The organism is Hyphomicrobium facile (genome assembly GCF_900116175.1).
Classification (GTDB): Bacteria; Pseudomonadota; Alphaproteobacteria; order Rhizobiales; family Hyphomicrobiaceae; genus Hyphomicrobium_B; species Hyphomicrobium_B facile.
This window is the reverse complement of record NZ_FPCH01000001.1, coordinates 59300-173768: the sequence shown is the minus strand read 5'-3', so window position 1 is coordinate 173768 and position 114469 is coordinate 59300. Positions and strand designations below refer to the sequence as shown.

The 114469-nt window shown below is 59.5% G+C and carries 110 protein-coding genes, 2 tRNA genes and 1 pseudogene (2 of these 113 cut by a window edge); 72 read left to right on the top strand and 41 right to left on the bottom strand.

Features of this window, described 5'->3' with window-relative positions; translation table 11 throughout:
- Nucleotides 1–621, top strand: the 3' portion of a protein-coding gene (locus BM399_RS00850) for a dimethylarginine dimethylaminohydrolase family protein (RefSeq protein WP_092862917.1). It extends 270 nt beyond the left edge of the window; only the last 621 of its 891 coding nucleotides appear in the window; its start codon lies beyond the left edge, outside the window; the stop codon is at nucleotides 619–621.
- A gap of 190 nt (nucleotides 622–811) precedes the next feature.
- Here the strand turns inward: BM399_RS00850 and BM399_RS00845 are convergent, their stop codons facing one another.
- Nucleotides 812–1561: an FkbM family methyltransferase gene (locus BM399_RS00845; protein ID WP_092862914.1), complete on the bottom strand. Its 750-nt coding sequence runs from the start codon at nucleotides 1559–1561 to the stop codon at nucleotides 812–814.
- Nucleotides 1562–1937: 376 nt separating this feature from the next.
- On the opposite strand from BM399_RS00845, the gene BM399_RS00840 reads away from it, so the two are divergent.
- The 4 genes from BM399_RS00840 to BM399_RS00825 all read left to right on the top strand — a co-directional run bounded on the left by BM399_RS00840 (nucleotide 1938) and on the right by BM399_RS00825 (nucleotide 7171).
- Complete coding sequence (locus BM399_RS00840; protein WP_143111296.1) at nucleotides 1938–2642, top strand: tetratricopeptide repeat protein; 705 nt, start codon at nucleotides 1938–1940, stop codon at nucleotides 2640–2642.
- Nucleotides 2643–3200: 558 nt separating this feature from the next.
- Entirely contained in the window at nucleotides 3201–3788 is a 588-nt protein-coding gene (locus tag BM399_RS00835; RefSeq protein ID WP_092862908.1) for a glutathione binding-like protein, read from the top strand.
- A gap of 233 nt (nucleotides 3789–4021) precedes the next feature.
- Nucleotides 4022–4972, top strand: a complete 951-nt coding sequence (locus tag BM399_RS00830; protein ID WP_092866044.1) for a sulfonate ABC transporter substrate-binding protein — start codon at nucleotides 4022–4024, stop codon at nucleotides 4970–4972.
- Nucleotides 4973–5794: 822 nt separating this feature from the next.
- Nucleotides 5795–7171 (top strand): porin, encoded by a 1377-nt coding sequence (locus tag BM399_RS00825; protein ID WP_092862905.1) that lies wholly within the window; start codon nucleotides 5795–5797, stop codon nucleotides 7169–7171.
- 114 nt (nucleotides 7172–7285) lie between these two features.
- Here BM399_RS00825 and BM399_RS00820 read toward each other — a convergent pair whose 3' ends face one another.
- The gene (locus tag BM399_RS00820; RefSeq protein WP_092862902.1) at nucleotides 7286–7576 is read right to left on the bottom strand and encodes a hypothetical protein; all 291 of its coding nucleotides are present in this window, start codon (nucleotides 7574–7576) and stop codon (nucleotides 7286–7288) included.
- A gap of 348 nt (nucleotides 7577–7924) precedes the next feature.
- Between BM399_RS00820 and BM399_RS00815 the strand changes: the two genes are divergently transcribed.
- From BM399_RS00815 to BM399_RS00805, 3 genes are all read left to right on the top strand, one after another.
- Nucleotides 7925–8920 (top strand): LysR substrate-binding domain-containing protein, encoded by a 996-nt coding sequence (locus tag BM399_RS00815; RefSeq protein ID WP_092862898.1) that lies wholly within the window; start codon nucleotides 7925–7927, stop codon nucleotides 8918–8920.
- A 334-nt stretch (nucleotides 8921–9254) separates the two neighbouring features.
- Nucleotides 9255–10079 carry a hypothetical protein gene (locus BM399_RS00810; RefSeq protein WP_177228006.1) on the top strand — a complete coding sequence of 275 codons (825 nt, stop codon included), beginning with the start codon at nucleotides 9255–9257 and terminating at the stop codon, nucleotides 10077–10079.
- A gap of 162 nt (nucleotides 10080–10241) precedes the next feature.
- A complete protein-coding gene (locus tag BM399_RS00805; protein ID WP_092862894.1) occupies nucleotides 10242–11264 on the top strand; it encodes an HAD family hydrolase in 1023 nt (340 codons plus the stop codon).
- 829 nt (nucleotides 11265–12093) lie between these two features.
- Here BM399_RS00805 and BM399_RS00790 read toward each other — a convergent pair.
- From BM399_RS00790 to BM399_RS00770, 5 genes and pseudogenes are all read right to left on the bottom strand, one after another.
- On the bottom strand, nucleotides 12094–12606 hold the full coding sequence (locus BM399_RS00790; protein ID WP_143111295.1) for a hypothetical protein: 513 nt from the start codon (nucleotides 12604–12606) through the stop codon (nucleotides 12094–12096).
- A 332-nt stretch (nucleotides 12607–12938) separates the two neighbouring features.
- Nucleotides 12939–13226, bottom strand: a pseudogene (locus tag BM399_RS00785) (HNH endonuclease); the annotation flags it as partial.
- Nucleotides 13227–13615: 389 nt separating this feature from the next.
- Entirely contained in the window at nucleotides 13616–15055 is a 1440-nt protein-coding gene (locus BM399_RS00780; protein WP_092866041.1) for an aldehyde dehydrogenase family protein, read from the bottom strand.
- Between the two features lie 53 nt (nucleotides 15056–15108).
- Nucleotides 15109–16302 (bottom strand): iron-containing alcohol dehydrogenase, encoded by a 1194-nt coding sequence (locus BM399_RS00775; protein WP_177228005.1) that lies wholly within the window; start codon nucleotides 16300–16302, stop codon nucleotides 15109–15111.
- Nucleotides 16299–17090, bottom strand: coding sequence for an alpha/beta hydrolase (locus BM399_RS00770; RefSeq protein ID WP_177228004.1), 792 nt, complete (start codon nucleotides 17088–17090; stop codon nucleotides 16299–16301). Before BM399_RS00770 ends, BM399_RS00775 begins: the two co-directional genes overlap by 4 nt.
- Nucleotides 17091–17201: 111 nt before the next feature.
- Between BM399_RS00770 and BM399_RS21025 the strand changes: the two genes are divergently transcribed.
- From BM399_RS21025 to BM399_RS21315, 9 genes are all read left to right on the top strand, one after another.
- A complete protein-coding gene (locus BM399_RS21025; RefSeq protein ID WP_177228003.1) occupies nucleotides 17202–17471 on the top strand; it encodes a hypothetical protein in 270 nt (89 codons plus the stop codon).
- 269 nt (nucleotides 17472–17740) lie between these two features.
- Entirely contained in the window at nucleotides 17741–18502 is a 762-nt protein-coding gene (locus tag BM399_RS00765; RefSeq protein ID WP_143111294.1) for a GntR family transcriptional regulator, read from the top strand.
- Entirely contained in the window at nucleotides 18483–19550 is a 1068-nt protein-coding gene (locus BM399_RS00760; protein WP_092862874.1) for an ABC transporter substrate-binding protein, read from the top strand. The genes BM399_RS00765 and BM399_RS00760 overlap by 20 nt, the downstream gene beginning before the upstream one ends.
- 164 nt (nucleotides 19551–19714) lie before the next feature.
- Nucleotides 19715–20719, top strand: coding sequence for an ABC transporter ATP-binding protein (locus BM399_RS00755; protein WP_210186945.1), 1005 nt, complete (start codon nucleotides 19715–19717; stop codon nucleotides 20717–20719).
- A 10-nt stretch (nucleotides 20720–20729) separates the two neighbouring features.
- A complete protein-coding gene (locus tag BM399_RS00750; protein WP_177228002.1) occupies nucleotides 20730–21641 on the top strand; it encodes an ABC transporter permease in 912 nt (303 codons plus the stop codon).
- An 8-nt stretch (nucleotides 21642–21649) separates the two neighbouring features.
- A complete protein-coding gene (locus BM399_RS00745; RefSeq protein ID WP_092862863.1) occupies nucleotides 21650–22444 on the top strand; it encodes an ABC transporter permease in 795 nt (264 codons plus the stop codon).
- A gap of 1 nt (nucleotide 22445) precedes the next feature.
- Nucleotides 22446–23777, top strand: a complete 1332-nt coding sequence (locus tag BM399_RS00740; protein WP_177228001.1) for a glutamine synthetase family protein — start codon at nucleotides 22446–22448, stop codon at nucleotides 23775–23777.
- A 29-nt stretch (nucleotides 23778–23806) separates the two neighbouring features.
- Nucleotides 23807–25309: a flavin-containing monooxygenase gene (locus tag BM399_RS00735; protein WP_092862857.1), complete on the top strand. Its 1503-nt coding sequence runs from the start codon at nucleotides 23807–23809 to the stop codon at nucleotides 25307–25309.
- A gap of 872 nt (nucleotides 25310–26181) precedes the next feature.
- Complete coding sequence (locus tag BM399_RS21315) at nucleotides 26182–26418, top strand: hypothetical protein (protein WP_244531011.1); 237 nt, start codon at nucleotides 26182–26184, stop codon at nucleotides 26416–26418.
- Between the two features lie 94 nt (nucleotides 26419–26512).
- On the opposite strand, the gene BM399_RS21310 is transcribed toward BM399_RS21315, so the two are convergent.
- Nucleotides 26513–26731: a hypothetical protein gene (locus tag BM399_RS21310; RefSeq protein ID WP_244531010.1), complete on the bottom strand. Its 219-nt coding sequence runs from the start codon at nucleotides 26729–26731 to the stop codon at nucleotides 26513–26515.
- A gap of 474 nt (nucleotides 26732–27205) precedes the next feature.
- On the opposite strand from BM399_RS21310, the gene BM399_RS00725 reads away from it, so the two are divergent.
- A complete protein-coding gene (locus BM399_RS00725) occupies nucleotides 27206–28414 on the top strand; it encodes a sensor histidine kinase (protein ID WP_092862854.1) in 1209 nt (402 codons plus the stop codon).
- Between the two features lie 28 nt (nucleotides 28415–28442).
- Here the strand turns inward: BM399_RS00725 and BM399_RS00720 are convergent, their stop codons facing one another.
- The gene (locus BM399_RS00720; RefSeq protein ID WP_092862850.1) at nucleotides 28443–28826 is read right to left on the bottom strand and encodes a response regulator; all 384 of its coding nucleotides are present in this window, start codon (nucleotides 28824–28826) and stop codon (nucleotides 28443–28445) included.
- Nucleotides 28827–30608: 1782 nt separating this feature from the next.
- On the opposite strand from BM399_RS00720, the gene BM399_RS21565 reads away from it, so the two are divergent.
- Nucleotides 30609–30944 carry an HGGxSTG domain-containing protein gene (locus tag BM399_RS21565; protein ID WP_143111293.1) on the top strand — a complete coding sequence of 112 codons (336 nt, stop codon included), beginning with the start codon at nucleotides 30609–30611 and terminating at the stop codon, nucleotides 30942–30944.
- On the opposite strand, the gene BM399_RS00700 is transcribed toward BM399_RS21565, so the two are convergent.
- The 5 genes from BM399_RS00700 to fdxA form a co-directional block, all read right to left on the bottom strand.
- The gene (locus BM399_RS00700; RefSeq protein ID WP_092862838.1) at nucleotides 30862–31398 is read right to left on the bottom strand and encodes a recombinase family protein; all 537 of its coding nucleotides are present in this window, start codon (nucleotides 31396–31398) and stop codon (nucleotides 30862–30864) included. The genes BM399_RS21565 and BM399_RS00700 overlap by 83 nt on opposite strands.
- Nucleotides 31399–31407: 9 nt before the next feature.
- The gene (locus BM399_RS21020) at nucleotides 31408–31569 is read right to left on the bottom strand and encodes a hypothetical protein (RefSeq protein WP_177228000.1); all 162 of its coding nucleotides are present in this window, start codon (nucleotides 31567–31569) and stop codon (nucleotides 31408–31410) included.
- Between the two features lie 95 nt (nucleotides 31570–31664).
- A complete protein-coding gene (locus tag BM399_RS00695) occupies nucleotides 31665–32063 on the bottom strand; it encodes an efflux RND transporter permease subunit (RefSeq protein ID WP_092862835.1) in 399 nt (132 codons plus the stop codon).
- Between the two features lie 239 nt (nucleotides 32064–32302).
- On the bottom strand, nucleotides 32303–32602 hold the full coding sequence (locus BM399_RS00690; RefSeq protein WP_210186944.1) for a TehB family protein: 300 nt from the start codon (nucleotides 32600–32602) through the stop codon (nucleotides 32303–32305).
- The gene (gene fdxA / locus BM399_RS00685; protein ID WP_092862832.1) at nucleotides 32599–32943 is read right to left on the bottom strand and encodes a ferredoxin FdxA; all 345 of its coding nucleotides are present in this window, start codon (nucleotides 32941–32943) and stop codon (nucleotides 32599–32601) included. Before fdxA ends, BM399_RS00690 begins: the two co-directional genes overlap by 4 nt.
- Nucleotides 32944–33321: 378 nt before the next feature.
- Between fdxA and BM399_RS00675 the strand changes: the two genes are divergently transcribed.
- The 3 genes from BM399_RS00675 (at nucleotide 33322) to BM399_RS20820 (ending at nucleotide 35181) form a co-directional block, all read left to right on the top strand.
- The gene (locus BM399_RS00675; protein ID WP_092862826.1) at nucleotides 33322–34104 is read left to right on the top strand and encodes a sensor histidine kinase; all 783 of its coding nucleotides are present in this window, start codon (nucleotides 33322–33324) and stop codon (nucleotides 34102–34104) included.
- Nucleotides 34079–34714 carry a response regulator gene (locus tag BM399_RS00670; RefSeq protein WP_092862823.1) on the top strand — a complete coding sequence of 212 codons (636 nt, stop codon included), beginning with the start codon at nucleotides 34079–34081 and terminating at the stop codon, nucleotides 34712–34714. Before BM399_RS00675 ends, BM399_RS00670 begins: the two co-directional genes overlap by 26 nt.
- Nucleotides 34715–34908: 194 nt before the next feature.
- A complete protein-coding gene (locus tag BM399_RS20820; protein ID WP_143111292.1) occupies nucleotides 34909–35181 on the top strand; it encodes a hypothetical protein in 273 nt (90 codons plus the stop codon).
- A 141-nt stretch (nucleotides 35182–35322) separates the two neighbouring features.
- On the opposite strand, the gene BM399_RS00665 is transcribed toward BM399_RS20820, so the two are convergent.
- From BM399_RS00665 to BM399_RS00650, 5 genes are all read right to left on the bottom strand, one after another.
- A complete protein-coding gene (locus tag BM399_RS00665) occupies nucleotides 35323–35670 on the bottom strand; it encodes a carboxymuconolactone decarboxylase family protein (protein WP_092862820.1) in 348 nt (115 codons plus the stop codon).
- A gap of 559 nt (nucleotides 35671–36229) precedes the next feature.
- On the bottom strand, nucleotides 36230–36691 hold the full coding sequence (locus BM399_RS00660; RefSeq protein WP_092862817.1) for a cytochrome C: 462 nt from the start codon (nucleotides 36689–36691) through the stop codon (nucleotides 36230–36232).
- A gap of 15 nt (nucleotides 36692–36706) precedes the next feature.
- Complete coding sequence (locus BM399_RS21015; protein ID WP_177227998.1) at nucleotides 36707–36871, bottom strand: hypothetical protein; 165 nt, start codon at nucleotides 36869–36871, stop codon at nucleotides 36707–36709.
- Between the two features lie 13 nt (nucleotides 36872–36884).
- Nucleotides 36885–37889: a cbb3-type cytochrome c oxidase subunit II gene (locus BM399_RS00655; RefSeq protein ID WP_092862814.1), complete on the bottom strand. Its 1005-nt coding sequence runs from the start codon at nucleotides 37887–37889 to the stop codon at nucleotides 36885–36887.
- Nucleotides 37886–39295, bottom strand: coding sequence for a cbb3-type cytochrome c oxidase subunit I (locus BM399_RS00650; protein ID WP_092862752.1), 1410 nt, complete (start codon nucleotides 39293–39295; stop codon nucleotides 37886–37888). Before BM399_RS00650 ends, BM399_RS00655 begins: the two co-directional genes overlap by 4 nt.
- Before the next feature lie 866 nt (nucleotides 39296–40161).
- On the opposite strand from BM399_RS00650, the gene BM399_RS00645 reads away from it, so the two are divergent.
- From BM399_RS00645 to BM399_RS00610, 7 genes are all read left to right on the top strand, one after another.
- The gene (locus BM399_RS00645) at nucleotides 40162–41988 is read left to right on the top strand and encodes a methanol/ethanol family PQQ-dependent dehydrogenase (protein ID WP_210186943.1); all 1827 of its coding nucleotides are present in this window, start codon (nucleotides 40162–40164) and stop codon (nucleotides 41986–41988) included.
- Between the two features lie 170 nt (nucleotides 41989–42158).
- Nucleotides 42159–42686, top strand: a complete 528-nt coding sequence (locus BM399_RS00640; RefSeq protein WP_092862750.1) for a DUF4142 domain-containing protein — start codon at nucleotides 42159–42161, stop codon at nucleotides 42684–42686.
- An 11-nt stretch (nucleotides 42687–42697) separates the two neighbouring features.
- Nucleotides 42698–43024 carry a cupredoxin domain-containing protein gene (locus BM399_RS00635; RefSeq protein WP_092862748.1) on the top strand — a complete coding sequence of 109 codons (327 nt, stop codon included), beginning with the start codon at nucleotides 42698–42700 and terminating at the stop codon, nucleotides 43022–43024.
- Nucleotides 43025–43156: 132 nt separating this feature from the next.
- Nucleotides 43157–43768 (top strand): GTP cyclohydrolase I FolE, encoded by a 612-nt coding sequence (gene folE, locus BM399_RS00630; RefSeq protein ID WP_092866029.1) that lies wholly within the window; start codon nucleotides 43157–43159, stop codon nucleotides 43766–43768.
- 517 nt (nucleotides 43769–44285) lie between these two features.
- Entirely contained in the window at nucleotides 44286–44636 is a 351-nt protein-coding gene (locus tag BM399_RS00620; protein WP_092862745.1) for a hypothetical protein, read from the top strand.
- Between the two features lie 223 nt (nucleotides 44637–44859).
- The gene (locus BM399_RS00615) at nucleotides 44860–45069 is read left to right on the top strand and encodes a hypervirulence associated TUDOR domain-containing protein (RefSeq protein ID WP_045836602.1); all 210 of its coding nucleotides are present in this window, start codon (nucleotides 44860–44862) and stop codon (nucleotides 45067–45069) included.
- Nucleotides 45069–45617 carry a DUF488 domain-containing protein gene (locus BM399_RS00610; protein WP_092862743.1) on the top strand — a complete coding sequence of 183 codons (549 nt, stop codon included), beginning with the start codon at nucleotides 45069–45071 and terminating at the stop codon, nucleotides 45615–45617. Before BM399_RS00615 ends, BM399_RS00610 begins: the two co-directional genes overlap by 1 nt.
- A 34-nt stretch (nucleotides 45618–45651) precedes the next feature.
- Here BM399_RS00610 and BM399_RS00605 read toward each other — a convergent pair whose 3' ends face one another.
- The 6 genes from BM399_RS00605 to BM399_RS00580 all read right to left on the bottom strand — a co-directional run bounded on the left by BM399_RS00605 (nucleotide 45652) and on the right by BM399_RS00580 (nucleotide 50641).
- Entirely contained in the window at nucleotides 45652–46131 is a 480-nt protein-coding gene (locus tag BM399_RS00605; protein WP_092862741.1) for a hypothetical protein, read from the bottom strand.
- 750 nt (nucleotides 46132–46881) lie between these two features.
- Nucleotides 46882–47106: a hypothetical protein gene (locus BM399_RS00600; RefSeq protein ID WP_092862738.1), complete on the bottom strand. Its 225-nt coding sequence runs from the start codon at nucleotides 47104–47106 to the stop codon at nucleotides 46882–46884.
- A 639-nt stretch (nucleotides 47107–47745) separates the two neighbouring features.
- The gene (locus tag BM399_RS00595; protein ID WP_092862736.1) at nucleotides 47746–48000 is read right to left on the bottom strand and encodes a hypothetical protein; all 255 of its coding nucleotides are present in this window, start codon (nucleotides 47998–48000) and stop codon (nucleotides 47746–47748) included.
- 153 nt (nucleotides 48001–48153) lie between these two features.
- Nucleotides 48154–48816 carry a DUF2726 domain-containing protein gene (locus BM399_RS00590; RefSeq protein ID WP_092862734.1) on the bottom strand — a complete coding sequence of 221 codons (663 nt, stop codon included), beginning with the start codon at nucleotides 48814–48816 and terminating at the stop codon, nucleotides 48154–48156.
- 633 nt (nucleotides 48817–49449) lie between these two features.
- Nucleotides 49450–49539: transfer RNA gene (locus tag BM399_RS00585), tRNA-Ser, on the bottom strand.
- 64 nt (nucleotides 49540–49603) lie between these two features.
- The gene (locus tag BM399_RS00580) at nucleotides 49604–50641 is read right to left on the bottom strand and encodes a C45 family peptidase (protein ID WP_092862732.1); all 1038 of its coding nucleotides are present in this window, start codon (nucleotides 50639–50641) and stop codon (nucleotides 49604–49606) included.
- 297 nt (nucleotides 50642–50938) lie between these two features.
- On the opposite strand from BM399_RS00580, the gene rplU reads away from it, so the two are divergent.
- From rplU to BM399_RS00525, 11 genes are all read left to right on the top strand, one after another.
- Complete coding sequence (gene rplU, locus BM399_RS00575; protein ID WP_092866026.1) at nucleotides 50939–51253, top strand: 50S ribosomal protein L21; 315 nt, start codon at nucleotides 50939–50941, stop codon at nucleotides 51251–51253.
- Between the two features lie 30 nt (nucleotides 51254–51283).
- Nucleotides 51284–51556, top strand: a complete 273-nt coding sequence (gene rpmA / locus BM399_RS00570) for a 50S ribosomal protein L27 (RefSeq protein WP_045837380.1) — start codon at nucleotides 51284–51286, stop codon at nucleotides 51554–51556.
- A gap of 162 nt (nucleotides 51557–51718) precedes the next feature.
- A complete protein-coding gene (locus tag BM399_RS00565) occupies nucleotides 51719–52240 on the top strand; it encodes a GNAT family N-acetyltransferase (protein ID WP_092862730.1) in 522 nt (173 codons plus the stop codon).
- On the top strand, nucleotides 52237–53277 hold the full coding sequence (gene obgE / locus BM399_RS00560) for a GTPase ObgE (protein WP_092862727.1): 1041 nt from the start codon (nucleotides 52237–52239) through the stop codon (nucleotides 53275–53277). Before BM399_RS00565 ends, obgE begins: the two co-directional genes overlap by 4 nt.
- 112 nt (nucleotides 53278–53389) lie before the next feature.
- The gene (locus tag BM399_RS00555) at nucleotides 53390–54493 is read left to right on the top strand and encodes a calcium:cation antiporter (RefSeq protein ID WP_092862724.1); all 1104 of its coding nucleotides are present in this window, start codon (nucleotides 53390–53392) and stop codon (nucleotides 54491–54493) included.
- 145 nt (nucleotides 54494–54638) lie between these two features.
- On the top strand, nucleotides 54639–55799 hold the full coding sequence (gene proB / locus BM399_RS00550) for a glutamate 5-kinase (protein ID WP_092862721.1): 1161 nt from the start codon (nucleotides 54639–54641) through the stop codon (nucleotides 55797–55799).
- 2 nt (nucleotides 55800–55801) lie between these two features.
- Nucleotides 55802–57088, top strand: coding sequence for a glutamate-5-semialdehyde dehydrogenase (locus BM399_RS00545; RefSeq protein WP_092862718.1), 1287 nt, complete (start codon nucleotides 55802–55804; stop codon nucleotides 57086–57088).
- 25 nt (nucleotides 57089–57113) lie between these two features.
- Nucleotides 57114–57764 carry a nicotinate-nucleotide adenylyltransferase gene (locus BM399_RS00540; RefSeq protein WP_092862715.1) on the top strand — a complete coding sequence of 217 codons (651 nt, stop codon included), beginning with the start codon at nucleotides 57114–57116 and terminating at the stop codon, nucleotides 57762–57764.
- A 109-nt stretch (nucleotides 57765–57873) separates the two neighbouring features.
- The gene (rsfS, locus tag BM399_RS00535) at nucleotides 57874–58335 is read left to right on the top strand and encodes a ribosome silencing factor (protein ID WP_092862712.1); all 462 of its coding nucleotides are present in this window, start codon (nucleotides 57874–57876) and stop codon (nucleotides 58333–58335) included.
- 66 nt (nucleotides 58336–58401) lie between these two features.
- Nucleotides 58402–58884, top strand: coding sequence for a 23S rRNA (pseudouridine(1915)-N(3))-methyltransferase RlmH (gene rlmH, locus BM399_RS00530; protein ID WP_092862709.1), 483 nt, complete (start codon nucleotides 58402–58404; stop codon nucleotides 58882–58884).
- A 6-nt stretch (nucleotides 58885–58890) separates the two neighbouring features.
- Complete coding sequence (locus tag BM399_RS00525; protein WP_092862706.1) at nucleotides 58891–59466, top strand: DNA-deoxyinosine glycosylase; 576 nt, start codon at nucleotides 58891–58893, stop codon at nucleotides 59464–59466.
- Here BM399_RS00525 and BM399_RS00520 read toward each other — a convergent pair.
- From BM399_RS00520 to BM399_RS00510, 3 genes are read right to left on the bottom strand one after another with little or no spacing between them, the layout of a single operon-like run.
- Nucleotides 59445–60269 carry an SDR family NAD(P)-dependent oxidoreductase gene (locus BM399_RS00520; protein WP_092862703.1) on the bottom strand — a complete coding sequence of 275 codons (825 nt, stop codon included), beginning with the start codon at nucleotides 60267–60269 and terminating at the stop codon, nucleotides 59445–59447. The two genes, BM399_RS00525 and BM399_RS00520, sit on opposite strands and share 22 nt — an antisense overlap.
- A 37-nt stretch (nucleotides 60270–60306) precedes the next feature.
- Nucleotides 60307–60699 (bottom strand): META domain-containing protein, encoded by a 393-nt coding sequence (locus BM399_RS00515; protein WP_092862699.1) that lies wholly within the window; start codon nucleotides 60697–60699, stop codon nucleotides 60307–60309.
- 21 nt (nucleotides 60700–60720) lie between these two features.
- The gene (locus BM399_RS00510) at nucleotides 60721–62400 is read right to left on the bottom strand and encodes an acyl-CoA dehydrogenase family protein (protein WP_092862696.1); all 1680 of its coding nucleotides are present in this window, start codon (nucleotides 62398–62400) and stop codon (nucleotides 60721–60723) included.
- 364 nt (nucleotides 62401–62764) lie between these two features.
- Here BM399_RS00510 and BM399_RS00505 point away from each other — a divergent pair, with 364 nt between their 5' ends.
- On the top strand, nucleotides 62765–63655 hold the full coding sequence (locus tag BM399_RS00505) for a YihY/virulence factor BrkB family protein (protein ID WP_092862693.1): 891 nt from the start codon (nucleotides 62765–62767) through the stop codon (nucleotides 63653–63655).
- An 88-nt stretch (nucleotides 63656–63743) separates the two neighbouring features.
- Here BM399_RS00505 and ccrA read toward each other — a convergent pair whose 3' ends face one another.
- Nucleotides 63744–65057 (bottom strand): crotonyl-CoA carboxylase/reductase, encoded by a 1314-nt coding sequence (ccrA, locus tag BM399_RS00500; protein WP_210186942.1) that lies wholly within the window; start codon nucleotides 65055–65057, stop codon nucleotides 63744–63746.
- Nucleotides 65058–65282: 225 nt separating this feature from the next.
- Between ccrA and BM399_RS00495 the strand changes: the two genes are divergently transcribed.
- The 6 genes from BM399_RS00495 to BM399_RS00470 all read left to right on the top strand — a co-directional run bounded on the left by BM399_RS00495 (nucleotide 65283) and on the right by BM399_RS00470 (nucleotide 69056).
- Nucleotides 65283–65645, top strand: a complete 363-nt coding sequence (locus BM399_RS00495) for a hypothetical protein (RefSeq protein ID WP_092862690.1) — start codon at nucleotides 65283–65285, stop codon at nucleotides 65643–65645.
- A 141-nt stretch (nucleotides 65646–65786) separates the two neighbouring features.
- On the top strand, nucleotides 65787–67796 hold the full coding sequence (locus BM399_RS00490) for a protein meaA (RefSeq protein WP_092862687.1): 2010 nt from the start codon (nucleotides 65787–65789) through the stop codon (nucleotides 67794–67796).
- 61 nt (nucleotides 67797–67857) lie between these two features.
- A complete protein-coding gene (locus BM399_RS00485; RefSeq protein WP_092862684.1) occupies nucleotides 67858–68160 on the top strand; it encodes a hypothetical protein in 303 nt (100 codons plus the stop codon).
- 13 nt (nucleotides 68161–68173) lie between these two features.
- The gene (locus BM399_RS00480) at nucleotides 68174–68518 is read left to right on the top strand and encodes a hypothetical protein (protein ID WP_092862681.1); all 345 of its coding nucleotides are present in this window, start codon (nucleotides 68174–68176) and stop codon (nucleotides 68516–68518) included.
- A gap of 70 nt (nucleotides 68519–68588) precedes the next feature.
- Nucleotides 68589–68674, top strand: a tRNA-Leu gene (locus BM399_RS00475).
- A gap of 64 nt (nucleotides 68675–68738) precedes the next feature.
- A complete protein-coding gene (locus tag BM399_RS00470) occupies nucleotides 68739–69056 on the top strand; it encodes a DMT family transporter (RefSeq protein ID WP_092862677.1) in 318 nt (105 codons plus the stop codon).
- A 103-nt stretch (nucleotides 69057–69159) separates the two neighbouring features.
- Here the strand turns inward: BM399_RS00470 and BM399_RS00465 are convergent, their stop codons facing one another.
- Nucleotides 69160–70632 carry an ammonium transporter gene (locus tag BM399_RS00465; RefSeq protein WP_092862673.1) on the bottom strand — a complete coding sequence of 491 codons (1473 nt, stop codon included), beginning with the start codon at nucleotides 70630–70632 and terminating at the stop codon, nucleotides 69160–69162.
- The gene (locus BM399_RS00460; RefSeq protein WP_092862670.1) at nucleotides 70571–70894 is read right to left on the bottom strand and encodes a hypothetical protein; all 324 of its coding nucleotides are present in this window, start codon (nucleotides 70892–70894) and stop codon (nucleotides 70571–70573) included. The genes BM399_RS00465 and BM399_RS00460 overlap by 62 nt, the downstream gene beginning before the upstream one ends.
- 530 nt (nucleotides 70895–71424) lie before the next feature.
- Here BM399_RS00460 and BM399_RS00455 point away from each other — a divergent pair.
- Both BM399_RS00455 and BM399_RS00450 read left to right on the top strand, forming a co-directional pair.
- Nucleotides 71425–71742: a hypothetical protein gene (locus BM399_RS00455; protein ID WP_092862667.1), complete on the top strand. Its 318-nt coding sequence runs from the start codon at nucleotides 71425–71427 to the stop codon at nucleotides 71740–71742.
- Nucleotides 71743–72103: 361 nt separating this feature from the next.
- Entirely contained in the window at nucleotides 72104–72718 is a 615-nt protein-coding gene (locus BM399_RS00450; RefSeq protein ID WP_092862664.1) for a LabA-like NYN domain-containing protein, read from the top strand.
- A gap of 26 nt (nucleotides 72719–72744) precedes the next feature.
- Here BM399_RS00450 and BM399_RS00445 read toward each other — a convergent pair whose 3' ends face one another.
- Both BM399_RS00445 and BM399_RS00440 read right to left on the bottom strand, forming a co-directional pair.
- Nucleotides 72745–73617 carry a SphA family protein gene (locus tag BM399_RS00445; RefSeq protein WP_092862661.1) on the bottom strand — a complete coding sequence of 291 codons (873 nt, stop codon included), beginning with the start codon at nucleotides 73615–73617 and terminating at the stop codon, nucleotides 72745–72747.
- A gap of 89 nt (nucleotides 73618–73706) precedes the next feature.
- The gene (locus BM399_RS00440) at nucleotides 73707–74480 is read right to left on the bottom strand and encodes a LuxR family transcriptional regulator (RefSeq protein WP_092862658.1); all 774 of its coding nucleotides are present in this window, start codon (nucleotides 74478–74480) and stop codon (nucleotides 73707–73709) included.
- 124 nt (nucleotides 74481–74604) lie between these two features.
- Between BM399_RS00440 and BM399_RS21300 the strand changes: the two genes are divergently transcribed.
- The 3 genes from BM399_RS21300 to BM399_RS00425 are packed head-to-tail and all read left to right on the top strand — an operon-like array spanning nucleotide 74605 to nucleotide 76759.
- On the top strand, nucleotides 74605–75357 hold the full coding sequence (locus BM399_RS21300; RefSeq protein ID WP_244531007.1) for an acyl-homoserine-lactone synthase: 753 nt from the start codon (nucleotides 74605–74607) through the stop codon (nucleotides 75355–75357).
- Nucleotides 75239–76543, top strand: a complete 1305-nt coding sequence (locus BM399_RS00430; RefSeq protein WP_425284063.1) for a cytochrome P450 — start codon at nucleotides 75239–75241, stop codon at nucleotides 76541–76543. Before BM399_RS21300 ends, BM399_RS00430 begins: the two co-directional genes overlap by 119 nt.
- A gap of 24 nt (nucleotides 76544–76567) precedes the next feature.
- Nucleotides 76568–76759 (top strand): hypothetical protein, encoded by a 192-nt coding sequence (locus BM399_RS00425; protein WP_092862648.1) that lies wholly within the window; start codon nucleotides 76568–76570, stop codon nucleotides 76757–76759.
- On the opposite strand, the gene BM399_RS20815 is transcribed toward BM399_RS00425, so the two are convergent.
- On the bottom strand, nucleotides 76756–77004 hold the full coding sequence (locus BM399_RS20815; protein ID WP_143111291.1) for a helix-turn-helix domain-containing protein: 249 nt from the start codon (nucleotides 77002–77004) through the stop codon (nucleotides 76756–76758). The genes BM399_RS00425 and BM399_RS20815 overlap by 4 nt on opposite strands.
- Nucleotides 77005–77365: 361 nt before the next feature.
- Here BM399_RS20815 and BM399_RS00420 point away from each other — a divergent pair, with 361 nt between their 5' ends.
- Entirely contained in the window at nucleotides 77366–77677 is a 312-nt protein-coding gene (locus BM399_RS00420) for a hypothetical protein (protein WP_092862645.1), read from the top strand.
- 86 nt (nucleotides 77678–77763) lie between these two features.
- Here the strand turns inward: BM399_RS00420 and BM399_RS00415 are convergent, their stop codons facing one another.
- Nucleotides 77764–78099 carry a hypothetical protein gene (locus BM399_RS00415; protein WP_092862641.1) on the bottom strand — a complete coding sequence of 112 codons (336 nt, stop codon included), beginning with the start codon at nucleotides 78097–78099 and terminating at the stop codon, nucleotides 77764–77766.
- Between the two features lie 248 nt (nucleotides 78100–78347).
- Between BM399_RS00415 and BM399_RS00410 the strand changes: the two genes are divergently transcribed.
- A complete protein-coding gene (locus BM399_RS00410; RefSeq protein ID WP_425284043.1) occupies nucleotides 78348–79193 on the top strand; it encodes a lytic murein transglycosylase in 846 nt (281 codons plus the stop codon).
- A 22-nt stretch (nucleotides 79194–79215) separates the two neighbouring features.
- On the opposite strand, the gene fabF is transcribed toward BM399_RS00410, so the two are convergent.
- Nucleotides 79216–80496, bottom strand: coding sequence for a beta-ketoacyl-ACP synthase II (fabF, locus tag BM399_RS00405; protein WP_092862638.1), 1281 nt, complete (start codon nucleotides 80494–80496; stop codon nucleotides 79216–79218).
- A 471-nt stretch (nucleotides 80497–80967) separates the two neighbouring features.
- On the opposite strand from fabF, the gene BM399_RS00400 reads away from it, so the two are divergent.
- The 4 genes from BM399_RS00400 to BM399_RS00385 all read left to right on the top strand — a co-directional run bounded on the left by BM399_RS00400 (nucleotide 80968) and on the right by BM399_RS00385 (nucleotide 83729).
- Nucleotides 80968–81951, top strand: coding sequence for a peptidoglycan-binding domain-containing protein (locus BM399_RS00400; protein WP_092862635.1), 984 nt, complete (start codon nucleotides 80968–80970; stop codon nucleotides 81949–81951).
- Between the two features lie 23 nt (nucleotides 81952–81974).
- Nucleotides 81975–82331: a lysozyme inhibitor LprI family protein gene (locus BM399_RS00395; RefSeq protein WP_244531006.1), complete on the top strand. Its 357-nt coding sequence runs from the start codon at nucleotides 81975–81977 to the stop codon at nucleotides 82329–82331.
- A gap of 133 nt (nucleotides 82332–82464) precedes the next feature.
- Nucleotides 82465–82773 (top strand): hypothetical protein, encoded by a 309-nt coding sequence (locus tag BM399_RS00390; protein WP_092862627.1) that lies wholly within the window; start codon nucleotides 82465–82467, stop codon nucleotides 82771–82773.
- An 83-nt stretch (nucleotides 82774–82856) separates the two neighbouring features.
- Complete coding sequence (locus BM399_RS00385) at nucleotides 82857–83729, top strand: aldo/keto reductase (RefSeq protein WP_092862624.1); 873 nt, start codon at nucleotides 82857–82859, stop codon at nucleotides 83727–83729.
- Here BM399_RS00385 and BM399_RS00380 read toward each other — a convergent pair.
- Entirely contained in the window at nucleotides 83704–85713 is a 2010-nt protein-coding gene (locus BM399_RS00380; RefSeq protein WP_244531005.1) for an MDR family MFS transporter, read from the bottom strand. The two genes, BM399_RS00385 and BM399_RS00380, sit on opposite strands and share 26 nt — an antisense overlap.
- Before the next feature lie 338 nt (nucleotides 85714–86051).
- Between BM399_RS00380 and BM399_RS00375 the strand changes: the two genes are divergently transcribed.
- Entirely contained in the window at nucleotides 86052–87149 is a 1098-nt protein-coding gene (locus BM399_RS00375; RefSeq protein ID WP_092866013.1) for a D-alanyl-D-alanine carboxypeptidase family protein, read from the top strand.
- Between the two features lie 22 nt (nucleotides 87150–87171).
- Here the strand turns inward: BM399_RS00375 and BM399_RS00370 are convergent, their stop codons facing one another.
- Nucleotides 87172–87510, bottom strand: coding sequence for a hypothetical protein (locus tag BM399_RS00370; RefSeq protein ID WP_092862621.1), 339 nt, complete (start codon nucleotides 87508–87510; stop codon nucleotides 87172–87174).
- 168 nt (nucleotides 87511–87678) lie between these two features.
- Here BM399_RS00370 and BM399_RS00365 point away from each other — a divergent pair, with 168 nt between their 5' ends.
- Together BM399_RS00365 and BM399_RS00360 are read left to right on the top strand one after the other, a co-directional pair.
- On the top strand, nucleotides 87679–87915 hold the full coding sequence (locus BM399_RS00365) for a hypothetical protein (RefSeq protein WP_092862618.1): 237 nt from the start codon (nucleotides 87679–87681) through the stop codon (nucleotides 87913–87915).
- 20 nt (nucleotides 87916–87935) lie between these two features.
- Nucleotides 87936–89390, top strand: a complete 1455-nt coding sequence (locus BM399_RS00360) for a flippase (RefSeq protein WP_244531004.1) — start codon at nucleotides 87936–87938, stop codon at nucleotides 89388–89390.
- A gap of 59 nt (nucleotides 89391–89449) precedes the next feature.
- Here the strand turns inward: BM399_RS00360 and BM399_RS00355 are convergent, their stop codons facing one another.
- Nucleotides 89450–90169 (bottom strand): CAP domain-containing protein, encoded by a 720-nt coding sequence (locus BM399_RS00355; RefSeq protein ID WP_244531003.1) that lies wholly within the window; start codon nucleotides 90167–90169, stop codon nucleotides 89450–89452.
- A gap of 461 nt (nucleotides 90170–90630) precedes the next feature.
- On the opposite strand from BM399_RS00355, the gene BM399_RS00350 reads away from it, so the two are divergent.
- Entirely contained in the window at nucleotides 90631–90870 is a 240-nt protein-coding gene (locus BM399_RS00350) for a helix-turn-helix domain-containing protein (RefSeq protein ID WP_092862612.1), read from the top strand.
- Nucleotides 90871–90884: 14 nt separating this feature from the next.
- On the opposite strand, the gene BM399_RS00345 is transcribed toward BM399_RS00350, so the two are convergent.
- Nucleotides 90885–91130: a hypothetical protein gene (locus tag BM399_RS00345; RefSeq protein ID WP_143111290.1), complete on the bottom strand. Its 246-nt coding sequence runs from the start codon at nucleotides 91128–91130 to the stop codon at nucleotides 90885–90887.
- Nucleotides 91131–91442: 312 nt separating this feature from the next.
- Here BM399_RS00345 and BM399_RS00340 point away from each other — a divergent pair, with 312 nt between their 5' ends.
- The 10 genes from BM399_RS00340 (at nucleotide 91443) to BM399_RS00295 (ending at nucleotide 113832) form a co-directional block, all read left to right on the top strand.
- The gene (locus tag BM399_RS00340; RefSeq protein WP_092862606.1) at nucleotides 91443–92615 is read left to right on the top strand and encodes a hypothetical protein; all 1173 of its coding nucleotides are present in this window, start codon (nucleotides 91443–91445) and stop codon (nucleotides 92613–92615) included.
- Nucleotides 92616–92632: 17 nt separating this feature from the next.
- Entirely contained in the window at nucleotides 92633–95998 is a 3366-nt protein-coding gene (locus tag BM399_RS00335) for a helicase HerA-like domain-containing protein (protein ID WP_092862603.1), read from the top strand.
- A gap of 723 nt (nucleotides 95999–96721) precedes the next feature.
- Nucleotides 96722–99244, top strand: coding sequence for a transglycosylase domain-containing protein (locus BM399_RS00330; RefSeq protein WP_092862600.1), 2523 nt, complete (start codon nucleotides 96722–96724; stop codon nucleotides 99242–99244).
- Nucleotides 99245–99330: 86 nt separating this feature from the next.
- Complete coding sequence (locus tag BM399_RS00325) at nucleotides 99331–101829, top strand: hypothetical protein (protein WP_244531002.1); 2499 nt, start codon at nucleotides 99331–99333, stop codon at nucleotides 101827–101829.
- Between the two features lie 160 nt (nucleotides 101830–101989).
- Entirely contained in the window at nucleotides 101990–102562 is a 573-nt protein-coding gene (locus tag BM399_RS00320) for a hypothetical protein (RefSeq protein ID WP_092862596.1), read from the top strand.
- A 383-nt stretch (nucleotides 102563–102945) separates the two neighbouring features.
- Nucleotides 102946–108309: an alpha-2-macroglobulin family protein gene (locus tag BM399_RS00315; protein WP_092862593.1), complete on the top strand. Its 5364-nt coding sequence runs from the start codon at nucleotides 102946–102948 to the stop codon at nucleotides 108307–108309.
- Nucleotides 108310–108600: 291 nt separating this feature from the next.
- Nucleotides 108601–110685 (top strand): penicillin-binding protein 1C, encoded by a 2085-nt coding sequence (pbpC, locus tag BM399_RS00310; protein ID WP_177227996.1) that lies wholly within the window; start codon nucleotides 108601–108603, stop codon nucleotides 110683–110685.
- Between the two features lie 104 nt (nucleotides 110686–110789).
- On the top strand, nucleotides 110790–111662 hold the full coding sequence (locus tag BM399_RS00305; RefSeq protein WP_092862590.1) for a protein-L-isoaspartate O-methyltransferase family protein: 873 nt from the start codon (nucleotides 110790–110792) through the stop codon (nucleotides 111660–111662).
- 43 nt (nucleotides 111663–111705) lie between these two features.
- A complete protein-coding gene (locus tag BM399_RS00300; RefSeq protein ID WP_244531001.1) occupies nucleotides 111706–112809 on the top strand; it encodes an extracellular catalytic domain type 2 short-chain-length polyhydroxyalkanoate depolymerase in 1104 nt (367 codons plus the stop codon).
- A gap of 66 nt (nucleotides 112810–112875) precedes the next feature.
- Nucleotides 112876–113832 carry a hypothetical protein gene (locus tag BM399_RS00295; RefSeq protein ID WP_092862588.1) on the top strand — a complete coding sequence of 319 codons (957 nt, stop codon included), beginning with the start codon at nucleotides 112876–112878 and terminating at the stop codon, nucleotides 113830–113832.
- Here the strand turns inward: BM399_RS00295 and gcvA are convergent.
- Nucleotides 113775–114469 carry the 3' portion of a transcriptional regulator GcvA gene (gene gcvA, locus BM399_RS00290; RefSeq protein ID WP_092862585.1) on the bottom strand. 259 nt of this gene lie beyond the right edge of the window, so 695 of the gene's 954 nt are visible here — the last part of the coding sequence; its start codon lies beyond the right edge, outside the window; the stop codon is at nucleotides 113775–113777. The genes BM399_RS00295 and gcvA overlap by 58 nt on opposite strands.

Below are 114469 nucleotides of genomic sequence, written 5' to 3'. Positions count from 1 at the left end.
GCTCGCGATTCTAGCGTGATGACACCTTTCGGCGCCGTCATCACCATGCCGCAGACGCGCTTCCGCCGCGGTGATTACGCTCTGACGTTCAAGTTCTACCAGGAAGCCGGAATTCCGATCTGGAACATGAGCACCGCCGGCCATTTCGAAGGCGGCGACTTCATGGTGGTCAGGCCTGGATTTGTCCTATGTGGCTACGGCGGCGAGCGCTCCGAAAAGGAAGGCGCCGAACAAATGTGCGAATGGTTCCGCGCAGAGGGATGGGAAGCCTATCCGGTTCCTTTTCCACCGCACTTCGTGCACCTCGACGTTTCGGTCGGCTTCATCAACGACAAGCTCGTGGCCGTCGCGCCCGACGCGCACCAGCCGTGGTTCCTGGATCTCCTCAAATCCAAGGGCTACGAAATCTTGCCCGTCTCGTATCACGACTCCACGCAGCTCGGCACGAACATCGTCGCCCTCGGAAACGACCGGGTGCTCTCGACAGCCACGAACAAAGACCTCAACGCCCGCATGCGCGCACTCGGGATCGAAGTCTACGATCCGGATCTCTCCATGTTCACGCTGGGCGGCGGCGGACCGCATTGCCTTTGCCAAGCCCTGAAGCGTGATCCGCTTTGACGAGCCCGGACAACCGAATAATCCTCGCCGCGCGACCCAATCGCCGCTGAAGCGCACACGATCCGCTTCGCTGCAATCAATCAACTGAGTGTGTGCGCCACCGATGCCGAGCTTGTCGGTGGCGCATCGCGTTGCGCTCGGGTGAGTGCTGTTTTGATCCGCCCCGCTTCAAGCCGATGATGAAGAGAATTCAAGCGGCCGCGCATTCCGCGCCGACCTCAATCGCTAGGGCATCCCTGATCGATCGCGCATCCTGATCGGGCTTCAGATCCAGAACGATGTCGTCGATGCAGGCATGGCGCAGCATGTTGTCGAGCACGAACGCGCGCACGTCGCGCTGCCATAGCCTTCCGTCTTCGTCGACAACGAAGACATCGAACAATCGCCAGATCATCTCGGCAAATGAGAGCGGGCTCCGCCTCGCCTCGAAGGCAATCGCGACGGAATTGAACTCCATGAAAATCACAGGCCGATCGCGAACGAGCGTCTCGGCGGCTCCCGCCAAAACTTGCGCTTCATTCCCCTCGACATTCAATCTTATGAAATCGATCGGTGCGGAGACCGTGGCGGACCAGCTATCGATCGTATCCATCGCCGCGCGGATTCCGCTCTCGGCGGCGGCCGCACACGCGACAACGGTCGCATTTGACAAGCCGTTGGCCGAGAGATTGCGGCGCAAGCGCACCGCCTTCCTCGGTGAAGCTTCAAAAGCATAAATCTGGGCCCTCGGACAGGCCAACGCTAAGCTCGCAGTCGTCAGCCCTATATTCGCGCCGACATCCAAGCATACGCTCGCACCATGCAGGTGCCGCGCTGCAAATCGCGACAGATGACGCTCTCCGCCACCTTGAGCCAAAGCGGCGATATTCTCGAAATAGATATCCCCCTCGTCGCCCTCGAATTCCAGATCTCGGCCCGCGAGCCAGACGCGCTGCTTCATAAACTTCCAACCAACTATATGAATGTAACGCCGCTTTTGTGCATATCGTGTTCGGATCGGCCCGATGCCCTCCCGGTTTAACCCAAGCCGCCGCTACGAAGCACCTGTCCGGATGCGCAGTAGGCGGACAGTGACGGAAAAAATCGCCGATCCGCGCCGCATCAAGAAAGCGCCAGTTGATGAGGGATTATTTCTCTTGGCGTCTCCGCTTTGGCCGCGCCGGCACTTAAGCCTGGGGAGATCTGATATTCGATATTGATCTGACTCGCATATTGCGTATCTTTTGATTCCGTTAGGCGCGATTTCGCCAAGACCATATTCGCATATTTTCGCCAAATACTATTCTTGCCTTTGCCTCGTTTTGAGGAAAAACAACATGCGCTATTTTGCGGCTTCATTGCTATTTTTAATTTTTTGCAGCCCGGCCTTTGCTGACGCAGCTTTTGATTGCGACAATGGGGCAACCCCAGATGCCCATATCGCGGGCTGCACGGTGATGATCGAGTCTCAATCGCCAAGCCCGCGCAATCTCGCAATATATTATGGCAACCGCGCATTGGGATACTTCGCCAAACGCGACTTTCAACATGCAATCGCCGACTTCTCGAGCGCGGCAAAGATTAGCCCCGAACCCTATTATTACGTGGGCCGAGGCATCGTGTACGCCGCCATTGGAGATTGCGACCACGCGATAGACGACTACAACCAGGCAATCGAATTGGAGCCCCTTTATCCTCGCGTGTATAACAACCGGGGAAATTGCTTCCGCAAAAAGGGAGATCTTAATGCCGCCATATCGGACTATACGCGCGAAATAAAAATAAACCCGAATGAATCGGTCGTATATTTCAATCGCGGCGTTGCTTTGAAAATGCAGGGCAATTACGCCGACGCAATTACCGATTTCAGTACGGCAGTATCGCTCAACCCGAAATACGCTTTGGCCTACTTCGTGCGCGCCGACACCTACATCGACGCCGGAGACCTCAAGTCGGCCGATAGAGATTTCAAAACTGCGTCAGCACTGGATCCGAAGCTGGATCGCCAGAGCACCCAGCTGACTGTGCCGCCAATCAACTGAACATCCACCCCACCGTTGCTGATCATAGCGCGTCCAAACTGATGGGGTGACAGACGACGCGCGATGATCAGGAAATTTCTCGCTGAAGATTTCTGAACCTCATCTCCAGCCCAGTCTGCTGTTTAGCCGGCGGCCTCAAAATCAATGAGGCCGCCGTATTTCTATCGGCCTCACAGAATCCTACCGCAGTTCAGCCAACCAAACATGCGATCGCCCAGTCTTTGTGTCCGGTAGCCGACGCCCCGCACGAAGCGCGTTGTGCCGTCAAACATCCCGGAGACGCCCCATCCCACCCTATTGACGCCGAGGCAATGAGCATCCGCCGCGACCGGCGCAGCCAGTGCAGAAAGACCGATTATTACTGCAAAAATTGAATGCTTTGACATGCGAAAAACTCCTTTAGACATCCAACAATTCAGCGAGACTAAGCCGCAGTTTGGAAACGACGAGCCCCGTCGCAGTTCTTGGTTAGGCGCCAATTAAATTTGAGCCCCCGCTTTAAGGATGCCTGAAGCGGCAACACCCAAGATGGGGGTTGGTGAACCAAGGAGCAAATCCATGATCCTGTATTACTCACCCGGAGCCTGCAGTCTTGCAGACCACATCGCATTGATCGAAGCCGGAATGAAGTTCGATCTCGCGAAAGTGGATCTCAAAACCCACAAGGTCGTCGATGGCCGCTCGTACCTCGATATCAATCCAAAGGGCTACGTCCCGGCACTACAGTTCGATGATGGCGACGTCCTCACCGAGAACATCGCCATTCTGAGTTACATCGCCGACAAATACCCCGCTCTCATGGCGCCTGGCCAGTTCGGCCGTTACAGACTTCTTGAGATGCTTTCCTTCATCTCGAGCGAAATCCATAAATCCTTCGCGCCCCTTTTCAATCCAGCCACGACCGAGAAGGACAAAGCGAAAGCCTTCGATGCGATCCGCAAGAGATTCGATTTCACTGCGAAACGGACCGAAGGCCCCTACCTCTTCGGCGAACATGCAACCGTCGCTGACGCGTATCTTTTCGTGACGTTGCTTTGGGCTGAGAAGAACGGCATCGACATACCGAAACCGCTGAAGACCCTTGCCGAACACATGCGCGCACGCCCCACGGTCGACATCGCGTTGAAGCAAGAGGGCCTCGGTTGAACGCTGCATCCTGAGCCGCACGATAGTTTGCGCGACACGATCGAACGCGTCGGGATTCCTCTCAGGTCGGCTTCTCGGCGTGCGGCTTTTTCGCCGAAAGAACCCGCAAAGCCCGAATAAGGAATGCGGAAATAATTCGTAGACGATCACTGCCATCCACTTCAGCCTGCACGATGTACGCAGCCATCTCTGATCGGCTGCATTCGAATTTTGGGAAAAGGGGATCGCAGCTCATGATCGTTTCTCGCAGGACACTTGGCGCCCTTGCGCTTGCCGCATTCGCGGCCAACCTCGGCGCCGCGACGGCCAATGCCGAAGACAAAGTCATCCGCATCGGTTACCAAAAATACGGCAACGCCATCCTCCTCAAGGCAAAGGGAACGCTCGAGCCCAAGCTCGCCGCTATCGGATATAAAGTCACCTGGGCCGAATTTCCCTTCGGGCCGCCGCTGCTAGAAGCGATCAACGCCGGAGCAATCGACTTCGGACATACCGGCGAAGCGCCGCCCATATTTGCCCAGGCGGCCGGCAGCGCAATCGTCTACGTCGCGCACGAGCCGCCGGCGCCCGAAGGAGAGGCCATTCTTGTCCCCAAAAACAGCCCGATCAAATCGGTCGCGGAACTGAAGGGCAAGAAAATTGCCTACGCAAAGGGCTCCAATTCGAACTACTTCGCTGTGAAGGCATTGGAAAAGGCCGGCATCAAATACGGAGAGTATGAACCGGTTCATCTCGCTCCGGCCGATGCACGCGCGGCCTTTGAAACCGGCAGGGTCGATGCATGGGCGGTCTGGGACCCATTCTATGCATCCGCTCAAGCTGGAGCTGATGCACGCGTCCTGACCGATGGCAAAGGCGTTGTCTCCAATCATCAGTTCTACCTCGCGAGTAAGTCCTACGTCGGCCCCAACACGAAGGCCATCGACGTCGTCCTCACCGAGCTGAAGGCCGTTGATGATTGGGTGAAGGCCGATCCGAAAGCAGCGGCAGCACAGCTCAGCGGCCCGATCGGAATTCCGGCGCCGATCTTGGAAACTGCGCTGAAGCGTCAATCCTATGGCATCAAGCCGATCGATGATGCCGTTATCGCGGAACAGCAGAGCATTGCCGATCAGTTCTTTGCTCTCGGCCTTTTGCCCAAGGCCATCACCGTGAAGGAGATCGCCTGGAGAGCCGGCACTTAAAAGGAACAGCCAGGGAGCCTCAACGCTCGCTGACATTTGCTTTTGCTGATGCACGGGGTGGTCGCCCTCTCGAAGATGAGAGGTGGCCGCCCCGTAAAACTATAAAGACCTCGCGCAGCAACCTCGCCGGTCCGTCCATCGAGATGAACCAGACCGCGCCACTGCATTCTATATTTACAGAGACACTGCCCGCACCTCATCGCGCGGCTCGTATCGATGTGCGACGCACAAACGCGTCGCACATCGATCCCCAACCACAGCGGACGATCGACCGAGGCCAATCACACGTCCCCGGATACGACTGCGCTTATAGTTCCCCATTGAAGCACGACCGCATGCGCGCCAACGCCGCGTCCGCCTCAAAAGTAGTGACATCACCGCCACAACTTTTGGCTCTTTCGAACACATCATGCTCTGCGTTTTTCAGCCGGACGAAATGCATCGAGACGAAAAGTCGTTTCTATATTTCTGGAACGCCATCGAATATCCAACATAAGACTTGCCGCCGCTGCTTATGCGGAAAGTGGCCGCTATCTAGCCCCTGTTTTGATAGGTTCTGCGATATGGGAATCACAAAACCAGCAGTCGCTGCCTCATTCCTCTTTTGGTTCTAAGGAAAGAACCCACGCATTCCTATGCGTTGGAAATCTTCTCATTTCATATCCGATTTTCCCTCAGCTTTATTTGTCCTCCATCGGGCCTTATCCGGCGGCGACGGCACTTAGGGGAAAGTGCCGATCAACCCGGTTGACCACGCACTCACATGAGTAGGTGAACGTCTCAAGGCGCCGAACGATGAGTATTTACCTTGGAGGTATTGGAATGTTCGGGGGGTCTAATAAACGAGCGGGCATCGCTGCCGGCATCGCTGCAGCTGGATTGGCGTTCGCAGGCACGGCGCCTGCATCAGCCGCGGATCTCGGGGGGAATTGCTGCGCTGACCTCGAAGAACGCGTCGCCGAGCTTGAGGCGACGGCAGCCCGCAAGGGCAACCGCAAGGTTTCTCTGACGGTCTCCGGCTTCGTCAACGAAGCGGTGCTCGGATGGGATGACGGCAAAGAGCGCAATGCCTACGTGCTGACGAACGAGTCGGCGCAAGACCGCTTCCGCTTCGTCGGACAGGCCGAAATTATCAAAGGCTGGACCGCGGGCTACCTGCTTGAAATCGGCGTGCGCGGTGCGCGCGAAGATCGTTCAAGTCAAAGCGGTCCAAACAATGAAAATGGCGTGAGCGTTCGCCACAGCGCCTGGTATCTCGCCGGCAAGGAATACGGCAAAGTCTGGGTCGGACAGACGTCGGACGCAGCTGACGGCATCACCGAAATCAATCTCGCGAATACCAATCACTTCGCCTACACCAACAGCTGGGGTAACACGTTCGGTGACGGAGGCTCCGGCTTTTACGTACGCCGTAAGGACGGCGTCCTGAGCAACAGCAATCGCTACGGCCAGTTCGTCGCGCCGGGTGCCCAGCAGGCTGCCCCGGGCGAAGGTCACCGCTTCAACGTCGTGAAGTACGACTCGCCAACCATCGCCGGCTTCACCGCGTCGGCCGCATGGGGCGAAGACGATATCTGGAACGTCGCCCTTCGCTACGCCGGAGAATTCTCGGGCTTCAAGTTGGCAGGCGGCGTCGCCTACACCCAGTCCAACGACTTCACTACTCCCGATCACAGCTCAGCCGTTGCGCGTGGTGCGGGCGACACGAGCGAGATCGGCCTTAGCGGATCGATCCTGCACGTTGAAACCGGCCTATACGCATCGGGCGCATGGGGCAGGCTTCATGATGCGGGTCTCGATGACCTTTATGGCCACGACGTCGACGAAAATACCAGCTTCTGGACCCTTCAGGCTGGTATCGAACGCAAGTTCCTTCCGATCGGCAAAACCACGATCTTCGGCGAATACTTCAACCTCGATCGTGGCGCCGGCTTTGCGACGAGTTCCTCGACAGGGGTCAGCTCGAGACTCAACGTCTCCTCATTGTTCACTTCAGGAACGTGGTATGCCGACAGCTCACAGATCCGCGGTTGGAGCATCGGCCTTAATCAGAACCTGAGCGAAGTGGTCGATCTGTACCTCGATTACAAGCACGTTCAACTCGACGTGACTGGAGTGAACGCAGCTGGAACGGCCACGGCCAAAGCGAACCTCGACGACATTCAGTTCATCACGGCTGGTGCACAGATCAAGTTTTGATCGAAGGGGGAAAGCCTTTTCACCCCGTCTAGGCTTCTCTCCTCATGCGATCACGAGCGAGGGCCGCATCCTGATCAGATGCGGCCCTCGAATTTTTCGCGCTTCGGCTAAAGCTCAGCCGCCGTTCTCGCGCATCGTATCCCAGAAATCGACTGTCGCCTCGCGCAGCGTCCCACGGCAATCGCGGTCGCAGTCGATGCGTGTTCCGTGGCGAAGAACGAGCTGCTTACCCTCTCGCCCTGATCGCAGGCCAGCCGTGTAACAGCCATTCCCGTATCGGCTGCAAGCCGTCACCGACCAATCGGGGTTATTGGCGTTCGCTCGATGCCCGGCAGCGGCCGGCATCGCACCAGCCGAGAGGAGCGCAAGTGATACCGTGATGAAAGTCAGATGTTTCCGCTTCATTCGTCGCCTCCTTCGTTATTACGTTTTCTGCAATGCTTATTACGAAGTTGGCTCTAAGCAAATCACTTCTAATGCAATAGAGATGTGAAAATTTGCATTCCAAAATAGCGGCGAAAAATCCGATTTAGCGATCGGAAAAAGAATGCGAGCAACTCTCCCCCACTATCCGTGCGCCTATGTCCGAGCCGCCGCGCAGAACTCGCGAAGTGAATATCAAAAGAAGAAGAAGTTCATTGGCTTGGCCGACGGAAGCCATAACTTATGACTTAGGCCAATAGGCCGGAATGGGCAGCACGCGCGATTGACTGGCGATCGCAGACGGGCTGTGCGTGCGTTTGGCGAGGGGCGATGAACTTCCAGCAGTTGCGAATTCTCCGGGAAGCGATCCGGTACAAGTTCAATATAACAGACGTCGCAAACGCTATTTATGCTTCCCAGTCCGGCGTCAGCAAGCAGATCCGGGAGCTTGAAGAAGAGCTGGGCTCACCCCTCTTCATCCGTCGCGGCAAGCGTCTTCTGGGCCTGACCGATCTCGGCGCCAACGTTGCCAGAATGGCGGAGCGTGTTCTCATTGAAGCCGACAACATCAAACAAGCCGCCGCGCAATTTGCCGTACAGGATCAGGGCATCCTGCAGATTGCGACGACGCACACGCAAGCACGGTACGCCCTTCCTGGCGTCGTCGTTAAATTCAAGGAGAGCTTTCCGGCCGTGCGGCTGGATCTGCGGCAGGCAAATCCGAAAGATATCGCCGCGCTCCTGCTCGCCGGCGAGACCGACATCGGCATAGCGACCGATGTCTTTGCCGGCATCGACGAAATCCTCACGCTTCCGTTCTATGCGTGGACTCACATTGTCGTGGCGCCCGTCGGCCATCCTTTAGTGGGCCGCAAAGGCGTCACGCTCGAAGAACTCGCGCAGTATCCAATCATAACATATGACACCGGCATCACCGGGCGCCCGCGCATCGACGAGGCTTTCGAAAACGCCAACGTCGTACCGCATATTACGATGACCGCACTCGATGCCGACGTCATCAAAGCCTATGTCGCGTCGGGTTTGGGCATCGGGATCGTCGCGCCCATGGCATACGATGCAGCGCGCGATGTGGGTATCAGCGTCATCGACTGCGGCGAACCTATCGCGCCGAGCACGACGAGCATCGCCATCCGCCGCGGGCGGCTGCAGCGCGGCTTTGTCTATCGCTTCATCGAGCTATGCGCGCCGCATCTGACCGAGCAAGACATTCGCGATGGTGAGTTGCACACTGGAAGCGACCACCCAAAAACCGTCGACCGCGCCAGTGCGCTTCGCTGGAACCAGAGTGCGGCAGCCATTGCTTGATGGAGCCGGGCTCCGCGCATCAATCGCGCTATGCCCCGTTATCATCCCGTTGAGTCCACGGATGCGGATATTCGCATAGCGCTTTTGCTCGCGGCGAATATCGACCGAATCTGTTCCTGACCTTTGATTTCTTGCATCCGGCGCGATGGCTGTGGCGGAGCAGTGACGTTTGCTCCGTTCACCGATGGTATAGTTCCGATATTGATTTGAAAATTTCGTTTTCGCACAGGTCGGAAAAATGAATTTCATCCGAACGAATATATTGTTGGCCGCCTCCCTATCTCTTCTGGTTTCCACCTACTCCGGCCCGGCCCCCGCTTCCGACCTCGGAAGCGTGGAACAACGCAGTCTCGCCGAACCGCCTTCTCCAAAGAGCGAATGGACCTTCGTCTTCACGGCCTACGGCTGGATACCGTGGCTGTCGGGAAACATGGCGGTCAGGGGACGCACCTTCGATGTGAATGCCAACGCCGGCCAAATTCTCAGCCATCTCGATTGGTCTACACTGCCGGCCTGGATGAGCTACGCGGAGGCGCGCAACGGCCCCGTAAGTCTCTTTAATGACGTTGTGTACGCAAACATCACCGGCGCGAAAAATTTCGCTCGTGCATCCGATCGCCAAATTATCGACTCCTCGCTCGGAGGCGCCGTTTCCGTCGACTACGAGGAGGTGATCGTCGAATTCGGCGGCGCCTACGAAGTCTGGACCGGCCGCAATCCGGTGTTGACGGGATCTGCCGCTCTCGATCTTCTTGCCGGCGGCCGCTACTGGCATCAGAGCACCGATGTTTCCGCTAACGTCTCGGCAAGCGTGAATATCGGCGACCTTTCTGTCTCCGGCAATCGCGTCACGGCGCGATCAGGGTCGGTCGACTGGGTCGATCCGTTTATTGGAGCGCGTCTCCGCAATCAGATCGCACCGGGGCAGGAACTCATGGTCCGCGCCGACGTCGGAGGCTTCGGTGTGGGCAGCGATCCAACTTGGCAAGTTCTCGCCACCTATAATTGGAGAATGTGCACGGCGAACGGTCACGTCATCGATGGCTATCTCGGCTATCGCGCACTGTCGGTCGATTACTCGCAAGGCTCAGGAAACACCACATATCAATACAATGTCCTCCAGCAAGGCCCGGTCATAGGTACCACCTTGCATTTCTGAGAAAGTCCGTCGGCAAGTCGCGCGGGCGGATAGATGCCGTGTGCAGTCTGATTAACGAAGCGACCGCTCTTGATCCCGCGGCCGCACCCTGCAACGAATGCGAACTCACGTTTCTCGGAAGCGGCTCCTAGCGGCCGCAATCGGAAATGGGAGATCGAAAGCATGCAGCGCAATGATAACCGCTTGCGTACTGCCTTACTGGCGCTCGGCACGCTCGTGGGCATTCTGTTGCTGCCGTCCTTGTCGTTGGCCGAGGCTTCCGATCCGCTACCATCGTGGAATGAGGGTCCAGCCAAAACGGCGATCATCGAATTCGTAAAAGCCACAACAGACCCGGCGAATCCTAAGTTCGTATCGCCAGAGGCGCGGATCGCCACGTTCGATCAGGACGGCACGACGTGGATCGAGCAGCCAATGTATGCGCAGGTGATGTACTGCCTCGACCGTGTCCCGGCGCTGACGGAGAAAAAGCCGGAACTGAAATCCATCGAACCCTTCAAGACCGTGCTGTCCGGCGACCGGGAAGCAATGGCGAAGTTGCCGAAAGAGGATCTGATGAAGATTCTCGCGGCCACCCTCTCCGGCATGACGGTCGAAGCCTTCAACGCCGAAGTGAAGACGTGGATCGAAGCGGCCAAACACCCCCGTTTCAATCGGCTGTACACGGATCTCACCTATCAGCCGATGCTCGAAGTGATGCGCCTCTTCCGTGACAATGGCTACAAGACCTATTTTGTTACGGGCGGTGGCCAGGATTTTGTTCGCGTATACGCCGAGAGGGTTTATGGCGTGCCGCCGGAACAGGTCGTCGGCAGCGCGGGCGCGACGGAATTCGGCTACGATGAACATGGTAAGCCCGTCCTCACCAAGGTGCCCAAGCTTCTGCTCAATGATGATAAAGCCGGCAAACCCGAAGGCATCCACTTCGTCGTCGGGCGGCGCCCCGTTGCAGCCTTTGGCAACTCGATCGGCGACAGAGAGATGCTGGAATACACCCAGGCAGGCGGCGGCGCTCGCTTGATGCTGCTCGTGCACCACGACGATGCCGAACGCGAATACGCTTACGGGCCTCAATCAAAAGTCGGAACATTCACTGATGCGTTGATGGACGAGGCCAAGAGCAACGGCTGGATCGTTGTCAGCATGAAGAATGATTGTAAGCGGATTTTCGCGTTCGATCAGTAGCGCCGAAACCTACCGACATCAGCTTTTGCAAACGTCCGCCAACGTCGGACGCGAACGCGCGCAATCGCTTCAGACCACCCCAAAATCGATTCTGCTTGAGCATCTGCGCACGAAGCGCGCCGCCGCAAATTGATGAGCATTCTATTGGTTAAGCATAAAAAAAAGAACGCGGGAACTGCACCGTATAGCGCCGGTTTGCGCGAAGAGCGGCAAAAGCCCTCGGGTAGCTCAAGGAGCAAATCAATGGCTATCAGAACTGCATCGAAAATAAAAATTGCCATATGTGCAATGGCGCTCGCGCTTGGCGGCGGCGCCCTCACAACGTCAGCAGAAGCATGCGGTCTCGGCCTAGGTTATGGCTGGGGTGGTGCGGCCCCGGTAGCTGCCGGTTATGGCTGGCGCAGACCATGGGGTTGGGGCGCCGGCTGGGGCTGGAGATCAACCTACCCGGTTGCAGCCGGCTGGGGTTGGCGCAGACCTTGGGGTTGGAGAGCTGGCTGGGGATGGAGAGGCGCTGGCTGGGGTTGGCGCAGACCCTGGGGCTGGAGAGCTGGCTGGGGCTGGAGAGGCGCCGGGTGGGGCTGGAGAGGCGCCGGCTTCCGTAGAGGCTGGGGCTGGAGAGGCGCCGGGTGGCGCGGAGGTGGCGTGGGCTTCCGTAGAGGCTGGGGTTGGAGAGGCGCCGGGTGGCGCGGAGGCGGCGTGGGCTTCCACCGCGCCGGCTTTGGAGGCGGTGGCTTCAGAGGCGGCTTCCGAGGTGGCCTCCGCCGCTAAGTCAATATTGAAGTGGCGGACAGAAAAAATTTCCGTCCGCCACTTCTGCATGCTGATTTCAATATCCGGACCGCAAACGTCCGCTGCCGGATGCCTTTTGCGAGTTGGATTTTTGAAATACAATTTTTTCGGACGAATTGGCGTAGCACTTTCGTATGTTTGCGCATCGCGCGGCCCCGGACGGATAGCCTCCGCCGCCGCGTTCGCCCGCCAATGCCTTGCACACCATGTCGATGCCAGCCGGCGTCAGCCATTTTTCGCGCGCACCTGCTTGGGCAGCGCCACAGTCTGCGGCGAGTTCATTTCCGCCAACGGACTTGTGGGCGCATTCATGCTTGAACACGAACATGCGAACCGCCGCCGGCTGCTTCTGCATGAGCGTGTGGTTAATATAGATCCCCCTGCCAGGCACGAACCGTCCTTCCATCGGTAGGCTGGAATCCGAGAACACAGGCGTTGAGCCGCAGCTCATCGACTGACCGGCAATTTTGACAGACGCCGCCTCGGCGCGGTGCACACAGATAGTCGCCATGGCTGCAGCCATGAAAATCAGCACAAATCGATGTTTCACTAGAGAAATCCCCCGTGGTTTCTTGCACGTTCAACATCAGAATGTGCTGAGAATCGGGCACTAGCGATCACGATTGCCGCAGATGAACGGACTTGGATCTGCTGCCTCGCGATGAAAATCGGGACGCGGACGGCAGATCAAAGCATCAAATTGATCCGATAAAATAAAGGATTTTTGTAGCTCACAGCGCTCGATGGCGACGAGATCGAGTGGTGTTTAGGCAGACTGTGTCGCGTGACCAATCGTCATTATGCGATGAGCAGTTTTTGACTTGGCGCCGCAGCGCCATCCTGCGGTCTGCGAAGCACGCGCGCGAACCGCTCCGCAACAAGTTAGTTTTTGAAGCAATTCTCTCGATGCCACCCCAGAAAATGCGGATGCGGTCGATCTCCCGCGCGATCCGGAGCAAATGCGAACCCTGTCTTATTGATGAAGGCGCGAACGCCATCCACGTCGTTCACTTGGCGCGAGATCAAGATTTCCAAGTCGTCGGCCAAGCTTATTAATCCTCGGTCGAACATCCAATGCGCTGTGCCCGAGAGAGCAAGCCCGTTGTTCACGACATCCGGTCCATTGGCCTGAACCGGGCGGACATGACCGGCGTCTACCTCGGCATTTTCGCTGCCGAAAGTTGGCATCAGTCCTGAGGCCAGCCCCCACCAAGCCTCGACCAGACGTGACTGGGCCTGAGGGGCGGCTTTGCGCCAATGAGCTTGCCTTTGTTCCGGGGCGGACGGCATGAGGGGTTCGGCTTTTCAGTATGGTCTTCCATGGTCTGTCTCCTTCATTGAGAGACAGAGCAGCATGCGGCCGTCGCAACCCAGCAGCGGATCTAACGGCTGGTTTTAGGCAATTTCTTCCGTCGCCTGGTTACCAACTGTCGATTTTGACCCGAAGCGGACGTCAGCAATACAATGCTCTCTGCGCCGGGCCGCACATTTAGAGCGCGACCGCTATTCCACGAATTGAGCCGGAACAAGCAAGCTGCCGCCTAGGATCACGACCCACATCACGTAAAGCTGTAATCGGAGATGATCTTGGATTCGAGATACTCCTCGATGCCCCAAATGCCACCCTCGCGGGCGCGCCCCGATTGCTTCACGCCGCCGAAGAAGGAGCCAGCCCCGCGCGACTTCCCGTTCATCTCGATCATTCCGGCCTTCAACGATAGAGCCAGCTGGTTGGCGCGGACTGCGTCCTTTGTCTGGACATAGTTGGTGAGGCCGTAAGGCGTATCGTTTGCGATCCGCACTGCTTCCTCTTCGCTGTCGAACGGTATCATAGCCATGACAGGTCCGAAGATCTCCTCGCGCTCGATCGTCATGCCGGGCCTAACATCCGCAAATACCGTCGGCTTAACGTAATATCCGCTGTTGAATTCTTCCGGACGGCCAAGTCCGCCGCAGAGAAGGCGGGCTCCTTCGTCGATCCCCTTTTTGATGTAATTCTGGACTTGCTCCCACTGCCGCTTGTTGACAAGCGGTCCGATGTGAGAACCGGGCTCCAGAGCCGGCCCGACCTTGATGGCTTTTGTGAGCGCGGCAACCTGCTCTATCGCTTGATCGTAGATGCTGCGTTCAACGAGCATTCTTGACGGCGCGTTGCAGGATTGGCCGGAATTCTCCATCATCCGACCAACGCTCCACTTGAGCGCTCGGGGATCTGCATCGGCGAAGATCAGATTCGCACCTTTGCCGCCAAGCTCGAGGGCGACCCGCTTGAGCGTTTCAGCCGCAGCTCGCGATATGGCTTTTCCCGCCCGCGTCGATCCCGTGAACGAAATCATCTCGACATCGGGATGGTTGGAAAGTTGGGTGCCGACGCCGATCCCGTCTCCGTTGACGAGATTGAAGACACCGGGCGGCACGCCGGCGTCGTGACAAAATTCTGCAAACAGCATTGCGTTCAGAGGAGACGCTTCCGAAGGTTTGAGCACGCACGTGCACCCTGCGAGCATTGCCGGAATGGCTTTCAGAACGATCTGATTTACCGGCCAGTTCCACGGCGTTATGAGGCCGACGACGCCGATGGGCTCCAAGGCAACGGCGGTCTTGGGCGCTTGGGGGCCAAGAGGACGTATCCATTCGATGTGTTCGAAGGCGTCCAGGAAATTCTTCGTATGCCAGGGCAAGCAAGCGGCCTGCTCCGCTAACGAGAAATCAATCGGCGCGCCCATTTCCAAGGAAATCGCTTCGGCATACTCGTGGCGGCGCTTTTCGTATTGCTCGAGGATTCTTTTGATGATGGCGGCACGTTCTGCCGGAGCGGTTGCCGCCCACTTCGGGAACGCGGCCTTGGCGGCATTCACAGCCGCGTCGGTGTCGGCCTGATCTCCGAGTGAGATCACGGTGCAAGGTTCTTCCGTCGAAGGGTTGATGACGTGCCAGTCGCGGGCGCTATGCGGGGGAACCCAAGCGCCATTGATGTAGAAGTCGCGTCGAAAATTCATGATGCCCTTAATCGTTTTGGTTGAGGATTGAGAGAATGGAAGGAACACCATTCTCAGGCAACTTGCCGAACAGTTCCAGAGTGCATTTCGCCAAGAAGTTCCTGAACATTTTCTACGGTTAGCGGGACAGGATTCGTGCCTGCGGTAGGATCGATGACCGCGAGCCGCGCGATATCGGAAAATTTGTCCTGCTCGACTCCCAGATCGGCGATCGTTGCGGGGATCCCTATCTCGGATCTGAGTTCGAGGATCCAATCGTTGATCGCGCGCACGGCTGAACCGCCGGAAGACTTGCCGTTTGTCAATCCGACGTAGGCCGCCAGACGCTGCATCTTTTCGCCGATCGCCGGAGCATTGAATGCAATGACATAGGGCATGACGACTCCGTTTGTCAGCCCGTGGTGGACGCCATATATTGCGCCGATAGGATGGCTCACCGAGTGAACCGCGCCGAGGCCTTTCTGAAAGGCCGTCGCCGCCATTGCCGCAGCCGTCAGCATCTGGCCGCGCGCTTCGATGTCATCGCCGGCTCGGACGGCCCGAGGTAAATAGTCTTTCACCAGGCGCGCGCTTTCCATTGCGATAGCGTCCGCCATCGGGTGATAGCTCGGTGCGCAGAACGCTTCGATGGCATGCGAGAGAGCGTCCATTCCGGTTCCAGCCGTCAATAACGGCGGCAGGCCGACGGTCAGCTCCGGATCCAGGATCGCGATGCGTGGCATCATCGCGGGGTGGAAAATGATTTTCTTTACGTGGTTGTCGGCATCCGTGATCACCGTGGCGCGTCCGACTTCCGAGCCCGTTCCCGCCGTCGTCGGAATCGCAATGATGGGCGCGATGGCCTCCGTCGACGCACGCCGCCAATTGTCACCGATATCTTCGAAGTCCCACACCGACCTCGACTGGCCTATCATGAGGGCGACGGTTTTTCCCACATCGAGGGCGCTTCCGCCTCCAAAGGCGATGACGCCATCATGTTCGCCTTGACGATAGGCAACCACGCCGTCCGTCAAATTGATCGACGTCGGATTGCCCTGAAGTGCATCAAAGACTGAGGCCTTGATGCCTGCCGCCTCAAGGAGAGCCAGCGCCGATACGACCATCGGCAAGTTGGTAAGACCTGGATCGACGACGAAGAAAGGACGCGACATGCCGATCTCCTTGCAAGCTGTCGCCAGATCGGAAATTCGCCCAGGACCAAACCAGACTTTCGTGGGATAGCTCCAATTCGCGTTGGCAATGATCATCTCTCGATCCTTCCTTCGTGTGCGGATGTTTTTAGGTGGGCGGCTATGGTGCTTGCGATTTCGATGAGCGCTTCGCGCGCGCGGGGTACGCCGCCGGACATTGCTGTGAAGGCGTGCGGTAGCGCGGGATAGTCGAGCGTCGTCACCGGATTGCCTTCGCGTGCGAGACGCTGAGCAAGGGCGATGCCTTCTGAAAGGAGCAGGTCATTGCCCGCGTGGACCATTATGGTAGGGGGCAAATCAGATAGGCTTTTTGCGCGTCCTACTGAGCATCTCGGATCATCAACATCGATGGGAGCGCGGATATATTGGTCCGCAAACCAGATCATGTCCTCGCGCGAAAGTGGGTAGTTCCCATCATGGGGCGTGACAGGCATCGCGCGTCTATCCATGTCGACCACCGGATAGATGAGCAGCTGGAGACACGGCATGGGCTGCTGCTGATCGCGAAGGCACAGGGACGCCGCGATGGCGAGGTATGCGCCTGCAGAGTCACCGCCGATCGCGACGCGGGTCGGATCAGCACCGATACGGTGAGCCGTTGATCGAACCCAGTGAAACGCTGTCAAAACGTCTTCTACAGCCGCGGGAAAGCGGTGCTCAGGTGCCAGCCGATATCCGACAGATAGCACGAGGCAACCGCTGTGTTCCGCGATCAGACTGCAAGCGGTATGGCAGGTATCGAGATCGCCGAGCACGCATCCGCCGAAGTGAAGATAAATCAACAGAGGCGCGTCAGCGGCCATTGCGCTATTTGGCCGATAGAGCCGCGCCGGCAGTTTGGTCACCGGACCTTCGATCTCGAGATCCGCAACGGAAACATGCGCCGACGCTCGTGCTTCCATCAAAGACAGGGATAGAAAAGCTGGCTTCCTCCTGTCTTCCGCCGAGCTCCCATTTTGCTTGCTGAAACGCTGCACGATCCAAGCGTGAATGCCAGCCCGCGGGTCGATCCCCGGCATCTGGCGCGCGAGCGATGTGAACCGGAAAAAGAAAGAGATAAAAGGCAGCGCGATTTGGAAGCCGCGTCGCAGCATTTTCCAGCTCTTGCGATTCCAGCCATTCGAATTGGCATCAAGAATGCGATCGGCTTCTTCCGAGACGGCCATGCGCGTGTGCCTCAAGACCCGACGGACGGACGCGGTTGGCCGATGCAGCGAAACGTTTGAGCGCACAATGTCTTCGACGATCGGATGATCATTTCAACGTCCCTGACTTCGCCGACAAAGATATCGGGCTGCACTGATCAACTCGGCCCTTTAGGTATATTGACAGTATATCGCAATCGTCAATTATCAAGTTTTGCCAGCAGATTCCGTAATTTTTGATGCAATGCAGCGTTCAAAAATCCGTCCGTTCGAGCACGAAAAAATATTGACAATATATTTTTAGCATACCTTACTGCGCTTGTTCATCGGTGTCGCTATCGAGGCTGCTTGTGCCAAAGAAGAGAGAACCGTTTCGTCTGCCGCAGGCAGATGGCGAGCGGGAAACGCAAGCTACCAAAGCGTATCACGCTGTTCGCGCGATGATCCTTCGCTGCGAGCTTCAGCCGGGCTCGGTGATCAATGATCGGTTGCTGACAGAGAAGATCGGCTATGGACGCACGCCATTGCGTGAGGCCTTGTTACGGCTCGCCGGCGAAAGGCTCGTTCTTTTCCAGCGCAATCAGTCGATCGAGGTTGCTCCTGTCGAGGTAGCAGAGGTCAACAGCCTCTATACTTTGAGGCTACATTTAGAGCGGCTCGCGTGGCGTCTCTGGCTGGAGGCCGCATCGAGTAAACAGATCAGCCGACTGTCGCATACCTTCGATTCCGTCGCGGCGCTCACGCGTGACGGCGATGTGGAAGGGCTCCTGCATTTGGATTTTGAATTCCATTCCCAGGTCTACCAGGAGTGCGGCAATCCCTTCCTGACTCAATCCCTCTATAACCTTTCCGGCGTGACGTACCGTCTGTGGTTCATGACGAACACCAACGACGTCAAGGCACAAGCCGCAACCGCTCGCTCTCATGCGCCCATTATCGATGCCGTTCGGCGGCGCGATGCACGCACTCTGGATACAGAAATTGCGCGTCATATCGCGGGTGCCTACGACGCCATCATGGACAAGTTCCGTGTCAACACGGTGAGCCGAATTGGCGAAATTCCTATTCAACTGCTGACGAAGGAGGAGAGTAATGGATTGCGTGACGCGTAAATTGCACCGTCTGATTACGGCGGCGGTTCTTGGAAGTTTTGGATTCTCCAGTGCCGCGACGGCGGGGGGACAGCTGACACTTCTTTGCTGGGAGGGATACGCAGATAAGAGCTTCGTTGAGCCTTTCGAAGCCGAAACCGGCTGCAAGGTGAATGCCGTCTATGTCGGTACGAATGACGAAATCGTATCAAAGATCATGAGCGGTGGCGGAACCGCTGATCTCATCTCTCCTTCGAACGATACGACCATGCGGCTTGTAAATGCCGATGCGGTATCTCCGATAGATGAAAGCAAAGTTCCCAACATGGCCGACTTCATTCCGGAATTTAAGCGGCCTGCATGGGATGTGAAGGACGGCAAGCTTTGGGGAGTTCCCTATGGCTGGGGCGTCATTCGTATCATTGCGGACGCTTCCGTCGTCGATCCCAATACGGATTCGCTAGGCTTCCTCTGGGACTCAAAATACGCCGGCAAGCTTTCGATGTGGGACGATATTGAGACCGTCTACACGGCGTCGCGCTATCTCGGATTTAAGAACACCTACGATCTGAGCGATGAACAGCTTGAACAGGTCAAGGCAAAGCTCATCGCGATGAAACCCAACATTCGCAAATACTGGTTCACGACGGGCGAGATGGGCACCTTGATCGCCAGCGGTGAAGCGATCGGCGGAAACTCTTGGGAGTCCACGATCGTTCAGTTACGGGCCGACGGTAAGAAGGTTGCCGATCTCAAGCCGAAAGAGGGCCGGGGCGGCTGGAGCGACAGCTGGATGATCGTCAAGGGATCTGAAAGCAATCCCTGCGTCTACCCGTGGCTCAACTATGTATCGTCCGCGAAAGCCCAAGCTTTGGCGCACAAGGTCACCGGTTTCGGCTACCCCAACGTTAAAATGGCCGATGAACTCGATGAGAATACCAAGGCAGCCTATACCGAGCTCGGTATGACCGATCCCGCGACGCTCACGAATGTCGATTGGTGGCAGCCTGTGAAGCGCCGGGCAAAATATCTCGAAATCTGGAACCAGGTGAAGGCGGCGTCGAACTGACTTCCGCCCGTAATTGAACGTCCACGCTGCCAGAGGCGTGCCCGTTTTAAGGGCCACCAACGACAGGACCATTGGGTGCGATGACAACTGGAATTGAACTTCGAAATCTTCGCAAACTCTTTGATGGCCACGGGCACGCCTCTTGGGCAGTTGACGGCGTTGACATGACGATCGGCGCCGGCAAGTTCGTTACGCTCCTTGGACCGTCCGGATGCGGAAAGACGACGACCTTGCGAATGATCGCAGGCCTCGAAATTCCGACGTCAGGGCAGATTTTCAGAGATGGTCAGGATATTACGGATCAGCCCGTCACCGACCGCGATATGCGCATGGTGTTTCAGGATTTCGCGCTGTTCCCGAATATGACGATCGAAGACAATGTCGCGTTCGGGTTACGTGTGAAGAGCAAGAGGGGCGCGTACTCGGAAGCTCAGATAAAGCGGCGGGTCGCCGAATTCCTCGACCTCGTACATCTCAAAGACCACGCTTACAAAAAGCCCCATCAGCTCTCAGGGGGCCAGAAACAGCGCGTGTCTTTGGCTCGGGCTCTGGTGACCGATCCAAAGGTCGTCCTTTTCGACGAGCCGCTCGGATCTCTCGACGCCAATTTGCGCAAGATTATGCAGCTCGAGCTCATTCGTCTTCATCGAGAGTTGGGCAAGACCTTCATTTACGTTACGCACGATCAAGACGAGGCGATGGCGATGAGCGACGCGATCGCAGTCATGTCGCAGGGCAAGGTCATGCAATTTGGGACGCCCAGGGAGATCTATGATCGGCCGGCCAATCGATATGTGGCGTCCTTTATCGGGCATGCGCACATCGTGAACGCGACGCTTGATAGCAAAGAAGCTGACACGGTGACTGTTTGCCTTGGTAACGGCGATCGCGTCGGATTGCGCGGGAACGTAGACGCGGCGCCCGGGAGCGCCGTAGGTCTCATGCTGCGTGCAGAAGATCTCGCCTTTGCGGACGCTGGCGCCGATACGATCGGCGGAAAGGTGATCGACAGTCTCTATCGCGGCGAATACGTCGAATATGTCGTCGCATTAAATGGAAACTCGGGCGTCGTGCACGTCCATGCGCGCACCGATCTGCCGCCGGTCGCACACGGCTTGGCCGTGGCGTTGAAGGTGAACCCGGTCAAGGCGCACGTTGTGGTGCAGTGAGATGACGGCGATGACGACGATTGAACGGGCCGTTGAGCCCGCGAGAACCAGCATCCGCAGCGCACGGGCGATTGAGCGCCGGAGGCTCCTTCTTTGGTTGTTGCCCCCAATGGCGTGGTTCACGGTCTTCATGCTGATCCCATACGCCATGCTGCTATACACGAGCCTCGGGCATGTGGACGACATGCGGTTCATCCCTGGATTGTCTCTCGACAATTTCGTGCGTGTTTTCACGGTGGACCCTTATCTCGGCGTCATCATCAAATCGGCGCGGATAGGCTTGATGACGGCGGTCCTCTCGTCCGTCGTTGCGTATCCGCTAGCGTTCTACTTGGCCTTCCACGTTCGAACTCAGCGCCTCAAGTTCCTGATCTACCTCCTCGTGATCGTACCGTGGTGGGCCAGTTATCTCGTGAAGGCGTACGCTTGGAAAACTATTCTCGGATCGGGCGGAATTCTGAACGTCGGCCTGCAGGAGCTCGGTTTTGTGCATGAGCCCGTTCGACTGTTCCTCTACAACGAGTTCAGCGTCGTGATGACATTGACGTATATCTTCACGCCCTTCGCGGTACTTTCGATTTACGCGCAGCTGGAGCGGGTCCCGACATCACTGATTGAGGCCGCTCGAAATCTTGGTGCGGACGGTTGGATGATTTTCAGGCGCATCATCCTGCCGATCAGCGTTCCGGGCATTGTGGCCGGTGCGATCATCACTTTCTCGCTGGCCTTCGGAGATTTCGTCGCCCCAGTGCTCGTTGGCGGTCCAGACTCCGTAATGATTTCGAATGTCGTGATCAACCTTTTGGGCGTGGCCTTTGATTGGCCGCTGGCAGCCGCAATCGGGCTTGTGATTATCACGCTCGGTCTCCTGCTCATCTCGGCTTCGGGATGGCTGGAAGAAAAAACGCAAACCCGATTCTGAGAGATCTCATGCGCGCTTTCGGCAACCGGACCCTTGTGACTGCCTTGGCGATGTCGGTGTTGGCATTCCTTTACGCGCCAATCCTCGTGATGATGGTCTTTTCATTCAACGACAGCCAGTATACGGGCTTGCCGTTCAACGGATTCACGCTGCGTTGGTACGGTGAGCTCTTCAGTGACAATCAAATGCTGATGTCCATTTGGAACAGCATTTTTGTCGGCATAGGCGTCGTGGCGATCAGTGTTCTTTTCGGCTTACCGGCCGCGATCGCGCTAGATAGATACGAGTTTCCGGGAAAGGGGCTTTTTCGACGCATTGTGATGCTGCCGATCGTATTGCCGGGAATCATAACCGGCGTCGCCCTGCTAAGTTTCTATCTGACCATTCATCTGCGCCTGTCACTGTACACCATCATGCTTGGACAGGGTACGGCATTGATGTGCATCACGATCACCGAGGTGTTTGCTCGACTTCAGCAGTTAGGCAAAAGCCAGGCGGAGGCAGCAGCCAATCTCGGAGCCAATGACTGGGAAATCTTCAGACAGGTAACCCTTCCAGGCATCCGCTCTGCGTTGTTCGGCGCGATGTTGATAGCATTTTCGATCTCGTTCGACGAGATCGCCGTCACCTTCCTGCTCACTGGCCGGGAAAATACTCTGCCGATGACGTTGTGGTCTCTCCTGCGTCGCGAGGTTACGCCTGAAGTGAATGCCGTCGCCACGCTCGTCGTCTTTCTATCAATCATCTTGATCGTCGCCGGAATGTATTCATCGCGTGGGCACGCGAATGAAAGGGAGGCCTGAAATGAGAATTGAAGAAGTCCGCGAGATCATAACGCAAGAAAATATCAAAACGATCATCATCGCGGCGACCGATGCGGCGGGCGTTCTGCGCGGCAAACGGCTGACGGTTCCCTATTTCTATCATGCCGTTGAGGACGGCCTGCACTTCGCATCGTTCTTGTTGGGAACGACCACGATGGACGAGGTGCTGCCGGGGCTGTTCGATACCGGCATTCCCGACGTCAAGGGCGTGATCGATTTGCCGACCTTCCGTGTTGCGCCATGGGAAGCGAATACGGCGATCGTATTGATGGATTGGGCAACGCCTGAAGGATCTCCCCATCCACTCTGTCCGCGTTCGATGCTGAAGCGTAAGGTCGCCGAAGCCAAGGCGATGGGCTTCAACGCGAGCGCCAGCCTCGAACTCGAGTTCTACCTACTGCCAGTTTCTACCGCGGACGTCCGTAAAGGCCGATGGTCCGATATCGAGCCGGGCTCTCGTGATATTCACTGCTATTCAATTCTCGAAGGGCACTACTCGGAACCAATCATCGGGAAACTGCGGGACTGTTTTCCGAATGAGATCGAAGGATGCCTGCCCGAATGGGGCCAAGGACAGTTCGAGGTGAACCTCCATCATTCCGATCCGGTGAAGATGGCCGACACTTCGATCATGCTAAAGCTTGCAACGAAGCAGCTCGCGTCCCAAGCCGGCGCGATGGCGACGTTCATGGCGAAGTTTCGCGAAGATCTGTCCGGATGTTCGGGCCACATCCATATCAGCCTACAAAAGACGGTGACGAACGAGCCGGTATTTTTCGACGCGGAAAAGCCGCTTCGTCTCAGTGATACGTTCAAGAGCTTCGTGGCTGGCAATATCGACGTGTTTGCGCCGTCCATGATCTTTTACGCGCCAAACGTGAATTCCTATAAGCGTTTGCAAGCGATGACCTTTGCCGGAACCACGCGAAATTGGGCGGTAGACAATCGTACGACGGGATTCCGCGCGATAAACGCGACACCGCGCAGCACACGGCTAGAAGTACGTATGGGTGGCGCGGATATGAATCCCTACTATGGCTTGTCGATCGCGCTTGGATCTGGGCTGCGTGGTATTCGGCTCGGATTGGCCCCGCCGCCGGCCTCGAGCGGCAATGCCTATGACGAAAACGTCGACAAGGTTCCGGCCACCCTCTCAGCGGCCGTCGAATGTGCCGCGAAGGACAAAGCGATACGAGAAGTGCTTTCACCCGAGGTGGTCGATAATGCGCTCCGCATCGCAGATTTCGAGCTCGGCGTATTCCAAACGACCGTGACTGACCTCGAGCGCCGCCGGTACATGGAAACCGTCTGAGCCGGCCTGGACACAAGAAAGCAATCGAGATGCAAATGGAAACGACGACCCAAGATGGGCAGGCGGATGACGTTCGGTATTTCGATGTCATCATCGTGGGCGCCGGCATTTCCGGGATTGGCAGTGCTCATTATCTTAAGAGGGATTGCCCCGACTTAACGTATGTCCTTCTCGAGACACAGGAGACGTTCGGCGGAACCTGGCATACGCATCGTTATCCTGGCGTGCGCTCGGACAGCGATTTGTATACCTTTGGATTTAGCTTCAAACCTTGGGTGGAATCTCCAATCGCCACCGGAGAGCGGATCCTCACCTATCTCAATGCCGTCATCAAAGAGGATGGCCTCGAGCGGCACATTCGATACCGCCATCGCGTTGTTTCGGCGAATTGGGACAGCAAGCGGAAGCGGTGGGATCTGATCGTTCGTAACGAGCAGCTGGGCAAAGACCATCGCTTTTCAACGAACTTCCTTTGGATGTGCCAGGGCTACTACCGGCACTCGGAGGGTTACACGCCGGATTGGCGCGGAATGGAGAGCTTCAATGGTCAAATCGTCCATCCTCAGACGTGGCCATCCGACCTCGATTACACCGGCAAGAACATCATCGTGATCGGATCTGGCGCCACTGCGGCGACGCTTGTGCCAGCCCTTGCCGAGAAGGCCGCTCACGTCACCATGCTGCAAAGGTCTCCCACTTATTTCAATCCCGGAACGAATGCAGATGCGCTTGCCGATCAGTTGCGCGAGCTCGAAATCGACGAAAACTGGATCCACGCCATCATTCGAAAAAAGCTCCTCAAGGAGCAAGAGGCAAGGTTATTGCGCGCCCAAAACGAACCAGGCGTCGTAGCCAAGGAAATGATATCGGCCGTCGAAGCCAATCTTGGGCCGTCGGTCGACGTGGCGACGCACTTCACGCCAACCTATCGGCCGTGGCAGCAGCGTGTTGCATTCATACCGGAGGGCGATTTCTTTGAGCCCTTTCGCGCTGGAAAAGCGTCGGTCGTCACCGACATCATTGAGACCTTCACGCCAAACGGCGTCCAATTAAAATCAGGCCGGACGCTCGAAGCGGACATCATCGTGACCGCGACAGGTTTCAGGCTTTGCGTTCTGGGAGACATTGCATTCTCGAAAGACGGTGAGCCGCTGAACTTTGCCGATACCGTCACGTATCACGGCATGATGTTCACGGGTGTGCCCAACCTCGTATGGGTATTCGGATACTTCCGCTCGAGCTGGACGCTCAGAGTCGAATTAATCGCCGAATTCGCGTGCCGCCTTCTGAAGCATATGCGGAATATCGGCTGTGCAATGGCGACTGTTGAGCTCAGAAAGGAAGATCAAAGCGAGCCGATTCTGCCTTGGATCGATGACCAAAACTTCAACCCCAACTACCTTATGCGCGACATGCACCTCATGCCGAAGCGGCTCAATAAGCCGGAATGGCAGCACACGCAGGATTACTTCGCCGAGTGTGTTTCGTTGCCCCAGATCAGCTTCTCAGATCCCGCCTTCCATTTTTCTTGAAGCGAGGTTTCTGCTCATAAATGGACTGCCGTAAAGACGCTTCTTTGTTGCGTTGACTTTATTCACAAAGTCGACTTCTCGGGAGGAGGACAGGACGAGGCCAGAGCAGATCAATCGGTCAAGGCAACTGCCATATAAGAGCAGGCGAGTTCGCCCATTTCGGCAGTCGTTAGAGTGTCCGCTTCTGGCCCTAAGCGTCATTTGCCAAATGTCCGCTCTTAGAGGCCTTGCTGACGTGGTGTTCGATCATCAAAACGCATACGATTTTAATGATTGGAGTTCCGCTTTCTCGGCATACCTGTAAGATCCCAGAATCGGACATTGGCCTGACCTCGGGCGAGGTCGGTGTTCGCGCTTCTGGCGACGTCTGCTGGCGACGTCAAAGCGGATACGATGATGATGGTCACGGCAACTAGCGCTTTTGACGCGGAGCAGTCATTTTGCCAACAGCTGCATCCGATTTGCGCGATGCAGCCGCCGGCAACTGCTTAGCGACCGCCTGCATCCTCAACTCGGGGAATCCCAGAAATTACAATTCCACTGCTCGAAACCGCATACGAGTCTGTCATCGACATGCAGCACGTCCGGCAGACGCTAAGCAGAATTGTAAACGAAGAACTTGATCTCGTCAGCACCTTCCCTTCTTTCGCCCTAAACGAGTTGGCCGATACCCTGGCTGCTTTGGGAGCCCTGTACAAAGAATGCAGCGGCCGCGAGCTATCATCTGGGCGTGTGCGATAGCAGGTTTATCCGGGGTTTGCACACCTACACTCCACGGTAACGCACCGGAGAACAAGTTCTCGTTGGCGCTACTTCCCCGCCCATTATAGGGCTGCTTCGCGGACGCTTTCGTCCGAACGATAATTTGCCACGTGGCCTTACTCCGTCTCGTGTCGCCAGGATCCCAGTCGTTCGCGAGTTCGCTGCGTCTAGCGAATCTTGGCGAGCGCCGCCTTGAGCGCTTCGACCTCGCTGTCGAAACGCCGGACAAGCCCGCAATCGATCACCTCGGCCCCGTCGACATGCGCGATCCAGCAGTCTCCATGTTGTTGGATTCTGATGCGAGCATCATCAGAGATCACGAGCGTATGTGCGCGTCAGCCCGGTAGCTCTGAAACCGCACGCCGTCGACAGTCAGCCAATGATAGAGCGGATGCAGGCTCGGCCATTTCGCCATCACGGTTGGAGCCCCTGGCGCTGGTGCTAGGTCGCGCATCGGCATCGGAGTCGCGAAGCCCAGGCGCCGCTCGTCAGCGCGCGCCGCTGTAGTGCCCGCGCGATCCGCCGGGCAGCGCTATAGCCTTCGATGACGAACGAGCCTTTGGTCACGACGTCATTGAGGACGATCTCCTCGACGATGCGGGCCGCGGCGTCGCGATCTTTGGCATTCGGGCAGTCGTCGTCGTCCAGATAAATGCGCAAAAACCGGGCCCCTGATCAAACGCGGCGAGGTGAGAACATAGCAAGAACGACTTCTTGTCGACAACCCACCGATGCGTTACATCCACCGGCATGTGCAATCTGTACTCGCAGACCCGCAACGTCGAAGCGATCCGCTGTCTCTTCAACGTCAGCCATAACCGCGCGACCGCGATCGAGCCCCCAGCCCGCGGTCTTTCCGAGTTGGAATGGCAGCGTCATCCGCAAGGCTGAGGGCTTGTCAAAATGAATCCGAGAAGCGGCGGAAGAAGCTCGCCGATCTCGGCCTTGCTTGGAGCGCTACCGGTGGAGTGGAGCTATCAAACGTCCACCTATAGACCAATAAGCCTTTTCGGTTTCGATGGAGCCTGAGCCATCCGGGTGCACCGCGCATCCGTTATGTCGCGCTATCGACGGGCTTGGTCTTGCGCTAGGTTCCGTCCCAGTTGTGCATTCATCTATCTGGATAGGCGCCCCATGACAGAGAAAGGCGAAGCCCCGCCTGTTGTTGAGCCACGCCCGGACGAGCGCCCCACGGACGTGACCTTGCGTGCGCTTCTCCAACGCATCGGACAACAGGAGATACTTGCCGAATTGGGCGTTACGGCCTTGCAGGGGGCTACGTTTGAGGAGTTGCTCTCTGAGACGGCCCGGCAAGCCGCCCGCGGCTTGCGCGCGGATTTTTGCAAGGTTTTAGAGTTTCTTCCGGGCGAGAACCGTTTCCTGGTTCGCGCGGGCGTCGGTTGGAACGCGGGGGTGGTCGGTGTCGCGACCGTTGGCGCCGATACCGAGTCACCAGCAGGGTTCGCCCTGCGCACAGGAAAGGCCGTCATTTCCAATCATCTTGGGAACGAAGAGCGTTTCCGCACGCCCGAGATCCTGGCAGCACATGGGGTGAAGCGAGCAATGAACGTCATCTTGCAAGGTGATGGCAAGCCGTTCGGCGTTCTCGAAGTCGATAGCCGGTCGGATGATGATTTTGTCGAGCACGATCTCGCTTTTTTGCAAGGCGCTGCCAACATCCTCGGCATGGCGATCGAGCGCGAGCGCTACGAGCGGTTTCTAAAAGCCGCTGTCGATCGCCACGAGGTGCTCCTCCAAGAGATCAATCATCGCGTCAAAAACAGCCTGGCGCTGGTTACAAGCATGCTGCGGCTGCAAGCTCGTGAAGATGATGACCCGAGGGTTGCCGAGCGTCTCGCGGAAGCGTCCGCGCGCGTCAACGCCGTCGCCCGCGCCCATGAACGCCTCTACCAGGGCGATGACGTCCGGACTTTAGACCTCGGGGTTTATGTGGAGCAGGTTTGCAAGGATCTCGACGAAGCCGTATCGCAGCTTGATGTCCAGATTGACGCCGATCGTGGGATCGTCGTCGCCACGGATCGCGCCGTTTCATCGGCGCTGATTGTGGCGGAGCTAATCACCAACGCGGCCAAATACGCCTACAAAGGCGCGGCAAAGGGCAAGGTCTTCGTTCGCGTGACGCTCTCCGGCGACAGAGTTCTGCTAACAGTGCGGGATGAAGGCTCGGGATTGCCACATGACTTTGATTTTCAAAAAGGCACTAGCCTTGGGATGCGGATCATCACCGCCTTTACCCAGCAGCTCGGTGGCGAGGTAAAGATGAAACGGTTGTCGCCTGGGACTGAATTTACGGTCGCGCTCCCGGCGGACCACCAACCCTGACGGCAGCGGTCGAGAATTCCTCGAAATCTTAAGCCGCCGCGAGTTTGCGCGCGACGTTTTTCAGGATCTTAGCGAGGGTCTCTTTGCCGACGGGCTTAGCAAGAAAGTCAGTGTCGTCCGGAAGTTCCGACGGTCGCGGCGTCTGGTTGCCCGAGCTTATGACGACGATCGTCGGCGGCCAACGCTTGCGTATGTAGTGCGACAACGAAATGCCGTCCATTGTCCCCGGCATCTGGATGTCGGTGAAGACGACGCGAATTTCCGCATGCTTTTCGAGCATAGCGATAGCTTCAGCCGCGTTAGATGCCTCACGTATGCGATAACCCGCCTGCTCAAGGTTCTGCGCCAGATCCGTTCGAACTAGCCATTCGTCATCTACGACCAATATAGTGGTTCGGGCCGCGTCGGCCATTGGTATCCCCTGCCGAAGTGTGCCCTTGTGGAATAAGCAACGTCAGCGCGGTTCTTTAGTTGCCTCCGATGGCTAGTCCATTGAACTGAGCCGGGGCAACGATGAAGAAGCGAAGACTTCTCCGACTGGCGAGGCGCGACCTGCCATGAAAAGCTAGGCAAACCGACGGGGGACGGGAAATGGTTGCGATCAGACGGTCTGCGCTAGTGCTGGCAATGTTCGTTTCTATGTACTCTTCAAGGAACGTCCGCGCAGACGAGGAGCCTCTTAGAGAAATCACCGTTGACACGATCACGATGGGCGGTGCGCTGGATGGATGCGCCATCAACTTCAAAGTCGCCGCCGAGGATCATACCTCCATGAACGCATTACATTGCTAGTCCCGCTAATTGAACGAGAAAAACTTCTCGAACCGCGCTGCCTTGTCAACATAGTCAGACCGCTACACTTCCAGTTTTGCGAACCGGCAACACTCGACCGCTATTGGCCGAACGCGTAACGACTGGGATGGTCGAAAAATTGCCCTGTGATGAAGTAGGACGCCCGGCAGGCGTCGCAGTGTCGGGCGCGGAGCTACGACGCCTTTACCCGGCATCCTTTCCCGCCGTTTGCACACGGCAGTTTAGCAGCCGTCGGGCACAGCCATAGAGGGGTCTGGTTTAGCTGGTGCCCTGTGCTCGCAGCTTGGGGTCGCGTGAGGGGAACAAGAAAATCCGAAACTCTATCGTACCGAAGCCGAGATCGATCGCGCGTTTCGTCGGATCCCGAGAGACAATGCCTGGAAGAGCATCACGATCCAGCACATCATCGACGGGGAGCGGCGGCTCATTCTTGGATGCTTGCGGCTGCCAGCACAAAGAGATGGTCTGGCTCAGCCTATGCCGAGAAGCACGGCGTGACGCTCGATACGCCGCGGACCTTACCGTCCGATACCGGAGATAATCTTAAGGCCAAGACATTATTCAGAATGCGGTAGAAAATCGCTGCTGCTAGTGCACGCGAACTCGGATCTTTTTTCGCCGCCTCTATCGCCCGCTCGTGAATATTTCCAAGAGACCCGAATGTCCGGTCCCAAAGGAATGACGTGGGTTTTTTATGAAGCTTTGTGGGCACTATGCCGACGCGGCATCCTTAGACCGGGTGTAATACGGGCGGGCAACCAGTCCGTCGACGCTGGATACTGTTTGACTGAATTCGGGCGGAACTGGATTAAAACGCGGATTCGACAGAGTTTCTGCTGTTGGAATCGGGTTCGCTGGCTCGCGTCCTAGGGAATTATTCGGCAAAGTTTGGCGCTGGTTTTCTGCAGAGAAGCAAGAAGCGATCCGTTGCAGACGCGCCGAAGCATGGCTCGCATGCTGCGCCATGGTTGGAGCTGCCGCCGAGGCAATTTTGCTCGCCACAGCTATCGCTAAAACCGGCGATGAAGAGCAAGTCCTGCGAGTGTACAGCGGACGCGAGGGCAGACGTCAGGTGACGAAGCTCGTCACTGTGGGCCAGAAGGCGCACATTGTGCAAACGTTTGAGACGTTCATGGGCCTGCTCAGCTACTGGCGTGATGATGCCGCCCACAGTCGCCCCACCGCATTGGAGCTAGCGAACGCAGATGAAGCAATGCGGCAGCTCCTCCACCTTTGTTAGTGGGTCGATAAGGAATGGGATCAGCTTTTGAGCTGACCGGACGAACCCAAGCGACCCTGTTCGCACGCCAAGATCGAGGTAAGGGGACTCGCGCGTGGTGCGCGTCATGGGGTGTTATATTTCGCCAGAAGGAATCGCCAAATGGCAAGGGACGTTTGGACTGAGTGCATGAGACGCCAGCTCGGCGGCAGCACCAAGGAAGAGCGAGATCGCGTCGAGACCGTCCTCCGGGAGTGGGACTACGAGTATCACAAGGCCTTCACCCGTCAGATCCGCTGCGAGGCGCGATGCCGTGATGGGCATGCGTGCCGCGCGCCGTCGATGCGCAATGGTCGCTGCAAACTACACGGCGGCAAATCGACGGGCGCGAAGACGCCGGGGGGTATCGAGCGCATTAGGCAGGCTCAATATCGACGCTGGGCGTGCGTGCGCGCCGCTCGCTCTTCGGCATCATTGCCCGAACGCTCTTCGCGTTGAATCGCTGACCTCGCTCATTGAGGTGGCCTTTACCAGCGAGCATTTCGGCGACCTTGTCGTAACTAAAGCCCGCCCGCCGCAACCGGCGCGCCTCCTTGACGACCTCCGGCCGCTTCTCCGCATGGGACTTTCGCCCCTCGACCTTTACGCCGGTCTCCCGCAAGCGATCGCGGGCGTGCCGGAGCTTGGAGACGAGCCGGGCTTTCTCATACTCGGCGAAGGCTCCGGCGATCTGGCGCATCATCTTTCGCGTCGGGTCGTCACTCGCCGTTAGGTCATCGCCGGAGGCCGTCAGCAAGCGAACGCCGCGGCTGATGAGAAGCGTAACGCCAAGCTCTTGGGCCATCAGCTCGCGCGTAAATTTCCGGTGCCTCGATGCGCAAGAGCACGTCACCCGCTTCCACGCGATCCCCGATGTCGACTCGCCGCTCGGCCAACAACGCCGTCGCCGCATCCTGCGGCGTCACACCGAGCTCAGTGCCCGCACCCGGTCGATTTCGAGGTAATATGACGGCAGATCGCGCACTTGCCGCAGTGTGATGTCGACGACGCCAGGAATCTGCTCCATGCGCGTCATTAGATCCCGAGCGATTTCGGCGTTGCCGGCAACATCTCGTCCGATCACGCGCACCTCGATCGCCGTCTGGGTGCCGGTCGCCAGCGTCTGAGCCGTCGCGTCCGCCGGACGGAAATAGAACGCGAGTTCAGAGAAACGCTCATTCAGTTTTTGGCGAATTTGGCTGACGTATCCCGCAGTGGGCGCGTGCGGACTGGCGAGCTGTACGAGGATTCGCCGTCAAAGGAGCCGACGACCCCGCTTTCGACCCATGCGAGATTGATCGGCTCCGGACTGCCGATGGCCTCGGCAATGAAGCCGACTTCGCCTTCGGGAATGATGCTGCGAATCTCGTGCTGCACGTCGGCAAACTTGCGTGCGGTTTCTTCAAGTCTGAGCCCGGTTGGCGCCCGGACATAAAGCCTGATCATGCCGGCATCGGCTTCCGGAAAGAACTCACGGCCGACGTTCGTGCCAGCAAACATACTGAGCGCGAGTGCGAAGATAAGGCCTGCAACGGGAAAGACTTTCCAGCCAAGCAAGAACTGCGCGATGCGCGCCATTCGCCGTTCGAGGTAAGCGAGGCCGCCCTCAACGGCGCGTGAGGCGAGACCGGGCGATGGCGCTTATTCGGGTCGCGCGCGCTGAGCATGAGCGACGCGAGAGACGGAACCAAAGTTCACGACAGTATGAAGGATGCTGCCATCGCGAGCACGACGGCGAGCGGTATCGTTGGGTCCGATGACGCGCCTTAGTTTCCGGACACGCGCATCGTATGGAGCGGACGGCACCCGCCGAAGATCTAGTCACCGTGCTCAGCACGATAGAATTCCACTAAGAAAGAACTGTCGGGATCGAGAAGCTCCACGTGGTGCAAAACCTGCGGCTCGATAACGGCCGCATGGCCCGCGGCGACGTCAACGCTCGACCGAGGATGGTCGATACAGTAGCGAATCCGGCCACCCGTCACTCGCAGCAAACCCCACACGCCCATTTTCGTTTTGTGCTCCGCCAAAAGGCCTTCCGGCACAGTCTCGCGGGTGAACTGAGTGGTGCGCTTGTAACAGGTCAATCCTGGCGGAAGGCTGCCGTGGACTGTCACGTGACACCCTCCGATGCAGGCTGCGGCGACAGCTCGGCCTCTTTGCCTTTCCGGCCATTTTCCTTATCCGCATCAGGCAACGGGGGCTTTTTACCCGTGATGTTTGGCCAGAGATCGGCGAACGTCCGGTTGGCCTCAAGCCCGTGCGGCGTGGCCTCGGGATCGGCGTCCGAGAATATCGCCTCGGCAGGACATTCCGGAACACACACGCCGCAGTCGATGCACTCGTCCGGATGAATGACGAGCATATTCTCGCCCTCGTAGAAGCAATCCACGGGGCACACCTCCACACAGTCGGTGTATTTGCATTTGATGCAGTTTTCGGTGACGACGAAGGTCATGTAGCTCACTTGGTTACCGGCGCAGAATTCGCAAGGAATAGTCCGACAGGACCGTCGATCGCATAGCTGCTGTCTCACATGAGCGTGGGAAACTTGCTTTTGAGGCGCTTCAGTTTAAGATGTACGAACCATACATCTTATTATGGTTCGTTGGAGCGAGCTACTCCATGCGTGCGCCACATCTCAAATCCTCGGGCCTTGAGGCCGGGGTTACCGAAACGATGATCCACGAGCTCGTGCATGCCTTTTTCGGAGCGAGAAGATCGCAGAATCCCTCACGCTTGGCATTGCGTTTCACCGCGGCGAGTGCGTGGTGCCAGGCCTTGCCCGCAAGCCGCATCTCCGCTGGAACTGTCCATGACTGTTTGAGGTGACGTAATGTCCGGTTATCCTCCAATTGCCTCGCTGACGCGCTGTGACGGGCCTCAATTCGAGATACGGCCGCAACTGGGCGAAGCCGAGCGGCTGTCACGTTTCAAGGCGGCAGCGATCATGGGTATGGGGTTGGCGCACCAGATGAGCCAGCCGCTTTCGGCCCTAGCGACTTATGTGCATGCAGCACGGCGCCTCCTCCAAATAACTCCCGTCGATCATGTGAGTCTTGCCGAAACCATGGAGAAGGCCGAAATCGAATTGAAACGGACGCGCGACGTTCTCCAACACCTTCGCCTCTTGGTATCTGGTGAAAGAGCCGAGCGCTTGCCGGTGAATTTGGTTGAGATCACGGATTGGGTCGTGCGCTTGTTGCAGCATGATGCTGCGGCAAGAGCCGTACGCATAGAGATTGAGCCCGGGTCGTTGCCGGCCCTGATGGCAGATGCCATACAGATCAAGCAGGTACTGCTCATACTGATCAACAATGCGATCGATGCCGCCGCTGAGACGTCAGACGGCATGGTCAGCGTCCGGTGTTGCCACGATAGCTCAAAGATTGAGATTGAAGTCTCTGATAATGGGAAGGGCATCTCGTCTGAAATCGCGGAACACGTGTTCGAACCATTCCAAACGACGAAACCTCACGGGATGGGACTTGGGTTGCCACTTAGTAAGCAGATCATAGAAGCCCACGGCGGGCTGATTTGGTGGGAAAGGGCAGTTCCGCGAGGCACGAATTTCCACCTTTGCCTGCCAGTCGATGGATGTGGCAGCCATGCAGCATGAGCCCACTGTGCATGTTATCGACGATGACCCCGCTATACGGGATTCCTTGTCCGTCCTCCTAAGGACAGCTGGCTTCGATGGGCGTCTCTTCTCTTCGGCGGAAGCGTTCCTTGGGTCTCTCAAAGACAAGCGACCGATCTGCGCTCTGGTCGACGTTTGCCTACCAGGAATGAGCGGCCTTGAGCTTCAGCAGCACCTAGCCCAGAGAGAAATTGACGCTGTGCTCGTCGTCATGACGGGACAAGCCAATGTACCAATCGCGGTCCAGGCCATGCGTCTCGGAGCTTTGCATTTCATCGAGAAGCCACTCGACCCTGAGGTGCTGCTTGAAACTCTCAACGAGGCTCTCGCCCGCCAGAGAAAATTGGCCGAGCAGCGTGCCAGGCGCGATGAAGCACAAACGTGTCTCCAAAAGCTGACATCTCGCGAGCGCGAAGTCTTCTCCTTGCTTGTCGAAGGTCATCTGAACAAGGAGATTGCCGGACGTCTCGGGATTAGCACGCGCACCGCCGAGCACCACCGGTCTCACATCATGACGAAGTTGAGTGCACGAAGTCTTTCACGCTTGGTCAGGATGTCGCTTGTCAATCTGGATTCACGAGCGCCATAAACGTCGCGCCTGCTCAATGATTTAATTGTCTCTGTATTCATGCCCCTCTCTGCATGGGCAGAAATACCAATTTATATCGCAATATTAGTTCCTAGGTATGGAAGACGCTTCGGTTCCCGCCTGCCAATCAAAAACCTTTGGGGAACCGATGTGCAATTTTCATTGAGCAGCTTATCTGCTCCTAGGAGGACGTCGTGAACAAATCCATCGGGTTCGTTGTTTTAGCATGGGCGCTTGCTTCGCTTTCGCCAATTGCGAGTGCACAAACTGTGCTGGCAGAACCACAAATCCGGTCCAATTCCGGCGGTGTGATGCCAGGGGAAACTTCGGACCGCACGCCGACCAAGCATTCACCCACGCCGAGCTCTCAAATTGACACCACCTCGGACGGCGAAACGTCGGATCGCACGCCGTCAAATCATGGGGAGCACCCCGAAGTGAAAAGTTCCGATGCTGCAATCAACTGAGTTCGTTGGGCTCAGACCGGGGCTGGCATTGACGGCCCCGGTCAGGAGGTCCGCCTAGGTGGAACTGCCGATGTTCGGTGTCTCGTCCGCTTTGGCGCGCAGCGCGACATAGCATTTCTTGTCTTGCTTGAAAAAGAACATTTATACGCTCTTTACTGCCGCTGCTTTCTCCATTTCCTCGACCGCGAGGACGGAATGAGCGTAGGCACCTCCGGCACGCATTTCAGCCGCAACCCAGATCGCCTCGATCAGTTCCGTTTCTGTCGCGCCGTGCCGCAAGGCTGCCTTAGTGTGACCCTTGATGCAGTAGGGGCATTGCGTGACGTGCGCCACCGCAACTGCAATGATCTGCTTGACCTTCGCGGATAACACTCCGTCCTCGAATACTTTCTGGCTAAACGCCTGAAAGGCGGCCTCGGTCTCTGGCGACAAGTCTCGACGCTTCTGGGCGAGCTCTCGTGTGGTTGATGGAAACAGTTCGTTCGACATAATGCCTCTTCGTTCATTGAGAAAGGGAGTCAAGGATTCCAGACGGTGAGACCGCACGGGGACAGGTTTTCTGGCTTGAATATAATGATTAGGCGGCCGGGGGTAATCGGCAGTTCTACCTACGTGCAGGGCCCGGTGACTTCAAATCGTAAACGTTGGTCTCTCATGCTCGCCGTGGCGGTGCTGAGAAAGAAGGTTCGCCGCAGTCACATCTTTCAGATAACCATCGACGAGTCGTCTTCTAACAGCCGAAGGTGCGGCCCCACGGACTGGCCCGTTACGCAAGCAGAGACACTTGAGCTCGCATCGTCGTCAGCGAAACCGAAGAACACCGCGTAGCGATACTAGCCACGGTTGCCGAGTTGACCGTGCGGTCACACGAAGTCGGACGTACTCGTCTCGCCGAGATGCAGTGCGCCGAAGTGGCGTAGCCATGCATGCTCGCTGTCGGTGGCATTTGACGACAGAGATGACGGCTTCCACAACATCCGGGAAGTTTATGAACAGGCCGCCGGTGCTGCATACGGGCGCCCTCATGCCGAGGCAGAGTCTGTGGTCTTCACCCCGGCGGTGTTTGGTGTTCCCGAAGATTCTGGCTACCGTACGTCGGTGAATGCAAAAACTCCGCTGGTACATCCCACATGCGTGCGGCGTACCAAACCGCCCAGGCGACTACGAACAGCGACATCACCCAAACCCACACCGGAATCGACGAGCGCGCCTCGGCGCGGCGCGGATCGAACGGATCGTCGGCGCTGAATGCATCTACGGTGAAGCGGACTTCGCCGTGGCGAACTGAGTGCGGGCGCAGTCCCGAGACGACGATGCCCGGGCCATTATGCACGACAAACGGAATTTGCTTGAAGCCCTCATGTCCGCTCTCGCCGCGCGCCATGATGGTCAGTCGATGCGGCCCATCCGTTAATTTGGTGGTATCGACAGAAAACTCCGTACGCAGTTCCTGATCGGCAATCGGTTGTGCTTCGTCATCCAGGTAAATGCGTACGCGCGGATTTTTCATGACTGCACCTCTGCCTTAGCGGTCGTGACGCAGAATATCGTATTTGGGATGGCACCGGTCCGTTTCACCGGGCCACAGCAACATCCAAAACATGGCCACAAAACATCCAACCGTAACCGCGCCCGACATCGCGATGATGATGAGGTTGCCGAACAACGGTCCTGCCATTTGATGTTCCATGACGTCCTCCGCTTTACTTGCCCTTGGCGCGTTCGGCGGCCACGTCTTGCGCCGTCACAAGCTTACCGTGATTGCCCCAGGAACTGCGCTCGTAATTGACGATCGCCGCGATGTCAGCGTCGTTGAGCACGGTGCTAAATGGAGGCATCGCGCTTTCATATTTGACGCCATCGACAGGCACACCTTCGAGGCCGAACAATACGTTGTGAATGTGCGCGCCCGGATTCGCGTCGTTGACGACAGCGTTGTTCTTGAGCGGCGGGAACGCGCCAGCGAGACCTTCCCCAGTCTCCTGATGGCAGACCGAGCAATTGGCGCTGAACAGCTGTTTGCCTTTGGCGGCGTCGTAACCGCTGATAGTGGGGGCCGACGCGCCAGCGGACGGAGCTTGCGTCGCTGCTAGGCTGGTTGTAGCAGGCCGTTCGGAAGGCGCCGGTGGAGTGCCTGCGGTCGTTTTGTTTTCTTGCCACGCGGTTTGCTTCAATGACATCAGATAAGCCAACAGAGCTTGCGCCTCACTGCTAGGAACCACGACACCATTTGCCGGCGCATAAGCCTTGGGCAGAGGCACCGGGGTGATGCCGGCTGGGGCCTTGTCCACGACGTCAAACATCCAAGAAAACGATGGCATGATTGATTCAGGCACCACCGCACGCGGATTATAGAGGTGAATATACTGCCATACCGCACTTGGCTGCCGGGCACCGATATTGGTGAGGTCGGGGCCAGTGCGTTCCGAGCCCAGCAGCTCCGGCGTCTGATAGGCAAAATCGCCGGGCGCCGACGGCCGCCCAAAAACCTTGTCCTGAGTCAATGGACGTACTTGCTGCGTATGGCAGTAGCTGCAGCCGTTGGCGACGTATACGTCGCGGCCTTCGGCTTCGATCAGCGTAAGCGGATTTACTCCCGGGCCAGCCGGTGTCTGCGAAAGGGTGATGCCCGGCAAAACTCCCATCAGGAGCGCGAGGCCCGCATAGACCAACGTCGAACCACCGGCTATCGCGACCAGCTTGTTCATGCCGTGTCATCCCTGGCCAGCGCCGGCACCAGCGGCGCCGCCCTGGCACTGGGGCCGTAGGTCATGCACCAGACATTCCAGGCGAACACCACGTGGCTCAGAAACATGAGTATGCCGCCGACGCCTCGCCATACATGGAATGGCCCCATGTCCACGACAGACTGAATGAAGGGCGATCCCTGTATCCAATTTAAACCTTGGATGGTGCCGCCGATCGACAGGGAAAGGACATAGATAAAGCTTCCGACGAGGGCCATCCAGAAATGCAACGCTAAGCCCGCTTGACCGGGGTACTTTCCGGTTGCTGCTGGCAACAGGGCATAAATGCAGCCCCAGACAGCAAAGTTGACAAAGCCATACATCGTGAGGTGCGAATGACCGACGGTATAATTGGTAAAATGCCAGACTGCCTGCATTGAGCGGAACGCTTCAACTGTTCCTTGAGACGACCCCACCAGATAGCCGATCACGCCGACGAAGATGAAGGCGAGCGGATAGGACTCGCGCATTTGACCGAACCGGCCCCGCATGGTCAGCAGGAAATTGGCGCTACCGCCCAGCACTGGCACGAGCATGGCTACACTGAAGACGATGGCCGTGGTCTGTAGCCACCAAGGAAGCGGGCTGAACAAGAAATGATGGGAACCGATAATCGGGTAAAATACTAGATTGGTCCAGAACGCGAAAACACCAAGCGCATAAGAATAGATCGGTCGGCTAAGCAGTTTGGGCAGTGCGTAATAGAAAATACCAAGCGCCAGCGGCGTGAACCACATGCCCACGGCATTGTGCATGTAGTAGCCGGAAACCGCGACCTGGCCGAGACCGTATTGATACCACGGCAGGATTGCCACCACCGCGATGATGCATGTCCATAGGACGCCACCCATCGTGTACCAATTGGACAGGTAGATGTCGTCTGTGGTGCGCCGCGCCACTGTGCCGACCAAGTTCCAGGCGGTGACCAGGAGCGCCGACAGGAATATTAGCCGAATTGGCCATGGCCACTCGCGGTATTCCAAATTTCCGTCATTGTAGCCGAGGTCCAACGCGATAGTGCCCGCAATGGCTGCGATATTGAATAGCCACAGCCCGACCCAGGCCAATCGCACACTGTAGAGCTGTGTGCGGCAGCTGCGAACCGCAACATAATAAGCCAAGCCGACGAGTGCGATGCTGGCCCAGCCGTAGAAAGTCGCATTCGTATGAATCGGCCGTAAGCGGCCGAAAGTGAGCCATGCACCGGATCCGAAATCCGGTGCGCCGAACTTATAAGCTAGCAAGATGCCAATGAAGGTCGCGAAGACAAGCCAAGCGGTCGCCGAGATCGTGTAGGCCGCAAAGACCCGAGCCAACTCCAGATCTTTTTGTTTAAGCACGCTTGATGGATGCGCCGCCGGCTGCATAGCAGGCCCTCTATTTTCTTCGCCACCATCGGTAGTCGGCTGGAGCAGTACGCTAGATAGCGAGCGCGGCACAAAAAGTTACGCCGTCACGCTGATCCTCACGCTGAGCGCTTTTGGCACGACGCCCCACATAACATACGCCCGACATACATTTTATATCGGCAACGTGGATCCACAATAGACGCTCGAAGGCATCAATATCCCGTGAATGCATTGAAAGCCCGAGCCCATCGTACTTCGACCGGATCTCGGAAGACGTTCTGGTTTTTAACGCCGATGCGCACCGGTGAAACTGTCGAATTTTCCCCGTCTTGGAGCAATTTCAGAGACAATCGCCGTCAAAATCGCTGCTTATCTCTAGGTTTTTCGCGCTGTGCACGGAGCTCCATTCGCGCTGACGTGCGCTCGACCTGTCCAGGAGAGGAAGTCCTCTCGCTAGGCGGCTTTCATATCGAATTGAAACGCGAAACGGCTATTTCGGGCATCGTCAGATCAACGACGATTGAATCTGTGTAGGTACTCTTTTCGAGAATTCATCATCGGCGACTCATTTTGTTTCGAGGCGTTGTCTGCAGTCTTTTATGAGACGGCTGTCCAAGATTGATTTTTCACGGACGCGCGTCTTTGCTTCGCCATCAAAACACTGCCGCGATTTGGCATAGGTAGAACTGCCGATTCTCAACATCGGGCTTGGCTATTAGATTGGCTTAAAGACGTCCGTCGCTGAGGTCGCGATTGTCTGACCCCCTTCAGCGTTCCGCGCAGATGCGGCGGGCGTCTCCTGAGAGCCAACCTTGCAACAACCCCTGTTCGAGCGTGGCTCCGTCTCCGGAGTCGTCACGGACTCCGCGAATAAGGAGAAGCTTATGAATCTCTGGAAAACGCCCTTCGGCGCCATGAGCGCTGTGATCGCCCTGTCACTACCCGCAATGGCCAATGATGACGTCATTAAAAATACGAGCGATCCGAATAACTGGGCAAAGCAAGGAGGCGATTACGCTAACACGCGCTATTCCCAGCTCGATCAAATCAATACCGAGAACGTGGGTAGCCTGAAGTCCGCGTGGACGTTTTCGACGGGCGTGCTGCGCGGCCACGAGGGCTCGCCTCTCGTCATCGGCAACATCATGTACGTCCATGGCCCGTTCCCGAATCCGGTCTTTGCGCTCGATCTCGACAACGACCAGAGGATCCTATGGAAGTACGAACCCAAACAGGATCCGTCCGTCATTCCAGTCATGTGTTGCGACACGGTGAACCGCGGCGTCGCTTACGCGGATGGCAAGATTTTCCTGAACCAGGCAGACACAACGTTGGTGGCGCTCGATGCCAAAACAGGTAAGGAAGTTTGGAAGGTTGTTAACGGCGATCCCAAGAAGGGAGAGACGGGCACAAACGCTCCACTCGTCATCAAGGACAAGGTGATTGTTGGAATTTCCGGTGCCGAATTTGGAATACGCGGACACATCTCGGCCTACAACGTGGCCGACGGCAAGCTCGTCTGGCGAGGCTACTCGTCGGGCCCCGATACCGAGATCTTGGTCGACCCCGAGAAGACGATGTCGCTCGGCACGGCGGTCGGCAAGGATTCCTCGCTGAAGACATGGAACGGCGATCAGTGGAAGATCGGCGGCGGCTCGACTTGGGGCTGGTTCTCATGGGATCCCAAATTGAACCTTTTGTACTACGGCACAGCAAACCCCTCGACCTGGAACTCGGTCCAGCGGGCAGGTCCCGATGGCAAGCCGATCGATCAGAAGTGGACGATGACGATCTTCGCCCGCAATCCGGACACGGGCGTCGCCACGTGGGCCTATCAGATGACGCCGTTCGACCAGTGGGACTATGACGGTGTCAACGAGATGATTCTCGTCGACGACCTCGACGTAAAGGGAGAGAAGCGCAATGTCCTCGTGCACTTCGATCGCAACGGTCTGGCGTATACGCTGGATCGCAAGACAGGCATTCCGTTGGTCGTCGAGAAATTTGATCCGATGGTGAACTGGACGACGGGCGTCGATTTGGATCCGAAGAGCGCGAACTATGGCCGCCCGGCTGTCGTTGCAGGCAAATCTCCCTTCACGGGTGGACAGGATGTCAACACGAAGGGCATTTGCCCCGCCGCGCTCGGGACAAAGGACGAGCAACCGGCGTCGTATTCGCCGTTGACGGGTCTCTTCTACGTGCCGACGAACCATGTCTGCATGGACTATGAGCCTTTCAAGGTATCCTACACAGCGGGACAGCCCTATGTCGGCGCAACGCTATCGATGTTCCCAGCTTCAGATAGCCACGGCGGTATGGGAAACTTTATCGCCTGGGACGCTGGCAAAGGTAAGATCGTCTGGTCGAACAAAGAGCAGTTCTCTGTCTGGTCAGGTGTTCTCACCACCGCCGGCGGCATTGCCTGCTACGGCACGCTTGAAGGCTATTTCAAGTGTGACGATCAGAAGGACGGCAAGAACCTTTACAAGTTTAAGACACCGTCGGGCATCATCGGCAATGTGTTCACCTATACTCACAAGGGCAAGCAATACATTGGCGTTTTCTCGGGCGTTGGTGGCTGGGCCGGTATCGGACTCGCTGCTGGTTTGACGAACCCGACCGACGGCCTTGGTACCGTAGGTGGCTACGAGGGTCTTAAGAGCTTCACAGCCCTCGGCGGTTCACTCACCGTATGGACGCTACCATAACTCAAGCTCAATGATTGGCCGGCGCAGTGGAGACCTGCGCTGGTCTTTTGATCAAAGAGATCAATCGCAAGCCCGTGCCTGCCTGACTGTTGGGAACCTTTGGCGCGGGCGTACATCCAATCCACAGAATGCAAAGAGCCGATTACGGCTCAGCAACCCCGGAGGTACAGATGCGCCATTTGCAAACAAGCTGCCTGGCCGCAGCGATACTACTGGCAACCGCAATTGCACCTGCACTAGCAGCCGACAAGCCTTCCGATGCGCAGATCGCCCACATTGCCTATACGGCAGGAGAGCTCGACATCAAGGCTGCGGAATTGGCTCTTGAGAAGTCCAAGAACGACGGCGTGCGTGCATTCGCTAATGACATGGTCCGTGACCACAAGGCGGTGAATGACAAGGCGCTGGCGCTTGTCAAAAAGCTCAACGTCACGCCAGAAGACAACGACACGAGCAAGAGCCTTTCTAAGCAGTCCGCCGAAAAGCAAGCCGAACTCGCGAAGCTCTCAGGCTCGGCATTCGACAAGGCGTATGTCGACAACGAGGTCGCGTACCATAAGTCCGTCAATGATGCTCTGAAGAACACACTTATCCCCTCGGCGAACAACGGCGAACTCAAGAGTCTGCTCGAGACCGGCCTCAAGATTTTCGAGGGTCACGAACAGCACGCCGAGCAATTGGCAAGCAAGCAACATTAACGGAGGATCCGATGCGAGCTACTCTGCGTTGTTCGGCCATGCTCATACTGCTGCAATTTGCGAACGCCACCTCGGCGCTCGCGGGCGAGGTGGTGCAAGTCAAGATCAGCGACCTCGCATTTCTACCGGCAGACATCACCGTCAAAGTGGGCGACACCGTAGAGTGGTTGAACGGCGATTTCATCGACCATACAGCCACCGCCAAAAACGGAGATTGGGATGTCATGGTCATTGCAGAAAAATCCGCCCGGCTTCAGCTCACGCATGCTGGGACGATCGATTATTTCTGCCGCGTTCACCCTGGCATGACGGGCACGATCCATATCGTCGCGGAATAACGGACGGCCGGCGCCGACGACGAAGGTGATCGGCAACGCCGGGGATTTGTTGCCAACCGCTAACGGAGAGTCTGTCTCCGTTAGCGGTTGGCGCGACAGCCGAGGACAGTGTCGATGAACGTGAACCCGCAGATGTTTGACAAGGCCAGATGTTTGAAGAACATCGAGGCCGACAGACCTGACAGACCTGACAGGGCCGATGTCGAAGCCGCGTTTCGGACCATCATTCGATGGACAGGCGACAACCCGGAGCGCAGCGGGTTGATCGAGACACCGGCCCGCGCGACACGCGCCCTCGAGGAGTTCTTCACTGGCTACGCCCAAGACCCCGCGCTGATCCTGCGGAAGACCTTTGATGAAATCGAGGGCTATGACGAAATGATCGTGCTCAGGGACATCCGCTTCGAAAGCCATTGCGAGCATCACATGGCGCCGATTTTGGGTCGAGCCTGGGTAGGTTATGTCCCGAGCGGTCGCGTGGTAGGCATAAGCAAGCTTGCCCGGGTGGTGGAGGCCTATGCCAAGAGACTCCAAATTCAGGAAAAGATGACGGCGCAAATTGCCAACACGATCAATGATGTGCTCAGGCCCCAGGGCGTCGGGGTGATCATCAAGGCCGCACATCAATGCATGACCACGCGGGGGGTGCATAAGCCCAACGCAGACTTGGTCACCAGTCGTATGCTGGGCTGCGTCCGTGACAATCCACTGACGCGGCAAGAGTTCATGAGTTTGGCGGTCTAATCGTCGACCCTTGTTCAGCAACCCCTGGAAGAAGAACATGGCGCAAAAGCCAACTACCCCCACCGGTCCCAAGAGTGCCAAGGAAAATGTGCTTGGCCGCCGTGACGATACCCACCTTGGTTCCGATTCCAGGTCCCGGTACCGAAGGGGCGTATTTTGGACCGCTAAGGACGACTCTGGACCTCTAACCACCAAGGAAAGCCCGATCCGACCGCCGGCGCCGGTCAGCGTTCTGCACGGAGCGCCATTGCGGTTACGTTGCGAGAACGAATTGGGCTTCAAGATGGTGAAGTGGATTGCAGCGATTGAGTTTGTTAACGGCTTCGCTGACTTGGGCGCTGGCCAGGGAGGCTATAACGAGGATCATGAATTTTATGGCTACCGAATGCCGATATGAAACAAATATTGATTGGCACTGGTATCGTCACGAAGACCGATATTGTAGCCAAAATTCGTCGAATCTCGGGTCTGGCTGTGATGTCCGAATGATCATGAGTGCTTCTTAAAAGGACTAGCCATGTCGCGCCAAAGCTCCGATCCAGACGACTTTACCCAGCGTCAGCGCGCTCTATCAAGGTGGGACAACGAAGGGGGAGCTGCGCCAAAAGTTTCGATACTTAGCGGAGAACAGATCTCCATTCCAGAAATGACCAATGCAGAGTTGGTGGCATTGCATGTGCGGGTCATTGCCTTGGAAAACTTACTGATCTCTTTGCTCGCCAAAGCATCGGATGAACAGCTCAATCTGGCGCGCGAAATGGCGGGCTTCATCTCTCCGCGCCCCGGCTTTACACACCATCCGCTTACTGTGCGCGCTGCAGCCCATATGGTAGATCTTGTTGAACGTTCGGCGCACTTTCGCAACTAATTGGCGAATTGAAATCGTCATTGGTGGTCAAAAGCCAAAACCGGCGGAAGGACTCGCCACTGCCTCTATCGCCGTCTCTAGACGATCGCCAACTTCGACATCTGGTTCAATCTCTGCGGTCCGCCCATGGCCCGAATTAGATGAGGCTGCGTGGGACACGAGAGACACAACGATGGGACCCTATTGAAGAAAGCACTTCGGGAAGAAACTAGGACTCCGCGAGATGGCTAAAAGGTTCAAAATCGGCGATCATGTACGCTGGAATTCCGAGGCGGGCCGCGTGTCAGGGACGATTATCGCTATTCACACCACGGACTTCGACTACAAAGGTCATGTGCATCACGCTTCGGAACGCGATCCCCAATACGAGATCAAAAGCGACACGACCGATCATATCGCGGCCCATAAGGGCGGTGCGCTCGACTACGCGTGATGGAGCTTCCATTCTTCACCATCGGCCATTCCAACCGAAGCCTTGAGGACTTCGTTGAGCTGTTGCGCGGACCCCATGTCGGTCGGATCGTGGACATCAGAAAGGTTCCGAGATCGAGATCCAATCCGCAGTTCAACAAGGACACGTTACCCGAAGCCCTGGCGGCCTTCGACATCTCGTACGAACATGTGACGGCGCTCGGCGGCCTTCGCGGGAAAGCCAAAAGCTTGTCCCCTAGCGTCAATGGTTTTTGGACGAATGAGAGCTTTCATAACTACGCCGACTACGCGCTCTCAGCAGGGTTCCATGCGGGCCTTGCGCATTTGCTCGCAGAGGGACGCAACCGACGCTGCACGATCATGTGTTCGGAAGCGGTATGGTGGCGATGCCATCGCCGCATTGTCGCCGACTATCTTATCGCCAGTGGAGAAGCCGTTTTCCACATTATGGGACGGGGGCGCCTGGAGCCTGCTCGCCTTACTCCGGGAGCGGTCGTTCAGCCCGATAGGACGGTCATCTACCCCGCTTCGAATCGATCGGAGGCGTGAATAGCAGTTAAATCCGCTTATCACGTTATGATCGTTACGATGGCGACCATCCATGACTTCCTGCCACCGAACCCAGAATTGTCGCGACACTGAGGACCAGTAGGACCCCGTGTACTCGATGCAAACAAGCTAAGGCGGCTTCCGGTTGAGCCGCCGCCCATCGACGAAAGTGGCGCTGGAGAATGAAGGGCTCGGCAACGAACAGTAAAAAAGCGAACAGAAGCCACACGCAGACCATTGCGTGCATCCACCAGAACGTGAGGGAATAAAATCGATCCCAAAGATCGAGACGCCATATCATATAGAGGCCGCTAAGACCGACAACGAGAACGGCGAACCGCGCCTGCCAAACGAAGCGGCGCTCGATTAACTCAAACGCGTGGAGCGGATCGCCGCCGAGATCGCCTCGCCGGATGGCCGGTAACATGACCGTCGTCGCCATCGACACGCCGCCGATCCAGATGACGACGGCCAGCACATGCAGGGCTCGTGCGACGGCAATATCAATGCTCATGGGCATTCTCCTCCGTCATAACCCGCACTGTCGCAAAGCAGACACGCCCGATAAAGCGAGTATCCGTCATATTGAATTCCTGGTGCACGTTTCTTACAAACGAATCTGTGAATGCACTTCGAGGTAATCGTTATGTCTATACCTCCCGATGCTCGACCCTACCGGCAAACCGACGTTTTAACCGAGGCAACAATTCCAAAGGCACTACTGAAGGCCCACAGTACGAACAAGACGTGTGGGCGCTGATCCATGTTCTCGACAACAAAATCGGCCCACAGCTGCAAACCAGCAACGTCCGCTTACCGATGAGCAGCTGACGCGCCACGAACCGATATGACCGGTATTCGCGATCGAGCGTTGGATGTCGGCTTTCTCGGCATTTCAGACATTACCGTCTACGCTGCCCTGTGTTGCTTCACACTTCCACAGGATCGTGAATATCGATCGGTGGAGACGGAGTCCGCCTAAAAGCAGCGATTTCGTTAGAGAGAAAGAGTTCGGAAGCCCCGATCTCGTCCACAATTCTGTCGGCAAACAGAGAAGAGCGGTAGGAAATTCGGAGCACCGGTGAAATGGACACCTGACATGGCTGCGAAAGCTAAAGGATATTTCGAGAAGGGCCTCGGTTACAGTAAGGGCGGGCGCTCTGGCGGTGAGCGGACTTCGATCAATTCCGTGGTCGCCTTGCCGTGACGATCCACAATGCGCGATTGACCTAGCTCGCAGTGGCTATCGATAAACCTATTCCGCTTAACGCTGGCCCGCGTTGAGGTGCCGGAGCGTTTTCGCGACGGCGTAATTGCTGAGCCTAGTCTCATCGACCTGCCCCGCCCGATAAAGCGAAAGAAGGGCGTCGGCCATGACGTCCGTCAAGGCATCAAGATCGGTGTCGGTAAGTGCAGCCTCACTCTGCAAGGCATCCCGGGCGCTCTCGTAAGCCGTGCGAAGAAGCGCAAGACCGCTTGATTCAACCAATTCGGTATCGCAAAAAATTCGTGACACAAAAAACCTCGTTGAAGCCAAAAATGTAACGGGGACAACCGATCAAACGCGGCTGCGGAAAATGAATTCCGTGGACGCATATATCGTTTCTTTAAAAGCTTCGTGACAGGGGGTTAGGCCCCTTAGCTCCCCGAAATGGGTCGCAATTTTTCTATCGACACTTGAACCTATCGAATAACAATTTGATATAATATTTCCAAATGACGAACGAGCAATCGATTCGCTAAGAGGCTACCCCCTCCGCCAACATGCTAGCTCTGAAAGTGCGCGGCGCTACATCGGCGCGTACTTACCCCTGAACACCCTACGCGTCCACGCGGCCCAGCTCGCTCTTTAGACGGAGCTTTCGAGCGTTTTAGGCTGTGAATTTAGCTCCTCACGTCCGGCCAGAGACAGCGAGATAGTTGCAGGTTCCTGTCCAAGCGGCGAGGCTGAGAACCAGAGCTCTGGTAAATTTGCAACGACCCAGCAAACCTCAACGCGACCGCCGAAGCTCAAAAAGGAGGATCCGGGAGCAAGAGCTCTTCCGGCAGTGTTGCGGGACCACCGCTCACAAGTACGCGCAAGCCTCGCTTATCTGTGTAACTTCGCGGACCACCAAGTCCTGCAAGATCATAGGCCCATGGCTTTGTGGGCTTCTTGCATTTGCTTCACACATCCCGGCGTGTTGTTTTTCTTCATCTCCGCCTTTGACAAATGGAGGTGCGCCCGGGCGGCTTTTTGCTTCTCCGAGTTAGTCATTTTGGCGATCATCGCCTCCATCTTCTCCATATGGGCGTCAGTGCACCAATCCTTGTGGCTCTGCGCGTACGCGGTGCCTGCTGCCGGAAGCGCCAGGAAGGCTAGTGTGATGAGAATTTTAAACATAATTTCCTCCTTCGATTACATCGAGGGTTCTAACGACGAACAACGCGAGGGATCGGCATAGGTTGTTGGCTCGCAGCTTTTTTGCTTCGCCCATGCACACCAGACGGCTCATTCAAACCGAAGACGACAGAGACAGCCTCGCGAGGCTGTTCGTTAATCCGCTGTTTTCTGCCTCCGGCGCGGCTCCGCCGATTTGCTACGCTCAAGAATCTGGCGCACGACACGCCTCACCTCAGCTTTTTGAAAATCCGCCGGAACTTCGAGGAAGGCAACATTAGCGCTGCGGAACGCCTCGCGTTTGACGGCGTCTCGCTGGACGGCACTCCCCTGATAGTGTCCGTGACCCTGGTATTCGACCGCCAGCACTACGATGCCATAGCGGTCCACGATGACGAAGTCCGACCTCTTGCTGTTAATGGATCGGTACGCGAGATCGGCGTCTGTTTGACGCCACATACTTTTGGGCCGCAGGATTTCGCCGAGGCTTGTTTGCGCCATCACACGAAAGCCCGAGTTGAGCTCGCGTGAGACAGCTTCAAGGAGAAGCAGGACCTGGAACTCTCTTTTGTTGAGAAGCGGTTGAGGCTCGAACTCCACGGCCGAGACAAACTGCATCTGCCAAACGGGATCGGAAATCCTTGTTTCGATATCGTTGGCTGCCGGCCACGATTTCCACGGGCGACGTCTGCTTTTGAAAGTCAGTCCGCGCCAGAAGCACGTCAGGATGACGAAGAAGACTGCTATGGCAACTAGCCTTGGAGCGGCGGGCGCCTCCATAAAGGAATCGAGCGGCAGGCGATTGAGGAACTCGTCCATGAGATAGGATCAACTATGACCGTCGTCTTTGGACAAGACCGTAAGATCAAGAAGGCAAACGAACCCCTTACCGGGGTCATAGGTTGCGAGCGCAGACCACTGCCGCTACATCTGCCACGTGTGTAACCGGTCTGCTTCTATTTCCTGACCGGTCACGCGGCGCAGCTTCTGGTCACCCTGCTCCCGGTGGCAATCTCTCTCGGACTCGCGATCCTCATTCATTACACGATAGAAGCGCCAACAAATGCGGTTGGCAAACGATTGGCATCGATATGGATGGCTAGGGCGTCTGCAGTCCGAGGTTTACAAGAACCGCCACGAGCTGAGCCTCATCTGGAACGACCGTAATCCTACCTGCTTTGGCGGTCGGCACTTAGGCCATTGCTGCCGAAGAGCAAAATCGTCAGTCGTCATTTCCGATTTGCCGGGACCAATCCACATATTGAAAACGCGCATTCCAATTGGCCCCAATGGGTGACCTCATCGGGGTGATCAATGGACTCTGGATGGCGAGCAGCGCCACGCAGTCGTCTTTTGTCTGATCGTGTCGCTTCCAGGCGCTATCAATATTGGCGCAGAGGATGGCGTGTACGTCTCAACCAACCTCGTAAGACATTGATTTTATTGAAACATTGGCGGAGAGGGAGGGATTCGAACCCCCGGTACCCTTGCGAGTACTCCGCATTTCGAGTGCGGCGCGATCGACCACTCTGCCACCTCTCCGGAAGCCGCGGCGCCAAACGGCGAAGTGGGCTTGTAGCTTCGCTTTTCCCTCTGCGCAAGCGGCTCAGAGAGCCGCATCCCAAATGAAATCGAGCGTCCTGGTCGCAGGGCCAGTCGCCTCGTATCCACGAGCCACCAAACGGCCCGCCTTGGCATCAGCAACCATCGCCAGACGCGTCTTCTCGTTCAGCACCGGCGGAGCGAGCCATCCGAACTCCGTATCGAACAGAGTTTCGGTCTCCCTCATGAGGTTGGCACGCTCGCAACTGCCTTCGCCACGCGACGTGCCCCGCCAGCCCGGCGTATGCCAGTGATTGGCGGCTACCGCGTCGTCCTCTCGCACGCGCGCCGCGTCCTCGGTGCGCTCGATGACGACAGTGTCGTCCGGCGCGATACCGGCAAGCGTGAAGATCGCCGGCGTCGAGATCGGCTGCTCGGTCAGCATCCGGCACGCCTCACGGAAATCCCGGGCCTCCTCGGCCGCTTTACGTAAAAGATGAGCCGGCGTCGGATGCGGCATCTTCCAAACGCGGCGGCGGTTTGCGGCCCAATCCAAATAGAAAAGTCCCGTCGGATCGCGCATAGGCGCCTGATTGAGGGCGGCCGAAAAGCGGCCAGGCGCCATGACTTGTAGAACCCCGGTATAGCCGGGCCACGTCACGACCGCGAACGGCCCGGCGGGAGCACCCGTAACCTTGGCGCAAACGAGATTGCTGCCGAGGCCCGGAGTTTTCCAATCCAGAACCCGAATAAGCCGCGCCGAGTCACGATCCGGCGATGGCGCCGCGCGACAGGTGCACCCCCACTCGTAATTGATTGAAAAGAAATACGCGCCCGGCCGCCCGAGCAGCCCCGCGATCGTGTCGATCTCATCGAGATGCTTGTTGTTCCACCGCACGAGCCACGCCCGGGAAACCCGGTCGAGGCCGGCGAGAAGCCGCCTTGGATACCGCCGGGTGGCAATGTCGAGGAGGGCATGCGTCTTACCCGGAGACGCGCGAAGCGTCGCAAGCGGAAAATCCGGCCCGGTCTCAATGACCGGAATCTGCGGCAGCGGAGCCGGTTCGGCCAGCGTTCCGGAAGCCCTAGCTGGAACTGCCATAACCGTTCCGTCTTACCCTCGAGTTGCGGACATATTGAGCATGAAATGGGTATGCACTTTACGAATTACGACGGCATTTCCGTTCGTTGGGCACGCGGCCGAAACGCCGCATGGCGATTGACAATCAGCCTCACTTCGACAATAAACCGCGCCTACCGTGGGCAGGCAAATTGCCCGCGTTGAACGCGCTGCCCGAGGCTCCCGCTAGCACTGACTAGCATTCCATTGAAAGTCCACCGTTTTACGGTGGCGCCACAGGGCGCGGTAACAGGCCTAAAGGGCCGAAAGGACGAAGCCATGTACGCTGTCATCAAGACAGGCGGCAAGCAATACCGCGTTTCCAAGGACGATGTCGTTACGATTGAAAGAGTGTCGGGCGACGCCGGTGCCAAGGTTGAGTTCGACCAGGTGCTGATGGTCGGCTCGGGTGCAGATGTCACCATCGGCGCACCGGTCGTATCGGGTGCCAAGGTCATCGCCGAACTCGTGAAGCAATCCCGTGGACCGAAGCTGATCGCCTTCAAGAAGCGCCGCCGTAAGAACTCTCGCCGGAAGAAGGGCCATCGTCAGGACCTTTCTGTCGTGCGTATCACCGACATCACAGGCGCGTAACGAGCCGCCGCTCCATTCGAGGACTTTGAAATGGCACAAAAGAAAGCAGGCGGTTCGACACGTAACGGCCGCGATTCCGAAAGCAAACGCCTCGGCATCAAACGTTACGGCGGCGAGTACGTCATTCCCGGCAACATCCTTTGCCGCCAGCGCGGAACGCAGTGGCATCCCGGCGCGGGCGTCGGCATGGGAACCGACCACACCATCTTCGCCGTCGAAGAAGGCACAGTCGAATTCGCGACCAAGCGAAACGGCCGCATCTATATCTCGGTCAAACCCGCCAAGCCGATCGCGGCGGAGTAATACTGACTGCACTTGGCGCTACACTTGGCGGCCGGCTTCGCGTCAGCGGAGTCGCCAAGTGTGCAGAGTTATAACGACCATGGGGATGGCTCTGCCGTCCCCTTTTGCCTTTTTTGGCTCGCGCTCATATCGTGATCTGAATTTCATGCTTTAGCCGAGACCATGAAAACCGCACGCCTCCTCCTCAGGGCCGTCGTTGACGGTGATGCCGCCCGCATCGCTGTGCTTGCTGGCGACTGGGATGTTGCGAGCATGACCGGCCGCATTCCTTATCCGTACAACGAAGAAGCCGCCCTCGAGTGGGTTAACGGCCTCGCCGAGCGCGAAGAAGTCTTCGGTATCGAACGCGAGGGGGAGTTGATCGGCATCTGCGGCTTCACAGCCGAAGCGAATGGCGACGCAGAGCTTGGCTATTGGCTCGGCAAGGCCTATTGGGGTCGAGGCTACGCAACGGAAGCCGCTCGCGCGGTCATGGCCTACGGTTTCGCTAAGGCAGGCGTTCGCCGGTTCGTATGCAAGCATCTGACGGACAACGGAGCTTCGGCGCGCGTCATTCGCAAGCTCGGCTTCAAACTTTCAGGATCGGCAACCGGTTGGTGCGAAGCGCGCCAATGCGAGTTACCTGCACTCTCATACGAGCGCCGTCGTCCGTGGACTATGGCCATTAGAGCTTTGGCATCATGAAATTTCTCGATCAGGCGAAAATCTACATACGGTCCGGAGCTGGCGGCAACGGTTGCATCGCCTTCCGGCGTGAGAAGTTCATCGAGTTCGGCGGACCGAACGGCGGCGACGGCGGCAAGGGCGGCGACGTCTGGGTCGAGTGCGTACAGAACCTGAATACGCTCATCGATTATCGCTACCAGCAGCACTTCTTCGCCGAGAACGGAACGCCGGGCATGGGCCAGAACCGTGCTGGACCGAACGGCAAGGATTGCACCATCAAGGTTCCCCCCGGCACGCAGGTTTTTGCCGAGGATGGCGAAACGCTGCTCGCCGACATGACGACGCCCGGCCAGCGCGTGCGCCTTGCGAAAGGTGGCAACGGCGGCTTCGGCAACGCCTATTTCAAAAGCGCGACGAACCAGGCTCCGCGCCACGCCAACCCCGGCCAGCCCCCCGAAGAAATGACGATCTGGCTGAAGCTGAAGCTCATCGCCGATGCCGGGCTCGTCGGCCTCCCGAACGCAGGCAAATCAACGTTCCTCGCCGCCGTATCGGCAGCGAAACCGAAAATCGCCGACTACCCGTTCACGACGCTGCACCCGAACCTCGGCGTGGTACGCGCCGGCGACGTCGACTTCGTTCTTGCCGACATCCCGGGCCTGATCGAAGGCGCGCACGACGGCGCAGGTCTCGGCGATCGCTTTCTCGGCCACGTCGAACGCTGCCGCGTTCTGCTCCACTTGGTGGACGTCACCTCGGAAGACGTCGCCGCCGATTACAAAACCATCCGCCGCGAACTCAAGGCGTACGGCAACGGCATCGAGAAGAAGAAAGAAATCGTCGCGCTTTCGAAGTGCGATGCGGTCGACGAAGCGACATTGCTCGAGCGCCGCGACATTCTGAAAAAAGCGTCACGCAAAACGCCGCTGATACTCTCGGCTGTCTCCGGCCAAGGCGTGAAGGAAGCGCTTTACGCAATCGCGCGCGAAATTTCGCGTGCGAACACGGCGGAAGAGGACGCCGACGCCGAAGCGCCCGGTCCCTGGCAGCCGTAAATTGCGACTGATTGTACTGGATCACTTGCGGGATGCGTGCAACTCACTCACAATTAACGCACTTTTAGTTAGCCCCTCCCCCAATCGATAAAGCATCCAGGAAAGTTAGTGCATGACCCATTCGGCCCGATTCCCAGTTTGGACTTGGGCAATTCCCGTCTTGGGTCTTCTGTTTTTCGTTGTCGCGACTGCGACGGGATATGGTGAGGACTTTGCGTCTCACACGCTCGGCATAGCCGAAACCATCATTCTCGTCCCGTTGCTCATCGGCGTGGTTTTCGCAGCCGTCTACCATGCCGAAGAGGTCGCGCACATTATGGGCGAGCCCTTGGGCACGCTCGTCCTGACCATCGCGGTCACAGTCATTGAATTGGCGCTCATCGTTGCCTTGATGGTGACCGGCAAGGCGACGCCGACGCTCGTGCGAGAAACCGTTTTCGCGGTCATCATGATCGTTACCACCGGCCTCGTCGGCCTCTGCATCGTTGTGGGTGGCATTCGCTACCGTCAGCAGCGCTTCGACGTGACGTCGGCAAAGATCTATCTCGCCATGCTGATCGTGCTGACGACGCTGACGCTCATCCTGCCGAATTACACGATAACAGCGCCGGGCAATCTCTATTCGGAAAGCCAGCTGATCTTCGTCAGCATCGTAACGATCGCGCTCTACATGGTGTTCCTCTACACCCAGACCGTCCTGCACCGCGGCTACTTTGTCGGGGAGCATGTTGAAGAAAAGGATGCCTCGCCGTCCAAAAGCCAAGGTAAGCTCGCACTCGCAGCGCTCCTGCTTTGTGTGGCATTGGCCGCTGTCGTCTTGCTGGCCAAGCTTTTCGCCGTGGTGATCGATGTCGGCGTCTCGAAGTCCCACGCGCCGGCCAGCATCAGCGGCCTCATCATCGCCCTCATTGTTTTAACGCCGGAATCGATATCCGCCGTCAAGGCCGCACGCAGGGACGAACTCCAGAAGAGCATCAACCTCGCGCTCGGATCATCGTTGGCGACCATCGGCTTGACGATCCCCGCCGTCGCGGCGGCCAATATCTTCATTCACAAGCCGCTCGTCCTCGGCCTCGATATGGACGACGTCGTCCTCGTCGTCATGGCGCTGGCAACGAGCATGCTGACGTTCGGAACGGGCCGGACCAACGTGCTCTTCGGCTTCCTTCACCTCGTAATCTTCGGCACCTTTCTCTTCCTGTCGTTCGTCCCGTAGTGCGGGATTAGCCATTCCGGCAGGCGATTGGTAAAAATGCCCTAGGCATTGCCGGTATGCGGCGCCCGCCTCTTGCCGGAATGCCCGCATTTGAAGATAAGCAGGCGGTGCGCCGGCTTTTCCGGCGCCTTTTCTCGAGTTGGACATGGTCTCCACGTCAGCATCCGATGCCACGACGCTCACGGCGCGACCCGAATGGGCCGGCGCGAAGCGCATCGTGGTCAAGATCGGCTCGGCCCTGCTGACCGATCGCGAAACGGGTCGCATCAAATCCGCTTGGCTGAATTCCCTGATGGACGACGTCGCCCAGCTCGCGAAGGCGGGTAAGGAAATCGTCCTCGTCTCGTCGGGCTCGATCGCTCTCGGCCGCCATGCGCTGAAGCTCCCCAAGGGCGTGCTCGAACTCGAACAGAGCCAGGCAGCGGCAGCCGTCGGCCAGATCAGTCTCGCCCACGCCTATCAGGAACTCGCCGCCGCACGCGGATTGACGGCCGCCCAGGTTCTGCTGACGCTCGGCGACACCGAGGAACGCCAGCGCTATTTGAACGCCCGCAACACCATCGAAGTGCTGCTCGCGCTCAAAGCCATTCCCGTCGTCAACGAAAACGATACGGTCGCGACGGCCGAAATCCGTTACGGCGACAATGACCGGTTATCGGCGCGCGTCGCCTCGATGGTGTCCGCCGACTGCCTCGTCCTGCTGTCGGACATCGATGGCCTCTATACCGCTCCCCCGAACGACGATCCGAGCGCCCAGCATATTCCCCTCGTCACCGAGATCACCCCGGAGATCGAGGCGATGGCGGGCGACGCAGGGACGGAGCTGTCCAAGGGCGGCATGAAGACCAAGATCACGGCCGGAAAAATCGCGCTGGCCGCGGGCACCCACATGGTCATCACCACGGGCAAAATCTACCATCCGCTGCGCGCCATTTCCGAAGGCGCGCGCGTCACTTGGTTCATTGCGAAGTCCGATCCGGTCACCGCGAAGAAGCGCTGGATCTCGGGCCAACTGGTGCCGAACGGCCAAATCTTTCTCGATGCCGGCGCCGCGAAGGCGCTCCTGACGGGCAAAAGCCTCCTGCCGGCCGGCGTGACCCGGATCGATGGCACGTTCGGCCGTGGCGATGCCGTCATCATCCGCTCGGCCGACGGACGCGAGCTCGGCCGCGGCCTTGTTGCCTATGCGGCGGACGAAGCTCGGCGTATCATGGGAAAACGATCCGGTGAGATCGCCGCAATCCTCGGTTACGAGGGACGCGACACGCTCATCCACCGGGACGATATGGCGTTGACGAGGACTTGAGGATGAACAGACCGGAGCGCATCGAGAACGATACGGCCGCGTTGATGCGCGGCATCGGAGAAGCGGCGAAAGCAGCCAGCCGCCGCCTCGGCATCGCCACGCCGGAAGAAAAGAACAAAGCCCTCAAGGCAGCAGCCGTTGCTCTGCGCGCAGCGACGCCCAAAATTCTCGATGCCAACGCCAAGGATATCGAAGCGGCGAAAGCTGCTGGCCGTCCCGACTCTTTCGTCGACCGTCTTCTTCTCAATGAAAAGCGCGTCGAAGGCATCGCCAAAGCGCTCGAGGAAATCGCCGAGCTGGCGGACCCCGTGGGCACCGTGCTGGCCGAGTGGACACGGCCGAACGGCCTGAGATTCCAGCGCGTGCGCGTTCCCTTGGGAACGATCGGCATCATCTACGAAAGCCGGCCGAACGTAACGGCCGACGCCGGTGCGCTTTCGCTGAAAGCGGGCAACGCATCGATCCTGCGCGGTGGCTCGGAAAGCCATCATTCGAGCGTTGCCATTCACGCCTGCCTCGTCGAAGGACTTCGCGCTGCCGGCCTTCCCGAAGCGTCCATTCAGCTCGTCCCGACGACGGACCGCGAAGCCGTCGGCGCGATGCTGCGTGGCCTCGAAGGCGCCATCGACGTGATCGTTCCCCGCGGCGGCAAAAGCTTGGTGCAACGCGTTCAGGACGAAGCGCGCGTGCCGGTCTTCGCGCATCTCGAAGGCATCTGCCACACCTACGTCGACAAAGCCGCGAACATGACGATCGCGTTGCCGATCGTCGTCAACGCCAAGATGCGGCGTACCGGCGTTTGCGGCGCGACCGAGTGCCTGCTCATCGACAAGAACGCCAAGAGCGATTTCGTAACGCCCCTGGTCAAGGCGCTGCTGGACGAGGGATGCGAAGTGCGCGGCGACGCGGTCGCCCAGAAGGCCGACCCGCGCGTCAAAGCGGCATCCGCCGACGATTACGGCAAGGAATTCCTCGAGCCGATCATCGCCGTGAGAATGGTCGATGGCGTCGACGAAGCAATCGACCACATCGCGCATTACGGCTCGCAGCATACCGACGCCATCATCACCGAGGACGAGGCAACCGCCGAACGCTTCCTCGATCGCGTGGACTCGGCCATCGTCCTCGTCAACGCCTCGACCCAGTTCGCCGATGGCGGTGAATTCGGCTTTGGCGGCGAGATCGGCATCGCGACCGGCAAGATGCACGCACGCGGCCCCGTCGGCGTCGAGCAACTGACGAGCTTCAAGTACAAGGTCCGCGGCAACGGCCAGATCCGGCCGAAGTGATGAACCGCGGAGAGGCACGTCGCCATTGACGCGAAAGATACCGCTGCAAAGCTTCGGCTCCCTTCGCGTCAAAACCCCTTTCTGTCTTCCGGGGCAACGCATCGGCGTAATGGGGGGTACGTTCAACCCTCCCCATGACGGTCACCGCATCGCCGCCGAAGCGGCCATGAAGCGGTTGAAGCTCGATCAGGTCTGGTGGCTCATTACGCCAGGCAACCCTCTGAAATCGCACAACGGGCTATCCTCGCTCGCCGGCCGCATGGACCTTGTCCGTGCATTCGCCCACGGACCGAAAATGAAGATTACGGGCTTCGAGCGCGAACTCGGCACCCGCTACACCGCCGGAACACTATCGTTTCTGACGCGGCGCTACCCCGCCGTCCGCTTCGTTTGGATCATGGGCGCCGACAATCTCGCCTATTTCGACCGCTGGCAGCACTGGCGCCACATCGCAGAGATCATGCCGATAGCGGTCGTCGATCGGCCGAACTGGCGCCACGCCGCCCTATCCTCACCCGCCGCCCGGGCGCTTGAGCGCTACCGCGTGCCGGAATCCGAAGCCGCGAGCCTCGCCGACCGGCAACCGCCTGCCTGGATGCTGCTGACCATCCGGCTTTCCGGTCTTTCCTCCACCGCTTTGCGCGCAACGAAGCCCGCAGAGCTCGGGGCCAAATAATTAAGCCTTTGACTTATATGACGCTTTCATGACTTCCGCCGTTTCCAATTGCGGCCCGGCGCGACCCCCAGTAATATCCGCGTGGCTCCGGATCGTCCGGACGCCAAACATGCGGGACCAACCAGCAAAGGACGTTCGCCGCTTGATTCGAACCACAACCGAGGCCGCTCGTAAGAGCACCTCATCCGCCTCGTCCGCCGCTCCGGCGCCGGACTCGGCCGCCCTGCTCGATGATGTCGTCCGTTGGCTCGACGACGCAAAGGCAGAGGAGATCGTTTCGCTCCCCCTCAAAGGCAAATCCGCATTGGGCGATTTCATGGTCGTCGCGTCGGGCCGTAATGACCGGCACGTGGGCGCCATTGCCGAACAGCTGCGGGAAAAGCTCAAGGCGCGCGGTGAAGCCCGCGTCAGAGTAGAAGGCTTGGGGGCCTGCGATTGGGTCCTGATCGACACGGGCGACGTGATCGTCCACGTCTTCCGGCCCGAGGTGCGCGAATTCTATAACCTCGAAAAGATGTGGCAGGCGGAGATCCCGCCGGACGCATCGCGTGGCGACTCCTCGCAGCACTGATTGCGCGGAATTGCACCACCTGAGACAGACGCGGCCGAACACCTTCGGCCGCGAGGCGGTTGATTGATGCGCATCGCGATCTCGGCGATCGGGAAACTGAAGGACGCCGAGGAACGCGCCATCGTCGAGCGCTATGCCAAGCGCCTCAACGGCACGGGCAAATCGCTCGGCCTGGGCCCCATTGAGATCCGCGAATTTTCCGAAAGCCGCGCGGCTGGCGTTGACGAGCGCAAGCGCGAAGAAGCGGCCCGCCTCCTGCGGGAGATCGGCCCGGGCGACGTCACGATAGCGCTCGACCCGTTGGGACGCTCTTTCACCAGCGAAGCCTTCGCAGCCCTCATCCGCGAGACACGCGATGGCGGCGCAAAGACGTGCAACTTCCTCATCGGAGGTCCGGACGGCCACGGCGATGGAGCCCTCGCCGCAGCGAGCGTGAAGCTCTCCCTCGGCTCCCTGACGCTTCCGCACGGCCTTGCGCGCGTCGTCCTCGTGGAGCAGCTTTACCGCGCCGCGACGATCCTTTCCGGACATCCCTACCATCGAGCGTGAGGGGTAATGGCTGCCGAACGAACGAAGGCGCTGCCGCTCAAGAGCAGTCCGGTCGTCAAATACAGTTTCCCGCCGATCGGCCCCAAAAATGCGCGCCTGCTCATCCTCGGCACTCTTCCCGGCGAAGAGTCGTTACGACGGCAGCAGTATTACGGACATCCGCGAAACCATTTCTGGCCGCTGATCGCAGCCCTCGCCAATAGAGAGCTGCCACCTCTCTATGAAAAGCGCTTGGCGCTCTTGAACGTCAACCGCTGGGCACTTTGGGATGTGCTCGAAGGCGCCGAGCGCATCGGAAGCGCGGATTCAGCTATTCGCAATCCCACCGCAAATGCCTTCTCCGACTACTTCGCAGCCAATCCGGCGATTGAGGCGATTGCCTTCAATGGGCAGAAGGCGCGCGATTTATTCCGCCGCTTCGTCGTGAAGCCCGGCATCATCGCGGCAGGGGAGTTCGATTTGATCGAACTGCCGTCGTCGAGCCCCCTCTACACGAAAACGCTCGATGAAAAGCTCGCGGTCTGGCGATCGAAGCTCAGAGCCCACATAGCCGGCAGTCGTCAGGAATTCCGCGTAAAATAATCGATCGCGAACTGCGGCAGCAGCCGGCGCATGGCGGCAGCGAGATACGTCGGCGTCGTGACGTAATAGTGCCGCTGCGGCCGCGCGCTTTCGACGGCGTGAATAAGCCGCTTGGTCACCGCTTCCGGCTCGAGCTTGAAAGACATCTTGCCGCCCGCCTTCATCGCATCGATACGCGCCTGGTAAACGTCGCGATGGGGCGAGTTCTCGATATCGACGGTTGCGAGCAGCCGCGCGAGTGCATGTTCCACGAACCGCGAACGGATCGGCCCCGGCTCGATCAGCGAAACCGAAATCCCCGAACCTTCGAGTTCGAGCCGCAACGACGCCGTCAGCGCTTCGAGCGCGAATTTCGATGCGCAGTAGGCACCGCGATAGGGAGCGACGACCATGCCGAGCACGGACGAGCAATTGACGATGCGGCCCGCACCGTTCTTGCGCATCGCCGGGATGAGGCGGCGGGTCAGATCGTGCGTGCCGATCACGTTGACCTCGAATTGCTCACGCAGCAGCTTCGGGGTCAGATCCTCGATTGCTCCGGGCTGCGCGAACGCCGCGTTGTTGAAAAGCGCGTCGAGCTTGCCGCGCGTCATCTCCAGCGCACTGATGGCGCACGTCGCGATCGACTGGGAATCCGCGAGCTCGAGCGGCAGAACTTCGACGCCGAGGAAATTCTTCAACCGGGCGAGGTCTTCGGGTTTGCGGGCCGTTGCGATGACGCGCCAGCCGCGCTCGCGCATCGTGCGCGCCGCATCGAGGCCAATGCCGGAAGAGCACCCGGTGATGAGAATAGAGCGTGCCATTGGGCTCCGGTAATGCGGCGACAGCCGCCCGCTCGCACTATTTCTTGAACTTCACGAGCACGTGCCCGTCGTCAGCCTTCAGCGTCAGCATATCACCTTCGACGACGAAGGAGCGCGCTGCTTCAAGGGCCGTGAAATATTGCGTTTCGATCTCGGATTTGCCTTCGCACATCATCTTCGTGGCAGCCAGCGGCCCGATCTGGATCGCATCGTCCTCGATGGAAATGGGGCCGCTGAAGCGGTTGCACCCGCCGGTGCCGGAAACCTTGTCCGTCGTGTAATTGAGCGTCAGCCCCTCGACGGGCTTGCCGCCGAGTTCGGTCGCAATCCAGCTCGCAGCGAGCGGACCGTCCTCATCATCCTCAGCAAGGACGGGACCGCTCATCGCCAAGGCGAGCGCGCCGATAACGATCGCCTTCATGAACCGCATGAGCGTTCCCCCCTTAGGGCTCTAGTTGGCGCCTTCGAGCAGACGCCGTGCAATCACCTGCGCCTGAATTTCAGCAGCGCCCTCGAAGATATTCAAGATGCGAGAATCGCAGAGCACGCGGCTGATCGGGTATTCGAGCGCGAAACCGTTACCGCCGTGGATCTGCAGAGCGTTGTCGGCGTTGGCCCAGGCAACGCGCGCGCCGAGCAGCTTCGCCATGCCCGCTTCGAGATCGCAGCGCCGGCCGGCATCCTTCTGCCGCGCCGAGAAATACGTGAGCTGCCGGGCGACCATCGTCTCGACCGCCATCATCACGACCTTGTTGCGGACGCGCGGGAAAGAATAGATCGGCTTGCCGAACTGCACGCGGTCGAGCGCATACTTGAGGCCGAGGTCCATCGCGCATTGCGCGACGCCGACAGCGCGCGCAGCGGTCTGGATGCGTGCGCCCTCGAAGGTGATCATCAACTGCTTGAACCCTTGCCCCTCGACACCGCCGAGCAGGCTGTCAGCCGGCACTTCGAAGTTGTCGAAGGAAATGTCGAATTCCTTCATGCCGCGGTAGCCGAGAACTTCGATCTCGCCGCCCGTCATGCCTTTGGCCGGGAACGGCTCTGCATCGGTCCCGCGTGGCTTCTCGGCGAGGAACATCGACAGGCCCTTGTAGCCGGGCTCGTTCGGATTGGTGCGCGTCAGAACCGTCATGACGTCGGCCCGGACCGGATGCGTGATCCACGTTTTCTGGCCGGTGATCTTGTAGACGTCGCCATCCTTCACCGCGCGCGTCTTGAGCGACGCGAGATCGGAGCCGGTATTCGGCTCGGTGAAAACCGCCGTCGGCAGCAACTCGCCCGAGGCGATCTTGGGAAGAAACTTTGCCTTCTGCTCCGGCGTGCCGTTGTGGAGGATCAGCTCGCCCGCGATTTCTGCGCGCGTGCCAAGCGAACCGACGCCGATGTAACCGCGCGACAGCTCTTCCGACGCGACGCACATCGATTCCTTGCCAAGCCCCATGCCGCCGAACTCTTCCGGAAGCGACAAACCGAAGACGCCGAGCTCGGCGAGCTTCGCAATGACATCGAGCGGAATGTATTCGTTCTTGAGATGCCACTCGTGGGCGTGCGGATAAACTTCATCAAGGCAGAAACGGCGCATCAGATCCTGGATCTGCGCGTGCGTCTCGTCGAGACCCGTGTCGCCGAACGTCATCGCGTCGGGCTGAACTGCAATCAGCTCTCCGAGACGCGCCTTCACCGTTTCCGAACCGCCCTCAGCGACGAGATCGGCGACGGAATCCTCGTAACGGCGAAGATCGGCTTTCGGCACCCCCAGCGCGTCGGGCCGCGTGATTTCAAGTTGGCTCATGGGGATGCCGCTCGCCACCTGCGCGGCGTATTCGCCAAAGGCAGCGATGAGCAACAGCTGCTCGAATTCGCCGAAGCGCCCTTCCCCTTCGAGGCGGGCCGCCCAGTCGTGCATCTGGCGGAGACCCTCGACGGTCGTCGCCAGCCACGCGAGCCCATGCGCCGCGTGCTGCGCTTCGTCGATGCCGCCTGCTTCCTGGATCTTGATCCGGACCCCGGCCTTGGCGGCTTGCAGAATCTTGTCCGCGCCGCCGACGGCCTCCCCGCACCGCTCGATGAGCTTCGCGGGCCCTCCAGCAAGGATGCTAGCTCCAGCCTTCATCGGCGTGACGGACATGCGGTTCTCCTGAAGAATGCCTAGGCATGAGACCAAGGCAAGGAATAAAGTATTTTGCCTACCCTTGCGGTACTCCGCGACCAATTCGCCGGTCAGGAAGGATTAGTCAACTGGTCCCGGCCCGCAACGAACGCACCGCGACCTATTTGCGCGAATATCGCCCGCGACAGGCGCCGGGAACGATAGCGAACTCAACAAAGTTCCCGCCGTTTACTAGATCTATGAATGACCATGAACCTGCGTACAAATTGCCGCCCTCGGCCGGAGCGGTGAGGTCCCCAGTGGACCCCGGAGCGGCGAAACACTAGTTTCCGCGCCACCAAATTATAAAAAGCCTGAAAAGCCTGGGGAGAGAAGATCACTCATGAAGCGCATGCGAAGATTGTTCGAAGCTCTCTACCGGGTCTACGAGCATTCGGGCTTCGCGATGGCTGGCGCGATCGCGTTTTCGTTCGTCGTTTCAATCTTCCCGTTCTGCATCTTTCTCGGCGCCCTCTCCGGTATCTTTGGAGGCCGCGAACTCGCGCAGGACGCCATCAGCCAATTGTTTGCCATCCTGCCGGAGCCCGTCGCCAAAGGCATCGCCCCGCAGATTGAAGCGGTCATGGGATCGCAGCGGATCGACCTTCTGACGGCGTCGGCGTTTCTGGCTCTCTTCTTCGCGACGAGCGCGGTCGAAACATTGCGCACCGCTTTGAACGGCGCATACCGCGTCCGTGAGAAGCGCCCCTACGCGCTCTGCCTGCTGATCAGCATGCTCTTCGTATTCGTCAACGCGATATCGACGCTCGTGATCACCTGGTTTATCGTTGTGGGTCCAAGCATCTTCGGACCGGCGATCGTCGAAGATTTTTCCGCTGGATGGGTGAGAACGCTCATCGACTCGATGAGCTTTGGACCCGGGATTCGCTATTGCGTCGCCGGCGCCGTGATGGCGGCTCAGCTGCTTGCGCTCCATTTGTGGTTGGTAGCAGGCAAGCGGCGCGTCATGGATGTATTGCCGGGCATATTCCTGACGATCGCTCTCTGGCTCGCGCTCGCCGGGCTCTGGTCCTACTACATCAAAATCAGCAACTATTCGCTGTTTTACGCGGGCCTGTCGCAGCTGATGATCGCGCTGATCTTCTTCCAGTTCACCGCGATAACCATTCTTCTCGGCGCTGAATTCAATCGCGGCATCTTGGAAATGAAACGCATGCGCCGCGAGGCGGCCGAGCGCGAGGCGCTTCGCCTGAGCACGATGGGCGGCACATAAGTCGCGCCACCTCGAAAGACAGGAATTTTACTGGGAAGCAAAATCGTCCCCCTTCGCCTTTTGATCGGCGAAGGAGGAGGAAAACAATTTATCGCGGCTGCGGGCCGGCCTCGATGACATCTTCCAACGTCCGCAATCCGGTCGTCGGAGCCGATACCAGCACGGCCATGTTGCCCGGCTTGTGCTCGTTCCGATACATCCGCATGTGCGCCTTGGGAATCTGCTCCCACGAGAACACTTCCGACATGCACGGATCGATCCGGCGCTCGACGACCAGCTTGTTGGCCTGCGACGCTTGGGCGAGGTTTGCAAAGTGCGAACCCTGCACGCGCTTCTGGTGCATCCAGAGGTAACGCGCGTCCATCGTCAGGTTGTAGCCGGTCGTGCCGGCGCAAATGACGACCATGCCGCCACGCTTCACGACCTGCACGGAAACCGGAATCGTCGTCTCACCCGGGTGTTCGAAGACGCAGTCGACGTTGACGCCCTTGCCGGTGATCTCCCAGATCGCCTGGCCGAACTTGCGCATCTCCTTCAGCCACTCGTGATACTCGGGCGAGTTCACCTTCGGCAGCTGTCCCCAGCAGTTGAACTTCTTGCGATTGATCACGCCCTTGGCGCCGAGCTGCTTCACGAAATCGAACTTGTCGTCATCTGAAACGACGCCGATCGCGTTGGCGCCAGAGGTCGCGCAAAGCTGGATCGCGAAGGCGCCGAGGCCGCCGGCCGCACCCCAGACGAGCACGTTATGGCCGGGCCTGAGCACGTGCGGACGATGGCCGAAGAGCATGCGGTAGGCTGTTGCGAGCGTCAGCGTATAGCAGGCGCTCTCTTCCCAAGTCAGATGCTTCGGCCGCTCGAGAAGCTGGCGATCCTGCACGCGGCAGAACTGTGCGAACGAGCCATCCGGCGTCTCGTAACCCCAGATGCGCTGCGAGGGCGAGAACATCGGATCGCCGCCGTTGCACTCTTCGTCGTCGCCGTCGTCCTGATTGCAGTGAACAACGACTTCATCGCCGACCTTCCAGCGCTTCACCTTCGAGCCGACGGCCCAAACGATGCCGGACGCGTCCGAACCCGCGATGTGGTAAGGCTGCTTATGGACGCTGAACATCGACACGGGAGTGCCGAGCGACGCCCAGACGCCGTTGTAGTTGACGCCGGCCGCCATCACGAGGACGAGCACGTCGTGGCTGTCCAGTTCCCACGTTGGAACGACTTCGACTTGCATCGCCGTTTCGGGCAGACCCTCACGCTCTTTGCGGATGGTCCAGGCGTACATGTTCTTCGGCACGTGCCCGAGCGGCGGAATTTCACCGATCTCGTAAAGATCTTTCTTGATGCCCGCCGCCGACTGAGCATCGGCCACGTCGCTTTTTGCTGCCAAGTTCTGGCTCGACATTGGTGTTGCGTCTCCCGACCATTTCCCCGCGACGAGGGCCGTTATGGCTCATCTTCTTCGCGTTTCTCCCCAACTTCGCTTGGGGATCGCAGTATGAAGCACGTTTTTGCGCTGCAATGAAGAGGGTTAGGCCGCCGTTAATGTTGGCTCAATTCCTCTTTAACGAGAGAGGGTTATTGTTCCGGCTTCCTTTTCCTACCCATTCGGGCAGTTGGGACGCGGTTCATGCAAGACCTCTTATGGCAGCTCAAGAATACCGACTCCTTCACCATCTACACGACGCTCTTATTTGTCGCGATCGTCGCCTGGTTCATCCGCGAAATCATCGGTTCCTCGGGACTTGCCTTGAGCTCGGTCCCCTTGCTGACGATCGGCGGCTTGCTAGGGCCGGCCTTTTTCAACCGGCAAATGATCGCGCTTTCATACGATAAGAACGCCAATGCCGTCACTGCGACAGCATTGGGCATTCTCGCGATGCTCCTCGTCATCCTGCTGAGCAAGTGGCTTTTGACCCTCCTCAACGAACATCGGGTCAGCCGGATCAAGCCCGTCTCGATACCGAGCCGCGCCCCCCGCTTGCGGCGCTAACCAACCCCGGAATCCCGAGCCCTTCCCCGGCTTCGCTGCGCCAAAGCGCGGCGAACTGCCGGTTTTGCCTTTTCACGGGCTTCGGCTACGGTAAATCCTTCCGCCAACACAATTTGAACCGAGCCCAGGGGCGCCCTTTCGATGTCGGACACCAAGACTCTCCACGCGAAAACCAAAGCGGCAAAAACCCCGCGCGACAAGCCCTGGCTGATCCGCACCTACGCCGGCCACTCGACGGCACAGAAGTCGAACGAGCTTTATAAGAAAAACCTCGCAAAGGGACAGACCGGCCTCTCGATCGCCTTCGATCTGCCGACCCAGACCGGCTACGATTCCGACCACGAACTAGCCCGTGGCGAGGTCGGAAAGGTCGGCGTCCCGGTTTCCCACATCGGGGATATGCTCACCCTGCTCGACGGCATTCCGCTCGATCAGATGAATACCTCGATGACGATCAACGCGACGGCCGCCTGGCTCCTCTCGCTTTATATCGCCGTCGCCGACCAGACTGGCGCGTCACGCGACAAGCTCACCGGCACCATTCAGAACGACATCATCAAGGAATACCTGTCGCGCGGCACCTACGTGTTCCCGCCCGAGCCGTCGCTCCGCCTGATCAAGGACACGATCGTCTTTTCGACCCGGAACGTCCCGAAGTGGAATCCGACGAACGTCTGCTCCTACCACTTGCAGGAAGCGGGCGCGACGCCTGTCCAGGAACTCGCATACGCGCTTGCAACGTCCATCGCCGTTCTCGACACTGTAAAAGCCTCGGGCGAAGTACCGCAGGAAGAGTTCGGCAACGTCGTCGGCCGCATTTCCTTCTTCGTCAACGCGGGCATGCGTTTCGTCACCGAGATGTGCAAAATGCGCGCATTTGGCGAGCTTTGGGACGAGATCACGCGCGAGCGCTACGGCGTGACGGACGCGAAGCACCGGATGTTCCGCTACGGCGTGCAGGTCAACTCGCTCGGCCTCACTGAGCCGCAAGCAGAAAATAACGTCTATCGCATTCTCATTGAGATGCTGGCCGTAACGCTGTCGAAAAATGCGCGCGCCCGTGCGGTGCAGCTGCCGGCCTGGAACGAGGCGCTCGGCCTGCCGAGGCCGTGGGATCAGCAGTGGTCGCTCCGCATGCAGCAGATCGTCGCCTACGAGACGGACTTGCTCGAATACGGCGATATCTTCGACGGCTCCGTCGAGGTCGCGAAGAAGGTCGCGGCGCTGAAGGAAGAAGCGAAGGCCGAACTCGCGACCATTGAGAAAATGGGCGGCGCCATCGCTTCGATCGACTACATGAAGCGCCGCCTCGTCGAGAGCAACACGGGGAGATTGTCCGACATCGAGAGCGGCGATCTGGTGGTCGTCGGCGTCAACAAATTCACCGAGACCGAGCCTTCGCCGCTGTCGGGCGGCACTGACGCGATCATGGTCGTCGACCCGGCGGTCGAAGCCGAGCAGATCGGCAAGCTCAAGGCTTGGCGCGAAAACCGTGATTCCAAAAAGGCCGCCGCAGCCCTCGCCGAAGTCGAGCGCGCCGCGAAAGAAGGCCGGAACATCATGGATAGCTCCATCGAGGCCGCCAAAGCCGGCGTCACGACCGGCGAATGGGGCACGGCGCTGCGCAAGATCTTCGGCGAGTATCGCGCACCGACCGGCGTCGCCCAGGCCGCCGTCGCCCGCGACAGCACACAGTTGGAGACCGTACGCGCCAGCGTCAACGAAGTGTCCGACCGCCTCGGCCGGCGTATCAAGTTCCTCGTCGGCAAGCCCGGCCTCGACGGCCATTCCAACGGCGCCGAGCAGATCGCCGTCCGCGCTCGCGATGCCGGCATGGAGGTCGTCTATGAGGGCATCCGCCTGACGCCCGGCCAGATCGTCCGTGCGGCAGTCGATGAAGGCGTCCACGTCGTCGGCCTGTCGATCCTGTCGGGCTCTCACGTGCCGCTCGTGAAGGACGTGATGGAGCGGATGCGCAAGGAAGGGCTCGATGACGTTCCCGTCGTCGTCGGCGGCATCATCCCGCCGGAGGACGCCAAGACGTTGAAAGCCTTCGGAGTCGCGGCCGTGTACACGCCCAAAGACTTCCAGCTGAACGACATCATGGCAGACATCGTGAAGCTCGTGGACCGCTACGCCAAGGCTGCCTGACCATACGAGGCAGCCTGACGATAGCTTGCAAGCATCGGCCGGATCTCGTTACGCTCGGCCGATGAAAACCTGGGTCGTCTTATTTCTTCTATTGCTTGCAGCGGGCATCGCCTGGGGTGTCGCACGCGATATCTTCTCGCGTCCGCGGGGAACAGTCGTCGGCACAGTCACGGCCGTCGATTTCGGGAACGCCCTGCCGAAATGGTATCCTCCGACGCCCCCGCACTACACAGCCCGCCTTCCGGATGGCAGCCTGATCACGGTCTCGGCGAAAATCCCGCTGAACATTCCGGTCGGAGGCGCCATAACCATCACGGAGCTGATGACACCCTGGGGACAGGTCTGGTACAGGCAGCGCGACTAGAGGAGGGCGGCCTTTGCGTGAAGAAACTCGAAAGCGGCTCGAAAGAGCACTCTGGATCGACCGCGCGAAAAAGCTCGGCATCGCCCTTGCAGTCGTCGCTGCAATAGGGCTGGCATTCGGCTACGAGACGCTCGACCTCTCGGTATCCAACTCAGATGTCCAGGGAACCGTCACCGACATCGAGCCCCTGGTCTCCAAGCAGAACGCAGCCGACGGCGAAAACGTCATCGTCAAGCTCGACGCAGGACAGCTCGTCCGGGTGCTCGCCTATAAGTCGCGCGGCATCAAGATCGGCGACCATATCCAGGTCGTGGAGCACCACCACGCGACGGGCCGCGTCACTCATACCCTCAAATAATGTCTTCGCGCGTTGACGCGGCCGCCTAGGCCGTTATATGTCGCCGCTTCGCCCGGTTATCCGGGCGCATGCCTCAGTGGCGGAACGGTAGACGCGGCAGACTCAAAATCTGCTATCTGCAAGGATGTGGGGGTTCGAGTCCCTCCTGGGGCACCATCCAAATTTCATCATCAAAAATTCACGTAGTTAGGGACTATCCGGCCCTAGATATGGAGGGGCCGTGGCCTGGATTATGTTGCTCGCCGCAGGCGCTCTGGAAATAGTATGGGCGGTTGCGATGAAGCAGTCGCTTGGATTTACGCGGCTTTGGCCAAGCCTGGTTATGGTTACGGCGCTGGCGGCCAGCATGGGTCTCCTCGCCCTGTCGATGAAAACCCTCCAGCTCGGAACGGCGTATGTGGCTTGGACCGGCATTGGAGCGGTCGGCACCTTTGCCGTCGGCATTCTCTTCCTGGGCGAACAGGCGACTGCGACGCGCCTACTCGCAGCTTTCCTCATTTTGGCAGGCGTTTTGCTGCTGAAAGCGTCGACCGACTAAGAGATTTATGGCGCGGCCTGCGCGCGCGGCCAATCGCGTTGCAAACCGCGCATCTTCGGAGCCGAAAACACTGGCTCCGAAGATCCTGACTGCTCCGGCCGCCCTAGTGAACGACCTCGCCGTGGAGCGTCAAATCGAGACCCTCGCGCTCGACATCCTTGTCGACGCGCAGACCGATTGTCCAATCGATGAGCTTAAGGATGATGAACGTAACGATCACGTCGTAGACCAATACGATCGATATACCGGCCGCCTGATTGATCACCTGATGCGGATTGCCTTCGATCCACCCCGGTGTGCCGCCATATTCCGATATCGCGAAAACGCCTGTCAGCAGCGCGCCGACGATGCCGCCGACCCCGTGCACACCAAACGCATCGAGCGCATCGTCGTAACCGAACATGTGCTTGAGGCCGGTCGTCCCCCAATAGCAGAAGACGCCCGCGGCAATGCCGATGACCAAGGCGCCAACCGGCCCGACGAAACCTGAAGCTGGCGTAATCGCGACGAGCCCCGCAACGGCGCCCGAGCAAATACCGACCACCGTCGGCTTTTGCCGCATCGACCACTCGACAAGCATCCACGTAAGGGCGGCCATCGCCGTCGCAAGCTGCGTGACGAGCATGGCCATGCCGGCTTGAACGTTAGCCGTCACCGCCGAGCCGGCGTTGAATCCGAACCAGCCGACCCACAGCAGTGATGCCCCGATGAATGTCAGAACGATATTGTGCGCAGGACCGCTGTCCTTCCGGGCCCCGAGCACAAGGCAGGCGATCAACCCGGCCGTGCCCGAGTTGATGTGAACGACCGTGCCGCCGGCAAAGTCGAGAACCTTGAACCACGCCTGATCGTTGGACGCATTCAAAATCCCGCCAGGACCCCAGACCCAGTGCGCGATCGGCGCATAGACGACGGTCGCCCACAACGCGATGAACCAAAGCATCGCCGAAAACTTCATGCGCTCCGCGAAGGCGCCCGCAATCAGCGCTGGCGTGATGATTGCGAACGTCATCTGGAAGCAAATGTAAACGGTTTCAGGAATTGTTGGCGCAAGCGGGCTTGGATTTGTCGTGCCCGTCGCGATATCGCTCAATATGCCTTGCAGAAATGCTCGATCGAGCCCTCCGATGAACGGCGTGCCCGCACGAAACGCTAAGCTGTAGTTGAAAGCGGCCCACAGAACCGTGACCAGACACGTGATCGCGAACGATGTCATCACGGTATCGCCGACGTTTTTCTTGCGAACCATGCCGCCGTAAAACAGCCCGAGACCGGGGATGGTCATCATCAGGACGAGCGCGACCGAAGTCAGCATCCATGCGGTGTCGCCGCTATTCACCGTACACTTCTCTTGCGTCTTCGCATCGCAAGCTGGAGGAGGCGGCGGCGCGGGAGGAGCAGCAGCGGGCGTCGCTGCGGGCGCAGGCGCGGTGTCCTGCGCGACCGACAACGACGACCCGAGGCAACTGGCAAAGCTTGCCACGAACAGCGCAAGGGCAATGCTACGAACTATTTTAGCGATCGATGGAATTTTGCCCTTCGTGAATTCCGCGAAGGGAATGTTGGAATGCAGCATCGCCTAAATCTCCCTGATCGAATTCGAAAATGGGATTGAAATTGTCGACAAGCATTTCTTTCGCGATCAAATCATCTGCATGCGCATCGACGCGTAAAAATTTACTCCCCGGAAGCCGGCGAGGATTGGCAAGTAGCGTCGAGAGAAAATTGAAGTTTTCGAGAAGATCCCGACATCGAAAAACGATCACATCCGCAACGTCGATCGAGATCGGCGCTTCGCGCAACTCAGGACGCTTGAACGGCCAAATGATCGGTTTCATGGGCCCCCGATTCAATGTCGTGGAGGCGGCCGAACCCTGCGTGAAATGACTGAGGGTCCTATGAGAGAGGAAACAAAAATCGTGCCAGACTGACCAAAATATAGCCAAGGCCTTGAAAGTATGCGCAATGAGCGTTCAGACAGCCAACCAGTCATTGAGATGCGTACGGATCATCTGCCCGAAACCTGTGCACCGCGCTCTGAAACTGCAAAGATGTTGATCATTGCACTCACGACGTTTCTTAGCGGCCCGGCTCAGGCGTCCGCCTGTCAGATCGTAAGACGCGATGCGCCGCAGCGATGAGAAGAGCCATAGCGAGGACGGCTGCCGGAAGGTCGACCTCTACCCGTCAGCATCGATCGCGCGAACTCGCGTAGAGCCGCGCCCCGCTGGAATGGGTGTCGAATATGCAAGACACCGCAATCATTCGTTACCGGCAAAGGCTGGACGGCAGCCCGCCCCCCTCGGGAAAACCGGAACCGAATGGCGCCCATTTCGTTCCCCCTTCGAAGCAATTTGGAGGAAACAAGATGTCATATGAAGATCCTCGCTCTGGTCGGGAGCGCAACCTTGGCCAAGACGATGTAGCAAATTCGACGGGATCATGGATCGCGGGCATTATCGTGGTCGCGGCTATCGCGCTAGGCGGTTGGTATTACTACAATCACACCCAGCGCGTTGCAGACGTAAATCACCCCGCGACGAACGCGGCGACCGACACCACGAAGTCCTCGGCACCGGCTGATACCAGTTCGTCGTCGACAGGCGCTTCGACAGGCACCAGTGGCACGAGCCCGAACACGGAAACGGGCGTGAAGACCCCAGCGCCAACTGCCCCGAAGCCGTAAAGCCGTAAAACACCGAAACGAGAAAGGACCCGTCCTCCGGAGAGGCGGGTCCTTTTTTGCTGTCTGAATTTGACCCGGCGTGACCGCGTCCACCAGCGAGCCCTCGCAACGGAAGTCACGTGTGCAAGTGCACAAACCCAACCCGCCTCCCCCGCTCGATCGATAAAAAATTCGAGCCCGACCCAACTTGACTATTGCTTGTCTCTCTAAGAACGCCGTAATTGCTACGTATAAAGACAAATATTGCAGCTTCGACCGCGCGATCGGCTGGCGGCCCCTTCCGATTGTCTTGCAAATCGATTTATTCACCCCAAGAGCAAGATGCTCCGAGATCACCTCGTGCGTCAGTCCAGGCAGGAAGATGAAGCTCTATCCGAACGAACGAACCCTGCTCCTGATTGACGGGGCGAGCTTTCACGCGTCAGCGAGATCATTGGGATTTGACGTTGACTACCGGCGCCTCCTGGACCTCTTCCGAAGCAAGGTTCAATTATTGAGAGCGCATTACTACACGGCCATCCCTGAAGACCCCGAATATTTCGCAATGCGCCCCTTGGTCGACTGGCTCGATTACAATGGCTATTCGGTCATCACCAAGCCGATGAAGGAATTCACCGACGCATCGGGTCGAAAGAAGTTCAAGGCGAATATGGACGTCGAGTTGGCCGTCGATGCGATGCGAATGGCCAATCAGCTCGATCACATGATTATCTTCTCGGGCGATGGAGATCTTCGCAGTCTCGTCGCCGCGCTCCAGGAGTTAGGAAAGCGCGTCACCGTCGTCTCCACCCTTGAGACGGATCCACCCATGATCTCCGATGAACTGCGCCGGCAAGCCGATCATTTCATTGATTTGGCGGACTTGGAAAATGAGATCAATCGCACATATGCCGACGCGCTGGCGAAACCGGCCTGCAATAAACGCGACTCTGCAGCGACGCGCGACCTGGCCAAAATCGACGAGAACGAAAATTAAACCTCGGGCGTCATGCTGCGCCGTCGCTAAAATTTGATTGCGGCGGTCACGCTTAAAATATCGCCTTGAAAGCGATTGGTCGCGTCGACTTCGTGCAGCCATTTGCCGACGATCTTGCCCGGAATGCCGAGCGAGTTCGTATTCCAGAGAACCGCAGGCCCGATGGCCGCGGACGAACTCCGGATCTTCATCGCCCCCGCGCCGCTGTCATCGGTAAATTGCGAATAAACGTAGCCGTGCAAGCCAATCGCAAAATCTTGCGACAGGTACCTGTTGAGCATGCCGTCCAGATGGAACTCACTGCCCGTCCGGTAATCCGTCGCAGTATTCTTGGTGTTGAACATGAGGCCGGGAACGAGCGAAATCTCATACCCTTGCTTTTGGTCGAGCCAAGTCAACGCAAGAACGGAATCGAAGCTGTAGTAATTCCGGCTTGAGTTCAGAGCCGCACCGCGATCGTAGTCGCCTGTCGGCATGATCACCGCTTGATAGGCGCTCACATATAGATTGCCGTACGACCAATAGAGAATGAGCGGCGAGACGCTCATGTCGCCGCGATTTGAAACGCTCGCATCGAGACTGAACGGCGGCGGCTTTGCTTCGAGGTTGGCATCGAGGTAGGTGGTGTACGAGCCGAACGCGACGGTCGCGCCGAAAAGCTTGTAATCCGTGACGTATTGAAAACCGCCGAGATAGAGCATGGCGCTGGCGGACACCGTGTTCGGAACCGCTGGGCCCTTCAGCTTCGCTTGGTAGCTATAGGCGGTTCCATAGACGTAGAGACCTTTCGGAGGCGCGACCGCCACCGCAAAGTCTCCGTAGTAGCCGGGAACATAGTTGGTAAGCCCGCCTTCGGCCGCTTGTGCGTCCGGAACGTGGAGGGATGCGAACGCGACCATTAGAGCCGCTGCCGCTTTACGCCCCAATCTCACCCCTAAGCCACTATTGTCGGACAATTCCCCCGCCTCGCTTCCAAATCAACAGACGCTCAATAGTCGATCAATCCGAGGTAGAGAGCGCGGACCGCAGCATGCGTCTTGTTCGCTGCGCCAAGCTTGCGCATTGCGTTTCGCAGATGACTTTTGATCGTCTCTTCACTGAGCCCGAGGATCTCCGCTGTTTCCCCGACGGTCTTCCCCCTGCCGGCCCACGCAAGCGCGTCGCGTTCGCGATCGCTCAGCGGCACGCTCGACACCGACTCAGGCGCCAGCAGGCGATTGGGATCGTCTCTGTGCTTTTCGGCAATCAGATCGACCGCGCGCTGAACCCAATAGACCAGCACCACATGAAGATCGATCTTCTTGCGCATCAGCATGAAGCGGAACCGGCTGATCGTATCCTTCCAATAGAAGGAACAGAGGCTCGAATTCATTCGGCCCAAGCGGTCCCGGTAGTGAAAGGGAACGACGACACCGTTATTGAATCCGTGGTCCCGCGCGGCTTCCATGATTTTGTATGCGCCAGGCTTCGGCCCGCTCGGCACACTCGGCAGCGGCACCTCGTCCCAAGAGAATGGCGTATTGGTCCGTCGCGCAAACTTCACGCAGTGATCGACATGGACGAACTTGTTCGACTTGTAGTCGCTCTCCCAAGCGGTGCCCGTCGTGCCCATGTAGAACGGCACATCCTGGTGCGGATTCCCGACATCCAGAAAGTTGAACGACGCGAACCCATAGTCCTCTGCAATTTTCTGCAGCGTGTCTCTGAGTTCGTCGAGGTCGCTTGAAGCCTCGACCGCCGATATCGCTTCTTCAACCGTCATTTTACCGACTCTCCCCCATTCAGGGGATTTCCCAAGCAAGTCAACTCGCGAAAAACTTCCCTATCGGAAAACGCCAGCACACCAAGTGCCGATGAGGTCGAAAACTTTGCGCACAGTAGTGGCCATGAGTACCCAAAGACCGAGACTGGTTGCGAAACTTTGCAATGTCCAGAGCAATTCGGCACTCGTGACCGAATTTCAGGAGTTTCGAAGGAAACTTTTTGTCGACACCTTGCAGTGGGACTTACCCGTATTCGGAAATCTTGAAATCGATCAATTCGACGGCGCCACCGCGACCTATTGCGCCATCTATGCCGACGGCAAGCTGATCAGCGGATTCCGGGCTATTCGCTGCGATCACGAATATCTGGCCCTGTCGGTATTCCCGCAACTCGCCACCGAGCGCCCCTATCCGAGACAGCCGGATATGTGGGAAATTAGCCGTCTCGGCGTCAATCCGCCGGACCTGAATATCGCCGGCGTGACCTACGCGGTGATGCTTCACCTCGCGCAGCTGCGCGGGGCCAAAGCCTTGGTCGCTCTCGTCGATCTCTGTCACGAGCGGTTGCTCAGGCAAATCGGCATCAAGACCCGCCGCTACGGGTCTCCCCAGTACATCGGTGACGACCGAAAAGGCCGGCGCCTCACCGCAGTCGCCGGCGAAATCCCAATCCAAGAGCAGGGCGGCGAAGCCTACGAAGCGCTCATGGATCTCCTCCAAACAGTTGAGATTGTCGATGAAACATTGGTTCTCAGACCTGAGGTCGTTCAATCGGGATCCGCTCAAGTTCTTCCTAACTCAGGCGGAATCGGCGATCGATCCGCTGGTGAGGCTCCATCTTGGGCCAAAGCCAGTATGGCTGGTAACCGATCCTGATCTCGTCAGGCATCTCCTCAAGGCCGACGAGATCCTCGTCGACAAGGGGCGGTTCGTCGGCAAGCTTCGTCCCGTCGTCGGCCAGAGCACGCTGACGCTCAACGGCGAAGAAAATCGCAAGCGCCGCGCGGTTCTTCATTCGGTTTTCGCGAAAGGCGTCGCGCAGCGGTTCGTTCCTGAGATGTCGGCCGCTATCCGCGAGGCCGCCGTTTCCGCTTCGAGGGAATCGGAGGTATCCGCCCACGCGCTGACCGCACCGTTGGCGCTACGCATGATTTGCATCGCCATGTTCGGCAAGGACGTGCTTTCGCGCGGAGACGAGCGAGCGATCGTTGAAGCGGTTCGCCTTGTCGAATCCGATCTTGCGGACGATCTGTTCCGCGTCTTGCCGCTTCCGCCTTGGAAGGCCGCAGCCCGCCGCCGCAAGCGTGAATTGGCAAGGAGAATGATCGATGCCGTTGTCGCGAGGGTCCGCGCCCGCGCCGCATCTTCGACCGCCGTCGGCGCTTTGATCGCGCTTGGGCTATCCGACATCGAGATCCGCGACGAGATCGTGACGATGCTGCTCGCCGGACATCACACGACCGGCTCGGCGGCGGCATGGATCATGTATTATCTGGGCACGGTGCCCGGCCTCGCCGAAGAGCTGGCCGCCGAAGCCGAAGCCTCCTCCGACGACGCGGGCGAGTTGCGGCCTGAAATTCTGCCGCGCGCCTCAAAAAGTCTGGCGTTCGTGCGGGAAGTCTTGCGGCTTTACCCGTCGGCTCACTGGTTCTCGCGCGACGTCAGAACCGACATCACCGTCCGGAATATTCCTTTGAAGGCAGGCGACGCTTTGATCTTCTGCCCCTGGCAATTGCACCGCGACGAGCATTACTGGGTCGATCCCGACAAATTCGACCTGACGCGAAACTTCACCGGAAAAGCCTACCTCCCGTTCGGAGCCGGCCCTCGCGTTTGCATCGGTATGGGATTGGCGAACCTCGAATTGCAGCTGCTAGCTTTGGAAATGGCAGCGGCGTTTTCGATCACGATCAAAAGCGCCGTGCCGGCGCCGTTGCCGACACCGTCCGTCACGCTCATTCCGCCGGATATCCAATTGTCACTCAAGGTTCGCGAGCCGCGCGAGCGAAACATCGTCCTCCCGCGAGAGCTAGAGCCAATGCCGGTCCGTGCAGCATCCTGAAAATTAGAAAAGCCAAATCACACCATGGAACGCCCGTATTTCATCGAACACGACCAGCCGGACGAATTGGTTGTGAACTTGTGCCGGATCGTAGACGCAATCCGGGAGGCGATGGATACCTCCCAACGCCGCCAACAGAGCAATGTCACGGCAGAACTCGCCATGCGGCTTCGGCAATTCGCCGATCTCATCGACCGTCTGCCGCCAGCCGACTAATCGACCGGATCGGCGAGGACGCCGAAAATGTCCGTCAGCCGGACTTTCAGGGCTTTTGCAATTTCGTGTAGCTCGGCTGTCTTGAAACGGATCTCGCCGAGCTCTCGACTTGCATAGTCACCGACGTCCATTCCGGAAACGCGGGCCATGTACTCAGCCGAAATGCCGGACGCATGTCGAAAAAGACGGATGCGTTGGCCGATGAGAGTATCGACTCTGCGATACCCTCCTCCCAAACGAGGCATAAGAGTGCAGCCTCCTGCTTTATGAATTGCTCCACCCCGATCAAGAGACCTTACTCGGGACGGTTGAACCGCTTCCGAATAATACCTTGAAGGTATCGGACCGCAATAGAACGCGCCGAATGACCTCAGCCCACGTGAAGCTCACGACGCCACACGCCGGATGAAGAAATTCTCGCAAATTTGCAAAGCAACTTGTGCTCAAGTCTGACCGAGGAGCATGCGGGAAGAACCCCCGCGATGTGATGTATAGACGCCGCAACTCCCCTGAAATCAGCAGTACCCGTCTCATTTCCCATCCCCAGGGCTCGCGAGACCGTGGCACGCTTTGAGCGCCATCTCACAACCACTGGGAGTGAATTCAATGCGCAAGATTTTCGGCCAGATAACCGGGTTGACGCTAGCGCTTTTCGCCGCCGCAACCTTCGCTTCCGCCACTGCCGGCGCCAAGGACTGCTTCAAAAAGGCTTCGCTGGGATCATCCCCCCTCGGCGAAACCAACGCAAAGTTCCTGGCCGATGAATCTCTTCTTCAGCAGACGGACATGGGAGTGTTTATGGTCTGGCTGACCGGCGGTGGCACCCCAGGCTATAGCTTCGGCCCGCGCAAGTACCACTGCACACAAGACGGCATGATGTCGACCTGTCACGCACAAGCGACCATCTGCAAGATGTAAGGCAGACGATCGTTCGACAGCGGGGCGGCGGCGGGACTGCCCCCTATCACTTTCATATGCGCGCCGAAACAGCGCTGATCGCGCCTTCAATCCCGATCTGAAACCCTGATCTCGTTTCGCGTTCGCGATTGCCGTTCGAGCGACGCGGTCGCGTTCATCGCCTCGCCCTTATGCGCAGCCCCGTCTTCCACTCCCGAACGAGGATGTGATGTTCGCTGCCGCACGTCCAAAGCACCGAGCAACTCGTTGAAACGGGAGGCATCGGCCTCCGCCTGCGTACGGTGCAGAAATTCCGAAATCGGCGACTCCTCCGCGCAAATAGAGATGCAAAATACGAGAATTCCGACAACGAGCAGGCCGGCCACGATGGCGGCGGCATCACTCAGCGAGAATGGATCAGTTGTTGCGGCTCGGATCATCATGGGGCTCGGTCCTCCGGATGCAAAGGCCACCTTGTCTCCGAACTCGCTCCGAAGCTGTTCCCCGCGTTACAGCCGCTCGCAGGCGGCTCTTTCGGCCCATATTCTCCTCGGTCATTGAAAACACCAGATTTTCCGCGCGATGAGATGCGCATTTGGCGTCCTTGCGAAGATATGACAGTAAGGACGGCACCCGACGACTTGGCCGACTCTTCCCCATGTTTCCCCCGGCGAATCCGAAAGCAGAAACGATGCCGTCAACCTTCGTTGCCCCCATCAAGATGAGGCTGAACGCGATATGGCTCATGGGCCTTTTGCTCCTCGGCGCACCTGGCGATGCGGTAGCAGCTCAGTGCGGCAACGGCCCGGCAGGATTTGCAAACTGGCTACAGCGGTTCCGGCTGCAGGCATCTGCACAAGGCATTGGATCCGGAACCATCCTATCGACTCTTTCCGACGTGACCTACGACCCGGCAGTCGTTCGCCTCGACCGCTCGCAGCGATCATTCAAGCTGAGCTTTCAGCAGTTCTATGCGCGGCGCGTCGACAAGGCATTGATCAATCGCGGCCGCGCGCTGATGCAGCGTCACCACGCGCTCCTCGATCGCATCGAACAGCGCTTCGGCGTACCGGGCGCCGTGATCGTCGCGATCTGGGGCCTCGAAACGCATTACGGCGCCGACGCCACCGCCCGCTATTCGATCATCCGTTCGCTCGCGACCCTGGCCTACGATTGCCGCCGCAGCGAATTCTTCACAGGTCAGTTGCTCGATGCGCTGAGGATCGTCGAACGAGGCGACCTGACGTCGGCGCAATTGCGCGGCGGCTGGGCAGGCGAAATCGGCCAGACGCAATTTCTCCCGACGCCATACGTTCGCTTTGCCGTCGACTTCGACGGTGACGGCCACAAGGATCTGATCCACAGCGTGCCGGACATCCTCGCTTCGACGGCGAGCTTTCTCGCAGGCCACGGCTGGGAGCGCGGCGGCAGTTGGGAGCCTGGCTCGCACAACTACGGCGTGATCGCCCAATGGAACAAAGCCGACGTTTACGACCGGACGATAGCAGCCATGGCTGACCAGCTGAGCGGCGGCTAAGGGCTGCCGCAACGATCGACGGTCAGGACCAGCGGCGGAAAATCACCGACGCATTGACCCCGCCAAAACCGAACCCGTTCGAAAGAACGTATTCGACGGCGCTTTTCCGCGCCTCGGGACCGATGAGATCCAGGCCTTCGGCTTCCGGATCGGGGTCGGTGAGATTGAGCGTGGGCGGCAGCACACCGTTTCTCAATGCGAGAATGGAAAATACCGCTGCGAGGCCACCGGCAGCGCCGAGCAAATGCCCCGTGGCCGACTTGGTCGATGAGATCGCAGGCCCGCGCCCACGTCCGAACATGGTGCGCATCGCGGCAAGCTCGCCCGCATCGCCGACCTGCGTCGAGGTCGCGTGTGCATTGAGATAACCGATGGCGTCAGGTGAAAGCCCCGCCATCGCAAGCGCATCGCGCATGGCCCGCAATGCACCGTTCCCGTCGGGTGGGCCTGAGGTGAGATGAAAAGCATCCGCGCTCGTGCCGTACCCAACGACTTCCGCAAGCGGAACAGCACCGCGACCCCGCGCATGCTCCTCGCTTTCGATCACGAGCATGCCCGCACCCTCGCCCATCACGAAGCCATCTCGCGCCCTGTCGAATGGTCGCGACGCTTTTTCCGGCGCGTCGTTAAAGCCTGTCGAAAGCGCACGCGCCGCTGCGAATGCCCCGAGCGCAACTCTGTTGATGCACGCCTCTGCACCACCACAGACCACGACATCGGCCTCCCCGCTGCGGATCAATCGCATGCCGTCGCCGATGGCTTGCACGCTCGCCGCGCACGCCGTTACCGGCGCGCCGATAGGCCCCTTGAGACCATAGAGGATCGAGACGTTCCCGGCGGCAAGGTTGACGAGAAACGACGGGACCGTGAACGGCGAAAGCTTTTTGGCGCCACGATTGTCGACCGTCCGCACCGCGTCCGTAATCGTAAGAAATCCGCCGATGCCCGACGCAATGACCGTTCCCGTCCGTTCGCGCGACCGCTCGTCTTGCGGCGCCCAAACCGCTTGCGCCAAGGCTTGGCGCGACGCCTCGATCGCAAAATGGATGAAGCGATCCATCTTCTTGCGGTCTTTGGCGGGAACCGCCGCCGCGAGATCGAACCCTTCTGGATCTTCTGAAATATCAGGAACGACCCCGCCGACTTTGCAATCGACATCCGGCACGATCGCTTCATCGAGGCGCCGTATTCCCGATTGACCGGAGATGAGACGTTTCCATGCCGCGTCCACGTTCGCGCCAAGCGGCGAGACGAGCCCCATGCCGGTCACCACGATCCGTGAACCTGTTTTACGATCTGCCACAGTGGCTCCCTTTCAGATGCTGATCACGACAGCCCCGCACGACGCAGAGGGACGGAAGGCCGTCGAATTGAGCGAGTTAAATTATATACATCATTTAAAATCACAACCCGTGCCGGCAAGTGGCGTCGTCGGTCAAGAAATTTCATAGAAATTGGAAGCCGTTGAGACGGTTCGCGGAATTCTTCCCGCCCATCTTGTATTCGCAATCTTGCGGTGGCCCGCCCGCCACGCCGCAGCTGCGGACGAACTGATTTTGCCCACCGATTTTGGTTGAAGCTGGCACGGGCGCACTAGGCGGCCTCAATGGCGGGGCTTAAAAAGTCCCACACGCCGTCTCCACACGGAGTTTTGCTCGATTGCGGCTTATGCCACCGCATGCCAGAAAGGCAAAAGCGTTTCGGGCCGTATGTCGGGGTTCAAGTCGCCAGTCGGTTTGCGTCTGTAGCGTTTGTATTGTGAAGAGTATCGCCTGTGAGTGTCGTTCGGAAAATTGCAGCGAGTTTCTCCAGCACGGCCGGAGGCTTCTTTCTCCTGTCGGTGACAGTGGCACTGGGCCTCGTACTCTACGTTGTCACGACACCGGACAGCGTCTCGGCACCCGCCCATATCGACGCTATCGCAGTGCCTCCGCTCGTAAGAGCCGTTCCCGTCTCATCGCCGTCTCCGTCCGCCAATGTCGTCAAGATCGCATCGACGGCCTTGATCACGCCCGTTGCAGCGCCCGTCCTTCCATCGGATCGCGGCGCGCGCGTGCGCCAGCTGCAGAAGGCATTGGCGCGGGCTCAGTGCTACAACGGTCCCATTAGCGGCATCTGGAGCGACGCGTCGAAGGACGCGATGCGCGGCTTTGCTGAAACGGTCAACGCACTGCTCCCGGTCGACAATCCTGACGATACGCTCGTCGCATTGGTCGAATCTAATGATACCGCCGCATGCGCTCGCGGCCGCGCGATATCGACGGGCACGCTGAGTTCTGAGTCGCACTCGGCATCGCTTCAGCAAGCGCATGAAGAAATCTCTTCACCGAAGGCGCCAGCGCCTGCCGCAGTCGTGAAGCAATCATCGGCGGACGAGCGAACCATGCTCGATCGTCCTTGGGCACCTGCCGAAATGCTCACGCCCCCGAAGGAAATCGTAGCGGCCATTCCCGCACAGGAAGAACCGCGCGTACCGGCTGTCGCAGTGATGGCCATTCACGCCGCCTCGACCAATGAGGCCGCCGCGCCGGCACCTTCCACAATTCATTTCCAAGACGATAAAGTCCTGCCGCCTCCGCAGGCGAACGACCCGTCGTCGGCCGCATTGGCGCCTGATGCCGAAGCCCCTGTCGCCCAACCGCCAAAACCGAAGAAAGCAAAGACCGCGAAACGCAAGCCCAGCGAATACGAAGACATGCAAACGTCGATCAGCAAAGGCTTCGATACGCTACAGCGGTCTCTCTCGTCGATGTTCTAGGGCCGGATTGCGGGAGAAATCGTGTGCGTTGGATCGCCCCGGCAATGATGGCGATTGCCATCGCATCGGCATCAGCGGCGGCCAACGCCGGCGACTATGCCCCGCTCGATTGCGCCAAAGCGAAATCGCCGGCTGAACGAACGATCTGCCGCGATTACGACCTCGGCCAAAGCGAAGCTCGGATGGCGACTCTCTTTGCCATCACGACATCGCTCGTCCCCATGGGACAGCGTGGCGACATCCAGGACGACCAGCGCAAGTGGCTGCAGTCCCGCGACGCTTGCGGCAAAAATATTGCCTGCCTGCAGACGAGTTACGCTCGGCGCATCGAGAAACTCGAAAATGTCATGGCAGGCATCGCATCCCGCGGACCATATTGAGCGTCATATATACTGGCCCCATATTCCCCGGGAACGCACCCCACCATTTGGCGTTCAGCCATCAAAACCCGGCCTGACAGCCCGGCCCCATGCTTCGTGCCCGCATGCACCCAGCGCAAATTGGAGATCTCGCATGACGAAGTCCAATACCGCACGAATCTGCCTCTTAGCGACGGCATTCGCAGCCGCCACCGCCTCGTCCGCAGCCGCCATAGAATGCAACGAAGATTATCAGATCGTTCAGGGCCGCCCGATATCAACGCCATTCTGCCGCGATAACTACCTCGCGGCCGTAGCTCGGACATATGGCTACAAGGTCTCCGACGCCACCATCCGCAACAATCCATCCCGCAAGGAAGAAATCTGCAGGTACATCGGCAGCGACATTCGCGTGCAGACAGCATGCGAGGAGGTTCTGCCGGGTTCACGCGACACCCGCTAGCTTGATTGCTGTGGCGCCGCCGATTTTCGCGGCGCTCAACCTCGTGTCAAACTCGCCACCCCCCACCAGAAAGGCACACAGCCATGTCCACGACAACCGCAACAAAAAATCATTCCGGCACATTCGCCATCGGCGGCGATATGACGGTCAACCGGCTCGGCTTCGGCGCGATGCGCATCACCGGCAAAGGCATTTGGGGCGAGCCGGAAGACAAGCAAGAATCACTCCGCACGCTTCGCAGGCTCCCCGAACTCGATATCAATTTCATCGACACGGCCGATAGCTACGGGCCAGAGGTCAGCGAGCTGCTGATCCGCGAAGCCCTCCATCCCTATCGCGGCATGACCATTGCGACTAAGGCCGGTCTCGCACGAACCGGCCCCGATGTATGGATTCCGCTCGGCCGCCCCGAATACCTTCTTCAAGAAGTGAAGATGAGCATCCGCAGGTTGGGCGTCGAACGCCTCGACCTCTGGCAACTCCATCGCATCGATCCGAAAGTTCCGCAGAACGAACAGTTCGACGCCATCAAGTCGATGCAGGCGGAAGGTCTCATCCGGCACGTTGGGCTGAGCCAGGTCAGCGTCAAGGAAATCGAAGCGGCACAGAAGTTCTTCAAGGTCGCAACCGTCCAGAACCTCTACAATCTCTCCGACCGCAGCAGCGAGGACGTGCTGGACTTCTGCGAGAAGCAAAAAATGGGCTTCATTCCGTGGTTCCCGCTTGCGGCCGGCGACCTTGCAAAGCCCGGCTCGCGTCTCGAGGCAATCGCGAAGAAGCACAACACCGTTCCCAGCCAAATCGCGCTCGCATGGCTGTTGAAGCGCAGCCCGGTCATGCTGCCCATCCCCGGAACGTCGAAGGTCAAACATCTCGAAGAGAACGTCGCCGGAGCGAACATCAAGCTGAGCGACGCCGAATTCGCCGAACTCAGTGAGCTGTCGAAGAAGAAATAGCAAACGCGGGCGGCACCGGTGGCGAGCTTGCAAAAGAGTTCGCCATCTTTTTCATCATCGCAACGACTTCCGGATGCTCGTTGCGGTCCCAGTCATGCAGCATGTGTGCGAGGTCGGCTTCCCGTTGACGAAGAAGACGCTCGTAAATCGATCCGCCTTTGTCTGTGAGTTCGATGAGGCTTCCCGCCTCGCGGGCCATGCCGGCGGCCTCTAGGCGGCCGAACAGATGCGGCGGCCGCATCTCTTTCGGACCGAGCTTGCCTCGCAGCTCCTCTTTCTCCGCTTGGCCGCCCCGTTCGCCCAAACGCGCCAGAAGCCACAACTCATCCGGTTCGAGTTCGATGCCGAGACGCGAAGCCGCCGTCTGATAGACGCGCCAGCGATTTTCCCGCGCCGTGATGCGCTCGACGATCCGCTCGAGTTCATCGAGCGACGTCGCATCGCGCGGCATGAGCAACGGATCGGATGACGGCTCCCTCGTGATGCTGCTTCGGAGCGGCACTTCCTCGATAGCGAAGGACAAGAGGAACGCGGCGAGCGCCAACAGCGTCGCGGTGCGGAACACGGGATGCAACGCCCCAATGAAGAAATTGTCGTAGGCGGACTTCATCTCTCCCGAAAGCGCGGCAACGGCATCGGGATTGGTCAACGCCGCCGAGAGTTCCGGCGCCGATGCCATGATCTCCCGTTGCAGCACGAAGGCAAAGATCGCCCCGAACATTGCAACGCCGACGCAACCGCCGATCGACCGGAAGAGCGTAACCCCTGAAGTCGCGACGCCGAGTTGTTCGAAATCCACGGCATTCTGCACCGCCATGACCAGGATCTGCATGACCATGCCGAGGCCGAGCCCGAGAACGAGCATGTAGATGGACGCTGTGAATGGCGTGGTTTCGATCGTGATGCGCGACAGGGCCAGGAGCGCAATCGTCATGATGCCTGTGCCCATGACCGGAAATATCTTGTAGCGCCCGATCCGCGCGATGATCTGACCGCTGACGATAGAGCTGGTAAAAACGCCGAGCATCATGGGCGTGAGATGCCAGCCCGCACTCGTCGGATCGAGGCCTTTGACGATCTGGAAATAAAGCGGCAGGAGCGTGATCGATCCGAACAGCGCGAGCCCGACGATGAGGCCGATGGAGGCCGCGATGACGAATGTCCGATTTTTGAAAAGCGATAGCGGCAGCAAAGGATCGATAGCTTTCGTCTCGACATAAATGAACGAGGCGAGCGACACGACGCCAAGCAGCGAGAACGCAAACAGGCTGACAGGCGCTTCCTCGACGAGAACCGCCCCGAAGCTCGTGATGAGCACGAGCATCGACAGCGCCGTCCCGAGCAGAACGGCGCCCGCGTAGTCGATATAGATGTTGGACTTCTGGAGGTGCGGCCGAAACGTTCTGTTGATGACGAAGAGAGCGAGGATGCCGAACGGCAAGTTGATCAGAAAGATCCAGCGCCACGAAAAATTATCGACGGTGTAACCACCGATCAGCGGTCCAAGCACCGTGGACAATCCGAATATCCCGCCGACGAACCCCTGGTATTTTCCCCTCTCGCGCGGCGGTACGATGTCGCCGACCACCGCGACCGAAGTGACGATCAAGCCGCCGCCGCCGAGACCCTGCAGGATGCGGAAGGCGATGAGTTCCGGCAGATTTTGCGCGATGCCGCAAAGCGCCGACCCCACGAGAAAAATGATCACTGCCGCTTGCAACACCAAGCGGCGTCCGAAAAGGTCGCCAAGCTTGCCGTAAACCGGAACGACGACGGTCGTGGCCAGCAGATAGGCCGTCACGATCCAGGTGAGATGGGATAGGCCGCCGATCTCGCGCACGATGGTCGGAAGCGCTGTCGCGACGATCGTCTGGTCGAGCGAGGCGAGCAGCAGCACAAGCGAGAGCGCGAAAAAAATCGCCATCCGGTCGCGCGTGCTGGTTTCGGGCAGAGGCAGGGCTTCGGAACGGCTGTGCTGCATCATGCGGAAACGCCGAACCCGTGATTATGTGGCGTATGTATTTTGGACAGGGCACGATTTAAACTGGAAATGTCAACCGGCATTGCGGCGAAGCAATGCCACAATTGCTCTGCAGCGCATCAATCGAGGGAACCCAACGGAAGCAACGCGGTATTGACTTCCGGTGACCGGGAAACGGTATTGGGAAATAGCGAATTTCTAAACCCCGCTCATAGGGCGTTTATCCGCAGGTAGCGCCGCCGGAGCAACACAACCCATCATAAGCTCGGCGCGAAATGGGGTTCGGTTGGCCCATCTTCACGAATATGCTAGCCGAGCTTTGGCGAATACTGAGGACGTTCATGCGGTCACGCGCAGCCTGGATAGTTGCAACATTGTTGATATGGCTGACGGCTAGCCCGCCGGCTTCGGCGAACCCGACGCTGCTGTTCGAGCCCGCAACCGGCAAGATCCTCTATGCCGAGGATGTCGACGACATCTGGCACCCGGCCTCGCTGACAAAGCTGATGACCGCCTACGTCGCCTTCGAAGCGATCAAAGAGGGCAAAATCCGTCTCGACGATAAGATTCCCTGCTCGCTGGTCGCGACGCTGCAACCACCCAGCAAGGTCGGATTGAATGTCGGCGCTACGCTGTCGGTCGAGCAAGCCTTGCAAGCGGTTATCATCAAATCCGCCAATGACGTGACGGTGATGCTGGCCGAAGCGGTTTCAGGAAGCGAAAGCGCCTTCATCGACCGGATGAACGCGACGGCACGGCGCCTTGGCATGACGCATACGAATTTTGTCAATACGAACGGCCTGCCTGACCCGGGCCAGCTCACCAGCGCACGCGACATCGCAAAAATCGCCCGTGCCGTCGTCAGCGACTACCCGCAATATGCAAGTTACTGGGCTATGCCCGACATGCGCATCGGCAAGCGGCGCCTCGGCAGCCACAATGCCCTCCTCAGAACGTTCGAGGGGGCCGACGGCCTGAAGACCGGCTTCACGTGCGATTCCGGATATAACGTCGTGGCCAGCGCCACCCGCGATGGACGGCGCCTCATGGCTGTCGTTCTCGGTGAATCGTCCGGCAACGAACGGGCAATCCGCGCCGCCAGCCTGTTGGAGTACGGATTCCAGACTTACGACTGGAAGCAGCTGTTCAACACGACCACCATCGATACGCTGCCGATGGACCCGAGCGCCAAAGGCATCACCACGGTGCGCGATACGGTGGCGGCATGGGGCTGTGGCGCCCACAAGCGGCACACGGCGACCGGCAAGCACAAGTCGAAAAGCAAAGTCGCGACGTCCAAGGACAAGAGCGCGAAAAAGAGCGGCGACGCCGCTGGCGACGCCCGCTCGGCTCTGAAGGGGCCCGACACCGAGGGAGCGTCTTCAAATTCATCAGCAGGCGCAGCCCAGCCGCAAGCCGCCCAAGCCTCTCCTGAATAAGCGGCCAGCCTAACGCTCGCTGCTAGACGATCAGGTCCAGCGGCCCTTGTTGAAAGATGCAGCCTGGCGGTTGAGCCGTGTCGGGCGGCAACGCTTGGTCCGAGCCAGCGCCATCCTCTCCGTTATCGTTGTCTCCGGGCGCCGATGGCTTCACCCCGTGAGGCCCGTCGCCGGGCGTTGTATCGGGATAGGAGCGAGGCGTGTCCTCTTTCGGCTCCCCGTTCTGGGCAAGTTCCATTCCGGCACAACTCAGGAATTGGGACGCGTCATAATTGGCTGCACGATCGGCTGCGTGTCCTGCCGCGACGACCGGAAAATAGACCGTCGCGAAGAACGCCGAAGCCCTCAAAATCCAAGTCATTTCGCAATCGTCCTAGCTTTTCGCAGCTGAGAGGCGAGGCGCCTCGCGCCGCTACCTCTGATTAACCACACGTCAGAAGAAGCGTGCTGCGACTGAGCACAATATGGCGTCAAACTTGCTTTTCCGAAATCCGTCAACCTGGATTTAAGCCTTGAGTAGGACCTTACGATGGCCTTGCCGTTGCGCGCGACGCAGAACACCGACCTGGACTTTACGCCACCGCCACAAGATCTCGGCGCCATGGCCGAAGTTTTAGAGGGCAAACACGGAACATTCGCTGCGGGGATCGCCGACTTCTTCGCCCTCTATCATGGACAGCGAGGGGACGCGGGACGGGCTTGGGCATGGACGGGGATCGCCGAGCTTGTTCGTAGCCGCGAACGGGATCGCCTCGAAGGCATCTGAACGACGGGAATTCACTGCACGTGAAGAGCGCGACAGCCGAGAAGCTCAGCCCGGCCGAGGCCGTCGCACATGAGGGAACCGCGCCAACGCGCGTCGAGCAGCCCCGCACGCCTTTCGCGATCGCGCGAGACATCGTCACGGGCCTCCCGAAACTGACCGTCAAGCTCATCGCATCTAAGGACGAACGCGAGCGCACCCAGCGCGACGCGATCCTGGCCTTTGCCGTCCGCGTTCTGAGCGCCGGACTTCTCTACCTCACGCAAATCGCGCTCGCCCGCTGGATGGGCGGCGCGCAATACGGAATCTACGTTGCGGTCTGGACCTGGGTCCTGATCCTCGGAGCGATGTCCCACCTGGGTTTGAATTACGCCTCGATCCGCCTTGCGCCCTCATACCGTGAAACCGGCGACTTTTCGCATCTCCGCGGTCTGATCTGGGGCGTGCGCATGCTGGCGCTCGGAGGCGGCACCGTCGTCATGCTGCTCGGCGTTCTTGGAGTCTGGCTCTTCAGCGACCGCATCGAACCGAACTTCGTCTTGCCCGTCTACCTCGCACTCGTCTGCATCCCGCTTTACGCTTTGACGGACGTGCAGGACGGCATCGGACGCGGCAATGGCTGGATGAGCACAGCACTCGTGCCGCCATACGTGCTGAGGCCGCTGCTTCTGCTCGCAAGCATGTTCGTTGCCAATCACGCCGGACTGCCGATGAATGCCGCAACAGCGGCTGGCGGCGCAATCGTCGCGACGTGGCTCGCCGGACTGCTTCAGGCACTTTCGATAAACAAACGCGTGCGCGCGACAGTCCCGGCTGCGCCGCGCGAGACGGATTTTCGGTCCTGGCTGACGATCTCTGCCCCGCTCCTGGTCATTCTGACGGCCGAGCTGCTTCTCCAGAATACCGACATCCTCGTCGTCTCACGCTTCATGGCACCCGCCGACGTCGGCATCTACTTTGCGGCCGGAAAGACGATGGCCCTCATCATGTTCGTCCATTATGCGGTCGGAAGCGCGGTCGCTCACAAGTTCGCGGCATTCAACGCGCGCGGAGACCACGACGGCCTGCGAACGTTCGTCAGAGATTCGGTCAACTGGACCTTCTGGCCGTCGCTCGCCGGTGCGGTGATCATCCTCGCATTGGGAATGCCGCTTCTTTCGCTCTTCGGACCGAACTTCGACGCCGGTTACCCGGTGATGTTCGTACTCGTCGTCGGCTTCCTGTTCCGGTCGGCGATGGGTCCGGCAGAATTTCTTCTGAACATGCTGGGCGAGCAGAAGCTCTGCGCGACCGTGCTCTTCTCGGCGGCGCTGCTCAACATCGCACTCAATATGGCGTTGGTGCCGGCGTACGGCATGATTGGCGCAGCCGTGGCAACTGCCCTTTCGCTGATGACGGCGGCATCGTTGAACGCGCTCGTCGTATGGCGGCGCCTCGGTATCAAAATGCCGATCTGGAACAACCTGCCGAAGTTCTGATCCCTCTTCGGCGTTGGCGGCCGGCTCCCCGGAGGGGAGTCGCCAACGCCAATCAAAAACTACATCGGCGAGCCGATGACCAGGGTCCAGAACGATTTGAATTCGGTTTTCGGATCTTGCACCAGCGCGATGCCCATGTGCTGCGCATCGGGCGTCAAAAGGTTCTTGTTGTGGCCGGGGCTCTCTTCCCAACCCTTCAACACTTCGTTGAAATTGATTTGGCCCGTGCCGACGTTCTCAGCCGTGAGACGTGCACGATAGCCCGCGCGCTTCACGCGGTCCCACGGATTTGAGCCGTCCGAACCGTAGTGAGAGATGCGGTCCCACTTCGCAAGATCGCGGGAATGAGACTTGGCGGCTTCGGTCAACTCCGGATTGAGCTTTAACGGCTTCAGGCCGTTCTGCTTGCGATAGGCATTGATGAGATCGCGCGCCATCTCCGCATTGAGAGCGGTGCGGGAATAGTCCCGATCGGAAAGCACGCCAGGAGGTGCTTTCTCGAACGTGCCCGTGGGCGCCTTGTCGAGTGAAGCAACCTTCACGTCTCGCGGCGCAGAAGGTTCGCCGCCGAGACCAACACTTTTGACCGTCGGAGCATACGAAGCGGACTGCGACGGCGACGACGTGATCGACGCGGTGGTGCCGGGATCGGCAAAGCCCGAAGAGAGGGATGTGGAGCCAAGGCTGCAACCCGCTAATGCGGAGGCAAGCCCGGCGGTGAGCGCGACGCGATACATTTTGGCTACTCCCGGCACGAAACGTGCGGCTGGGGTCAGCATTGCCGGAAATCCGTTAACTGCCCGTTAACGCTAACGAGTTGCGAATCGCTCGTGACCTCGCGCCACTGCGAACTTTCAGAGCCACACATACGCTTGACCCTCGCGAACTCGAACCCCCTGCCCCAGAAGCATAATCGCCTCAATAAGGTGTCGCGATTTTGACGATGGCGCGGCGAAAGCCTGACGCGGCGCAGAGGTGAACCGCAAGTTCACCCGACCGATTGAATATGACGGAGTGCCCAATAGACGTGCACTGAATATCGTTTAATGTCGACTAGAACTTAACTAAAAATTGGACGCTGAAGATCGGATCTAGCTAAGCCTAATCGACTGAAGGCGTTTGCTTTTTCCCTTGAAGACATAAAGTCGACCTCACTTCACCTTCCTTGCGACATGACGATCGTCTTGGACGATGAGGCGTTGCTGACTTTCAGCTTGGGCGCTTTCGGCGGAGACGTTTAATGCCCAAGAACGGGCCTCAGAAGAGCATCGATGAGATTCTCGGCGCACGTATCCGAGAACTCAGGACAGAGGCCCGTCTGTCGTTGGAAGAAGTAGCCAAATCCGCAAAAATGTCGGTCTCGGACTATTCAATGGGAGAACAAGGCCTTCGCCGGTTCAGTGCTGCCGAGACGTTGGATATCGCACGAAGCCTGGGTATCGAACTGACTGAACTCTTGTCCGTATTGAAGAAGGACTAGAAGCTGAGGGATCACTATTTGGATTTGTCGATGATCGCCGCTGATTTCGCCAGCAGCTCATAAATTTCATTATACAGCTGAAGGTCCTGCATCCTCCACGTGATATCCAGACATTTCATCAGCGCGTCGTGAGTTTCAAATAATGCTCTAGTCAGCTCGGTCGGCTCTCTGTGGAGCAAAATCTGCCGTGACAGCTCGCTGTCATCGAGCGCCAAGATGCGACGGAGAATCCGGTCCGATGGTGCTTCATCCGACGGCATTTCAAGGCCCTTCTTTTTTATAGTGGTCGACTGCCTCACAGTGTAGTTGCCGGGGTTCCACTATATTTATCAAAGAGCCGCGTCGAACCCTCGTTTCACACCAGAACATAAACTCAGTTCAGTGAGAAGCCTATTTCATCGATCGCGGACGCACGAGTTCATCCAAATCGTCCTTCTCGCCTTGTCGGAAAACCTGCCATGCCCCGGGAACGGTGTCTGCTGTGGGTCACGAACGAACTTCGCTTTGAACTCCTTGAGCAATCATCGAAGTTGTCGCGACAGCGCATCTGATTCGCGCGGGGGGACTTTTCGATGAGTGCAGCCATCGAACAATCAGCCATGGAAAAATCCGGGCGGACAGCCGCGGCCGGATCTTCGAACCATCTCGGCGTTCGCGACCTCTTGCTGCTTCGCATCGCCGTGAACGGGGCGACACGCGCCGATCTTCAACGCGACGTCGCGCCCTTGCTCGCCCCGCGGATCTCCGGCACTGAATTCCGCCAGGCCGCCGAACTGGCGCTGAGCACGCTCGCCGGCTCCCAGCTCACCACCGAAGCCAAGGGCCGCCTGACAGCAAGCGCCAAGGGTCTGAAGGCCGCTGAGGTCATACTGTCTCCAGCGCGCGCCTTTCCTGACACCTGGGCCGACGTCAAAACCGCGCTCGTCCTCGCAGCGCTCGGAGCCAGCGACACACCATCGGTTAGAAAAGCGATCCAGCGGGCCGAAGGCCTCGCCGCGCTCGTGTTGCAGCGTCACTTCGGAAAATCGACGGCGCGTGTCCACTCGCCTGCCGATCTCAGGGCCGAACTTGCAATCGTGGCCCTCGAACGCGCCTTCGGCAATAAAATAAAGACCGGCCTCGGCAAGGGCGCGGGCCTCCCGGCCAAACCGGGCAGGCTCCTCGCCGGCCAGCTCTTCAAGCAACCGCGCGAAATCGCGAGCGACGGCAAGCTGATCATCCAGCTTGCATGCGAAATCGCGGGTTGCCGCGAGCCATCGTTGGCTGCGCTCGAACTAGCTCTGCTGCGGGCGCTCATGGTGCCCAAGGACGAGGGAGCCCGTAACGCGCCCAGCCATCCGCGCGCCGAGCCGCCGCGGCGTGCGACGCGTGCGCCCACCCCGAAGCCCGCAAACGACCGCGCGCCTCTTGAAGAGAGCCAGCCAGCGCCTTATCGAGTTGCGTCTCCTCCCGACATGCCCGAATTCTGTCGCGCTGTTGTCGATGCGGCACGACCGGTGGCGGAGGGCTGGCCAGGTAACCGGAAGGCGTTTATCTCTTTGGTATGGAAGGCGATTCGCAACGCGCGTCCCGACTGGGGTCTATCCGAGATTGCATTCAAGGGAATGCTCGCGGAAGCCCATCGTTCAGGCCAGCTCGAACTCGCGACCGCTGATCTCAAAGACGGTCGCGACCTCAAATCGCTCGAGGACTCGAAGATCCTCTACAAGAACACTGTCTGGCACTTTGTGCGCGTTCAAGATTGAAGGCATTCCGGTACGCAATGGGTGTTGAAGGCGCTTCCCTCAAGCCGACGTTTGCTCCTTCGCTCGCGCCTGACAAGCTGAGCGAAGCGTTCGAGCATTCCATTACCTGGGAAGATGATCTCTGGCGCGCCGACCCCGTCGACGTGCCGGAAATCCACGCCAAGGCGCGCCAGAAATTCAACGATCTCCTGACGACGGTCACATCCGGGCGCGGCTATCACGTGCAGGATCGCATCCTGCTGTTCCACGGCCAGTCGGGTGCTGGGAAAACCCATCTATTGCGGGCTTTGCGCACAGATAGCCATCGCAGCGGCCAGAGCTATTTCGGCTACGCGCAGATGACGCCGGACGTGCAGAACTACGCCGACTTCTATCTGCGCCGTCTCGTCCACTCGCTCGAAAAGCCATACGACCCGGATCGCTTCGGCGAGTCCGCGCTGTCGCGTCTGACGAACCGGATGGTGCTCGATTCCGAGGTCATCTCATCGGCAGATCTCGAGAAGCTTCGCGACGCGACGCTCGACGACAAGCAGCTCGCCCATTTCATTCTCCGGCTCGCCGATCAGATCGTCGCCTGCGACAAATTCCAGACGCGCGAGCTCGACATCAACATCGTGCGCGCACTCCTTTACCTGCAGCGCCGCGATCCGCGCATCGATCAGCGTGTCAGGCAGTATCTCAACGGCCGCCAGCTGACGGCGATCGCGCACGAGGCCGTCAGCGCACTCGATCCCAACGACGGCGAAGATCGCGCGTTCGAAATCATCGCCGCACTCGGCGCGCTCATCTGGACCGTCGATCGCGCCGCGCTGGTCTTCTGCATCGATCAGGTCGAAGACCTCCGCTTCTTCGACAATGCCGAGGACCGCTTCCAGCGCGCCGTCCGCGATCTCATTCAGATCGCCAACCGGCTGACCAACGCCATCATCATCATCTCGTGCCTCGAAGACTTCTACGGTCAGGTGCGCAGCCTCGTCGCCCAGTCGTATATCGACCGCATCGAGAAATCGGGCCCCGTTCTCCTCCGCGAAAGCCGCACGCCCGAAGAAGCGCGCCTCATCATCTCGAAGCGGCTGGCCCATCATTCGGAAATCAACGGCGGCGGCCTGAGCTTCCCCGACGCCTCGCAATTTTTCGGACCCCAGTTCTTCGAAGAATTCGGCGGCCTCTCCACGCGCCGCCTGTTGGAGCATGCTCAGTCGCGCCTGCGCGAGGCGACGTCGACCGAAGGCGACGAACGCGATCCCGAGCCCGAGAGACCGTCATTCATCTCGACGCTCGCTCAGGCGCTTGGCCAGGCGGTCGGCTTCGGCAATCCCGACGACGACGCCCCGTCTTCACTTTCGGCCGTGCAGTTCCGCGAGATGTGGGAACGCTTCGCCAACGAAAGCGAAGCCGAGATGCCGGCCGACGATCAGGAGCTGGTCGACGTCCTGTCTGCCGCCCTTCTGCTCGCGCGCGACGAATGGGGCCGTTCGATCGAAGTGACCGTAAAGCGGCTCGAGCTTGGCGACGACCTCCCGGCATTCGATCTGACCGTTCGCCATCGCACCGGCTTCGCCAACGACGTTCGCGTGTTCCTCTGCAATCGCCCGACCCAGGGCGGCGGACTGAAGCGCCAGCTCGACAAGGTGTTGACCGCGATGCAGGGCAAGCCCTGCTTCATGCTCCGCGCCAGCGACTTCCCGCCGAACAAGAAAAACCAGACCGCGCAGGCATTCCGCAAGTTCCGTGACGGCGGCGGCCGCCAGCTCCTCGTGCCGATCCCCGAGTGGGAACGCATGATGACCGTTCGCGAGTTCACCGCCCATCACCGCAGCGACGCGGGCATGACGCAATGGCTCGAAGGCACGAAACCGCTGTCGAGCCTCATCTCGATCATTCACCTCTTGCGCCTCGATCTGCTCGGGCGTCCGGTTCCGCGCCTCGTCGCCAAGAGCATGGACGATCCGCAGTCGACGCTCGACGGTTTCGACGCGGTCTCCGCCAACGCGACACCTGCCGCCGAAACGGCTGAAGGCGATAACGGCATCCCGGCAAATGACGACGACCTGCCGATGTCCGTCATTCTTGACGAGGACGGCAGTTACGGCGCCAGCATTCTGGCGGGCGGCGAAAAGGGCAATCGCGGCCGCGCCGTGACGTTGAACAAGAGCGTGCTGAAACGGCATGCTGCGTTCCTCGGCGGCTCGGGCTCCGGTAAAACCACCCTTGCGTTGTCGCTCATCGAGCAGCTTCTCCTGCGCGGTGTTCCGGCCGTCCTGATCGACCGTAAGGGCGATCTCGCGAGCTATGCGAACCCCGACGTCTGGCGCTCGGACGAGAACGAGTCGGCCGATCGCCGTTCAGAACGCGAAAAGCTCGCCGACGCCATCGACGTCGCCGTCTATACGCCCGGCCGAGCTTCAGGCCGTCCGATCTCGATCACGTTGCTGCCGAACGGCATCAACGAGTTGCCCGACCACGAGCAGCAGCTCTTGGCCAATCTGTCGGCCGCGGCGCTCGGCGAGATGCTTCACCTGAAGAACTCGGCAACGCACCAGAAGCAATCGGGCGTTCTCGCCGTCGCGCTGCGCATCCTGGGTTCGCTATCGACGAACGAAGTGACGCTCGCCGACCTGATCCATCTCCTCGAGGACGAGCACCCCGAACTCACCGACCAGACGCAGCGCATGGACCCATCGGGTAAACTTCGCCGCGATCTCGTCGCCCAGCTCGACTCGCTCCGCCTGCGCAACGCCGCACTTTTCGAAGGCGGCGGCGAAAGCCTTCGCATGGACAGCCTGCTCGGTCTCGGCAAGTATCAACGGCCGAACCGCACGCGCCTCTCCGTCATTTACACGGGCTTCCTCGGCGACAACGAGAACATCTTGTTCTGGGTCTCGCAGTTCCTGTCGGAGGCGCTCCGCTTCTGTCAGCGCAACCCGAACGACGAACTGCAGGCCGTCGTCATGTTCGACGAAGCCGACCTTTACATTCCCGCGAACTCGAAACCCGCGACCGCCGAGCCGCTGCAGAGCTTGCTGAAACGCGCCCGGTCGGCCGGCCTCGGCATGATGCTTGCGACCCAGTCGCCGGGCGACCTCGATTACAAGAGCCGCGACCAGATAACGAGCTGGTTCATCGGCCGCGTCCGCGAAGACACGGCACTGCGCAAGCTGAAAGCCGCCTTCCAGTCCGAATCCGGCCTCGACCCGACGGTCGCGCTTCCGGGCCAAACAGTCGGCGAGTTCCATCTCGTTCAGGAAGGTCTCGTAAGGCCGATGAAGGCGCAGCGTTCATTGATCGCTGCCGAGCAGGTCCCCTTCGACCGGATCGAGCAATTGGCTGCTGAAACGAGAGGCACCGACGAGAGGCAGCTTCGCCTTTTCGACCTTCGGTAATGTTCAATTCGCGTTTCAAACCACGACATAATCCGTGATGATGCGGTGCCAGCAGTTGCGGCACCGGACGCAGCTCATGAATTATTCTGAACGCCTAAGCATTTGTAATATATAAGATTATTATAATTTTTCACGGCTGGCCGAATGTCGTTCTTTCAGCTGTTGCCATGAAACGTTTTGTGTGATCCGGTTTCTACGATGCGGCGGTCAAACGCCTTGCAACCCCTGTCAAGTTTTTTTGCAAAGCTGTATTCTTCACGCACGCCGGGCCTGAGGGGTTTTGACCGGCTGCGCTGATTGGGGGCGGCTCCATTTAGCGGAATGAGGTGTCGAGACCGAGGGGGCAAACCGGTCGAAACATCATCTTTTAGGGCCGCGAGTAACAAGTGGAGTGAACTCAAGAGTTCAGTGCGGGGTAAAGTGTTATGGTGGCGAAACCTTTCGTCATGGTGGTCGTTGCAGCGCTCATTGGTCCTGCAGTCGGCGTCGGCCTTTTTATACTGATGAATAATTTCTAGGCTTCCGGACTTCCTGCTTTTCGCTGAGAGATCCAAGCTGCTTTTGCGTCGGCGGCATCGCCGCCTGCGCGCGCCGTATATTTGCCGTAACTCCGAGCGGAAGCCGACAAGCCTTCGCTGACTTGACGCCTCAAAGCTCGACTAGCGTCTAATACTCAGCCGCCGCCCATCCCGGCGATGGCATTAGCGCGGCTTTGCGACAGCGATGTTACGTTTACTGCGGCATCTGACCGCTTTCGCGGAGTTCTGTCTCTGGGTGCCGCGCGCGATTGTGCGCTGGCTCATGATGACCGTCGCGTTCAATCCGAAGCTCGGTCCACTCCGCCACGTCTTCACGGCAGCATTCCTCTACGTTCTCTTTGCAATCCTCCTCGTCTACGTCGCTGCACCGATACGCGGCTACATCGGCGAGCTTTCGATGCATGACAGGCTCGGCTACGACGCCGAACGCTGGCTGGCGACAGCGATCTACGATCCCAAGGGAAGCTTCGTCGGCACGTTCGATCCGCGCCTCGATAGCCTGCGCGATGTGAACTACACCGACAGCGCCATCGCGCTTGGCGACTACGTGGCGAACCCCGACCACAAATCGATCCCCGTTCGCGAGGTGCCCGAGCAGTATTGGCGCTGCCTCTCGTTTCAGGAAGACCGCTACCTCGGCGGCCCGCTCAATCCGTTCGGCATCGACCTCATCGGCGTTCTGAAAATCCCGCTGACGACGATCACCCGCTCGATCGCGGCACGCCGCCCGAGCCTCGGAGTCGGCGGCTCGACACTGCCGATGCAGTTCGCGCGCGTGATCTACAAAACCCCACCAAGTACCGATGAGGGCGGCATCACGAAACTGCGCCGCAAGCTCGGTGAATGGTGGCTCGCGCCCGTGATCTATCGCGAGTTGACCCGCGGCGGCGACGACACGCTTCTGAAGCAGTGGGCGGCGAACCACATCTGGCTTGCACAGCGGACCGGCGGCCAACCACTCCATGGCGTCGAAGTGACGAGCCAAGTCGTATTCGGCAAGGAAGCCAAGGATCTCTCGACGGCCGAGCAATTCGTGCTCGCCTCCGCCGTCAACAAGCCGATCATCCTGCTCGAAGGCAACGACCGGCTGAATGCCGTCCGCCTCGACCGCTGGCGCTACATTACGGAAGTCCGCGCGCGCACCTGCGCCGAGAAGCTCATCACCGATGAAGCCGAGCAGAAGAAAGTCGTCTTCGAGTTGATGGAGCTCGCCGGCGGCCCACCCGATCCGAAGGTGAAGCCGAAGCTCGAAGCGGCTCTCGAACGGTTCGCGCCGGAACAAATGAAACGCGCCGAAGCCAATCCGACGATCCGCGCCAACCTGCTTCTTCCGGCAGCGCGCTTCGGCATCCGCGAGGAAATGAAACAGAGCTACGGCTTCGGCTGGCGCGATTACGTTCGCGGCGTGACGACGACGTTCGACATCGGCGAAAACTTGAGCTTCCGCGAGAAGATCGACGGCACCCTCTCAGAACTCGACACGAAATGGACGTCGCGCATCGACCCCGCCTATACGCTCGACCCCAAGAAGGTGATGGCCGACAAGGCCCTGCCGAACGTCATCGTGGTCGCGGCCGATGCCGATGGCAACATCGTGCGCTACTACGAAGCGGGGGAGACGGCCGCTTACTTCGGCTCGCTGCCCGCGCGCCGCGCTGACAATGGCCTTTACGATTCGACACTCGAAAGCCGTCAGGTGGCCTCGACAGGCAAGATGATTTTGGCGGTGGCGCTCGCCAATCAGGGCCGCGACACGGCGGAGAGCCTCTACGCCGATCCACAAGCGCCGGCGCAGGGCCTCGACACGTGCGCCAAGGGCGGAAGCAACGGAAGCCGCAAAGCCGTCGTTGCGTTCGCGTGTTCACTCAATGCGCCGCTGATCACACGCGGCGCGCAACTCGGACAAGCGCCGATCAAGCGGCTGATCGACGGCTTCGGCTTCACCATGCCGCCCGCCGCGGAGTTGGGCGGAACACCACCCTCGACGGCCGCCGTGCTTGGACAGATCGCAGGCGCGCCCCAGCGCGTGCAGTTCATGTCGAGCGTGATCTTGGCATCGCTGATCGGACGCGGCACGAAGCCGGTCCGCCCGCCGACGCTGATTGCAGCTTACGACTACACGCAGAAAGGCGAAGGCGGCGCCGGCATCGCCGCGGAAGCTCGCCCCGCCGTCATCCCGAAGTCGCTCATCCGGCCTGGCGCGGTGTGGCTGATCCGGTCTCTGCTCGAAGCGCCGCTCTGCTATCAGACCGGCGGCCAATCGTACGGCACGCTGAAAAGCCTCAGCCAATGGTGTGCCCGCCGCCGCGGCGACCTGCGGCTTCATTTCGCCAAGACGGGAACATCCGTCTCACTCGATCCGAACGCCACCGTCGATGCCTGGGCCTCCGGCGGACTGCAATTCGCGAACGGCGCCGCATATTCCTACGTCGTTCTCGTCGGCACCGGCACGGCCTCGAAACCGTGGGCGCGCGATCTGCATTCAGCTCAAATCGCTGCCCCCCTTCTCGATGTCCTCCTCCGCGACCTTGCCGATCACGCCAAAGCGAACCCGCGCCGGAATCTACTGCCACCTCGCCAACCCGCATCGGCACCCGTTGCAAATCTTCGCGGCGCTCAGCGACCACTCGCGTCCGCAGCGACGAACGCGCGCGACGGCTCACCATCTGACCAACAACTCCGCACCCTCACCGCCAACGAACGCTGAACGATCCGTTCATCCTCGCGCTGAAAATCCGCCAGCACTCGAACATCAGCGAGCCGCAGTTGCGACATTAAAAACGCGGACTGCGCGTGGAGTCTGCGCCTCTCACTTGGGATGGGTTGGCGGTGATGAACCTGGATGGTCCTGAATTCGGGCGCGGGACGGGCTCGATGCGCCTCTACGCCGATACGCGCGATGATGGCACGCCGGAAAAGCCGCCGCGCGATTGGAAACGCGGGATCCTCATCGTTGGTCTCGGCGCGTTGTCGTGGGTCGCAACCTACGTCGGCATGCTCGAGCTGATCGAAGCCAACATGGGCGATCTGCCGCTCGTCCATCGCATCATCGTCGGCTTCTCGGTCGCAATGCTGATGACGATGATCATCTGGCTTCTCGATCAGCTCTTCCGGCCGCTGCCCTTCACCACTAGGCTCTTCTACGCAGCGGGCTACGTATTCCTTTCGCTGATATCGATCGGGTTCGGCTTCGGCTTCTACTGGAAGGTTCTCGAAAGCCGCGGCGAAGCCTCCCGCTCGGCCGAAAGCGCCGTATCGCAGGTTCAGAATTCTCTGCATGGTGCGGAAACCCGCCTCGAGCAGCTGCAGGCGACACTGGTGCAACTGACCCAGGTCTCGACCGAAAAAGCCGAGATCGAGCGCACGAAGGGAACGTCGTGCCCGAATTCGAAGCCGGGCGACGGCCCGCGCCGCAAAATGCGCGAAGACGATGCGCAACGCTTTTCGTTTGCCTCCGACTTCGTCAAAGGCCGCATCGGCGCCGTCAAAACCGACATGGGCGCCCTCAACGGCGATCTCGCGAAAATCGTCTCCGCGGACGCATCGACCTTCGATCCGAAGACCGGCACGCGGAACGAATTCATGCGCGCGCTCGGCCGCAAGCTCGACATGACCGCGACGGGCTTCAACGCCTTCCGGACCGATCCGCAGCTTCGCCAGATCCGTTCCGATCTTGCCGACCGCGCCGAACGCACGACCTTCGGCGAAGGCAAGAACGGCGCCGTCTCCTGCCCCGACCCGCAGTTGCAGATGGCTTTGCGCGGCGTCGTGAAGGCCATCGATCAGCTGCCCGAGTTGCAGAAGCCCGAGATCGCAGCTGTCGAAGGCCCGGAGGCGACGATCGAAGCCTTCCGCCGCCTGACGACGACGTTCTACGGACTGCTGTCGTTCAAGATGCCGCCGTCCGCCGATGAGCTGCGCGAATTGCAGAAGAAGGCCGTTCAATCCGTCGAGAACTCCGGCGACGCCAATGCGCGTGCATCGCGATCCCTCGTCGACGATCAGGTCGCAGGCCTTTCCAAGCGCGATTACGTCCCGCTTGCCGTCGCGCTCTTCGTCGATATCTGCCTGTTCCTCGTCTCGATGGGCCAGCGTGCAGGCGGCCGCCTCGACGGCCTGGTTCCGAAAATGCAAGCGGCCGAGCGCGGACCGGTCATCGAGATCCTCTCGCGCTTCAACGATATTCATCGCGACAAGCAGATCCGCGAAAACTTCGAGCTGTTCCGTCATGTCGTCTTCGACATGAATGGCGATTACTACGTCGCCGTTCCCCTCGATGCGCCGCCACGCATGAACCCGACCGAACGCGAAAACCTTCGCGTCGAAGCGCAGCTTCTCGCCAATCTCTTCGCGAGCTTCGAAAAGGAAAAAATCTTCAAGCGCACGATGCTGCCCATAACGAGCAGCATCCAGAAACGCCTTAAGCGTCAGGGATCGAAATTTGCGGGCTCGGAATCGTTCCGCGTCTACAAGTTCACGAATGGCGCATGGTCCGACATCATCCTGGGCGCCGTCATGGGTGCCGCGCGCCGGGCCGCGAGAAGCGATGGCACGATCGGACGCTCGCCCGAGCGCGATGCGCCGTCGACGCCGTCGACAACGGAAACGCCAATGACGGAACGAGCAGCCCCTCCGGCACGCACGACACCATCCGCTTCGCGCGATGAAGAGCACGACGAGCCGATTGCCGCCCCGAACTTCGAGCACCACATTCGCCCCGCCCGCCCGAACCTCGCGATTGATCCCGAGCACGCCGCTCGCTTCGGCCCCTATGCGGAAGTCTATCGGCCCGAGCCGGCCCTTCCGTCAGCGGCCGCGCCGCAAGCACCCCGCGTGCGCCGCGCGCCGCCGAAGCCCGACCCCGAGGCGGACGTCACCGTCAAAGCCGCAAACAGCAACACCATTCAAACGGCGCCCATCGCGCCGCCGCCGCTACCCGATTTCCGCCCCGCGACGGTCGTCACGATCCCCCGTCCCCTCCAGCCACGCAGCGAAAAACCGGCAGATGCTCCCGCCCCCGCCGAGCCCCGCGCCAGCGTGACGTTGCAACGCGAAACCGCGACATTTTCTGTGCCGGTGAGCGAAGCCGTCATGCCGCCATCGCTCGAAGCCGCAATGCGCAGATTTGACGGCCGTTGGATCGAGGTCGAGAGCGTGAATAGCGATCCGGCGGGCGGCCATCCCCTTGCTCATCTTGACGCGGAACAACTCCCCGGACCTGCTGAAGAAATCCAGCTTTCTGAGGGCGATAGAGCGCTTATCCGTCGAATCGCACCACCGGCTGCAGAATGAAAAAGACTTGGAAAGAAAAAAGGATAACGCCGTTCGCCTTAAATCGAACCGACCGGCAACGCTTGTTTAACATTCTTCTTGGCTTAATGGGGCCGCCGAATGCCCAGCGGGGGGCAGTTCGAACTTCCGAATTAAGTCGGCTCAAGATAGGAAATCATAAATGCGCATCGCTTCGCCTTCGCGGCTCATGATGGTAGCTCGAACGGATAAGGAAGCACGCCTCAAGGACTTCATTGGGGATGGTCTGGCACCCCGCGAAGAAGGCCCGGCAGACCATAAGTGCTTGACTGTTTTTGTTCGCAATCCCGACAGCCCGGTCGCACGCGCGCTTTGCGCCGCGTGGTCTGAAGGGCGGATCGACGACACCCGCATCCGGATCCTGATCTGCGATACGAACGCCGAAGAACCGGCGGCGACATCGTTGCTGGATATTCCACACGCAGAATTTCGCGTTCTCGCCGACCATAGCTTCGGCCCGGCGCACGAACAGCTCGTCGTCAGTCAGAGCCGCGTCTGGATCGGCGATTGTCTTCGCCGCGATCCGACGAAGCGCGATGCTTTCGAAATCTATCACGCCGACGATGCCGCCATCGGCGTATTCGCCAGCGCGTCCTTCGAAAAATTGTGGGTGCGCGGCCGCCCGTTGAAGCCTCTCGCGTCGAGCGTCGCGCCGGAGATCATCGCCGTGCAATCCGCTGATCAAGACGCATTGCCCCGCAATCCGCGCCACTAACGCGGCCGTCGTCGCGACGCACACAAACTTCTTGTCATCCTCGGGCTCGGCCCGAGGATGAATTGTTTAACAAATCCTCAAGTCTTTTTGCGCGCCCGCGCCTCGCCCCGAACGGCCGAGGCCGGGCTATTACGCTTTTCCCGCACAACTTATCCCCGCCTTTTCGCGCTGTGATAGGCTTTGCACGTGCATGCGGAGAAAAAGACCGCAAGAACGCGCAATCGGCGGCATTTCCGAATTTGCCGCCGCGCTTCGGCCCTTGGCCCCTGTTGGGCTTTTGAAACACTCGCCGATTAGCGATACTCCGCCCGGACTGAGTTCCGTGCGCCACCGTGTGCCGAACGAAGCTCCGATCGTCAGGCACTCAAACAGGATGCCACCCCATGCACGTCATCGCGCGCCTTGCAGTGTTTTTCGCTCTCCTACTGGCCACGTTCTCAAGCGCCAGCGCCACCGAGAAACCCTTCCTGCACGCAGGGATTGCGGCGGATGCGAAACGCTACGAGACCTATCTCAAGGCCAATTGGAAACCGGACGGCAAATCGGCCGCCGCGCTGAAGTCCGAAGCGGAAAAAGTTTTCGCAACCGATCCAAGGGCCGCATCGAGATCCCTCGCCAATGCGGTCGCCGTCGATGAGAAAGATTCAGCCGCCTGGACGCGCCTCGCCGAAGCCCTGCTCGCGATCAAGCCTGATCCCGACAAGGGCGGCGAACGCTACGACCTGCCGATTTACGCTTCGGGCGCCGCCTACCGCGGATATCAGCGCGCGACCGACGACACGCAAAAGGCGCACGCGCTTTATGTTCTCGGCCGCACGCTCGAAACCCGGTCCTACTGGCGCCCGGCGATCGACGCGCTGAGCCTCAGCCTCACGCTCGCCGACGATCAGACCACGCGCGAAATGTATGACCGCCTCCGCGGCGAGTACGGTTTCCGCATGACGGATTACAAGACCGACAACGAGGCGACGCCGCCGCGTCTCTGCCTCCAGTTCTCGGAAGATCTTTCGCGCACGCAGACGGACGTCGCCAAATTCATCTCCGTCGGCGGCAAGGATCCGCAGAACCTCGTCCAGGAAGGCAAGCAGCTTTGCCTCGAAGGTCTGAAGCACGGCGAGCGCTATGAAGTGCAAATCCGCGCAGGTCTCCCCTCCGACATCGGCGAGACGCTGCTGAAGACGGCGAACATCGCAGTCTACGTGCCGGATCGCTCCGCGTTCGTCCGCTTCAGCGGCAAAGCCTACGTGCTGCCGTCACGCGGACAGCAGGGCATCCCCGTCACCACGATCAACACGAACAAGATCGACGTCGAAGTCTACCGCATCGGCGACAGAAGCTTAGCTACGACGCTTCAATCCGGCGACATGCAGCGTCAGCTTTCGAGCTACGACGTCGACAACATCCGCGATCGTTCGGGCATCAAGGTCTATCAAGGCCAGATGGATATAACGTCCAAGCTCAACGAGGAGGTGTCGACCGCCGTCCCCGTCACCGACGCGACAGGCAAGCTCGAGCCGGGCGTCTACGTCATGGTTGCGAAGCCCACCGAAAAACAGAAGGAAGAAAGCTACGAGCGCGCGACGCAATGGTTCATCGTCTCCGACCTCGGCCTCACCGCGTTCACCGGCAACGATGGCGTTCACGCGCTCGTTCGCTCTCTGACGGAAGCAACGGCCGTCGCTGGAACCTCGGTCAAGCTGATCGCCCGCAACAACGAAGTGCTCGCAACCGCGACGACCGATGATCGCGGCTATGCAAAGTTCGATGCGGCGATAACGAAAGGCGAAGGTGGCACCGCGCCCGCAATCCTCGTCGCGCAGAAGGGCGAGGGCGAATACGCCTTCCTCGACCTGACGCTCAACGCCTTCGATCTGTCTGACCGAGGCGTCCAAGGCCGCGACCCGTCGGGCCCCGTCGATGCTTACGTCTACACCGAACGCGGCGTCTACCGCGGCGGCGAGGAAGTCAACGTCACCGCTCTCGTTCGCGACCAGTTCGGCAAATCATCAGCCGTGCCGACGACGCTGATGCTCTTCCGGCCCGACGGCGTCGAGCAGACGCGCCTCGTGATGAACGATCAGGGCCTCGGCGGCCGCGCGCTCGCCGTACCGCTCGCTAAAGCCGCGATGACCGGAACGTGGCGTCTGCGGCTCTACACGGACCCCAAAGCCGAGCCGATTGCGGAGAAAAGCTTCCTCGTCGAAGACTTCGTGCCCGAACGCCTCGACATGACGCTCTCGGCCGCCATTCCGGCTCTGACGCCCGACGAAAATCAAACAATCAACGCCGATGGCCGCTACCTCTACGGACCGCCGGCCGCCGGCCTCGGCATCGAAGGCGAAGTCGTCGTCAAAGCCTCGAACAAGGACGTGCCTGGCTTCGCCGGATATGTCTTCGGACAGGCCGATGAACTCGTGAACCCCGCGCGCCAGCCGCTCGAAGCGAGCCTTGCGATGGACAAGGATGGCAAAGCCGCGATCCCGATCGTCCTGCCGCAAATGCCGAAGACGCCGAAGCCGCTCGAAGCCGCGATCACCGTCAAGCTCCGCGAGGACGGCGGCCGCACGATCGAACGTAACATCACGCTGCCCGTCGACTTGAAGCTCGAGCGCATCGGCATCAAGCCGCTGTTTGACAACTTCACCGCGGCCGAAGGCCAGAACGCCGATTTCGACGTCGTGCTTCTGGGTGCTGACGGCAAACCTGAAGCCAACAGCAATCTCACGTGGACGCTGACGCGCCTGGATACGAACTGGCAGTGGTATCGCCGCGACGGATCGTGGACGTACGAAGCCGTCACCGTGAAGCGCAAGATCGGCAACGGCGCTCTCACCGTCACCGCCGACGGCGCCGCGAAAATTTCGCAGCCCATCCAGTGGGGCCGCTATCGCCTCGACGTCGCCTCGAACGATGCCGACGGCCCGGCTTCGAGCGTGCTCTTCAACGCCGGCTGGTACACGGCAAGCGACAACGTCGACAGCCCCGAGCAGCTCGACGTCGCGCTCGATAAGAACAGCTACAAATCCGGCGAGACCGCGAAGCTGCGCATAGCCTCGAAACTCGGCGGCAAGGCGCTGATCTCAGTGCTCGGCACCGGCCTCCACCTGATGAAGGAAGTCGACATCGCCAAGGGCGGCGGTGAGGTTGAAATCCCAATCTCCGACGAATGGGGCCCCGGCGCCTACGCGACGGCTATTCTCTATCGCCCGATGAACGAGAGCCAGAAGCGCATGCCGAGCCGCGCCATCGGCGTCCGCTGGCTGCCGATCGACCAGAGCGGCAAGCATCTGAAAGTTGCCGTGACGCTTCCCGAAAAAGTAAAATCCGGAAGCACGTTCACTGTGCCGCTGAAGGTCGAAGGTCTGTCGCCTGGTGAAGACGCGCGCGTTGTCGTCGCCGCCGTCGATCTCGGCATCCTCAACCTGACGCGTTACGAAACGCCGGCGCCGGAGAAATATTTCTCCGAGCAGCAGAAGCTGTCGTTCGAAATCCGCGACTTCTACGGCAAACTCATCGACGGCATGCGCGCCGATCGCGGCAAGCTGCGCTCAGGCGGCGACGGCGGAGCAGCCCTCCAGGGCAACCCGACGGTCGAAACGGTCGTGTCGCTCTTCTCCGGCCTCGTTCGCGTCAAGGAAGACGGCACCGCAAGCGTCGACTTCGAACTTCCCGACTTCAACGGCACCGTCCGCGTCATGGCTGTCGCCTGGAGCAAAGACAAGGTCGGCCACGGGTCCGGCGATCTGATCGTACGGGACGCGGTGGCGCTGACCGTTGCCGTGCCGCGCTTCATGACGCTCGGAGACGAGGTGAACCTCGGCTTCAGCATTCACAACATCGACGGACCGGCGGCGGCGTACAAGCTCGCGCTTTCCAAAAAGGATGGCGACGACACCAACGAAACGCTCACCGAGATTGCCGACAAGACGGCGGACCTGAAAGGCGGCGAACGCACGCTTCAGCGCATCGCCTTCAAACCCGCCGATATCGGTCCGATCACACTCAAGGCTGTCGTCACCGGCCCGAACGACATTCGCGTCAAGCGCGAGATGACATTCGAGGTCCTGCCGCCCGCCGGCGATATCAAACGCACGACGATCTCGTCGCTGAAACCCGGCGGCAAGTTGCAGGTCACGCGCGATCTTGCGCAGGATCTGATCCCGTCGCGGACGCGCATCAACCTCTCCGTCGGCCCGGCCGCGCGTCTCGACGTGCCGACGCTTCTGGCTCAGCTCGACCGTTATCCCTACGGCTGCGCCGAGCAGACGGTGTCGCGCGCGATGCCGCTCGTCGTCGCCAACGCGGTCGCGGCGCAAATCGGCCTCGCCGAGGACAAAGCCCTCAAGGAACGCGTGCAAGGCGCAATCGCCCGCGTCTTCGACATGCAGGACTCGACCGGGGCGTTCGGCGTGTGGGGTCCGTCATCGACCGACCTCTGGCTGACCGCCTACGTGACGGACTTCCTGACGCGCGCCAAGGAAGCGAAATACGACGTGCCGCGCGAGGGCTTCAATCGCGCCCTCGATAAACTGCAGAACTTCATCGCCTACGCGTCCGACTTCGAGAAGGGCGGCGAAGATCGTGCATACGCGCTCTACGTTCTCTCCCGTAACGGCCGCGCGCCTGTCGGCGATCTCCGCTACTACGCCGACGAACGCATCGAACGTTTCTCGACGCCGCTCGCCAAAGCGCAAGTCGGTGCCGCGCTGGCGATGATGGGCGACAAGGAACGCGCCGAGCGGGTGTTCGCAGCCGCTCTCGCAGCCATGCCGGATAAGCCCGATTCCGGCTACCGCAGCGACTACGGCTCGATGCTTCGCGACGGCGCCGCACTCGTGACGCTCGCCGCCGAAACCGGCGTCGCCCGCGACGCACAGCCGAAGCTCGCAACCGTCATCGCCAAGGCCTACGAGACCCGCAGCTATACCTCGACGCAAGAACAGGCATGGATGCTTCTCGCAGCGAAAGCCTTGAACGACGAGGTGAAGGCGACGACGCTGTCGATCGATGGCAAGCCGATCAACGGCCCATTGCTCAAAGGCCTGAAACCGGCCGAGCTGAAAGACGGCACGCTGACGATCACCAACAACGGCGACACCGCCGTCGATGCCGTGATCTCCGTCATCGGCGCCGCGCTGACGCCGGAACCGCCAGCCTCGAAAGGCTTCAAGATCGAGCGTCAGGCCTACGCGCTTGACGGCAAGAAAGTCGATCTCGCAAGCCTCAACGGCGGCAAGACCGAGGTGAAGCAGAACGATCGCTTCGTCATCACCGTCAAGGTAACGTCTGACGAGCCGGCAGGCCGCGTCATGGTCGTCGATCGCTTGCCCGCCGGTTTCGAAATCGAGAATCCGCATCTCGTCGACAGCGGCGCGATTGCGGGCCTCTCGTGGCTGAAATCGACGGCCGACCCCGAGCACACCGAGTTCCGCGACGATCGCTTCGTGGCGGCCTTCAACTTCGCCAACGTGCGCACCTCGTCCGATACTTCGAACGGCGACAACGGCAGCTCGGTCGAAGGCGTTGATCAGAACTCGGTCGAAACGCCGGATGATGGCTCGGTCGTCCTGCCTGACGGCACGGCGCAGAAAAAGCCGCAAGCCGTGACGGTGACGCTCGCCTACATCGTCCGCGCCGTGAACCCCGGGATCTTTGTCCATCCCGCGGCAACCGTCGAAGACATGTATCGCCCCGAGCGTTACGCGCGCTCGGCCGCGGGTCAGCTCACCGTCTCGGCAAAGGAGTAATACGACGTGAGGCTGGGGCTCTTTGCAAAACGCATCAAGTCCACTTTGTTCCAATCCTCCCCCCAAAAGGGGGAGGGCCGGAGCGGGGGTGATGAGCAGGTTGTGCCCCAAGCATCAGCCACTCTCCTCCGGCGCTTCTCAACTCTCGTTCCCCTCCGCCTCTTCTCCCCTCCCCTTGACGGGGAGGGGTCGGGGGTGGGGAGCAGCCCGAGCACGATCCCCCCACCCCTAACCCCTCCCCGCGGAGGGGGAGGGGAATCCGACAAGAGATTCACACTCCGCCACATCGCAATGGCAGCAAGCGTTTCGCTGCTCATCTTCGCAGGCGCCGCCTACGGCCTATATCTCAAAGCCTTCGCCGACGCCGGTCCGCTGCCGCTCGAACAGGCGAAAGCCGTGTCCGTAACGGTCGTTGATCGCGACGATCGCCTGCTGCGTGCCTTCACCACGACTGAGGGCAAATGGCGGCTGCCGGTCGATCCGAAGGATGTCGATCAGCATTATTTGAAGATGCTGTTCGCGTTTGAAGACAAGCGCTTCTACAGCCACCACGGCGTCGATCCGAAAGCCGTCACCCGCGCCATCCTGCAGATGATGCGCCACGGCCGCCTCGTGTCGGGCGGCTCGACATTGACGATGCAGGTCGCACGTCTCCTCGACGGCAAGCACGAGCGCACCGCAGGCGGCAAGCTCCGCCAGATGGCGCGCGCCATCGAACTCGAACGCGCGCTATCGAAAACCGAGATCTTGAAACTCTACCTTCGCATGGCGCCGTTCGGCGGCAACCTCGAAGGCGTCAGAGCCGCATCACTCGCCTATTTCGGCAAGGAACCGCGCCGCCTCTCGCTCGGAGAGTGCGCGCTGCTCGTCGCCCTTCCGCAATCGCCGGAAATGCGCCGTCTCGACCGGAACCCGGAAGCCGCTCGCCGCGCCCGCGATCGCGTCCTGACCCGCGCCGTGGCAGCGAATGTCATCACGGCTGCGGAAGCGGAAAGAGCCAAAGCCGAACGCATTCCATCTATCCGCTACGCCTTCCCGATGTTCGCGCCGCATCTCGCCGAGGCGGAAGTCGCCGCGCGCCCCACCGAGAACGTCATCAAGCTGACGCTCGAACGCAATCTTCAGAGCAACCTCGAACGCCTCGCGGTGGAGCACGCCCGGACGATCGGCGACAACGTATCGACGGCCATCATCGTCGCCGACCACCAGACGGGCGAAATCCTCGCCGAGGTCGGCTCCGCCGATTACATGGACAGGACGCGCCACGGCGCAGTCGATATGGCGACGGCGGTGCGCTCTCCGGGCTCGACGCTGAAGCCCTTCATTTATGGGCTCGCCTTCGAAGCGGGCCTCGCGCATCCTCAAACGCTGATCGAAGATCGCCCCGTCCGCTTCGGAAACTACGCGCCGAAAAATTTCGACGAGGGCTATCACGGCACTGTCTCGATACGCGAAGCGCTCGAGCAATCGTTGAACGTACCGGCTGTGCGCGTGCTCGCGCGCGTCGGACCCGGCAAACTCGCCGGCCGCTTCCGCCGCGCCGGAGTGACGGCACGCTTTCCCGATAAGTCCGAGCCGACGCTCGCAATGGCCCTCGGCGGAACAGGACTGACACTCGAAGAATTGACGACTCTTTATGCGGGCCTCGCACGCGGCGGCGACGGCATCATGCTGACCCATCGCTACGATCAGCGCGGCAAGATCTGGGCGACGACGCACGTCAGGCCGCTCGTCAACGCCCACCGTTTGATGTCGCCGCTCGCCGCCTGGTATGTGACGGACATTCTGAAAGACGCCCCGCCCCCGCTCAACGCCAAGGGCGGCCGCTTCGCCTACAAGACCGGAACGTCCTACGGCTATCGCGACGCCTGGGCCATCGGCTATGACGGCCGCTACGTGATCGCCGTTTGGGTCGGCCGTCCGGACAATTCGAGCATTCCGGGCTTGATGGGCCGAAGCGCCGCCGCACCTATCCTGTTCGACGCCTTCGAGCGCGTACCCGGCCCCCGTGTCCCGCTGCAGGGCGCACCGGCCAACGTCATTCGGGGAACGAACGCCGATCTGCCCGCGCCGCTCAAACGCTGGCGCGACCCGGGGGACGACCCGGCCGGCGGCAAATACCTCCAGCCGCCCGTGCTGATCTCTTTCCCGCCGGATCAGTCCGAAATCGCCGAAACCGACCTCGACGGCGAGCCCCTTGTGCTCAAGGCGGACGGAGGCGCGCTGCCGCTCACCTGGCTCGTTGACGGCAAGCCGATCCAATCGGACGCCCACACGCGCGAAGCGGCATGGCAGCCCGCGGGCGCAGGCTTCGCCAAGCTCACGGTGATCGACGCCAATGGCCGTACCGACCGGGCCTTTATCAGACTAAGATAGTCGGACCACACGGACACGCGCGAAACCCGGCATGGGCGCCAGCGCCGTCTGCGTCGGCCCCGTTTGGGCTGAGAACTGGCAATGGTCCTCGCCAGGAGCATGCAATGGAACTCGCCGAGTTGCGTCGTGTTTTCGCGCGCCAGATGCTGGCGCTCGCCGACGTATGGAACAACCAACGGCTCGAAGACGCGTTCGCCCACGTTCCTCGCGAAAAATTTCTCGGGCGAGGCCGGTGGCATATCCTGACGCCGTGGTCGCTCCAAAACTACGCCAATAACGGCGATCCCGCCCTCGTCTACCAGGACGTCGTCATAGCCTTGGACGAGGAACGCGGCGTCAACAATGGCAGCCCTTCCCTTCACGCCCGATGGCTTGACGAAGTTGCAGCGGGTCCCGGCGATCGCGTAGCTCACATCGGCGCCGGCACCGGATATTACTCCGCCATCATTTCGGAGATCGTCGGCCCCGAAGGTCACGTCATCGCCGTCGAATACGACGCCGATTGCGCCCAGAGAGCACGTGAAAATCTTTCCGGCCGCCGGAACGTTGACGTCGTTCATGCCAACGGCTGCGACTGGCCGAAGGACGAAGTCGACATCGTATATGTGAATTTTGCGATCCCGCGCCCGGCCGACCCCTGGATCGAAAATCTGAAGCCCGGCGGACGCCTCATCTTTCCTCTCGGCGTCCCGAGCACGACGCGGTCGCGAGGGCGATCCCTGAACGGCGTCACAATAATGGTAACGCGCTTGGAGGAAGGCTATGCGGCCTCATCCTCTTACCCCGTGTCGTTCGTTTTTGCGGAAGGACTGACGCCGGAGCCCAGCGAAGAAGAAATAAGAAATTTGTATCAGAGCCTCAAAAGGGGCGGATGGGAGAGCGTAAAAAGTCTCGTTTGGAAGCAGGCGGCCGATAGTGCAGAGTGCTGGTACGTTGGGTCGGATTGGGCCCTGAGCTACAACGCCATTACCGCCTAAACCTTATTTTCTTCCATCGCACATTTTGGAATTCGAACCGACCATGAGACGCCACCGCGCCGCGATCCGAAAATTTGCGCTGATGGTCGCAATGACCGCCGCTCCGCTGACCTCGGGCGGCTGCAACGAGACCGCGAAAAAGGCGGCATCCGACCGGCCGCTTCCCGCGCTCGGCGCCAAAATCGATGAAACGTCTGTCTCGGGCATTTCATCGGGCGCCTACATGGCCGGACAATTCCAAATGGCGCACGCCAAACGCGTTGCCGGTGCCGCGATTATCGCAGGCGGCCCTTACGGCTGCTCCGAGAGCGTCTTCGCCGGCACGATGCCGGGCGCGGGAACGGCAATCCTGAACCTGTCGAAAGCCGTCAACGGCTGCATGCTGGATCTCCTTGGCGTCTGGGGTGTTTCCGACCCGCAAGACCTTGCGACGAAGGCCAAGGAGCGCGCCGACAAAGGCGAAATCGATCCGATCGCCGATGTCGTGAATGATCGCATCTATCTCTTCACCGGAACCTCCGACCGCACCGTCGCGCCGTCGATCGTCCGCCACGCGGCGACGTTCTACGAAAAGCTCGGCGTGCCCCAAACGAACATCGATCTCGTCTCGAACCTACCTGCGGGCCACGCCTTCATCACGGACAACGAAGGCAATGCCTGCGGAGCGTCCGCATCGCCTTACATCGACAATTGCAATTACGATCAGGCGGGCGCGCTGCTGAAGCACATCTACGGCGACCTCCACCCGCGTGCCGCAACGCCCGGCGGCGAGTTCATTGATTTCGATCAACGCCCGTTCTTCCCGAGCGACGACAGCGCCGGACTTGCCGAAACAGGCGTCGTCTACATCCCCCAGTCATGCAAGGACGCGGCCGGTTGCCGCGTTCACATTGCCTTCCACGGCTGCGCGCAGAACCGAGAGGCCGTGGGCGATGCATTCGTCAAGGAATCCGGCTTCGCGCGATGGGCGGACACGAACCGGTTCATCGTGCTTTTTCCACAAGTCGCGGATTCACCGATAAACCCGCAAGGCTGTTGGGATTGGTGGGGTTACACGGGCCCGCAGTATCTTACGCGTGACGCGCCGCAGATTGCCGCAGTAAACCGCATGCTCGATGCCTTGCAAGCGCCGGGTGGAGGCGCATAAAGGCTCGCAGCCAGCAGGCGCTACGAAAGCCGCCGCCTCAGCGCGGCTAATGGGGGGAATTCCAGAATGCTTGCACGTGAACGCCTCGTTGCGCCCCTCGTGTCCCTATCGTGGCCCCAAGCGCCGAGCATTTCATCCGGCATAAGACGAACGCTCGAGGTTGCCGCGGCCGTCGCCACGATGGGGTGCCTCGTCATGGCGGCCACGTTGCCGAGTGATCGCGACAACGCCTCGTCCAGAGCCTCGAATGGCGTTCCCGTATCGACGGCCCTCCACCCCGGACGCGAAACCGATTTCGGCGCCTACCTCGGCGCGCCCTATCACTACCCGAGCGACTTCCACCTCGTGAAGAAGGGCGGCACCGATCTCACGATCAAGAACGTCGAATGGTACACGCTGCCCTTCGAAAACCCGCTCTACTACGGCGTCCGCCTCCAGCGTTGGTTCACGGGCCGCTTCGGCTCGATGCTCGACTTCACGCACTCGAAGGTCTACGCGCCGCTCGACAAGGAGGCGAATTTCGAAGGCACGGTTGACGGCAAGCCGGTGCCCCCCACGGCGAAACCGCGAGACTATTTCAAAAAGCTCGAATGGACGCATGGCCATAACATGCTGACGCTCAATGGCATGATCCGTCTGCCGTCACTCGGAATTGTTTCGCCGTACCTCGGCGCGGGAGCCGGGCTCTCGTTCCCGCATTCCGAAATTTTTCCCAAGACCGACCCGTCGCGAACCTACGAATATCAATATACCGGCCCCGCCGGTCAGGCTCTCTTCGGTCTCGAGTTCCGGCTTCCGACCGGTTCTGTGTTCGTCGAATACAAATTCACGTCGTCCGACTATTGGGGTCCGCTCACCGGCCGTGACGGCTCGTGGTACCCGATCGACATGTGGAACCAGTTCTCGCGCTGGTGGAGCGGCGAAGAACCCCCGTATGGTTGGGCAGGCGCTCGCCTGACGAGCCATCAGGTGATCGGCGGCTTCCTCACACGCTTCGTGCCGAAAACCGCCGGAGCGAAGTAAGCGGCAAGCGTCGCTTCGAACGTCCGAAGCTCGGCGGTAAGCCACGTCTCAAAAACGGCCGCGGCATCGGGAGTTTTTGCGCCTGCGCGGCTGACGAGATAGTAACCCTGCCGCGACACGACGATATGGAACGGCCGCACGAGCCGCTTCGCAAGAAGCGCATCTCCGGCTTGAATCTGATCGGCGAGCGCGAAGCCTTGCCCCGCTTCCGCCGCGGCGAGCGCAAGATCGCCATTGAGCGTTGGCCCCGACGGCACCACGCGGCCGGAAATTCCCGCAGCAGTAAGCCACGCGTTCCAGCACTCCTTCGCCGTCTCCTGGATGAGAAGAGCGCCGTCGAGATCGGCGGGCGCCGAGAGAGGATTGTCCGCCAGGAATTTCGGACTGGAGACAAGCATCAATCCCGCGTCGGCGAGCTTCCGCACATCGACCCCGCTCCATTCGCCGCCACCGAAGCGGATACCGATATCGACATCTTCCTTCGCGAAATCGACGAGCCGGTGACTCGGATCGAGAACGATATCGATGCCCGGATGAAGCTCGGTGAACTTTCCGAGCCGGGGCACCAGCCAGAGGGCCGCAAACGAAACATCCGACGTCACGACCAATCGCTTGCGCCGCCGCGATGGACGCGCGA

Bases quoted from the DNA above. Each gene is read 5' to 3' on its own strand.
- BM399_RS00695 (WP_092862835.1), bottom strand. From the start codon at position 32,063: ATGGCGCGCATCGCGCAGTTCTTGCTTGGCTGGAAAGTCTTTCCCGTT.
- BM399_RS00640 (WP_092862750.1), top strand. From the start codon at position 42,159: ATGCGCCATTTGCAAACAAGCTGCCTGGCCGCAGCGATACTACTGGCA.
- BM399_RS00565 (WP_092862730.1), top strand. From the start codon at position 51,719: ATGAAAACCGCACGCCTCCTCCTCAGGGCCGTCGTTGACGGTGATGCC.
- BM399_RS00835 (WP_092862908.1), top strand. From the start codon at position 3,201: ATGATCCTGTATTACTCACCCGGAGCCTGCAGTCTTGCAGACCACATC.
- BM399_RS00380 (WP_244531005.1), bottom strand. From the start codon at position 85,713: ATGATGCAGCACAGCCGTTCCGAAGCCCTGCCTCTGCCCGAAACCAGC.
- BM399_RS00295 (WP_092862588.1), top strand. From the start codon at position 112,876: ATGCTTGCACGTGAACGCCTCGTTGCGCCCCTCGTGTCCCTATCGTGG.
- BM399_RS00830 (WP_092866044.1), top strand. From the start codon at position 4,022: ATGATCGTTTCTCGCAGGACACTTGGCGCCCTTGCGCTTGCCGCATTC.
- BM399_RS00485 (WP_092862684.1), top strand. From the start codon at position 67,858: ATGAAAACCTGGGTCGTCTTATTTCTTCTATTGCTTGCAGCGGGCATC.
- BM399_RS00840 (WP_143111296.1), top strand. From the start codon at position 1,938: ATGCGCTATTTTGCGGCTTCATTGCTATTTTTAATTTTTTGCAGCCCG.
- BM399_RS00450 (WP_092862664.1), top strand. From the start codon at position 72,104: ATGAAGCTCTATCCGAACGAACGAACCCTGCTCCTGATTGACGGGGCG.
- BM399_RS00315 (WP_092862593.1), top strand. From the start codon at position 102,946: ATGCACGTCATCGCGCGCCTTGCAGTGTTTTTCGCTCTCCTACTGGCC.
- BM399_RS00750 (WP_177228002.1), top strand. From the start codon at position 20,730: ATGACGACGATTGAACGGGCCGTTGAGCCCGCGAGAACCAGCATCCGC.
- BM399_RS00335 (WP_092862603.1), top strand. From the start codon at position 92,633: ATGGGTGTTGAAGGCGCTTCCCTCAAGCCGACGTTTGCTCCTTCGCTC.
- BM399_RS00440 (WP_092862658.1), bottom strand. From the start codon at position 74,480: ATGACGGTTGAAGAAGCGATATCGGCGGTCGAGGCTTCAAGCGACCTC.
- BM399_RS00370 (WP_092862621.1), bottom strand. From the start codon at position 87,510: ATGACTTGGATTTTGAGGGCTTCGGCGTTCTTCGCGACGGTCTATTTT.
- BM399_RS00365 (WP_092862618.1), top strand. From the start codon at position 87,679: ATGGCCTTGCCGTTGCGCGCGACGCAGAACACCGACCTGGACTTTACG.
- BM399_RS00720 (WP_092862850.1), bottom strand. From the start codon at position 28,826: ATGGCCGACGCGGCCCGAACCACTATATTGGTCGTAGATGACGAATGG.
- BM399_RS00515 (WP_092862699.1), bottom strand. From the start codon at position 60,699: ATGCGGTTCATGAAGGCGATCGTTATCGGCGCGCTCGCCTTGGCGATG.
- BM399_RS00825 (WP_092862905.1), top strand. From the start codon at position 5,795: ATGTTCGGGGGGTCTAATAAACGAGCGGGCATCGCTGCCGGCATCGCT.
- BM399_RS00660 (WP_092862817.1), bottom strand. From the start codon at position 36,691: ATGAAAAATCCGCGCGTACGCATTTACCTGGATGACGAAGCACAACCG.
- BM399_RS00655 (WP_092862814.1), bottom strand. From the start codon at position 37,889: ATGAACAAGCTGGTCGCGATAGCCGGTGGTTCGACGTTGGTCTATGCG.
- BM399_RS00420 (WP_092862645.1), top strand. From the start codon at position 77,366: ATGCGCAAGATTTTCGGCCAGATAACCGGGTTGACGCTAGCGCTTTTC.
- BM399_RS00780 (WP_092866041.1), bottom strand. From the start codon at position 15,055: ATGAATTTTCGACGCGACTTCTACATCAATGGCGCTTGGGTTCCCCCG.
- BM399_RS00740 (WP_177228001.1), top strand. From the start codon at position 22,446: ATGAGAATTGAAGAAGTCCGCGAGATCATAACGCAAGAAAATATCAAA.
- rlmH (WP_092862709.1), top strand. From the start codon at position 58,402: ATGCGCATCGCGATCTCGGCGATCGGGAAACTGAAGGACGCCGAGGAA.
- rpmA (WP_045837380.1), top strand. From the start codon at position 51,284: ATGGCACAAAAGAAAGCAGGCGGTTCGACACGTAACGGCCGCGATTCC.
- BM399_RS00725 (WP_092862854.1), top strand. From the start codon at position 27,206: ATGACAGAGAAAGGCGAAGCCCCGCCTGTTGTTGAGCCACGCCCGGAC.
- BM399_RS00635 (WP_092862748.1), top strand. From the start codon at position 42,698: ATGCGAGCTACTCTGCGTTGTTCGGCCATGCTCATACTGCTGCAATTT.
- BM399_RS00375 (WP_092866013.1), top strand. From the start codon at position 86,052: ATGCGGTCACGCGCAGCCTGGATAGTTGCAACATTGTTGATATGGCTG.
- BM399_RS00755 (WP_210186945.1), top strand. From the start codon at position 19,715: ATGACGATCGGCGCCGGCAAGTTCGTTACGCTCCTTGGACCGTCCGGA.
- BM399_RS00410 (WP_425284043.1), top strand. From the start codon at position 78,348: ATGCCGTCAACCTTCGTTGCCCCCATCAAGATGAGGCTGAACGCGATA.
- BM399_RS00320 (WP_092862596.1), top strand. From the start codon at position 101,990: ATGCGCATCGCTTCGCCTTCGCGGCTCATGATGGTAGCTCGAACGGAT.
- BM399_RS00390 (WP_092862627.1), top strand. From the start codon at position 82,465: ATGACGAAGTCCAATACCGCACGAATCTGCCTCTTAGCGACGGCATTC.
- BM399_RS00490 (WP_092862687.1), top strand. From the start codon at position 65,787: ATGTCGGACACCAAGACTCTCCACGCGAAAACCAAAGCGGCAAAAACC.
- BM399_RS00605 (WP_092862741.1), bottom strand. From the start codon at position 46,131: ATGAGCATTGATATTGCCGTCGCACGAGCCCTGCATGTGCTGGCCGTC.
- BM399_RS00675 (WP_092862826.1), top strand. From the start codon at position 33,322: ATGTCCGGTTATCCTCCAATTGCCTCGCTGACGCGCTGTGACGGGCCT.
- BM399_RS00305 (WP_092862590.1), top strand. From the start codon at position 110,790: ATGGAACTCGCCGAGTTGCGTCGTGTTTTCGCGCGCCAGATGCTGGCG.
- BM399_RS00510 (WP_092862696.1), bottom strand. From the start codon at position 62,400: ATGTCCGTCACGCCGATGAAGGCTGGAGCTAGCATCCTTGCTGGAGGG.
- BM399_RS00610 (WP_092862743.1), top strand. From the start codon at position 45,069: ATGGAGCTTCCATTCTTCACCATCGGCCATTCCAACCGAAGCCTTGAG.
- BM399_RS00645 (WP_210186943.1), top strand. From the start codon at position 40,162: ATGAATCTCTGGAAAACGCCCTTCGGCGCCATGAGCGCTGTGATCGCC.
- BM399_RS20815 (WP_143111291.1), bottom strand. From the start codon at position 77,004: ATGCCTCGTTTGGGAGGAGGGTATCGCAGAGTCGATACTCTCATCGGC.
- BM399_RS00580 (WP_092862732.1), bottom strand. From the start codon at position 50,641: ATGGCAGTTCCAGCTAGGGCTTCCGGAACGCTGGCCGAACCGGCTCCG.
- BM399_RS00465 (WP_092862673.1), bottom strand. From the start codon at position 70,632: ATGCTGCATTCCAACATTCCCTTCGCGGAATTCACGAAGGGCAAAATT.
- BM399_RS00415 (WP_092862641.1), bottom strand. From the start codon at position 78,099: ATGATGATCCGAGCCGCAACAACTGATCCATTCTCGCTGAGTGATGCC.
- BM399_RS00700 (WP_092862838.1), bottom strand. From the start codon at position 31,398: ATGCGGCGACGGCGTTGTTGGCCGAGCGGCGAGTCGACATCGGGGATC.
- pbpC (WP_177227996.1), top strand. From the start codon at position 108,601: ATGGCAGCAAGCGTTTCGCTGCTCATCTTCGCAGGCGCCGCCTACGGC.
- BM399_RS00330 (WP_092862600.1), top strand. From the start codon at position 96,722: ATGTTACGTTTACTGCGGCATCTGACCGCTTTCGCGGAGTTCTGTCTC.
- ccrA (WP_210186942.1), bottom strand. From the start codon at position 65,057: ATGTCGAGCCAGAACTTGGCAGCAAAAAGCGACGTGGCCGATGCTCAG.
- folE (WP_092866029.1), top strand. From the start codon at position 43,157: ATGTTTGACAAGGCCAGATGTTTGAAGAACATCGAGGCCGACAGACCT.
- BM399_RS00460 (WP_092862670.1), bottom strand. From the start codon at position 70,894: ATGAAACCGATCATTTGGCCGTTCAAGCGTCCTGAGTTGCGCGAAGCG.
- BM399_RS00805 (WP_092862894.1), top strand. From the start codon at position 10,242: ATGCAGCGCAATGATAACCGCTTGCGTACTGCCTTACTGGCGCTCGGC.
- BM399_RS00760 (WP_092862874.1), top strand. From the start codon at position 18,483: ATGGATTGCGTGACGCGTAAATTGCACCGTCTGATTACGGCGGCGGTT.
- BM399_RS00665 (WP_092862820.1), bottom strand. From the start codon at position 35,670: ATGTCGAACGAACTGTTTCCATCAACCACACGAGAGCTCGCCCAGAAG.
- BM399_RS00545 (WP_092862718.1), top strand. From the start codon at position 55,802: ATGAACAGACCGGAGCGCATCGAGAACGATACGGCCGCGTTGATGCGC.
- obgE (WP_092862727.1), top strand. From the start codon at position 52,237: ATGAAATTTCTCGATCAGGCGAAAATCTACATACGGTCCGGAGCTGGC.
- BM399_RS00520 (WP_092862703.1), bottom strand. From the start codon at position 60,269: ATGGCACGCTCTATTCTCATCACCGGGTGCTCTTCCGGCATTGGCCTC.
- BM399_RS00555 (WP_092862724.1), top strand. From the start codon at position 53,390: ATGACCCATTCGGCCCGATTCCCAGTTTGGACTTGGGCAATTCCCGTC.
- BM399_RS00670 (WP_092862823.1), top strand. From the start codon at position 34,079: ATGGATGTGGCAGCCATGCAGCATGAGCCCACTGTGCATGTTATCGAC.
- BM399_RS00775 (WP_177228005.1), bottom strand. From the start codon at position 16,302: ATGATCATTGCCAACGCGAATTGGAGCTATCCCACGAAAGTCTGGTTT.
- BM399_RS00525 (WP_092862706.1), top strand. From the start codon at position 58,891: ATGGCTGCCGAACGAACGAAGGCGCTGCCGCTCAAGAGCAGTCCGGTC.
- BM399_RS00385 (WP_092862624.1), top strand. From the start codon at position 82,857: ATGTCCACGACAACCGCAACAAAAAATCATTCCGGCACATTCGCCATC.
- BM399_RS21565 (WP_143111293.1), top strand. From the start codon at position 30,609: ATGGCAAGGGACGTTTGGACTGAGTGCATGAGACGCCAGCTCGGCGGC.
- rsfS (WP_092862712.1), top strand. From the start codon at position 57,874: ATGCGGGACCAACCAGCAAAGGACGTTCGCCGCTTGATTCGAACCACA.
- BM399_RS00505 (WP_092862693.1), top strand. From the start codon at position 62,765: ATGAAGCGCATGCGAAGATTGTTCGAAGCTCTCTACCGGGTCTACGAG.
- BM399_RS00300 (WP_244531001.1), top strand. From the start codon at position 111,706: ATGAGACGCCACCGCGCCGCGATCCGAAAATTTGCGCTGATGGTCGCA.
- BM399_RS00615 (WP_045836602.1), top strand. From the start codon at position 44,860: ATGGCTAAAAGGTTCAAAATCGGCGATCATGTACGCTGGAATTCCGAG.
- BM399_RS00350 (WP_092862612.1), top strand. From the start codon at position 90,631: ATGCCCAAGAACGGGCCTCAGAAGAGCATCGATGAGATTCTCGGCGCA.
- BM399_RS00355 (WP_244531003.1), bottom strand. From the start codon at position 90,169: ATGCTGACCCCAGCCGCACGTTTCGTGCCGGGAGTAGCCAAAATGTAT.
- BM399_RS00845 (WP_092862914.1), bottom strand. From the start codon at position 1,561: ATGAAGCAGCGCGTCTGGCTCGCGGGCCGAGATCTGGAATTCGAGGGC.
- BM399_RS00620 (WP_092862745.1), top strand. From the start codon at position 44,286: ATGTCGCGCCAAAGCTCCGATCCAGACGACTTTACCCAGCGTCAGCGC.
- BM399_RS21015 (WP_177227998.1), bottom strand. From the start codon at position 36,871: ATGGAACATCAAATGGCAGGACCGTTGTTCGGCAACCTCATCATCATC.
- BM399_RS00445 (WP_092862661.1), bottom strand. From the start codon at position 73,617: ATGGTCGCGTTCGCATCCCTCCACGTTCCGGACGCACAAGCGGCCGAA.
- fdxA (WP_092862832.1), bottom strand. From the start codon at position 32,943: ATGACCTTCGTCGTCACCGAAAACTGCATCAAATGCAAATACACCGAC.
- BM399_RS00745 (WP_092862863.1), top strand. From the start codon at position 21,650: ATGCGCGCTTTCGGCAACCGGACCCTTGTGACTGCCTTGGCGATGTCG.
- rplU (WP_092866026.1), top strand. From the start codon at position 50,939: ATGTACGCTGTCATCAAGACAGGCGGCAAGCAATACCGCGTTTCCAAG.
- BM399_RS00595 (WP_092862736.1), bottom strand. From the start codon at position 48,000: ATGTTTAAAATTCTCATCACACTAGCCTTCCTGGCGCTTCCGGCAGCA.
- BM399_RS00455 (WP_092862667.1), top strand. From the start codon at position 71,425: ATGTCATATGAAGATCCTCGCTCTGGTCGGGAGCGCAACCTTGGCCAA.
- BM399_RS00820 (WP_092862902.1), bottom strand. From the start codon at position 7,576: ATGAAGCGGAAACATCTGACTTTCATCACGGTATCACTTGCGCTCCTC.
- BM399_RS00495 (WP_092862690.1), top strand. From the start codon at position 65,283: ATGCAAGACCTCTTATGGCAGCTCAAGAATACCGACTCCTTCACCATC.
- BM399_RS00650 (WP_092862752.1), bottom strand. From the start codon at position 39,295: ATGCAGCCGGCGGCGCATCCATCAAGCGTGCTTAAACAAAAAGATCTG.
- BM399_RS00425 (WP_092862648.1), top strand. From the start codon at position 76,568: ATGGAACGCCCGTATTTCATCGAACACGACCAGCCGGACGAATTGGTT.
- BM399_RS00735 (WP_092862857.1), top strand. From the start codon at position 23,807: ATGCAAATGGAAACGACGACCCAAGATGGGCAGGCGGATGACGTTCGG.
- proB (WP_092862721.1), top strand. From the start codon at position 54,639: ATGGTCTCCACGTCAGCATCCGATGCCACGACGCTCACGGCGCGACCC.
- BM399_RS00345 (WP_143111290.1), bottom strand. From the start codon at position 91,130: ATGCCGTCGGATGAAGCACCATCGGACCGGATTCTCCGTCGCATCTTG.
- BM399_RS00590 (WP_092862734.1), bottom strand. From the start codon at position 48,816: ATGGACGAGTTCCTCAATCGCCTGCCGCTCGATTCCTTTATGGAGGCG.
- BM399_RS21300 (WP_244531007.1), top strand. From the start codon at position 74,605: ATGAGTACCCAAAGACCGAGACTGGTTGCGAAACTTTGCAATGTCCAG.
- BM399_RS00340 (WP_092862606.1), top strand. From the start codon at position 91,443: ATGAGTGCAGCCATCGAACAATCAGCCATGGAAAAATCCGGGCGGACA.
- BM399_RS00815 (WP_092862898.1), top strand. From the start codon at position 7,925: ATGAACTTCCAGCAGTTGCGAATTCTCCGGGAAGCGATCCGGTACAAG.